This is a genomic window from Haloarcula sp. MBLA0138 (assembly GCF_055632455.1).
This window is the reverse complement of sequence record NZ_JBVMVU010000002.1, coordinates 54,549-165,062: the sequence shown is the minus strand read 5'-3', so window position 1 is coordinate 165,062 and position 110,514 is coordinate 54,549. Positions and strand designations below refer to the sequence as shown.

Sequence of the window (110,514 nt, the reverse complement as noted above, 5' to 3'; positions counted from 1 at the left end):
TCCCACGGCTCGCCGTCGTGTGCCAGCAGCGTCTCGACGGCGTCGGGTTCGACGGCGTGGTACAGTTGTGTTTCGAGCATCGCCGGCTCGACGCCCTCCGCGGCGGCGACGCCTTCGAGTACCCGCTCGACGACTGCGTGGTCCGCGGCGGGGCCCGACTCGTCGACCGCGCCGCCGGTCGGTCGAGGCGAGTCGAGCGGCGTGACGACAGCCTCGTAGTCGGGCAGGCCGTCGTCGCGCCGACACTCCCACGCGCCGGCGACGCCGACCCCGTTCTCGACGGCGCTTTCGATTAACTCCGCCAGCGCAGACTCGAACTTCGCAGCGGTCGTGACCTCGTCGGACGGTGAATCTGTGGGCATGGTACTGAACGGAACCACCACGACGCGTCGTCTGGGTGTGGAGTGTGACAAAGTCACACGGCGGACCACCGGCGCGGTAGGCGTCTCCTCGTGCGAGTTTCGAGGGCCTGATACTTATCGCTGGTGGCTAGCATGGCTCACCAAGCAAAACGGCGACATGGTCGACCAAGCAGACACTCTATCCGTGCGGTGCTCGACGGTCGACTGTGAGCGTCATCGTCGAGGGACAGATACCGGCACGGGACTTCGAACTAGGTCGGATACTGTCTGTGGGAGATGGCCGGCGGGTCGTACTCGAATCGATAGCGCCGGGCGGCGCGGCCGGCATCCCGCTGTTCTGGGCCGACAATCCGGACGCCTCCTTTCTCGACGGCGTCGAGAACCACCCCGCAGTCGACGACCTCCGCGCCGTCGAGGAGCTGTCGGACCGGACGCTGTACGCCCTCGACTGGGACGCCGGCCGGGACCTCCTGTTGCAGGGGCTCGCCGACCACGGCGGGGAGCTGTACCGGGCCAGCGCGGCCGGCGACACGTGGACCTTCGAGTTCGAACTCCCCTCACACGACGGGCTCGACGGGTTCGAGCGGTACTGCGAGAACGCCCGCATTGACCTGACCGTCGAGCGCGTCTACGCCCCGACGGGCCCGGGAGCCGGCCCGTGGTTCGGCGTCACCGCTCCCCAGCGCGAGGCGCTGGCCCACGCCGTCCGCGAGGGCTACTACTCGCTGCCCCGCGGCATCTCGACGCAGGAACTGGCCGACCGGTTCGACATCTCCGACCAAGCCGTCACGGAGCGGTTGCGCCGCGGCATCGAGACGCTCGTCACGAACACGCTTCTCGACGCGATGACCGGCCGCGACGGTCGCTGACCCGCACGCGGCGAGCGCGGGAGGCGGCACAGATACCTTGGTAGACGAGGCTGACGCTGAGTCAGGTACTGCGCGGGGTAGCGACGCACCCAGCGGCGTCTCGCAAACGCGAGCGCGTGAGGCCCAAGCGGCGCTTTCGTGCGCGCAACCACTCTACACAGGCGCGACGGTTCCGCAGTCCGGACAGCGAACCACGGCTCGTTCGTCGACGCCGGCGGCGACGAAGACGTGCCCGCAGTCACACACTACTTGTGCAGGTGACATTACGTGCCAAGCTATACTCCGTCACTGTGATAAATCTGCTCACACGGCGGCGAGTGGTGTCACTGGGTGTAGTTGGCTCCTGAATTGCATCACCAGCATAAGTCCCAGTTCACGACACGATACCTTGGACGTAGATATGCGCGTAGGCGCTTGCCCACACGATTGAGAGTAGGTCACTGACACTCGACGAGATGACGCTCAAAACGGGGTTCAACGAGGCCAGACTCATCCCCGTCTCGGGGAGATATGTTGGGAGAAAGAGGCTAGCTGCACTTCCAATAGCGATCACCCCGATAAGCACGAATTTTCTTCGGTAGTTCGTCGTGATACGCCAACTCACGCGGAATGATTTGAGCGGGCCGTACTGGCCGATGACACACGCCTCAAGTGCGAACCAGAACTTGTACAGGAGAAACAGAAACGGCACGGCAAAGGTGATTCCACCGATCGCTACAGTGACGGGGAAACTGATCATATCTACCGGTATGACCGGGAGCACACCGACGATAAGGAAGAGTGGTAGTGCTAAGAGGAACGGAACCGTCATCACCAAAAACACGGTGAGAATGACGACTCCGACTAGTGATGGCGTCCGAGCCAGGCTTCGACGTAACCCCTCACGTCTCGTGACGGGCTCGCCGGTCAGTTCACCGGCGACGATAGTTCCTACGTAGGCACGGATCAAGATGATGGACGCAAACGCCGTCAGAGTCTCAACCACGGTAATTGTGGGCATCGGGAGCACGTTGATACTGTCCGTTTCGAGAAGGCGTCTTGCCAAAATGATTATACCCGCGAAAACGACAATTGACGGATAGGACCGAAACAGGCGAACGGACCAGACTAACGTATCGAGAACGCTTCGGCGAGTTGCGGGTATCTCGATGTTGCGGCATTCGAGACAGCCACAGCCATCGACATCGTCTCGGGCCTTGATGGTCGGTGCCACGTCACCCGTGGTTGGGTCGCCGGCAGTAGAAGTTCTTTCGACCGGTGTGTCGGTATGTTCGCTCATTCGGCAGTAACGAATCGGGAGATAGATTCACCGGCGGCAAGCAGGATCGACGGTGGACCAAGCAGTGAGGCGAAGGATTTGAACGCGCGTTTGAGGCTCGGCCGATCGTCCTCGGTGCCGAGAAAGAGCAGTGTCGGATCTTCAGCAACGACGTAGACGCTCATCTCCCGGCCTTTCTCCGAATAGCAGGTGTCCGTAACTTCGATTACGCCGGCCGATTCGAGATTCTCCAAGTGGTAATGGACGTTCTGCACGCTCTGATCGAGTTGCTCGGCGATCCGTGCCGGCGTCGCCGGCGTTTCGTTGAGCAGTCGAAAAATCTCGTAGGCGGTCTCGGAAGACAATGCTTCGATCACGTCTCGCGTCCCGTCGTCGTCGAGACTCAAGACGGCCGGAGTATCGCTTCGTTCGACGGTTGCGTCAGTTTGTGTCGGGAGGATCCGTGACATAGGGTTTGGCTAGTTTCTGTGTGCGGCGGTCGTGGGGATCTGATCTGTTCGGTGGCTGTTCGAAGCTAGCGCACGTAATTGTTGGTGGATGGTCATACTGAGTCCAGCGTATCAGTTGAGGCAGCGATTAATCGCATATAGTAGGCCGTGTACACCGTGTAGAAGTACGCGAAGCCGACAGCGGAAAGAGCGATCCCGACCGGGAGCAGGACAGCGATCGGAATCCCGAGATCGAACGGTAATACGTCAGCTGGGCCAGCATTTGTCATCGTCAACTGGACCAAGTATTCAGGAATGAAGAAGACGTTCAGCAGGACGAGCCACGCCACGGAGAATCCAGTGACGCTTTTGAGGTTCGAGCGAACGAGCCCAACACTTCTCCGGAACGCATCAGTGACACTCGCGTTTTCGATGACGATAGCCGTGTCATAAAACTGCACGAACATAATGACAACAAGGATCGACACGAGCCAAATAAGCAGAGAGATGACGCCTGCTGCGAACGCAGCCATCTCGTGAATCGCGGTGAGCGCCATCGATCCGATACCGAGGATGAACCCGAGGAGCCCGAATCCGATCGCGGTTCCAAACACGAGTAGCACGAACACCACCGTTGCAAGGAGAAGCCGAAGGTAATGAGTCCGGGCCACAGTGAAAAAGTGAGTGAGGGATGCGTCTGTGCCGTTGATCGCAGTTCGGGCAGTGCCGATGAACCCGCCGATAACGAACGGGAAGACGATCAGCCAGGCAAGCGACAGGCCTGCCGAGAGATATGGCGACTCGATGAAGTGATCGACGTACTGCAGCTGGCTGCCTGCCCCGACGAACAGGCCAGCGACGAGCAGGATCGGATTCGCGCGGAGGGCGTTTAATCCATCTTTGAATGCGGAGACGGTGACCATCGTATCTACGAGTTACCGCTGTCATATATTAGCTCGAACGTAGTATCAAAATCATATTTAATCATTTGAGCCCTTGTACCGCCTGTTTCGTGGACATGACGCAAAGCACACTTCGGTGGGGAATCGACTGCGCCGTTGTGGCGCTGGGAGTAGCGATTGCGCTCGGGCTTCTCGTCCTCACCGGGTCGGGTTGCGGACGATTCAGTGGGATAACATTCATTAGGTTGTAAAGCTTCCTTTACTGTAAAGGATGCTTGACACAATAACTCCCGAAACGGATGAACCGAGGCAAGCGCGCCGCACCTACTACCGCGTCGTGTACGCCATCCTCGCTATAGCGATAATCGGCTTATTCGCCGGACTGGCTACCGGACGTGAACTCCTCGGAACGATCATCTACTGTGGGGGTGCATGGATCGGTAGTGGAATCACGTTCCTCGCGCCGAAACTGACCGACGTGCCGCTCCAGGACGAGCGCGATACCGAACTGTACAACCGTGCAAGCGGCTTGACCCTCGGCGTCTTGTTCGTGCTCGGACTCTCTGTCATCCCTGCCATCTACGTGCTCGAAGCCGCGGGACGTATCGAGCCGCCACCGGAAGTGACCGGTGCGATACTGCTTGCTTCGGGACTCTTTCTACTGTGGGGTGTCGCCTACGGAATCGTCAAACGACGGTAACCATCATGGAGAACGACCTCCCACGGCGGCGCGAGGCGGCAGGGCTCAGCCAAGGTGAATTGGCCGAGGCAGTCGGCGTCACCCGACAGACCATCAACGCTATCGAGCGCGACCGATACGACCCATCGCTCGACCTCGCCTTCAAGCTCGCAGCGCATTTCGAGTGCCACATCGAGGACATCTTCGAACCCGGAGAGAACGACTAGACCCAAGAACAAGCGCTAGCTACGCAGAACAGCTGTTCAAAATCCGTTTTGAGTCTCCTGTATGGTTTTGAGGCACGTGTGTTAATCCAATCGGTATCGATGTTCGACACGCTCGCTCTCGTGTTCGGGCCTGGATTCGTCGCTGCGATACTGTGGAGTCCGATTCTACTCAGCAGCCGAATCCGTTCGTTATTCGACGGATTACCACCAGCACGGTCCACGATCGCAAGCTATCTTCTAGTCGCTGTCGCACTGTCGATCCCATTCGGAATTGGGACTGGAATTATTTTTACGACAACGGGTCCAGAGGGTGCCACTCTCTCGAACGCACTGCTGGATATGGCGTTCGCACTCACGATTGCATACGTGGGTGTGCTGCCACTGACCTCAGTCGTCGGCTTACCGCGGATTGGCATTGATTGGGATCCAACCAACTACGGACTCGGCACGTGGCTGTTACTCGTCATCGCGGCACTCTGGTACGCTGCAGTCTTCGTCATCCCACTAGCGTTTTTCGCGTTTATCCTCGCGCTCCCAACCGGATAAGAGACAAGAGGATTTCAACAAAAAATAAGATTGTACACCGACTCGAATCATACAGATGCCCTCCATCTTTGCCAGTCCAGCCATCCGCTATGGTATAAGCCTCGTTAATGCCACGGTCATCGCCCTCATTGCATTCGCCATCCTTGAAGGCTCAATCCGTTGGGTCGCACTCGGAATCGCTGCCCTTGAGGTGGTCGTCACCCCGCAAATACTGAAACGCGCGGCGTAGCATCCTCGGTATCAGCTTCGAGACAACCGACCAAACTGCATCCACAACGTGTTACGGTGTTCAGATAAATGGATTTCACCGTTCGAGGCACACCGGTTCGAGTCACAAAGGGTACGATTATCATCGTGCTCGTCTGTCTGGCGGGGATCACCATCGGCGGGTACGACTATGTTCAACAGTCCGAAGCGGTCGACGATGCCGTGACAGTCGAAGCGGCGATCGAGGAGGCATCCGTCTATCAGTCGGAGAGCCGCGGGAGCTCGGAGTACTACGTTCAAATCGAGTTTACCTATCAGTTCCAGGGAACCCAATATACCGGTGACCAACTGTTCCCCGGTAGTATTAGCCCATCGTATGATACGCGAGCAGACGCCCAGTCAGCGATTGAGCCGTATGAAGCAGGTGAGACGGTGACGGCATACGTCGACCCTGCCGACCCGAGTGATGGGTTCCTCGAGCGGCAGACGATAACAAGTCCATTCGAATTCATGGCTATCGGTGGGCTCGGTTTGCTCCTTATCGCACTCAACGCGATCGGTGCGCGAAAACCAGGGGCTGAGACAGCGCTCCGCTCCGAACACGAATACACCTCGACACGGTATCAAACGCTGTTCGGTGCCGACCGAGAAACAGTCCACAGACTCAGTATACGGCTACTCAAGATAGCACTATTCGTTCTACCGGTCTCAGTAGTGAGTGTTGCGGCAGTTCTTCTCTTCGCTGGATCCGGAAGTGGCGATCCAGTCCACCTACAAGTTACACTGACGGACCCAATCGGTGTGCTACTCGGGATCGTATTTCTGGCGGCAATCACGCTGTTCATCTCAGTATTGCTCTACTCCGTCTGGTCGTTCACCGAATACAGGCGACTCCGCGAGCGTATTCCGGAACCGCGACCGCCAAGCCCGTTTACACATCTCACGCGGCTCGTCACTATCTGTCTCGGCAACTACGAACTCGATGCCTATGGAAAGCGAATACAAAAGACCGGAGTCGCGTTCTTGCTAATACTCTTTTTCCTCGGTGCACTCGTACAGATACTGATATTCTGAATAGCAATCAACTGCCGTGTTGAATAGCGATCGAACCGGCTTATATCACGGAGTAGAAGGACGAAGTCGAGGAAATCGACTTCGTTGAGCGGTGTCGGAAGCTAGTCAAACAAGCTTTGGGAAAGCACGCTGGCTCGCCCGCTAGAAGCACGTCGTGTTGCACTATCTACGCTCTCCGAAGATGAACCCAGGTACGAGGATCGTGAGCAAGAGGAGAATCGCCGTGGTACGGAGGACGCCGGCTGCTTGCTGTCGAACACGAGATCAAACGGGGCCGCGTGCCCCGACCAGACGGCCGGCATCCAACAACCCCAGGGTAGATAACCATCCTCTTCGTCGGAACCGCTCTTCTGTTACTGAATAGTGTGGCGGCACACTAGGCTTTCACCATCGGCCACATACCGGGAGGTATGAGCAAGGACAGAATTGACGCTGAGAGCAAGGTGTCTGGAAACCAAGCGAATATCCCTGCCCGGATTCGTCGGGAACTCGATATCGACGATGGTGATCGACTCCGTTGGCATCGCAAAGACGACGGGGGCATTCGGGTCCAAGTGATCCAACAGCAAACGGGGACGTTCGCCGATTTCGACGGCTACGCTGGTGAGGAGTCGGCCGATGTCACGAGCGATCACGACGCCTGGGATGTCGACGTCAAGAGTTCGACGAGTTTCTCGACTATCTCGTCATAGTCGGTTTCGCAGACGAGAGACAGGCCCCTCGCAAGCGCATCAGGTGAATCAGTGTGCCTATTGGTTGATCTGAGTAGGAACAGGTAGTCCGGCCCATCAAGGATTACTCGCTTCAATCGGTGTCCAATCCGTGCCGATCCAAAAGTTGCGGAACACTTTCCGGATCTAACTCGAAGTCATACCGACCGTGGAGTTCAGCGAGTTGTTCGACCGCTTCGTCATCTGGTTCGCCTGTTTCGGGGAGTATCGCGTCGGTTTCCGCGAAGTACCAGGCGAACTCTCCTGGTGTTATGACCTCCAGAAATCGAAGCGGATCTGGACCCGGATTCCAGAAGGTGTGCCACACACCGCGCTCTTTCACAGCGATCTCACCTGTTTCGACCAGCGACACGTCGTCTCCCTCTTGGACACCCATCTGCCCCTCAAGGATATACGAGATTTCGTCTTCGTTGCTGTGTCGGTGGAGTGGCGCCGCGAGTTTCTCTGGGGGCAACGTGTGTTCGACGATAGCTACGTTGTTGGCTCCGTTTCCCGGTGCGACTTTGAGTTCAGCTCCAAGGTTCCGGTCAAGGCCGACTGTGACGGAATACTTCCCGTGACGAGTTGGATCGGACATCCGACTGGGTACACCCACGGACGACATATCGGAGGACAGTAATAATTGTCAGGGCGTACTGGGCGAGCTGCTTCTCCTCTCGCGCCGTTTCGCACATACGAACCGTTCTCTGTACCTTCGAGAGCTTACTCGAGTGCGTGGACCCCCTCGGCGTCACCGTAGTAGATCCGATCGTCAGCGATAGCGATGGGATATCCACCGTACGACGCTCCCGGCTGCCGTGACCACAACCGTTCTCCCGTCTCAGCATCGAAGACGTGGAGTACGCCTGAATCAGCGGGGGCATCTCTAGGCGAACACTCTTCGCCGGCGTCGAGAACATCGGGTGTAGTCTCGACACCGACCGTCTCGTCGACGGGACGACGAAATCACCCCTCAAGTAACGACCGAGCACGGTCGACGTACTGGTTTGTCTCCCAACTTCGAGCCTCGGCAATCGCATCGAGAGATGAACTCGCAACACCAGCATCCATCTGCCCATTCCGAACGAACACCGAGAACAACGTCGGTGTCGTGACCAGTCGTGTGTCGGCCAGCGAGGCATGAATCAAGCCGAGTTGGTTGAACTCATCGCACAACAACATCGCGGCGTCGGTCCCGTTCGAGAGCGTGACGGCAGCGTTCTCTCCATCGTCGAGTGGGAAGGCCGCATCGAGTGAAACTGACCGGACGGAAAACCCATCAGCGTGGTCGAGTACAGCTTGGGCACCACGGCCGTGTGCATCAGCATACGAGGCGACATCCTCGAGTTCGTCGACGACAATCTCCGGGACCAGTGCCTCGTAGGTGTCTAGGCACAAAGCCAGCGGGTCAGTCTCCGCCGTCCCGACGATTCCAAGACTCACCAGCGCCGACGTATCCGCAACGAGAACCGACATCTATAGCTCAGCGAGGTCCTCGATGTGTCCTTCATCCAGTTGCTGTTTGAGGACGCGAAGGTTGGCCGCTTCTTCCGCACCGACGAGAGATTTCACCTGCTCAAAGGTCACCTCGTCATCATAGTAGGCAGTTGCAATCTCTTGGACGAGCGCATCGTCGTGGGTTGCCTCCTGCAGATACTCGCGGAGGGCTGTCACGAGGATATCCGTTCTATCTTCCCCAAGAACGTCCGCAAGGGCGTCTGTCCGGTCTATCAACCGGTGTGGGGCACGAAATTGGACGCGCTTCTTGTCGGAACTCATTATGTGTATGTTGTGAGCCACGACACTTAGCGGTTTTCGTGTGTACAATGTGAGCATATACGGTGAACTATTGTCGGTGCAAACCGTCCGAGTCTGTGTTAACCAACAGCGGCTGTCCACGAGGTTCAGTGTTGGTTAACTCCGGCGGCTTGGCGAGGCCGTGGACAAGTACGGTGTCGATGTCGCCTCAAGGTGACCGGGCTCTGTTACCCTCAGCAGAGGGTCTGTACTGGATTGGTTCGGTCAATACAGGGAACGAAGACGAAGCACTCGCGAAAGCAGCTGCTGCCTTCGCTCATCGCGACGGCCGTCCAGACCCGCTCTTTAGTCACGCAAAGTCAGACACATTCGACCTCGCAGTCAAATTGGAATCACTCTCTTTAGCCGTCAGCAACACTCTTTGGGGGGAACAGAATATGGTCGCTCAGCTGGGTACCAGCGAAGCCGAAGCCTCACTTAAGCAAGCGCGGGAGAACTCCGACTTCGACAACGGAGAATCAATCATCTTCGACGAATGGGGCAATAAACTAACCAACGAAAGCGAGCTCCAGTCTGCCCTTGAAAAACTCGGAGACAGTGGCTGGCTCATCGTTAGTATCGGGCTCAAACCAACAGGAGCTGGGGAAGAAAACGAAGACTACATCGGTAACATCTACGAGATCCATTGTCCGACCTGTGAAGGTCCGCGAAATGCTGAGTGTGTTAATGTCGTCTATGATGACCGGAACGACAGGCACGACGGGGCCTGGTCGTGTCAAGATTGCAGTTCCAATTTCCGCGCCGTTCACCCTCGAGGGCCCGCCAGCCAACAGAACTCTCACCGGTGAGCGGTAACCGGACTCACTCCGATTGTCCTAGGTCTGCCTTGATATAATGGATATTCTCCCGAACCGTTTCTGTCTCGATACCGCGTTTCTCCGCAATAACTTTAGGGGTCAAGTAATCTGGGCCGTGTTCTGCTGCCCAATAGTCTATGACCGGATTCACTTCGTTGCGGCGCTCAATCTCGTCAAGCAGCAGCAACCAATGGTTTTCTCGTTCATATCCCATCCTAGCCCGACATCGTCGAACTTCCCAGGATCAGTATCGTACCGACCATGGATCCGGACATATTCATTTCGCTCTAATTGTGCAAAACCATACGTGGGAGCGACTCAGCAGTCCCCTCCGATACCCGGTACGACCGTCTTTCAGTATCCATCTTTGCGATATCAATAATCGGTAAATGAGTTCGATCAGACCTAATAAATTCCATGAAATACCCCGAGTTTGTTACGGCATATCCCCTCTCAGAAGCCAGCACTTCGACCGTTTCACCATCTTCAACATACGTTTCAATGACTTCTGACTTCCCACGCGCACGAGTTATACACGTCTCAAATTCGTTCCCATTACGTAGTGCTTCCATGTTACCAGACGCCGCAACATAAAGCAGGATGTAGCCCATTTCAACTTCTGGATCAGTCATAGTTGGTAACGCAGCTATTATGACCATTGTGATAGTCAGATGAAAGATTTATTGCGGTAGTATTCTGTATATCTGCCAAAGTGAACCATTGTGAGTTGGATTGAGACGAACTCTGTGCGTCCCTCAATTCATGCTATAAATTAATTATTATTACTCATGCAATCGATAACTCACCCAATCGGTATCGATCTCGGCACCACGAACAGTGTGATTGCCACAGCCGATGGGGGCGAATTTCAGGTCCTGAAGAACGCTCGAGGAGACCGGAAAACGCCCTCTGTCGTCAGCTTCGATGAAGAATCTGAAGAAGTCTACGTCGGACGAGAGGCGAAAAACCGAGCTGTGAGCAATCCGAAGCAAACAATCAGTTCTATCAAACGACACATGGGCGACGACGAATTCATCCTTAGGAGCGATATTCACCGCCCCGAGGAAATCAGTGCACTCATCCTCAAGAAGCTCATCCAAGACGGCGGGGCTTATCTCAACGACAGCATCTCAAGTGCCGTTATCACCGTTCCAGCATACTTCACAGAGAACCAACGAAAAGCGACGAAAAAGGCCGCTGAAATCGCTGGCATTGAGGTTGACCGGATCATCACAGAGCCAACAGCAGCATGTTTCGCCTACGGGCTTCAGACTGAGTCGGAAAAAACTGTCTTCGTCTATGACCTCGGTGGGGGAACCTTCGATTGCTCTCTTGTCGATATCAGCCAAGATATCATAGATGTCAACGGCGTCGATGGGTCAACTGATATCGGTGGTGACGACTTTGATAGCATCATCAGCAGCTGGCTTGGCAACCAAATCGAAGGAAAACACGGTTCCTACCCCGATGTTGGCCAACCACAAATCGAAGCCCGGATAATAGAAGAAGTCCAGAAGGTGAAACACTCCCTCTCAAGCCGGAAAACTGGAGATATTACCCTTCCACACCTCCCGCTTGAGAATGGCGAAGTTATCAATGTTGAACAGACCATAGATAGAGACTTACTCAACACCCTCATCAAAGAGACGGTTGAAGAAACGCTGGAAATCAGTGACAAGCTTTTGGCCCGTCAAGGAGTGATCCCTTCCGAAATCGATGAAGTCCTCCTCGTCGGCGGTTCAACCCGAATGCCAGCTGTTCGAGACGCTGTAACCGACTACTTCAACCAGCAACCGGCAACTGGTATCAACCCCGACCACGTCGTTGCACTTGGTGCGACAGCACTCGCCTGTAGTATCCACGATAAACCGTTTCCCTCCCCATCGACTACGAACGCTGTCCCCGCCGTTGCTGATGACGAAAACCAGCAGTTAATCTCAGACGATAGTCAAACAGTCCTCTTCGATGTCCTGCCAATGGGTATCGGTGTCAAGGCTAAGAAGCATGATACCGGAGAAGAATTCTATCTACCACTTCTGCCAGAAGGGGAATCCATCCCAGCCAAGACACAGACAAAGATGATCCCTCACGAAGATTACCAAACATTCACCAACATTGAAATCTATCAGGGAGGGTATGATACCCTCGAACAGAACGAACAACTCGACTCGTTTGAACTGGGCCCATACCCGCCGAAAAAACGGCTAGAACAAGACCATCTCATCAAAATCGTCGTCGACGTAGACGGGATCATCCACGTTGAAGCGATTGACGAGAACCACGATATCCGGGACGATATTGAAGTAAACGCGAAACACGCGCTTAGTGACGACGATGTTCAAGAGATTCAAGATAGCCTCCCCAAGCTACTGAATTAACCGCTCACAATGAATAAACAGGAAGCTCGTTCCGTTCTCGGTGTCTCACAGGGGGCGTCTGACTCTGATATCAAACATGCCTACCGGGAACTGGTCAAACAATATCATCCCGATCACAGTGATGCCCCAGACGCCCAAGAGAAATTTCTAAAAATCAAAGAGGCTAAAAATACACTCGAGAACACATCGGAACCCTCTACCAGCGCTTCCGAAGAGAGGGGAACTACCTCTACGAGTGCTCAACGCTCTACGACTACTAGTGGGACGAATCAGAGAAAGAAGAATCAGTACCTCACAAAGCATCACCAGTTAGCCTGACCTAAGTCACCTGTTCTGTCGTGATGAGTCGTCGATAGCGGTTGAACAACACTAATCGGAGACGGAGCTGTCGCTGTCGGCGGCGGTCAGCCGCCGACGCGACAGCGTAGCCACTCACAAGGCGGCGATCCTGGTAAGTGACTACCGATGAAACCGGTCGTCAGGTGGCCGGTTTGCGGGGACGGTCCGACGCACCGCGAGGGCCGTCCACGCGGCCCGGCGAACCATATTCACGAACTCCTTGTACGGCCACCACCAGAGGCGACGCCCACCTCGGCGGGGCGTCGCCACGTATTCGTAGTGGAGATACCGCCAGACGTTCTGCAACAGCAGACTCACCACGACGTACATCAGTCTCACCGTTGCGTCTCGTGTCGTTGTCGTCGCTATCGCTTGCTCGGACAAGCGATAGCTCGACTCGATACCGAAGCGTTTCGAGTAGTGGTATCGAGCGTCGCGTGGAGTCTCGATGAACGGCGCGTCAGCGGCGTAGCCGTGACGCGCCACGCCGTTCTCGTCATACCGTCCATTCAGGTACGTACAGTCGATGTAGACGGGAAACTCGACGGTCCAGCTATGACCGTCGAGTTTCCCTGTCAGGTCGTGTTGAATGACGCGGCTCCAGCCTTCCGAGAGTTCCTGCTGAATCGCCTCACCCCACCGGATGATCGGGACCACGTAGGCGTAGTTATGCGCCTGAAGCAGCGTGAGACACTTGCTGTCGTAGAATCCGCGATCGAGGTAGACGGCCTTGACCTCGGTGTCAAGGCCGTCAAGCACACCGAGGAACTCAGCGAGGACGCTGCTGGCGGTGTCGCCGTCTTCGAGACGGCGCACCGCCAGCGTGTAGCGTTTGTTCTTCACACGCGCGTAGAGTGTCGCGTACGCGTGGAACGCGGTGGTTCCCCGCTTCGCTTCCGAGTGGTAGAGGCCGTCTGTGTCGGCTTCGTCACCGTAGTAGGGCCGCAGGTGGAGGTCTGCGCAGACCTCCACCTGCTCGGGGAGCAGTTCGACGACATCCTGCCGAAGGAGTGTGTTAGCGACTCGTTCGAGCCGTTCCGGCTCGAACTTCGTCCGCAGGTGGTAGAGGATCGTGTTCGCCGATGGCGAGTCTTCACTGGAGTTGCACAGCGTGGAGATCGAGGTCCCGTCGGCGGTCGCGCCGACGAGGACCTCGTAGATGTCCTCGGGATCGATTTCAGCGTTATTCGCCAGGGTGAGAGAAACTTCCTCGTCAAGCCGGTTGACGAGGAAGTTAAGAAGTTGGTCTTCGTGGATTTCACTGTCCGCTTGCTTTGCTTGCTTGGACACAACTCAGCAAGCGGACTCCTTCAACTTGCGAGCTTTGTGAGGTACTGATTCTGGAAGTGTTCCCTGAAACCGCCGGTCTACACAGAAATCTCGGTGACTGAGTACACGTAACCAACAGTCTGGCTCCTTCCATGAAACGCGGAAGCCCCACGCCGCGGCTTATCGGGAATGTGGACAACTAATCGAGTATGGGAGAACACTCAACGTCGAACCGATTGGCGGTGGACCAGCCAACACGGGGGGCTGACCGTAATCGGTCCCTTGCTGACCAGGCCGATCCGGCCACGGACGGGATGCTGTTGCCGTCACTCTAGGACGGCATCACGCTGCTCGACGTCGAGGGAGGCCGCGGCGTCCCGATCCTGCAGTCACTCGTGCTCGACCATCTCCTCCTGCACGACGGGCCCGCCTTCTGGGTTGACGCAAACGGGCACGCGACCACGACGACACTCGCCCAAATCGCCCCTAGTCAACGGTTGCTCAACCGAATCCACGTGGCACGCGGATTTACCGCCTACCAGCACTACGGCGCCGTCTGTAGTCTCCCGTCAGCGGTGAATAAGGTAATCCAGTCGTCCACCGCCGGTTCTGGGGCGGCCGGTCGAGGGGAACCAAGTCGTGACGAGGACACGTCGCCCCACACGCCCGCCCTCATCGTCGCGCCGGCCGTCGACGCCCAGTACCGCGCCGACGATACCCTTGGCGAGACTCACGCGAAAACCCTCCAGGCTCGGACTCTCGCTCGGTTGGCAACCTACGCCGAGGGGTACGACATCCCGGTGCTCGTTACGCGAAACGAACGAAACGAATTCACCGAGTCGGTCGCGACGGTCGCCGACCACCACCTGGAGTGTGAGCAAACCCGGATGGGGCCACGGGTCGTCGGCCAGGACTTCGAGACGCTCGTCTATCCCGTCGACGACGGCGCGTACTACCAGACGACGTTCGGGTACTGGCGGCAGCTGCTCGCGGCACGCGCCACGCAGGTCGGCGTGGAACCGACGACGCCGGCGCCGTCGACGCCGACCCCGGAGGGCGTCGGAACGGGCGTCATCGCTGACGGTGAGACGGTGGCGACCACCGCGGATCCCCTGCTCGACGCGTGGACGGCAACCGGCGGAGGGCGATAGCGATGGGACGCACGAACCCGACGTACCGGGATGCGCTCCGGGCCATCGAAGAGCGGTGGGCGGAGTTCCGCCGGGCACTGCGGCGTCGCGACCAGCCGCGCTTCGACCGGCTGTTCGAGTACGCCCGCGACCACGCCGACGCGAGCGGGCTGTTGAACCATCAGAATCCGCTGCTGCCGGCGCTGCTCAGCATCGATCTCGAACAGGAGGCCCGCCTCGACGACCACGAGGAACGCCTATCAGAGCTTGAGCAACGGCTTTCGGAAACCGAGGGCGAACAGCAGCAATCGCCCGCCGAAGGTACCACTGGAGGTGTAGAATGACGGAGTTGACGACGATTGCATTCGATATCGAAACGACGGGATTTCAGGCCGATGATGAACTCACAGTAGTTGGGTTCGACTCCGCGGTCTCGTCGCGAGTATTTCTCCATACCGGGACGACACCACAAACAGGCCTCGCAGATCGGCTCAACGACGCCCTCCAGACACCGGTACAGCTCTCACTCCATGACAGCGAACAGGAACTCCTGAACGAACTGGCGACGTTTGTCACATCGACACTCACCCAACGTGATGCAAAGCTCGTTGCGTACAACGGGGAGCGGTGGAACGGAGGATTCGACCTCCCGTTCCTTCGCACACGGCTCTGTACGCACGGGGTCGAGTGGCCCTTTGGCACGTTGCCATACGTCGACGTGATGGATGTCTTCGAGACACGCTTCAATACCAGTGAGGATACCTTGGATGGCGTCTATGGCGAACTGATTGGTTCACGGTTGAACAACCTCGATCCATTCGACGATAGTGGAACGGCAGTCACAGCCTGGGAAGAAGGCGCGTATGAACGCCTTCTCACGCACAACGTCGCCGATATCCGACGAACAAGAGCGCTGATGGAACTCGCAGAACGATATTGCTCGAAATCGGATTTCTCGATGAAGTCACTCGAGCCAATCGTTTGAGAACGCGAGTGAACGACCCTACTCTTCTCGCTGATTGCGGTGAGGGAGTGGAGTGCAATAGGGACGACCACGCTGGTGAATGCCTACATCATGAGTCTACTAGTAGAGTAGCGCTGCAGACGTGTATCACCAGCTGGATGCGCTCACCATTGCTGCGATCTACATCCACATACTGGGGGATTGCTTAGTCAGGGGTCAATCTGTGGGTCGCTGTTGAGCTCGCGGAGATATGCTATTGCGGCGACACCGACGTGGATTCCGTAGACGTAGTCATCGTCGCCGAATGCCTCTCGACCAGCCATTCGATGGGTTACTCCCTTGGTGAGTGATAGACGGATGACATCCTCCGCGCCGTAAACGGCGCGGTTTCCCGAGCGTTGGGATATTATGGTTCGCGGTTCACCTGTCCTTGTGGGGCTACTCGCCCCGTGGATTTGTCGAACAGGCGCACCGCTGGCTGTGCCATCCAGCCGTTATCCCTATCCCCCCCGTCACAGGTGAGACTCGGGAGTACCTTCTTTCGGATGTTCTCGGCCCCGTTCACGTCGGCATTGGCGACCAGCTCACACGCCTCGCAGACGTACAGTCCGCGTTCGACGCGCTGGCTGTCGTCGGTGGTTCCGCAAGACGCACACGACGTCGAGGTATCGCGTTCGTCCACGTGCTCAACGCTGATGCCACGCTCGACGGCTTTGTATTCCAGCATCTCAATGAAGCGGTCGAACGCCCACCCGTGGAGGTCCAGATTACCGTGGTCGCTCCAGTCGGTTCCCTCGCGAATGCCCGACAGGTCGCCTACGGCAATCGTCCCGACATTGCGGGCAGCACACTCGGCCACCATATCCGCTGACACAGCGTGCAAGAAGTGGTCACGTCTGCGCCGGCGCTTGCTGTCGAGGCGTCGTGCTTGGTGGGAGTCGCTATCGTCACACTTTGCTCGCTCTTTCTGGAAGTAGTAGTCGTCCTCTTTGAGTGCGCCACCGGGGTACAGCAGGCTCTTGTCACCGACTGCGACGGCGGCGAAGTTGCAGATGCCGAGGTCGATGCCCGCTACCCGGTCGCCGGGTGGGTCCGGGTCGCCAGTTTCGATGTGACAGACGATGTGTAACTCCCATTCGTCGCCGGTCCAGACCGCCCGGACCTGCTGGACGTTCTGTACGTCCACGTCCGGGTCAGCGGCGTACTCACAGAGAACGAAGTCCGACCACGAGGCTTTGAGATTCGCGCCCTTCGAGAGTCGAATTCTGTTGTGGTCGGGGTCGTGCTTGAACCCATCTTCTTTGAATGTCACCGTCGAGCGCGGGTGGTCATCGCCGTGCTTGCGGTAGCCGGGTGGGTTCGCTTTCTCGTCCCCGTTCTTGCGGTGGGCGTGCCACGACTCGAACGCTTCAGCCAATTCTTCGAGAATTGCCTGACTGGATTGTGCGTTCAAATCCGCGTAGCGTTCGTGGCTCTTGAGGTACGCTTTGAGTGTGCTGTCGTCTGGAATTGTCCCGGTTTCGTGCCAGATACGGTCACACGTCCACCGGGCGACGTTCCAGAGTTTCGAGGCGGCGAACCCGAGCGAATCGAGGTCGTCGCGCACCTGCTGGTGGTTGCGAATGGATGCAACGTAGGTGCGCGTGACCCGACTCGCCATACATAGCCTATGACTGGATGGCTACATTATGGTGTGCAAACCAGAGCGAAAGTGGAATATCCAGCTCGGCAGACCCACTTAGACTGTCCCACCAAGTTTACGCGATTTACGCCCGGCCTGAAGGCCGGAATTCTCTCGCTGAATCAACATAGGCGGGTGATTGCGGTGCGTCTCAGATAGTCGTCTGTCACGTTTTTTAATAGAAGGATATGGTACTTAATAATTCGTGGTTGGTGCCAGCGGGTGTCGGCTTCCTCCCCGCCTACGGTGGGGCGGGGAATCCCCCTCGCTACGTAGTTTGAACCTACTCCAAGAGAAGAAAGCGTACTCGAGTGTCGGTCTGTTCCGTTCTGTGGGACCCATCGTAGGTCCTTAGCGTACCATTGTAGGTTGCGAAATGCGTTGTAGCCGGGTTGGAAGTGGAGGAGTCTTCCCTGCATTCTCGTCTACGGCGGATTTTCTGCGTCGTTGAGCCCTTCGAAGGTTCCGTTCGTGTAGGCGTAGCGCCACCGTTGGAGAACCGCTCGCGTGACCAGTGGGGCCTCACGCACAGTGATACAAGATGGCTCAACAGGACGACTTGGAGCATCAGGTGGTGGATGAAAGTGTCGTGTCGGTGCATCCGGTTTCGGATGACAGTCGAATCGAAAATCCCGCCCCTGGGTGTCCGTGTAGTGCGCAGCGTAGTTCCCAGCCAAGCTCCACCGAATATCGATACGCGCTGTTGATGCCGCTCCAACGCCGTCAGACAGGTCAACCGAAAGCGTCTGTGGGTTCAGGGGATCATCCAGTGAAGCCTCCTCAACCAGCGGCTCTTGATTGACGACCAGATCTCGGATTTCTCGTAACGCTCCGGCATCGATCGGTCCGAACACCTCTGCCTGTTCGGCTGGCTGACTATCGTGAGAAGGGTCCACATCCTCGTCGCTGGTCATACGACGATCGATGAGTCACTGTTACCATCGTCGTCAGTATTGGTGCCAGTGAGATGACCGGTGCGGGTTGCCTCAGCAATCGCGAGTGTCGCTTGTGCCAAGGCGAGGTTGCGGCGAGTGGTTTGCCATTCTCTGAGCAGCGCACCTTGGTCGCTGTCGGTATCTTCGATGTCCAGTTCCCGAGCGAGTTCCTCGGGTGAATCAACGTCGTATTCGGTACGCCAGTCCTGAATCTGTGCTTTCAGTTCAGCGATGCCAGATGCGATCTCTTCGGGTGTTCGTTCCGCAAGTAGCGACTGTGCATGCTCGGTGACGATACCCGTTTCTGACCGGCGATACAGCGTCGTCTGGCCGTCCTGTGCTGTCGTCACTTCACCGGAATCCATGAGCGTCCGCAGGTGCTTTCGTGCCGTTGTTGCCGAGACGCGGGCGCGGTCGGCGATCTCGCCGGCGGACGCAGGGTTGTAGGTAGTGCGAATGATTTCGTACACTCGTTCAAAGGGCGTCGTCTCCTCAATCCATTCTTCTTCGACGACATCGTTTACGTCGCGGTGTTCGGTCCCTCCATCAGGGATCATTCGACCGGCCGGGGACATCTCCTCGGACATGATATGCCAAACAACGCTAGGAGAGTATAATAATCTGTGGGACAGTATTTTGTTCGCTTGGCTGCCTACTGCCGTTCCCACAGCGTTTCAATTCGCTCTTCGACGTACTCGAGGACGAGCTGACAGACGTCACGATGGTCGTGAGGCCACTGTGCGTCGTCTGCGTTGGTGCGACTGGCGTCCGGTGGCGGATGGAAGTGATCTCGTTCGTTGTGACTGCTGGGGTGGCGGTCCCAGCGACACTTCCACACGCTCTCTTGGCGCTCTTCTTGATAGTGAACGGTGAAGTCGTCGTTGCGATACCATCGAATCTCAAATCGAGCAGACGCATCGCCCGGGTAGTAATCACCGGCGAGTTCGACACCGAGATACAGTTTCCCCTCCTCGATGAGATCCACTGATTCGAACATTCGACGGCCAGTAAACCGCGACCGCATATGCTCTAACACCGCTCGGTCTAGTGGCGCAGGACTCGCGCCGTCGTCTGCCGGCACCATCGTCAGCCGTGGGAGGGAGCTGTCGAGCTAGTCGCCTTTTGCCGGGCGCGCTCGTGGAGCCGGCGCTCCTCGATTGCGGTCGCCCAGTCCCCGAGGTCCGCATAGACGTCGTCAACGCGCTCGGCATCGTATTCGAGAACATCGACGTCACCGGGCGAGTCAGCGTCGTACTCCGCGCGGTAGGCTTCAATTTGGTCGGTGAGCTCCGAGACCCGGGCCTGTAGTTCTTCGACGGTGTGTCCGTTCGCCAGTTCGTTCATTCGCCGCCACTCGAAGTAGTCGTCATTGCGCTCGTATCGAGCTGGACGACCATCGTGATGGATGACGATGCCGAGGTCAGCGTAGAAGGACAGATGCGTTCGTGCGGACTCTTCGGAGCAGTCTGCACGCTCGGCAATCTCAGCGGCGGTCATCGGCTCCCGCGCATGGAGGACCGCGCCGTACACGCGCTGTTTCGTGTCTTCGCCGTCGAATGGCCGGTCGAATGGGGGTGGACCGTCGCGACGAGCGTCGTCTGACATACCTCGACCAACGGACTAAGACTATATATTTCTTTCTCTGGCCAAAATATATTAGACTCGTAATGATTTCGGATTGACTACCCTACTCGGGACGACGGCCGCGTCTATGAGTGGGGACCATCACCAACGGCGCGGTCGCAACTGAAATGAAGGCTATATTAATACTTTTAAGGATAGCTCTATTTGTGAGGTACGTGAAGGTCCGCCGCACCGTCCCGGTCAAACTCGACGTGACCGACGAACAGACGGACCTGCTTCATGAGACGATTGATGAGTTCTTGTGGGCCGCCAACTACGTTGTGGATGCTGCGTGGGACGGCGAGTGGGCTGAAACCCGCTCGTCCGTTCTACACGAGCAGACCTACGATGAAGTCCGCGAACAGACGCAGCTCCACAGCAACCACGTTCAATCAGCTCGTGACCGTGCCGTTGACGCACTCAAGAGTGTTGTCACCAAGTGGTCGAACGGCGAACATGCCTCGTTACCGACGTTTACCGCTAGGTTCTGTGACTACAACCAGCGCAACGCGACTTTCCACGACGACCACGCCTCGCTCTCGACTGTCGATGGACGCGTGACCGTCGAGTACATCTTACCCGACGAGACCCGTGATACGCCCCATTCGGAGTACCTGCGTAGCGACGACTGGGAACAAACCGGCGCGACGCTCCACCATCGCCGTGGCGATTTCTATCTCCACGTCCGAACAAAGGCGGACGTGGACGATCCCAAACCGGCCGAGAACGGAACGGTTCTCGGTGTGGACCTCGGGGTCGAGAACATCGCCGTCACTTCGACCGGCGTGTTCTGGTCTGCCGACGAGTTGAACCACTGGAGACAGGAGTTCGTTGAGCGCCGGAAGTCCCTCCAAGAGTGTGGGACACGGTATGCCCACGAAAACGTTCAGTCTGTCGGACGTAAAGAAGAGGGGCGCTTCAAGCAGTATCTGCACAGTGTAGCAAACGAACTGCTTGAAGAGGCTACAGAGAACGGCTGTACGGTGATCGCGTTCGAGAACCTGACGGATATCCGCGACCGGATGCCGAACGCCCGAAAGTTCCACGAGTGGGCATTCCGGCGACTGTACGAGTACGTCTCATACAAAGCCGAGGAATGTGGCATCCATGTCGAGCAGGTGAATCCGAACAATACGAGTCGGCGGTGTTCATCGTGCGGGTTCACCCACGAGGACAACCGCCCGTCGCAGGACACGTTCTGCTGTCAGTCCTGTGGATACGAGAACCACGCGGACTACAACGCAGCGAAGAACATCGGCTATCGACTCCTTCGCAACCAAACTGGGGGCGAGGGAGGCGCACCCGTAGGCGTGCGCTTGAACACCGGGATGCTGAACGCGAACGGGATCAAACCCGTACCGGATTCGGTTAGAGCGGGAGTCCATGGTGAAGACCCACCACTATAGCGGGGTTAGCCTACCTGTACCCGGAACGTCTCATTGGACGTCATCAGAAGTGACTGCCACAGCGACCGCGACGACGTCCCCGGCCTCGGGTACTCGATCTGCGACGACCGGGGCTACCTCGTCGACGTGCTACAGCCGATCATCGACGCTCGCGACGAGATCAAGGCGGCCATCCGTCGCGAGAAGGAACGGGACGACCCCGACAAGGACCGACTGGCGGAACTCGAGGGGCGGTCGGGAGCGCTGAAGTGGATTCTCGTCGCCTGCTTCGGCTATCAGGGGTTCAGCAACGCAAAGTTCGGACGCATCGAGTGCCACGAAACGATCAACGCGTTCGCGCGCGAGATTCTGCTGACGGCGAAACAGCGGCTGGAAGCCGGCGGCTGGCGGGTCGTCCACGGCATCGTTGACTCCATCTGGGTGACCCCGGACCCCGGACCCCGACGTCGACGACGAGGACCGCGAGAACCTCGAGACGCTCGCGACGGAGATCACGGAACGCGTAGAGATCCGGCTTGAACACGAAGCCCACTACGACTGGGTGGCGTTCGTGCCGCAGCGCGAGAGCGACGCCGGCGCGCTGACGAAGTACTTCGGAAAGGTCGCCGGCGACGACGACTTCAAGGTCAGAGGCATCGAAGCCCGGCAGCGCTCGACCCCGCCGTTCATCGAGGACGTCCAGCGGGACTGTCTCGACCGGCTCGACGCGACTCGATCACCAGACGCCGTCCTCGACTGTCTCCAGGACGCAATCAAGCGCCTCCACGCTGGAACGGTGCCGGTCGAGCAGCTCGTCGAACAGAATCGTGTCTCCAAGCCGCTGGAGGGTTACACGCAGAACACGCAGAATGTGGCGGCGCTGAAGCGGGCTCGGGATCAGGACCTCGCCATCCACCCGGGACAAGACATCGAGTACGTAGTCGTCGACGACAAGAAGAGCTCGCGAGAGCGGGTCGCGTTAGCCCACGAAGAGATAGAGTCGTACGATGCGTCGTACTACGAGACGCAACTCGTCAGAGCTGTCGAGAGTGTGCTGTCACCGCTTGGCTGGGATCAGACGGAGATCCGTCGAGAACTCACGGAGACGCGGGTCCGGGAGTTGACGGCCTACACGAACACAAATTCGAAGTAGATAATCGAAAAAATATATCACGGGTTGGACTCCTCTCTAAACGACTCATACTTTGAGATTTTGGCACCTTGGCTGGAGGGGTCGGGCGCAAGAGCAATAATATTAAAATTCTTCGCTCAGCTTCATTCGAAATGGCTCTAGTAAGCGTAAAGCCGCTCATGGGGGTTGTTTATACACCCCGTCAAATGGGTATATATGGGACTTGGCGACCTCGTAGACTTCGACCCGTGGGACGAACCGGACGAAGAAGACTATCGTGCGGTAGACGAGAACCTCTTGACAACACTACTTGTGAGTCAGGTTGACGGCCTTCGTCCGGTTGAGGCATCAGTTGAGTTCACCGACATCCGGCAAACTACCCGGTGGTACTTAGCGTTCGAAATCGATGGATGGGAATCACGACGTCGGAAGTTCGCGCAGAAAAAAGTCGCTGAGCAGAGCGCTAAGAAGCTCTCGGCGGTTCAGGGTAAAGTCCGGGATGTCTACTCGGCCAAGGCTGGCCGAAAGTCAGCTCAAGAGCTATTCGAAGAGGATCTCGAGGCCATAGAACAGGCTTATCAGAGTCACCTTAACGCCCAATAGCACAACTATGTCCACAGATACCAGCCGAGGATCCAAGGAACGGGCTCATCGCGAGGCACAAGAGCGAGATCTTCGTGAGTACTTCAGTCGTGGAGAGATGATCGAAGTTTACATCCAGACACCAGCAAGTGAAAACGGTGGGGAAGAAGCCGTCGCAGTCTACTCGCGTAATCCAGTCCAAGATGCACGCGTGTTCATCGATCCGGGTCCGCACAAGCTCAGTACCTCACAAAGCTCGCAAGTTGAAGGAGTCCGCTTGCTGAGTTGTGTCCAAGCAAGCAAAGCAAGCGGACAGTGAAATCCACGAAGACCAACTTCTTAACTTCCTCGTCAACCGGCTTGACGAGGAAGTTTCTCTCACCCTGGCGAATAACGCTGAAATCGATCCCGAGGACATCTACGAGGTCCTCGTCGGCGCGACCGCCGACGGGACCTCGATCTCCACGCTGTGCAACTCCAGTGAAGACTCGCCATCGGCGAACACGATCCTCTACCACCTGCGGACGAAGTTCGAGCCGGAACGGCTCGAACGAGTCGCTAACACACTCCTTCGGCAGGATGTCGTCGAACTGCTCCCCGAGCAGGTGGAGGTCTGCGCAGACCTCCACCTGCGGCCCTACTACGGTGACGAAGCCGACACAGACGGCCTCTACCACTCGGAAGCGAAGCGGGGAACCACCGCGTTCCACGCGTACGCGACACTCTACGCGCGTGTGAAGAACAAACGCTACACGCTGGCGGTGCGCCGTCTCGAAGACGGCGACACCGCCAGCAGCGTCCTCGCTGAGTTCCTCGGTGTGCTTGACGGCCTTGACACCGAGGTCAAGGCCGTCTACCTCGATCGCGGATTCTACGACAGCAAGTGTCTCACGCTGCTTCAGGCGCATAACTACGCCTACGTGGTCCCGATCATCCGGTGGGGTGAGGCGATTCAGCAGGAACTCTCGGAAGGCTGGAGCCGCGTCATTCAACACGACCTGACAGGGAAACTCGACGGTCATAGCTGGACCGTCGAGTTTCCCGTCTACATCGACTGTACGTACCTGAATGGACGGTATGACGAGAACGGCGTGGCGCGTCACGGCTACGCCGCTGACGCGCCGTTCATCGAGACTCCACGCGACGCTCGATACCACTACTCGAAACGCTTCGGTATCGAGTCGAGCTATCGCTTGTCCGAGCAAGCGATAGCGACGACAACGACACGAGACGCAACGGTGAGACTGATGTACGTCGTGGTGAGTCTGCTGTTGCAGAACGTCTGGCGGTATCTCCACTACGAATACGTGGCGACGCCCCGCCGAGGTGGGCGTCGCCTCTGGTGGTGGCCGTACAAGGAGTTCGTGAATATGGTTCGCCGGGCCGCGTGGACGGCCCTCGCGGTGCGTCGGGCCGTCCCCGCAAACCGGCCACCTGACGACCGGTTTCATCGGTAGTCACTTACCAGGATCGCCGCCTTGTGAGTGGCTACGCTGTCGCGTCGGCGGCTGACCGCCGCCGACAGCGACAGCTCCGTCTCCGATTAGTGTTGTTCAACCGCTATCGACGACTCATCACGACAGAACAGGTGACTTAGGTCAGGCTAACTGGTGATGCTTTGTGAGGTACTGAACATGGACTACTTCACCCGGTTCGTACGGCATCTCAGCCGGTTGCATTAATTAATGGAACGGATTGCTAGTTTATAACCTCTGCAACTATACTGACCGCTCACTACCCTTCGATGACTGACCCTGGAGCATCCTGACTATGGGTGCTCTATTCAGCACAACCCCGATAAACTATCCGTAGCTGAGGATTTCACCAGAGCCGAATAATTCTATTCCCAAATTGACTCTGAGACGATTTTATGGCCGCTCAGTAATGACTCTAGTCCCTCGTTGAACCGTTGATTTGCTTCCGCGTCGTCGTCAAGAGTACAGGCCGCGATCATCTTGGTTGCAGCAGAGCGGTAGTTCTTGAACACACGCTCGTATTGCGCAACCGGAATAGCATCTGCCGCTAACCTGTATCCTCCAATATCTCCTGTAAGGTTCACTGTGGATTGCTCTTTGGCAGCCGTGAAGGCTGCCTGTGCTTCTGCCGTAGCACCTGTTTCCCATAACTGTGCGCCGGACTCAAATTGAGTGCCTGCTTCGAGGTAGCGCTGCTGAAGCGAGAGGTGTACCCGATATACTTGTATCAGTGTGCTCAGTTCATTACGTAGTCGGCGAAGGTCCGGTACAAGTGGTCGTGTCCGGCGATCAACCGCCCTCTGGCCGGTAGGAATGTTGTCCTCAATTGTCGATACTATCGAATTGAACCCGATTTCAGAGGGTGACGGTGGCGAGGTTTGTTCCAGTAGTGTAGCGGACTCACTGTCATGAATCTGCTTTCGTCTCGTTTCAGCATTCCTGAGTACCCGAGACAACGCATTATATATTTCAACGGCTTGCTCAATGGCCGAGGTCCGACGTTCGATAGGCGGTTCTCCTGGCTCTGAAACTCCTGGCAGTTTGCTTAGTCGCTCATTCCGACCATGCCAGGTCGCAGCGTCAGACCGCGCTGTTGCCAACTTATCGCTCTTGAGGAATGACCGCACTGGATCAAGTGTGGTCCTGATTTTTTGCAGCGAGGGGACAGACTGTGTCGGTGTAGCAAGGTCACGGTTCGTGAGCAGATTCGCGAGCTGGGTCAGATTACGTTCTGTCTCGGAGAGCTCATCGTTAACCTTTGTCGGCGACAGTAATGCTCCAGTTCCTCCAAGCCCAAGAGTTCCGCCAGCAAGCCCCAGTAGCTGGCGCCGAGATATCTCGCGCTCTTCTATACGCTCTTCCACCCAGTCCATTGAATATGTCTACCCGTAGAAACATTTAAATTCGTTGTCGGCTGGTTTTGATTCGTGCCGACTGCCCAACGGGTTACAGGCATACAGGATCGAATTCAGAGTGGGTTAGGGAGCCACGCAACCACAGACGCCCGACGGCGTTCCGTACAACTTGCGGATCGACTGGTTGCGTCACACGACCAGCCGGCTGTTCAGATTCCGTTCGTAGAGGATACTCCACTCACCCAGAGTGTCGGCTACATAGATACCGATACACTCCACGCGTTACGGAAATTCACCGAGATAATCGAAGATGACCTCGGTGTTGATATCGGACACAGCAAGTTTACGAAGATTGCGACGACGGCCGCGCAACTGAATTCGATGACGCGAGTAGCTATTGCAGGATATATGCTCATAATGGCCGCGGAACAGCTTGATGCTGCCGCCGCAAGGGCCGATTCGCTATCCGAGATCAAAGATAAACAGTTTGAGGAGTTCTACTTCGCTATCTGCATTTTCGCCATCGAATGTTTCCTTTTCACCACCCCATTCAATTACAAGATTGCTTGGAAGGGGACTCGATACATCAACAATCGACTGCTCTATCGTCTCCGCAGTGTCACACCACGGCTCCACAAGTACGTGATGAGCGAAGTCCACTTCGCGATTCGTGAAATCGTTGCCGGTGCGCTCCGTTCTGTCGAGGACTTCTCCAAGTATTTGGTCTCTCTTACTGTTCGGACTATCGAATTTCTTAGAGCCAACCCGACCGAACAACTTGAGAGCCTTCCCAGCCGAATTGAAACAGCACTCTCGAACTACCAATCATTCGTCTCTGATGCCTACGAAATAGCGACTCCTGATGTCTCACTTCAGTCGCTTGTCGACGATATTCTCCGTGAACTCAACGGCTTACTTAATATCTCGGATTTCGATAGCTCCAATGTAGCCTCCCAGATTGATCCACAAGGGTTCTGAAGTCCCCAAATCACTGTTGGCGCCCTTATTTCCCTCTTGCAGATCGTGACTATTCTCGCCCTGATGGATGCGGGGCGACACACCCACCCCGCTGATTGACGATGGACATCGCGCGATCGTTGGTTACGAACGACCGGAAAGCACCTACAACATCCACTACACACACTTGGGGGCCTGAGCCTCAGACTGAAACACGAACTCTCTCGACAGCGTCCCTTCGGCGGCGACACTCCAGATTCGGGGGAAACACCAATCCGTCGCTGTCGATACTCGGAGGTCGCTTGCTGGAGAGAAAAAGAAATACAGCCCCCGATCAGGCCAGTCCAACCGGCCGTCGAGGTCGGCGAGGTAGTACGACCTCTGGATCTGGTCGCGGAGGTCTGTTAAGACACTCGACAGCTGTTCGACTGGGCCGCCCGCCGGTGCCGCTGTGGAACGCATTTTCGACTCCCTCACCCCGCCAGGGAGGCAAAAATCCAGGCCAGCAGACTCGAAAGAGGGACCGGTTCAGTCCTGGTCGTCCTCGACGGCGTCGATGAGGTCCGCTGCCGTCGAGGAGATCCGGTCCAGCCGGTCCCGGAGCGTCTCGGCTGCGTCCCCATCCCAGGCCGCCAAATAAAACGCCGAGTTGTCCGGGTCCAGTCCGAAGTGTCGACTGACGATGTAGGCAACGGCCTCGGCTTCGACCTCACGCTTGTCTCGCTCCGTGTCGTCCTCGACATCGAAGTGGAGCTTGGCGTGGGCGAACTCGTGGATCAGCACGCTCGCGACTGCCGCCCTGTTGTCCTGTTGCTCCACCTCCACCACGGGATTGGTCGTCGTCACGCTCCGGCGCGAACAGACGCCCTTTGCTGCTCCGTGGTCCCACTCGTCGGCCTTGACGAGTCGGGCGTCGACGCCGATCTCGTCGGTCGCAGCCAGGAGGTCCTCGACGAGTCCCGCCGGGTCGCCGTGGGTCTCTGTCTCCAGTTCGGGCAGTGGCTCGCCCTCGGTCTGGGAGATGTCGAAGACGCTGGCTGGTCGGAACCCAACGAGGCCCCGCGACCACTCGTCGGGATCAGTCTCGTCGTACTCACAATCGGTGTTCTCGTGGTAGGATGGCGAGTTCCCGCACTCGGGGCATTTGTTGGTGATGATCGGTGCCCAGATCCAGATCGCCGACTCCCCTTCCTGGACGTAGCGGTCGAAGTCGTTTTTCCAGGTGTTGTAGCCGGCGACCTTCGTTGCCTCAGGACACTGCATCTTGATCAGCAGCGTGTTCCGCGCCGAGTAGTCATGGAACTTCGATTGGACGTCCAACCAGCGCTGGAACTGCTCGCTGGCCTGGGCCTGGTCGGTGAGGTCAGCGAGGTCTTCGACCCACGCATCGAGGCGATCACGCATGTCGTCGGCACGGCTGTCCGAATCGTCGAAGGTAGTGGTCTGCTGGCTGTGCTCCTGGTCGGGGAGGTTGCTCTGTATCGTCGACATCGGTCTGTGTCGGATCGCGCTCTCGGGCACGACCCCTCACCTCCCCTGGGGGGCAGAAAATACCGCTGCTGTACTGCTTGGGGGAGCTGGTTCAGGCTGTCAGAGAGCGGTGCTGTTTTCAGAGCTACTGGGAGGAATCAGCCGATCAGTAGATGTGCGAATCGAGTACGAGTGAACCCCAAGACATGGGAGTAACATTGACCGGACGCTTATATGACATAGGACATCATTATTGGTATGCCGAGGGCTCCCCAGCGTTTTCCGAAAAGTTACGGCGACCCAGTATACGCGACCATCAAGTCACTTCCAATCCTTAGCTACGAACGGCGTGATTCACTTGCACTACGCTGGCAATCGGTCGGACCAACAAAAAAGGTCCGGCGAGCTACTGCGTGGTACCAGCGGCACGACCGGTCTATGATCATGTTATTGAGGCTGTTCGTGGCGGTACTCCCGCTTATCTGGACACAAACCGATATGGCGGTTGTTTGGATTATACCTGTAGTGATAATCGGAATATATGCTACCGAGTGGCTTGCGCGGAAGCGAGAAAAATTACAGCAGACGCAGTGGTTCGCGGATGCGTTTGAAGCACATCGAGATATGCGCAATGAAGAGTTGTCTACTGACTCGCTGGTCCGTTAGGTACCGTCGGCGCGTCACGTTGACTTCCCTCCATATGACGACTGGCTCGTGACCGATACATGCCCTGTACTGACCGACGAAGTGATGAAGAAAACAGCAAAGCCAGAGTTTTCTCACTTGTTTTCCGCTGCTTCCCACCCCTTGTGGAAGTACGCCAGCGCCGTGTTGGACTCGAACAGCTTGCCGGACGGATCGTGACAGATCACTCCGACTTCTGGAATGAACGAGACCGTCCCCTCGTCGGCTAGCCGCTCGACGATGTCGCGGGCTCGTTGCTCGTCGACCTCGACGGTATCTGGCCGCTGTCGGTCTCGGGCCTGTGCGATTTGTCGGCACTCGAAGCGTTCGTAGTCTGGCATTGCAGGGTCCATTGTGCTCACGAGGGTCGCCCCTCACTCCCTAGGGGCGCAGAAAATTGGCTTAACCAACAGACGCGACAAACAGATTCCAGTGTTGGTTAAGACACACCACCGCTTCCGGAGAAAAACACCCACTCAGCTACTCTTCGGGCATTTTCGGCGCGATGATGAACTGGCAGGCTCCGTCCGCGTCGGGGAACTGCGACTTGACGACCAGCGGAACGTCGTCGCCGATGTGCAGAACACGGTTGGCCCCGTTCGGTAGCCCCTTGCTCACCGATGTAGCTAGGTCGGCGTCGAACGCCGCCTGGACGTCAGCGGGATCGAATGCCACCAGATCGGTCGCCTCGCGCCGGTAGACCATGCTGTCGGTGTCTCCGACAGCCTCGAACCGGAGTTCGCCGGCGTCGGGGTCGATGATCAGATCGAAACGATCGTTGGCCTTCTTCGCCGCCCTGAGTGCGAATTCGAAATCCCCCTGGTCGAAGTGGGCCGTCGCTGGCAACTCCACGGGCGGAATATTCGGTGGGTTGCGGAGCAACTCGACTGGTTCGAGGTCCACAGTTCGGGAAATTCCGTTGATCGTGATCTCCAGCGCCCCCCTTTTGAGTGAGAACTGCGCGAGGTCCTCTGGCTCCCCGATCGAGAGTGCCTCCCGGACCCGGCCGACAGCCACCCCCAGCGTCCCTGGACCCGCCGTGAACGTCTCGAAAGAGTCCTCGTCGACACTCAGATCAACCATCTGGTGGTTCATGACATCGCCCGCTCTGATCACCAGCGTCGACGTCGACACACCAACTCGAACCTCGTCCGCAACCGCTCCGGCTGCGGCGAAGATCTGGTCGAACACCTGGACCTCGCCGCTGACCCGGAGGTGGCGAGGCGCATCCAGCCCGAACAGGTCCTCGGTATCGAGGCCGTCTGGATCGTCGCTCGTCGAGGACGCTTCGGACCCGCTGACGTCTGGGCTGTCGGTCGTCGTGTCGGTACTACTCGGAGCTGAGGACTGTGACATCTCGAATACCCTCCACTTCCCGGAGGGGAACACAAAACGGGAGGCGGTCTAGGGAACGACCGAAGCGAGCCGATCGGTTCGGTAGTCAACCGTCCACGTCGAATAGCTCGATCTGATGCGGTACTCCCGGACGGTCGCGACGGTTTCGAGACAGTCGTCGGACTGCTCCCAGGCGAACTCGTAGCCAGCGATGATCTCGCCGTCGACGCGGTCGCCGACGGAGTGGTCGGGGCCGTCCCACTCGGCAACGATCGGCTCTCGGCTGGTCGGTGGCTGGATGCCACGCCCGACGGTGCCCTGGATCACGGATGGGTCGGTTGCCAGATTGGCCAGCTGGGCCAGGTCGGGAGCGTCGATCGTCCGTTCCTCGCCGTCCTCGTCGACGAACGTGTGGCGAGTCCGCCCACGGAGCGAGTCATAGGTGCAGTGGTCGGTCACTACGCCGTCGACGTCTGCGAGCAACTCGACGAAGCGTGCGGCGCCGGCGAGGACTTTCGGGTCGTCTTCTTCGATCTCGATGGTCCCCACCGACGTCTCGACTTGGATTGTTGGCCCGCCATCCTCCGGGCGGTCGACTGGCATACAACTGCACAGCAGTGTCCCTTCTGGTCCGGTCAGCACCCACGGCTGGCGACCACAGGGGATAAGCGTGTACTGGCTTGTTTTGTAGCGGCCCCCACCAGTGAGTACGCGGAGCGCTTTCTCGACCGCTTGGCCGTCGATGCCGTATCCGTATCTGTCCTCAAGCAGCCCGTCGACGAAGGCAAGCTGCGTGTCGATCTCGCTGAACTCTCCGTACGTTTCCGGGATTTCGAGCAGGCTACCATCACCATGCGTGGCGACGTAGGCTCCGACGTCACCCTCGATTACCCAGCGGGTCTGCTGGGGGCGAGCGCGGCCCGCCGAGGTGTTGATCGAGGTCAGTGGTCGTCGAGTTGTGAGTCCCCAGTCCTCATCGGGGGTTGCCCAGTCGATGCCGTCTCGATCGGGAGCGCTGACGGTCGTGGCACACCGGGCAACGCTCTCTGGGTCGGGACTGAGGTCTGCGTCGCTGTCGATACTACGGAAGGATTGGAGCGATTCGGTCATGTCAAGATCCTCTCCACCTCCCAGAGAGGGCAAAAATAGCGAGAGAATCACGACCAGTTCTTCTTCAGAGATCCTCGATGGAGATACACTGGTCCGAACACTCTTGATGCCCCAGGTGGTAGAAGATACTAAGATGAGTTCAACGGTCCAGATTGTGAAAACGCCGGATATTCTCCACGGAAAGCCCCGTCTCGAGGGAACACGGGTTGGCGTCCTCCAAGTTGGAGAACTAGTCCGACAGCGTCAGTGGAGCATCTCTGAGGTCGCCGACCAGCTGGGTCTCGATGATGCACAAGTCCGTGCTGCGACTGAGTACTACGATGAGCATCCGGAGTTGATGGATACGCTTCGTGCCCAGAAAGAAGCACGGAAGCGTTCAGTCACACAGCAGAGCCGAGCCGAGTAAATGCGGATTCTTTGCGATCAGAACGTACCCACGAAATATATTGAGGCGTTCGACAACGCTGACAACATTACTGTCACGACAGTCGATAGTGTTCTTCAGCATGATGCCGCGGATAAAGACATCGTCGCCCACGCTGAACGCCACGACTGGGTCGTATTTACGAATGATGACGATTTTTTCGTAGTCGGTGGCGACCACGGTTTGCTTCTGTATGACCAACTGGATGACCCGATACCAGGCGATGTTGTCACCGCCATCCAGCGTATCTCAGAGGCGTATCACACTCAATCTGAAATCACCGAATCAGTCCCCGGAAACTGGGTATAGCTCTCTTAAGATAGGTAAAACTGCTGAGTGCGAGTACGTTCTCTTCTACCGCCGATAGATAATCCAGGTGACGGATGGCTTCGTGATTGGTGCGATAATCACGACCACCTCAGGAACGTCACAGTAGAATTTTAGTTAGTGCCTTCCTTTGTCTGATCTCGCCACAACCGCTATGTATCCAACGTGGCGCTGTTTCAATCCCAGTATGGGTTTCCCCTCGCTCCAACTTCGCATCCATCTTCTCATCATTGAAAGGCACACATAACTTATGAGATACAGAGATTCAATGCAGCGAACGAAGAGAGTTGGTTCGGTCACTCTCACTGCGTGTACGGTGACGACAGCCGCGACCTAAGATCGCCGTTCCGGAGGGCAACGTATCCGACAGTGAGCGCAGCGACACAGAGCACCGCTGCGCCGTTGACTGCCCCGTACACCCCGACGAACTGTGCCGGGCCGGTGAACGTCGGCCGGATCAGCATCGGCAGAACCTCCGCAGCCTCACCGAAGTTTGCCAGCCCGTAGATGTTGTTTATCGTAAAGTTGATCAGGAAGTGGATGCCGATTGGCAGCGCCAGCGAGTCGGTCCACACGTACGCGGCGCCGAGGAGGAGCCCCAACATCACCCGGAAGCCGAACTTTTCCAGCGTCCCCGGGAAGTGCCCGAGACTGAATATCAGCGAGGACGCCACCACTCCTGCCACGACCGCACCACGGTCGGACAGCCATCGACTCCGGAGTCCCTCGACGGCACTCGTCAGAATGAGGCCCCGGTAGACCAGCTCTTCCCAGAAGGCCACAAACGCCCACTGGATGGTATACGCTCCGAACGCGCCGACGAACGGCAACACGTTCGCGCCAACGCCACCCGAAAACAGCTCGGAGACGGTCGCCCACCCGGCGAGCAGACTCGCGGGGAGTGCCACACCCATCCCCGCCAGAGCCACGAAGCTGCCAGCGCCAAAGTCCTTCAGGAATGACGGGCCGAACGCCAGTCCGTAGTCGGTCAGCGGTCGCCGGTCAACGTACTTCGCGAACACAACTGCGAGGAGGAGTCCAACGAGCGCACTGATCAGGTTGGTCGCGGCTCCGTTGACAGACGGTGGGAGTTCGGTGCCCGCGAGCGCCAGCGCCGGGAGCACGAAAATCCCCACGAGCGCGGCGACTTCCACTCCGAGGATTCGCCAGAGTGCACGGGGGCGATTCTCGGTTCGATTCCACAGCACGGAGACGACGCGTCCGGTGATTCCACCGTAATTAGTTCGCCGGTCGTCATCGAGCGACCGGGATTCGGTTCGTTCGAAGTTGGTGTCGGTCTCTGTTTCGGTCATCGACAGCTACACGTATGGACGGATATCAAAAGGGCGGTATTCCTGGCTTCACTCGCTGAAGCTAACTGGGAGGTAATACCACTGGAGGTACTCCTCCCGAGAGTTTCGGCACCCGGGGGGTGTGGAATATTCATACAATGCTGCCGGTACGAACGTGGCGCCAGTGACAGAATCGTAACAGCCACATGGTCTGCTCGCCCTCCAAACAGGCGACACACGAGGAGTTGTCTGGAGTGACAGACTGTCGTTCAAATGGCTGTCACAGACACGGGTACGAGCCGCCGGTGTCAGTCCCGACGCGGCATCCAAAGCCCGTAGAGAATCAGTCCCAGACCGATGAACTCCGGAATCTGCACAATACTGTTGAGAACCGGAGTTGGAAGCTCTAAGAGGTACACCAGTATCAGGGCTAGCGGAGCCTGAACGAACAACACGAGCATAAAACCGGCCGCAATGTATAACATCGGACGGCTCTGGTTTTGTCGGTATGCAGTGTAAGCGAGGTAACTAATCGCCAGCCCGAGGATCATCGGGACCACCTCACTCACCTGTCGAATCGTTCGTAGCGTTTCGAGATCGATCTGGAGTAGTATATCAAGCATGTCAGGTACCCTCTACGAACCGCGTGAACCGGTCGGCCATCCGTTCCCGACGTGAAATCGTAATCTCGAAGCCGTCCTCGTTGAGATCGAGTTCGACGCCGTCGAGTTCCGTCCGGTACAGCCGATAATTCTTTCCGCCGGTGACTGGCTGAATGTCTTCGGTGACCAGATCGTACTCCCGGAGCCGTTCGAGGCGCCGGTAGACCGTCGGCTCCGACACACCGGTACGGTCGCTGAGTTCGGCCGCCGAGCGTGGCTCCTTTTTAGCTTCGACGAGAATCGTCCGCGCACACTCGTCACCGAGCAGGTCCGCGAGCGCTTCGGGGTCTCGCATGTCGGACACGGTATCTGATACATCTCCTGTCATCTCAATATGTGTTGTGCCATACACTGTGCTCTGTCTGACTTCAGTCAGTGAAACCACGAGAAACTGTCATTCACATCCACGCACATCGATCTAGTACGGATGTCGGAGAGAAACACAGACAGTACTCCGAACTGCTACAACGATGCTTCGCGGAGGCTTCGCCACATTTCTGCCCGTTCCGACCGAACGAGTCAGGTTGCTGCCGGCACCATCGCCGATTTATGTTCGAAGTGCACAGACCCGGTACGGAATCCCCTCACAGTGAGTTCCTGACCATTACACGCATGCCAACAAGTGTACTCCTCCCGACGGTGTCGTGGACCACTGCGTGCGACGAAGTCGCCGCACAACTGGGTCCAGACGACGAACTGCTCGTCGTCCACGATGACGAGGACGACCCAATCGCAGACCGGGAACAGTTCCCCGAGAACGTCCGGTTGGTCACTGCCGGTGACCCAACTGGCTGCTCCGGGAAAGCAAACGCCATCGATGCTGGGATGGAGGCGGCCAGACACGACCGCATCGTCTGGACCGACGACGACTTTCATCATCCGCCAGACTGGCTCGACCGCCTCCAGCAGGATTACGCCGAACACGGTCCAACAACGGAGTTACCGGAGTTCGCCGGCCAGGATCCGCTTGCGGTTCTACTGGAGCCGATATACGCGCTCGGTGGCACGCTCGGGACGTACGTGGGTGACCACGCTTGGGGTGGAGCCGTTATCTTCGACAGAAGTGATATCGACGAAGCCGGGTTCCGCTCGGAGCTCCGCCAGACCGTCAGCGATGACGGCCTCCTCGGGGAGTACACCGATGTTACGTCGGTACGACGCGTTAGGACGGTACCGATCGGCGGCAGTCTCCGTCAGACACTTGAACGTCACGTCCGGTTCAATCAGATCTTCACAACTCACGACCCTACGGTGGCGAAACTCTCGTTCGGGATGCTCGTGGCTGCCCTCGTCGGGTGTATCGTCTTCCCACCGCTCGCGCTGGCACTGACTGGACTGACAGTCGGTATCTGTGCTCTGTTCGGGGTTCGTCGGCTTTCGCTTCTCCTGACGGTCCCGGTGCTTGCGATAGCCCTGCCGCTCGGACTGTACGCTATCGCGCGAGACACGTTTGTCTGGGGAGGGCGACGGTACCGCTGGCACTCTAAGTTCGATGTTGAGGTGCTGACCGAATAGGCTTACTCGAGGCAATCTGATATGCGAAGGTATCCACGCCGTCTTATAACGAATCGAGGAGAGTACCCGCGGGTTAACAGTAGATGTCAGTAAACAGCCTCGGGCGCGGTGGCCCGAGGCTTTTGTAATTCCCTCAGCTGTGCGCTAGGACTCCCTGTTCCGCGAGGGAATGGGATGAGGTTGGGCGGCTTACGCGCCCCGACCCGCACAGACGCATCACCCGCACCTGCGGCTGGGTTTTGTGAGTCCGGTAATTCGATTCGTTACCGTCGAGTTTCGCCGTCTCGCGCCACGCGATGTTCACTGACGCATTCCGGTCAGCGTGGTCTTGCACCACGTCACACTCGTCGTTCGGACACCAGAACCGCTGCCCCTGCCGATACCCTCGCTCACCACAGCACGAACACGTCTGTGAATTGTAGTAAGCGTCCACCGTATCCGTGGGAATCTCTCGCCACGTCGTCTTGTACGAGACAAACGTCTCGAACTTGTGGAACGGCAGTTTGTGCAACCGGCGGTTCATATACGTCCCGTACTGCATTTCCTCACGGATACCGCTCATATCCTCGAACACGATAACTGGGTTCGAGAACTGTTCCGCGAACTCCACGACAGCACGGGAGAGACGGTGCAACACCCACTCGGTGAATCGTTCCTCCTTGTCACCGAGTCTGTGATGGATACTTGTCTTACCGTGTTCTTGGCAGCGAGTGGTGATGGTGTGGTAGCGTTGGCGTTCCTGCTTGACCCGTCCGTAGTCGAGGACGAGTGTGCCTTTCGTTCGCATCGTCTCGCGGTCGAGGGCGGTGAGTGCGACGTTGCGCTCGTTGATGTCCACACCAACCAGCGTGTCAATAGTGCCGGGTTCGGGCACGTCGAACTCGCGTGTGACCGTGACGTGTAGGTAGTACACGCCATCGCAGTACAGGAGTTCGGCCTCCCCCACATCTACTTCGTCCGACGTGATGGCGTCTCGGAGTTCGTCCATCGCGTCCGGCTCACCTCGCAGATGTCCTTTCACCTTCTCGTAGGGTTTCGGGCTGATGCGGACGTGGACGCGGTTCGTGTCTTCGTCCACGGTGAGGCGGTAGCCTTCCGTGTGCGCCATCACGAGCGGGTACGCACCTGATTTGTCAGTACTTGGCGACGTTGGTTTGCCGCCATCAGGGTCGTCTTGATTCTCCCACCAGTCTTTGAGTGATTGGTAGGAGTCCCATGTTTGGAGGGCTTTGCCGACGACCGCGCACTTGTTGTTCCGCAAAAAGTCGTCGCGGTCAACCTCTCGTTGTATCTCGGTGCGCGTGTACCCTTGTTGTTTGAGGTGAATGGTGTCGTTGAATATCTCGCGTGAGGCGAGGCGGGCGTCGTGAAGCCACGACCGTTCACCAGACGCTATGTGGAGGCGCGTCTGAATCGTCTTCGTGGCTTTCTCACCCATACTTTGACCGTTGTTTCAATTGGTCATAAATGTAGGGATTAGGGATGGAGGAGTACCGCAGTCATGCACATTCGGTTAGTTCCTGCAAGTATCACTTCGTGTGGTGTCCCAAGTACCGCCACCCGGTTCTCGACATAGTGGAGGGCGATGTGCGAGAGTTGTTTGCGGAGACTGCCGAACATTTCGGACACGAGATTCTGGCGTTGGAGATTGCGGACGACCACGTACACCTGTTCGTCCAGTGCGACCCGAAGCACAGTCCAGCGGACATCGCTCGACAGTTCAAGTCGTACTCTGGCAAGCACCTACTGGAGCGGTATCCCGAGATTCGGGAGGCGTATTTCTGGGGTGGCGGATTCTGGAAGGTCGGGTATTACGTGGGGACGACTGGGGCGGTGTCGGAAGAAGTGGTTGAACGGTATATCGAGGATACGGAACACTAAGTCGAGTGTCGGGCTTCACCCCCGACCTTGGTGGGTCGGGGAACTCGTCCTCGCAAATTGTTTAGAGGCGGTTCCAGAGAGTCCGGACCGTTCCCGCGGGGTCGTCCGCGAGTCTGCGAATCGCAGGCACGAGATCGTACTTGAGACTGCGAGCTAGGAGGATACTCAGCCCGAATGCGAGCGCGGGGCCGCCGAAGACGAGTGCGACGAAGGCGAAGGCACCGTCGACCGGTCGGGGTACCGCTCCGAATGGAACCGGAACGAGCAGGACCCCAGGCAACGTCAAGACGGCCCCGAGCTTCAGGGCCAGTTCAGAACGGCGTTTCCAGGCTGACGGCTCGTATTCTGCCTCTAGTTCGGCCGTGACCCTCGTCTCGACCTCCTCGCGGGTCCACAGCTCGATCGTCTCGAGGGTCCGCTCGTCGGCGTCGGTCTCACGGAGACGCTCCCTGGCCTGTGCGACCACGTCTTCCTGGTCGAGACCGTGTACCAGTCGTATCCGTTCGCTCACGATTCGCATCTCGGCGAGAGCTCGCTCAACGGCCTCGTCGTCGCGATCATCGAACGCTGCCGCCAGTTGGTCGTCGGGGTAGTCGAGCAGGTAGCCGAAATCCTCGACCCCCGCGGCTACCCGCCGCCGGACCCGCTGGCGGTCCCGGCGGCGTTTCGCCCCTTGGACCGACTCGAATCCGTCAGCCACGCGTTCGCGCTGGTTCTTGGTCAACAGCGATGCCGGTTCGTCGGACATGCCAACAGCATAGACCGACACGAAATAAAAGCTAGCAGAACCGGTCCGAATCCCCCCCTGTCGACCGTTTCGATCCTGTCTCCGATCCGGGTGTACGCCCGTACACCAATTCACGGATCGCCGGTATACGTGCGTATCAGGGAGTGAAGCGTCCTAAACGGTTGCTGGGGTTCAATACGGCGTCGTCCGATCGACCGACCAGATGCGATGGACTGATCCGGGCCACACCTCGGGGGCTTCGCCACCGTGTGTCGCGGCCCACGGTCGACAAGAGCCGTACTGGACCGACCGAATCCACAGCGGGCCACGACCACGCTGTATCGGGGGTAACCACCACGAGGTGGACCGATGAGCGTCATCTCCAGGCAGGCGTCCGCAGTTCCCGATCGGACGGCGGTGTGGGCGGTCCTCTCGACGTTCGGACTGGCCGTCACAGGCGGCGTCGCGGCCTTCGGCGGTATCCTCGTAATCTCCCTGCTCGCGTCAACTCTCGGTATCGCAGGGACGGATGCATACGCGGTCGTCGCCAGATCCGGCACACAGGTCGGGTTCGCCGTGGTTGCCGTCATCTTCTTGCTGGTCGCTGGTGATCGGTCGCGGTACGTAAAACTACGGTGGCCGACTCTCGAGGACCTCGGCTGGATAGCGGTGCTGCCGTTCGTACTCTTTGCCGTCAGTGCCGGGCTGACACTCGTGCTTCCGGCTATCGGGTTCTCGACCCCCTCCGCGTCACATGGCGCTGAGGGAACGAAAGCGCTACTCATAGACCGGCCGATCCTCTGGGTGGTAGTGATACCCGGTCTGTACGTGTTCGCGGCGCCAGTCGAGGAACTGCTCTATCGCGGGATCGTCCAAGGACGGCTCCGGCCCCATTTGGGGACCGGCGGTATCGTTCTTGTCAGTGCAGTCGCGTTCGGACTAATGCACACAATCGTATTCGCGCTCTCGCCGCCCGAACACTTCGTGTACTCGATCCTCTCCATCAGTGCCGCTGGCGCCGTCTGGGCGGTCGTCTACGAGCGAACGGAGAACCTCGCTGTGACCGCGGTCAACCACGCGATGTCTTGGACAGTCCCGTTCGGGGCGTTGATCCCGTTCGTGTGACCAGTCACCGGGGATCGAATACAGCATTATATAACTCAGGGATCCCCGGGGGCCGACGGCCCCCTCTTTCGCATGGCGACAGGACGACGACAGACGCCGGGCCTGTCTCTGGAACTCAGAATATGTACGACAAGTGCAGCAGTGGGAACTCACGAATAACGACCGTCTCAGCACTGGAAACACTGCTCTCCGTTTGATTACGCCGCCACTCACTTCTTCGAGTATGACTGACACCGATGACCAAGACAGTTCCAGTTCCTGGGGTGATGACTATCCACGGCAACGTGGTGTGGACACGGCACCGCCACAAGTCGATGCGCTTCTTGACCCTGAGACTGATCAGGTAACCTTCGTCTCGACTCGCTCTGCGGAGAACACGACGACTGCGTGGATCACTGTCGACGCCGAGACGGCTGTCGCTGTCTCAGAACGGCGATAATGCCGTCTCAACCGGGAGCTCGTATGTCACGCGGCTTCACGTCTGCTGTCGACGCTGAACTGTTTCATTCGCCGAGACAGGGGCATGTTTCTCGATCGTCGGATCTCTCTCCGACCGTGAAATAGTGACCCGAATCCTTTATTCGTCGGCAACAAAACCGTATCTGAAACTCATGGCCGAACGCCATTGTCCGGAGTGTGATCTCCAGATGGAGAAGACAGCCGTCACTGCCGAAGGAATCGGAGACCTCTATGTCGACACTGACAGAGATGGCGGCGTACTCGACCGACTCGGTATCGGACATCAAACCCCGCTCCATGCATATCTCTGTCCGGAGTGTGGGATGACCCGGCTGTATGCAGACCTTTCAGCGTAGCTGCTGAAGCCGCCGGTGGTGTTCAGTCCGATACTAGCCCCTCTCGGTATCACTTGGCTGCTTACGTGGACCGCTCACAGTTCCTCGACGTCGGCAACCACTCCAGCCATACCGAGGAGCAACAACCCGAACCCAGCAATGCCTGCAGGAACCGAGGCTTGAAGCAGCAGGGAGCCAGTGAATGCACCCATGCCCCCGATAATGGCACCTCGCTTCCGTGCTGACCAATCGGGAGTATCACGGGAAAGCGAAACCCATTGCTGTCTGTGAGCCAGTATCATCGACGTGACGCTCACGTAGAGTGGGAGGAGCGAAATCAAAAGCAGGTGATCTGTTGTGGCAAACTCCGCGGCAAGCGCTGTGACTATCGCTCCAACACCTAGTGAACTGACGTATCGGAGGGCAGGGCGCATACACTCGATGATGACTCCAGGAAACAAATATGGTGTGAGTTCTCGCGAGACTATTATGTGCGCTTCCCACAAACTATTCGCCCGGTTATGAGGCGCCCAATGGATCCCCTGTTGCACACAGCGGGGTATCTCTCTGACTGAGAGACTCCACTGGTTCTTTTTGTAAATCGGCCAGACATCGTAATTGATGCCCTCCACGTTGCGACGTACGTTCCTCGGGACAGTCGTGTCCGGTGCGGTCGCCGGTATCGCCGGTTGCTCCTCCTCCTGTCCTGACACCGGCACACCGGAGCCGTCACACACCGTCGGGACGGCCGACGGGTCGGCGTTCGAAACACTCCCCGATGGCGCGTGGCCGTCGCCGCGGTTCGACGCGGCGAACACTGGGTACACCACGGTCGAGTCGCCATCACCGATGCCGTCGATTCAATGGCGATCGACCCTCCCAGTCAGTTCGGGAGACGAGGCCACCCCACTGACGACTCCGCCGATCGTCGCCGACGAGACGGTCGTGGTAGCCACCCAGAGAGGGATGTTCGGCCTGTCGCTCCGTGATGGCACAGAGCGATGGCGCCGTGATCTCGTGCCGGCGACCGTCGAGTCAGCCCTCGGCTACGGTGAGAAGTTGGCGTCTCCGATCGCCACGGACGGGACGGCGATCTGTCCAACGGCCGACGGCGTCGTTGCCCTCGACATCGCGGACGGGAGCACGCTGTGGCGTGCGGACGACGTAACAGGTGCGGGGACGCCGGCGCGGACCGGTGAGGGAGTCGTCTGTCCGACAGCCGACGGGCTAATGTTGCTAGACACCCGTGACGGCAGTCCCCGGTGGACTTCTTCAGTCGACGCAAGAGACCCCGCGGTGGCCGATGGCACGGTCGTCGGCGGCAAGGATCGGACAGTCGCCCTCGACGTCGCGACCGGCCAGCGCCGGTGGACCGCGCCGACGGGGACTCACGAGCACCCCGTCGTCGCGGACGGGACGGTGTACCTCGGCACGGGGGACGGTCTCGTCGGTCGGGCGCTGTCGGACGGCTCCGAACAGTGGCGGATCGATCGCGGTCGGTTTCTGACCCCGCCGGTCGTCACGCCCGATACTATCTACGCGGTCGAGTCACCGGGCGAGGCCGGCGACGCGACGTTCGCGTTCGACCGGGTGGCCGACGAGAAGCCGACGCCACGGTGGTGCTCGCAGGTCGGTAGCGGCGCTGTGACCGCTGCCGCCGACGACGGCCTGTTGACGCTCCAGTCGGCCGGGCTGGTCGCGTTCACGGCCGACTACGGCGACGCGACCTGGCGGTATCCGCTGCGGGACGGACTCCAGCCCCCGGCGGTCCTCGATGGCGGTCTGGTAACGGTCTCGACCGACGGTGTCGTCGCAGCGCTCGGAGGTGACTGACCATGTGGCGTCCCTCGACACGGAGTGGGGGACCGCTGGCCGTCGTCGGCGCGCTGTGTCTGCTCGGCGCGATGCTCCCGCTCGGGGTCTGGCCTGCCCCTCGGCCGGGGGATTCGTACGTGTTCGACCCGGCGCCGTTCAGCGCGGTCTGGGCACAGCGCGTCGTCGTCCCGGCGTTAACCGTCAGCGCGAACGTGCTCGTCCTCGCCGGGCTGTACGCACTCTACCGGCGCGACGGCCCAGCGATGCCGGACTGGCAGCGCTTTACCGCCCAGGTGACGCTTCTAGCAGTGCTGGTCTGGCTGTTCGGGACCGCCCTGGTCACGTCAGCCGGCCCGAACGACTTCGTCGGCGGTGTCTACGGTGGGCTGCTGGCCGTGCTCTCCCTGCTGATCATCGTCCCGGGCCTCGTCGCCTGGGGCGGGGGCTATCTCCGGAGCGGACAGGTGCGACTCGGCGCCGCCCTCGCCGGCGGCCCGTCGTTGACGGCCCTCTACGTGGGCGTTTCGCTGTCCGGCGTCGACTTCGACCCCGCCGGCGGACTCCTGCTTGCTGTTCCGACAGCCGCGATGGCGGCTCTCGTCGGATACGACCTGTGGGTCGTGACTACGTCGCCGATCAATGACCCTCAAGCGGAGTCGTAGCGCTATCGTAACCGATTTGCTCTCCTCACAGGAACTACCGTGTGGTCCCCGCAGATGATTGCCAACGCTGTTATCCTCCAAACGGTTGCTCCGCTACAGTATGGCGCGACTGATCCAGTCGGAATGGTACTCACTGTCCTGCTCGTGCTGGCGATCAATGTCGTGATCTATTCTTTCAAGAAAATTCGAGACCGATATTTAAGCAGCGATGAGTGAAGCCAACAACGCCTCGGATCATGCTCTGGCCTGTTGGTTCGAAATTAGATTGCTCGTTCGTCGCGTTACTGCCCCGTGTCATATTCGGCTGGATCGTACTCGTCAGTGACAGAATGTGCAAGCAGCATGGTGAACAGACGAGTATGAACCAGAATCCATCGAACTCGAGGGTAGCAATACCGACCGTGTAGCGCCCCGGACGGCCGAGCACGACGGTCAGACTCACGCCCGTGAGTCCGAAACTACGTAGCTGTAGTGATGGATCTTCGTCAGCATCCGCAGCCACCCACGCAGTCAGTTCCCTCCGATCGTCGAAAGTATATATACACGACCCCTGGAGGTGGTCAAACCGGTAGCCCTGCTGGGGTCGTCCCTCCGAATATAAATTACTAATATCCGTCATCCGTTCGCTAATGCTGTATGCCCTCCATCCTCCAGAGCCCGCTCGTCCAGTACGGACTCCCAGCTATCAACGCCGTCATCATCACAGTCATCGCGTTCGCGTTCCTCGACGGGATCATCCGGTGGGCAGCACTTGGCATGGCTGCGCTCGAGGTTATCGTTGCACCACAGATACTGAAACGCGCTGCGTGAGCACGACTCTCCCTCTACCCGAAAATGCCTCTCATGCCAGTCGAAAGACGGGAACCGGCGCCACACGCTCTGAGCCGAGGCAGATCATGAGTCCAGTCAGCCCGAGTGTGATCGCGTACGGGTTCGGTGCGGTCTTCGGTATCCTCGCGGTCGTCTACTTCGCCCGCGATATTCTGCTCTCGCTCTCGGTTACGTCCAAACTCGCGCTGCTGTACGCGGGTTCGCTGTCTTTGTTGGCCGTCGGCGTGTTCGGGGACGGTGCCACATCACTCGTGGGGTTCGTGATCGGTGGCGCCGGGTATGCCATCGCGTCGTTCTATCTGGTGAAGTGGTACAACTGGCGGCGGAGCGGTCGGTTCGTGATCTCCGCAATCTCGGCGGTGCTGTTCGTGTGTCTGGGCTGGCTGCTGAGTTCGGGTGTTATCAACGGGGAGATCGAACTGGCGGGTGCGACCGGAGTAATCCTCGGTGGTGTGGCCGTTACACTTGCAGCCGTCGACCGGAACGAGGGTGAGGTGGTCCGGTACAAGTTGACGATCGCCGAGACGATCGATCCAGGGACCGATCGGATCGGTACCGTCGAAGTCACGAACGAGAGCGCGTTGTTCAGACACGCGTTCGAACTTCCGAGTTTTCGCTGCGTCCTGGAGAACGGACCGGTAGAACAGAGGATCCCTATCACAGTGGGTTCCGTAGTCGGCTCAGATGCGTCGGCAACTATTGGTGCCGGCGAGACATGCGACGCCCCGATTCAGATCGAGTGGCGAGCGGTCAAGAAGCAACTCGAAGAGGCCGAACTCTCCTTCCCTGACTCATATGAGACATCCGTCGCTGGGGAAGACGCACACCGGTTCACTACCGAAGCGGGAGAGATGATAAACGTGGAGCTATATTGACCTGTGATTTTCCGATGGCTGTCGCCGGTTTGCCTCCTGAAGATGAACCCGACTCGGAACTCCGGCTGCCGGCATCTTCGCGACGACCGCGTTCCCGTCTAACCTCCACTATCAGTGCCGAGATAGCTCGAGACACTGTATTGCCCTGTCGGCCCGACTGATCAGATCCACCGGAGCGCTACCTACACGATACGACGACCGGGAGCAGGAACATCGGACTGATTGCCACCCCAAGCCCGATCAACTCCGCGCCGCTCACCGCCGGACTGAACACGAGCCCGGCTGGGAGGACCAATAGCGAGAGTGCGAGCGACAGCGGGTGCTTAGATCCGTGTTAGAGGGTGATACCGGTAGTTTCAAAATTAGTGTCGCTTCACGACGGCTCCCAGGGCACTATTCAATACAGCATATCGTCCCCCTATCGATATAGCGAAACCAGTGAACCAATCATTGATAACGTCCCGACAACAATCAGTGCTCCACCTGTTTGTGTTGATTCTTCAAGAACTCTCACACCAATTACTGTCATGATGATCCCGATTAGAAGAAATAAGAGCTTCCAGACAACAGCAGGAACGAGTTCAAGCAATACATCGAAAATGAATCCCAGAATTTCATCAATCATGGTTCTGTAGTGCAACTTGAACTCTTCTACTTCCCGTCTTGAACCATTTTATCCCACTGTGAAATCCAAGAAATATTCTCACAAACGACTGCCAGAAAGTACGTAAACATTGGCAGGGTGAAGGCCAAGCCAATAAAATAATTTATGGTAATATTACCGGGTGAGTCAAAAACTCCGAGATATTGAAGAACACCGATAGTCGCAAGTACGGTCGCTACGAATTCCACATACTCTCTGTATGAGGGGGAGGGGAACCTCATACTGTTGGTGCACTGCCGCCCGGTAATAAATCGTAATGATACGTAATTTTGAGTTGGGAGCCGTTTGTACTGCCTGATTCGGTGAAAGCGATACAGTATGAGGACTGTTCTCTGAAACCCTGTGTACAACATATTTCGACTTGACTAACTCCGTAATAAATTGACAGTGATTTTTTCTGTCAGGGTGGTTTGAACGAATCTACTGGTCGGATTCGGACGAGCGTTTTTAATTACTGGTGTGTCAATGGCGGGTGATGTTGATAACCCCGACATCGTGGTCGAAGATATTCACGTTGAGCGGATCTATTGTGGGACAGACCACGCCACGTCACGCGTTTGATCCGACGCTGACGACGGTCGTTGCAGTGATGGCCGCGGTTGGGACTGTCATCTTGTCGGTTATCGGTCAGCGGTTCGTAACGAAACGCCAACTGCTGGTTGGCGGTGGAGCGACGTATGCGACGGTGATGCTCGGTCTGTGGGCCGGAGTTCGGCTAATCTTCTGGCGATTCGCGTTCGATCCAGTTGGAGATGCGCTCATCGTTGCCCCCGTGTTGGTCGGGTTCGCACTCGTAATCGCGGGGCAGTTCGTGGTTCCGGTGTACCTGCTGGTCACGCATGACATTTGGACGTCACTTGTCTGGTTGTTTGGTGTGACATGGGTATTCGGCGAGTTTATTCTCTTGGTGGGTGGTGAGTCTGGTGGGCTGTTCACCCTGCTTGTGTGGGTCGTCGGACTTCTGCCACTGTGTCTCGGTGTTCTGGTCGTTACGACTGGTAGTGAACTCCTTTTCCGGCGTGTCAATCTGTCGAATCTACGCGAGGCGTGACTCACCATTGCTCTCTACTGTCGCGTCCTGAGTGTCTAGGAGTTGGACAGCACTACGGCGGTCCCAGTGTTTCACTTCCGGAAACACGGGGACGGCATATACAATCATAGAATCTAGAGTGATACACATGCAAATGCATAGATCGGACGGCGACACAACGACCCACCATGCAGTCGAGAGCGACCGAGGAGAAGCCGAAACCCTCGTTGTCCGCAACTACGACCACACAGAGCGACGCAAGATAACAGTGCGGTTCACTGATTCCGATGGCGACGGTGTTATCGAACGTACGCTGGCGGTCGGTCCGCTTGAGACGGTGAGTGTTCGAACTTCGCTTGAGCGTGGAGAGTACCAAATTGAGGCCGAGACAGAACGTGGGGCGGGTGACCGTGCAGTGTGTGTCATCGGCGAACACGCGAACGAGTGTGGATTGATTGAAATCGGAAACGGTATCATAAGTATCAGTAACGGGTACTGGTAGCGTTTTGGATGACAACGAGTGACTCAGCGAGCCACCACTCCGCAACAGAACTCTCCTTGAATGTCGATACCCGCTGGGGAATCGCGTTCGTGGCCCTTCTGTTCGTTCACAACGAATTCCATGAAATCGCACACACAGCTGTCGGTCGGCTGATCTGTGGAGCTTGGGGGCCACGGAATTTCAATACCTGGCAGACTGCTTGTTATAAAACACCGGAGATCGTTCTGGCACCAATCGCGGGACTTGTGTGGAGCTACGGCTTGTTATGGAGTGGATACTCAGTACCTCACAAAGCATCACCAGTTAGCCTGACCTAAGTCACCTGTTCTGTCGTGATGAGTCGTCGATAGCGGTTGAACAACACTAATCGGAGACGGAGCTGTCGCTGTCGGCGGCGGTCAGCCGCCGACGCGACAGCGTAGCCACTCACAAGGCGGCGATCCTGGTAAGTGACTACCGATGAAACCGGTCGTCAGGTGGCCGGTTTGCGGGGACGGTCCGACGCACCGCGAGGGCCGTCCACGCGGCCCGGCGAACCATATTCACGAACTCCTTGTACGGCCACCACCAGAGGCGACGCCCACCTCGGCGGGGCGTCGCCACGTATTCGTAGTGGAGATACCGCCAGACGTTCTGCAACAGCAGACTCACCACGACGTACATCAGTCTCACCGTTGCGTCTCGTGTCGTTGTCGTCGCTATCGCTTGCTCGGACAAGCGATAGCTCGACTCGATACCGAAGCGTTTCGAGTAGTGGTATCGAGCGTCGCGTGGAGTCTCGATGAACGGCGCGTCAGCGGCGTAGCCGTGACGCGCCACGCCGTTCTCGTCATACCGTCCATTCAGGTACGTACAGTCGATGTAGACGGGAAACTCGACGGTCCAGCTATGACCGTCGAGTTTCCCTGTCAGGTCGTGTTGAATGACGCGGCTCCAGCCTTCCGAGAGTTCCTGCTGAATCGCCTCACCCCACCGGATGATCGGGACCACGTAGGCGTAGTTATGCGCCTGAAGCAGCGTGAGACACTTGCTGTCGTAGAATCCGCGATCGAGGTAGACGGCCTTGACCTCGGTGTCAAGGCCGTCAAGCACACCGAGGAACTCAGCGAGGACGCTGCTGGCGGTGTCGCCGTCTTCGAGACGGCGCACCGCCAGCGTGTAGCGTTTGTTCTTCACACGCGCGTAGAGTGTCGCGTACGCGTGGAACGCGGTGGTTCCCCGCTTCGCTTCCGAGTGGTAGAGGCCGTCTGTGTCGGCTTCGTCACCGTAGTAGGGCCGCAGGTGGAGGTCTGCGCAGACCTCCACCTGCTCGGGGAGCAGTTCGACGACATCCTGCCGAAGGAGTGTGTTAGCGACTCGTTCGAGCCGTTCCGGCTCGAACTTCGTCCGCAGGTGGTAGAGGATCGTGTTCGCCGATGGCGAGTCTTCACTGGAGTTGCACAGCGTGGAGATCGAGGTCCCGTCGGCGGTCGCGCCGACGAGGACCTCGTAGATGTCCTCGGGATCGATTTCAGCGTTATTCGCCAGGGTGAGAGAAACTTCCTCGTCAAGCCGGTTGACGAGGAAGTTAAGAAGTTGGTCTTCGTGGATTTCACTGTCCGCTTGCTTTGCTTGCTTGGACACAACTCAGCAAGCGGACTCCTTCAACTTGCGAGCTTTGTGAGGTACTGATACTTTCTTCTTAAATCAGACAGCAATCAGGTAAAAAATCGCTTGTGTTCTGCCTCGTCCTCGCCACGATGCCCTGGGGACGACTGTCGACTGTCGCGGGTGGTGGCGGTGATGAGATGGTCATCCTTCGAGGCGTGTTCACTTCGACGGACCCGACAGTTCTCCTCGCAACCAGCGTGACGATCGTGGGACTTCTTATCGCTCCACCGCTATATCGCACCTTCCGAATCCTGACCGGCAAGCAACGATGGCTTGTCTTCGCCAGTATGTTCTTTCTCCCGAAGCAACTCTTTTCAATAGTTGTTCTGGATATGGCGAATTCGCTACTCAAACAGGGGATACTGTCGGGACAGGGTGTTATCAGTCTCCAGTCATGGTGAACGCCTGGACTGGCCTCTGGGTACTCGTCTTGGCGGTGTCATGGAAACGATTACTGCAGACGTTCGTGGTCAAAGATCCTACGGCAACTGTCCCCCAGTAGTCGTGTACCATGGGGTTACTTGAACTACGGGTTTAGTCCGCGTGAGAAAATGCTGTTTGAACGTTATATTATAAATATAATATACTCCCGGGTAACACGCTTCACCCTTGCTCACAGTGTAGCAGGGACGTCGAGCTGCTTCTTTCACAGTCTGGCCGACATCGTGTCGTACCACAGATTTATACCGCTCCTGTTATTACTCCAGCATATGTTGCCCTCCACTGTCCAGCGGCTACAGTCGTCTCCCACATGGCGGTACGCCTTCCTAGCCGGCGTCGCGTCGTTCCCGCTCACGCTTGCACTGAACTGGCAGGACCCCAGTGGGGTCTGGGATGTCTCAGGTGTAGCTCTCGCCGCCCTCGCTGCCGGTTATCTGGCGAAACGCCACGGCCTCGAAAGTACCTCCGTTGGGTTCCGGACTGGGGCCATCGGCAGCCTGCCCGTGTTGTGGTCGGTCCCCAACGTCATCACCTCCGTCTTGGGGCTAGCCCAGCCCACCTGGTTCACAGTGTTGTCAGTCGTGCTGCTGGCGGTGTTCGTCCCGCTCATGGTCGGCTTCGCCGCGGTCATCGGTGCGCTCTCGGGGCGATTGGGCGGGTGGCTGGCAGCAAAGAGCGGTCACCCGCGACAGCCGGTTACTGTCAGCCCGTAACCGCTGACAGAATCGAGCAGCTATTCGTCCTCTGTCCCCTCGTCGCCGACATGCACGATGTCGTATAGACCTTGAGATACCGTAGGTGATTTATACGAGTGTGATAACCGATATCCTCCGAGTTAGGGCTTAAGAACTATTCCGCACCACCACCACTTATTTCAACCAGATATAATTTCCAGTGAACCCTAGCTCGTCATCGGGTCGGGTTAGTCGCTATCTTATTCTTTCCAGTGGTAACGAACGTTACAGATCTCCCGACGTGGGCGAGTATTGCGATAATTGTCTTCGTCGGCATCCTCCTCTCATAACTCATCCGTGTGCGTCACTCGTGATCGGCCTCGGGCAGCACCGGATGTCCCGATTCCGCATTGCGCTGTCGGCACGTCCAATCAGATCCACCGGAGCGCTACCCAGACCAATGCAACGACTGGGAGCAGGAACATCGGACCGATGGCCACTGCCAGCCCAGCTAGTTCCCCGTCGCTCACCGCCGAGCTGAACAGGAGGCCGGCAGGGACGGCCAACAAGGAGAGTGCGAGCAACAACGCCGCGGCAATTACGGCAGGGTCCTGCTCGGGACGGTCCGTTTCGACGACCGGTAGATCGAGCGTCTTGACTGCCGCGTCGAGATCCGTCACCGGTCCGAACTGTACCGACGTATCGTCGGGATCGAGACGCTCTATCTCCAACGTTCCGGTACCCAGCAGCCGGTCGGTGGCGGCGTTTCTGACCGAGAACCTCGCTCCGTCGACCGGCACGACCCACTGTGGGGCATCCAGGAGCGTGTCGTGTGCGACGAGATACTCCTCGTGACGGCGGTACTCGATAGTGCCGTATCGCAGGTAGTAGCTGCCGATTCTAGTCCCGACGACGATGAGGACGACAGCAACACACGGAACGAGCCAGATTGGCCCGGCAACCAGTACTGCAAAGCCCAGTAAAGCGAACACTCCCAAGACGCCCCGATGAAGGAATCCCAGTGCGACGGTCGGGAGCGCCGCCAGCAGGACCGGCGACGGTGCGACGGCGACGCTACTCTGTGGCTCCCCATCGGGCGGGTCGATCTCAGGTGCCGTCTCGGCGAGATCTGTATCGGTGAACCGCCCCGCGAGTCGATCGGGGACCGGCAGAGCTGGGTGCTCGATGAACAACTGACGGACTGTGGCCCCCGTCTTGACGAGCACGAGGACACTGAGTACAAGCGGACCACCCAGTCGCTCGTCGATCATCCCGATAAATCCCAGTACCGCTAACAGGAGCCCGATCTGTGTCGGTTCGAGTAGTATCTCCCTAGCGGACGTGTCGGTATACTCGCGCTTGCGTAGGTAATCGAAGAGGAACTCCCGACCTTGCGCAATCAACAGCCCGGAGATACCAAGCGCCAGCACAGGTGTCAGGCGAACTTGTGGCGCGACCACGACCCAGTAGGCGGCAGAGGCCGGGACGACCGCAGCCGTCCACAGCCCCAGAACCGAAAGTGCGAACGGGAGGTTTCGCGGATACACGGGTGGCCAGCCTGCTCGAAGCGATACCCCACCACGTTTTTCCCGCAGTTCCGAGAGCGGTTCGATCCCGGCGACATCGGGGGAGCCCTGTCGGGCGAGCAGTGCCTTCACTGTCGCAAAGAGCACCGTCGCTCCCCCTTCGACCCAGTAGATGACCAACAGCGAACCGACCGCCAAGTCGCCGACCCAGACACCCCAGAGTGGGAGCAGATTCGCGACGACGGTAACGGCGGTCGCGGTGACCGACGGTTTCGCTGGCGATTGGCTACCCATCGTTTCTCGTCGGGAAATCACAATAAATCAGAATTTCGGTCCGGAGTACCACCTAATCACAGGTTTGGAGGCCAGCTCTGACCACCCTTCGGGCCGTCGACCGTTATCAGATCGGACCCCTGTGGTCGGCCAGTGGACCTCCTCATAGACCAACCACAACAGGAGAGTGAGATACGTGTGGCCAACCGATCAGACCCCCACCGTGTCGTCCTGGGTTGAATCCGCTACCCTCGAGTCGGTCCGCGGAGCTGGGTCGTCCTCCCGAAGTTGCTGGTACGCGCATGTGGCCACAGCGATTCCAAACACTGTCGTGATGCCAGTGGAGATCATCCCCAGCGCAAGTGCCGGGAGCGGGCTCAAAAAGAATAGCACTGTCGCCGGACTACTTGCAAGCACACTGACGACGAAAACGAGCGCCCCGAGTCCGAACAGTTCGAGTCGTTCACCACGTGACAGTTCCCAACTGTCCCGGAGTGCCGCAACGAAGTTCTTGTTTTGCAACGCGATTTCCTGTCTGACGAAGAAAAACGAGAGTGCGACGAACACTCCTGGGAGGATCAGCAGCGCTGTACCGAGATACGTGAGGACGGTCGCGATCGTCCCACCGACTGCACCGTTCAGCATCGCCAGTGGGAGTCTGTTCCGGAGTGTGGGATCCGCCGGTGACCGTGTCTGTTCGGCTGCGAACGCTCTGATCCCGACGATCCGAAGCGCCTCCGCGAGGAGTGCGGCTCCCAGCGCGAGCAGCAAGACGACGGGCAGTGGAAGCGGAACCGCAAGCACTGTTTGTGCCGCACCGAAACCGCCGATCGACGATTGCTGTACCGCTTGTGCCGAAACCCCCTGGAACCACTGTTGAACGCCGAGTGACACCGATTGTGAGATCACCGTGTTCAGCGCACCGAACGCGACAAATACACCGATCAACAGCAGTCCGTTCCACGTTGTTGTCCGGTCGAACCCATCCTGGAGGGCTTTTCCGATACTCAGGGACATTACGTCCGTAGATGCTGCGGGACAAATATAGGTAGCCCTCCCGCGTTTCCTGGGCTGAAACTCCCCACAAATTGTATGTCCCTCCAGTGGGAGGGACATGCTGGCCGGCCGTGCGTACTGCACAGGTTTTCGATGAAATGTGTATGGCTATCGTCGGTCATAAGACCGTTCGTTAGTTGCTCGGCGATGCCAAACCGGACGGTATTCACTCCGAGTTCCACAGATGAGTGACGCGAACTATCCGACGACGTGGGCCTGCAGCGTGTCTGGTTCCGTGACTGGAATATTAGATAGCTTTGCGATACATGTCGATTCCCACTGGGATCCATGGCACGGTTGTCAGTCCTGATGTTGGAGGACTGATTCGATAGCGCCGTCCTGTAACCATACCCTGGCGGCACCGACCGGAACGATGTACATTAACAGGGCGACCGGTTCTGTCAGGAACTCAGGCGTGGCGAACGCAGCGATCACCACCAGAACGGTAGTCGGGGCAACCACGTACAGCGCGATGATGATGAACCTCGCAACCGGGCGAAGACCCAGTTCGAGCGCCTCCGCTGGCGATCGGTCCTGATACGACCGGTCGGCCAGAAACTCACCCCAAACCCCGATCAGTTGCGAGACACAAATCGCGAGTATCGTGAGGCTGGCCGTTCCAGAGAGGAGCGAAAACACGCTTCGATCAACGATTGATACGAACATGCCGGCAAAGAAGAGGAAAAACATCGCGTATGTCGACGTGTTCTCGACGATCAGCCCGATGTTCCGCCTATATATCGGTGGTAGCCCGGGAGCCAGTCGGATCGGAGTCCCCTTCCGGTGCCACTTCTCGGCGTCATGATTCTCAACCGGTTGTGCAGCAAACAATGCGACGACCGCGAACAGCACAGCACCGACCACGATCTCGCTTAGATAGACGACGATCAGTTCGATCACGTCCCACTCGAAAAACAGGATTCCGATAGCAAGCACCACATGTATGAGTATCGATGACAGGTACTTCCAGCGGATTCCGAGCCTTTCGGCTATCTCTGTTCGGGTTCTCTTGAACATCTGTTTGCGACCGTGAAGAGGGACTGTTCAAGCAACTGCGCCAGATCAATTACTTCGTCTTGGTGGTACGCATCCATGTGTGTCAAACGCTTCGCCCCAGCGGTGTTCCATGGTATCATAGTAGCAGATTTCCGAGCCTGAACCGCAACCAATCCGCTACTTCCCGGGAGCGTCTGCATTTTACTACTTTACCAAGACATTCCAGTGTCGGATCGACTGTCCCAGACCCACAGTTCATGGGCAGTCATCAGCCACCGGCGGTACCCGACGATCAACAGGACAGACAAAAGCAGATACAGTACGGCGTAGACCGCCAGCAGTCTCCCGTCGAACGCCGACATATCGAAGAACACGATTCCCATCGTACCAGGCATGTTCCCGGCGGCATGGATCAGGATCGGAACGGATAGGTTCTGCGTGTATTCGTACAGGAGCCCGAAGCTAAGACCTGAAGCTACCAGTAACAGCCCGTACATGACGGCTGTTTGTGCTCCGGGGATACCACTCGTTACCATCCGTGGTACATGAAATAGCGCGAACAGCACACTCGCAGTCATGATTCCTAAGACAAATGTAAAACGCATCTCGTCGGGGAGTACTGCGATTAGTTTGGACTGCAGATACCCACGAAAAGCCAACTCCTCCGGGAGCCCAGCAAAGAGCACCATCGAAATAAACACTCCAGTAGCCTCCACTGGCGGCACTGTCCACTGGTACCCCACAGCACCTGGACCGACGGTCACAACCAGAATTCCAATACTCAGTACCTCACAAAGCTCGCAAGTTGAAGGAGTCCGCTTGCTGAGTTGTGTCCAAGCAAGCAAAGCAAGCGGACAGTGAAATCCACGAAGACCAACTTCTTAACTTCCTCGTCAACCGGCTTGACGAGGAAGTTTCTCTCACCCTGGCGAATAACGCTGAAATCGATCCCGAGGACATCTACGAGGTCCTCGTCGGCGCGACCGCCGACGGGACCTCGATCTCCACGCTGTGCAACTCCAGTGAAGACTCGCCATCGGCGAACACGATCCTCTACCACCTGCGGACGAAGTTCGAGCCGGAACGGCTCGAACGAGTCGCTAACACACTCCTTCGGCAGGATGTCGTCGAACTGCTCCCCGAGCAGGTGGAGGTCTGCGCAGACCTCCACCTGCGGCCCTACTACGGTGACGAAGCCGACACAGACGGCCTCTACCACTCGGAAGCGAAGCGGGGAACCACCGCGTTCCACGCGTACGCGACACTCTACGCGCGTGTGAAGAACAAACGCTACACGCTGGCGGTGCGCCGTCTCGAAGACGGCGACACCGCCAGCAGCGTCCTCGCTGAGTTCCTCGGTGTGCTTGACGGCCTTGACACCGAGGTCAAGGCCGTCTACCTCGATCGCGGATTCTACGACAGCAAGTGTCTCACGCTGCTTCAGGCGCATAACTACGCCTACGTGGTCCCGATCATCCGGTGGGGTGAGGCGATTCAGCAGGAACTCTCGGAAGGCTGGAGCCGCGTCATTCAACACGACCTGACAGGGAAACTCGACGGTCATAGCTGGACCGTCGAGTTTCCCGTCTACATCGACTGTACGTACCTGAATGGACGGTATGACGAGAACGGCGTGGCGCGTCACGGCTACGCCGCTGACGCGCCGTTCATCGAGACTCCACGCGACGCTCGATACCACTACTCGAAACGCTTCGGTATCGAGTCGAGCTATCGCTTGTCCGAGCAAGCGATAGCGACGACAACGACACGAGACGCAACGGTGAGACTGATGTACGTCGTGGTGAGTCTGCTGTTGCAGAACGTCTGGCGGTATCTCCACTACGAATACGTGGCGACGCCCCGCCGAGGTGGGCGTCGCCTCTGGTGGTGGCCGTACAAGGAGTTCGTGAATATGGTTCGCCGGGCCGCGTGGACGGCCCTCGCGGTGCGTCGGGCCGTCCCCGCAAACCGGCCACCTGACGACCGGTTTCATCGGTAGTCACTTACCAGGATCGCCGCCTTGTGAGTGGCTACGCTGTCGCGTCGGCGGCTGACCGCCGCCGACAGCGACAGCTCCGTCTCCGATTAGTGTTGTTCAACCGCTATCGACGACTCATCACGACAGAACAGGTGACTTAGGTCAGGCTAACTGGTGATGCTTTGTGAGGTACTGATACTGTCGTTCAGTGGGCTGATATCAGAGGCGTCACCGAGGACGCTGTCCGCTCGAATATCAATTCGGCTCGCGAGAAGTTGCTGGCCGAGGAAGATCGTGAATCGAATGGAGCATCGTCCTAACGGGGTCTTTGATTGTCAGTCCCAGCGGTATCGACAGGTGTGCCTTATCCCAATAATCCGAGGTCACTCAGCCGATCCTCGATCGCGGAGAAGGCCTGTTCCGCATCTTCAAGCTGTTTCCCACCAGTGATTACCAGTTTTCCACTGCCGAAAAGCAGTGCGACGACAGATGGCTCATCGAGCCGATAAACGAGTCCTGGAAACTGCTCGGGCTCGTACTCGATATTCTCGAGACCCAGCCCGATCGCGATCGCGTTTAAATTAAGTGTGTACCCGAGGTCCGCGCTCGAGACGATATTTTGTATCTCGATATCGGGAGAATCTGTCACCTGGATACCCAGGTCGCGAAGTTCGTCGAAGACCTGCTGAAGGGCTGTCCTTACGTTGTCCACACTACTCGCCCCGGTGCAGACGATTTTGCCGGACCGGAAAATGAGAGCAGCGGCCTTGGGCTCCTGCATTCGGTAGACTAGCCCGGGGAAATTATCGGGGTTGTAATCACTCGCCACCAAATCGTTGGCTAACGTTTCGAGGTCGAGTTCTTGACCGATATCGGTCGACGCGACGACGTTCTCGATTTGAATCGATTCCGATGCGACGCTCATAGCATCATCTAGCGGACACACTCTTCATAAATGAGGGTGGACAAGGAACCGAAATCTGTACGTTTTCGACCGGCCTCAGAGGTCGCGGGGTTGGACCGTCTTCCGGTCGTTTGCGTCGGCCCGACGGGCGGCGTCCTCGAGGAGTTCGGCGACGTCCTCGTCAAGGGCGTCGTAGAAATCTGCGGCCACATTCATCCCGTCGAGCTGTTCCTTCACGGCGGATTTGACGATCAGGTCTGCCATACGCATAGGCTGTTCCCCCGTCCTCTGTATAAATATACAGCTTCCTCATCTGGCGTTCAAGCGCGTCTCACTGCTATTTGCGATGCAACAGACGTATAGAAGAGTACGACCTATCAGGACGTGGGACGATGTACGACTTGACCGGGTTCCAACGCGACCTCCTGTACGTGATTGCCGGCCTTGATGAGCCCCACGGTCTCGCCATCAAGGAGGAACTTGAGAACTACTACGAGAAAGAGATTCATCACGGGCGGCTCTACCCGAATCTCGACACGCTCGTTGAGAAGGGACTCGTCGAGAAAGGCGAGAAGGACCGGCGGACGAACATCTACACGCTGACCCGTCGCGGTCGCCGCGAAATCGAGGCTCGTCGTGACTGGGAGCAACAGTACGTCGACTCCACAGAGTTTGCCCCCGCATAAGTGCTTGCAGGTCTGTTCAGCCATCGGAGGAGGAGTCCCTGCTCGTCTTGAAACCACACTGATCTAGAATTATCAGATTAGGCAGCGACAGTACTTGGTGTACTCAGACGTGACACGACACGATCCGCGACCGAATCAAATTGCGTTCTGGAACTCGGGATCTATGTTCCTCGATTGAACCACTTCGCGAGCCCGGCACTCGTCACCATTTCGACGACGCCGAACGCTACTGCCGGAAGCGACGCGATGGTCGGGAGTCCGGCCGCGATCACGAGTGCGGCTGCGACGGCGAAATCCCGCATCCCGACCGAGAGGATCGAGGCAATCCGTGTCGATCTCGATCCCCGATCGCCGACCAGAAACCCGACCGCGTACCCGAGTCCGTTCAGCGTGACGACGCCGGCACCGACCCCAGCCAGTAGCGAGAGGTTCGTCCGGATGACGTCGGCATTCGCGGCGGTCACTCCGCCGATGATGAGGATTACCATCAGCGCCGAAACTGCCGGATAGTAGGCATCGTAGCGGCCGACTCGATCCGGCTGGTACGCCCGTACAGCGACGGCGACCAGCATCGGAACCACGACAGCGACGACCAGCTGTTCGACGATCGGCATCGTCGGGACGTCGATTCCGCTGCCGAGGAGCGCGACGACGAGCGGAATGAACCCGACGCTGCCGATCCCGATGACGACCAGTGCAGTCGTCGAGAGCGCCGTATCGCCGCCGGCGAGGTCAGTCATCACCGGCGTCACGAGTTCGGGCGTGACTGCGCCGAGGACGACGAACCCGACCGTCAGTTCCGGCGACAACCCGAATCCTCGGGCGATGCCGAAAGCGAAAAACGGCATCGTGGCGTGTCCTGCGAGGACGAAGCCGAGCGTCCGGGCGTCGATGCCACGGAACTGTTCGACCGAGAGCGTCAGCGAGATGCTGCCGATCATCACTGCGAGGATGAGTGTCGAGGCGCGCGTCACGACCGCCAGCTCCGGGAGAGCGATCCCCAGCCCGACCGAGAGCAGGATCCACAGCAGGAGGTAGTCCTCAATTAGATCGGTTAGCGTCGGTCCCAGCATCGGCGTGTGGATATCGAACTCATCGTCTCACGCAATTACGCCGTCGATTCGTGGGTCTGTCCCGTTCTCTCTTCGATAATCTGCTCTTGCATCTCCTCGATTTTGACGAAGTGACAGAGTGGGTTCCCGGGGTACACCACGGGATTTTCGAGTACGCCAACGAGTAGTCCCGTGAACGGCGCCTCGACGACTGTCGCATCGGATTTGAACGGATTCGTGATTCGGCAGATCGTCTCCCCTTCGTGGACGAGATCGCCCCGCTCGTGGCGCATCTCGACGATCCCACCTGCGTCAGCCCGGAGCCACGTCTTCTCGCTCCACCCCTCGATGACTGTTCGCCATCCTGGCCAGCGGACGGTCTCCTGTTGATAGATTCCGTACTCGGCGAAGACACTTCGCACGCCGTCGAGGGCGTGGTCAATAAGCTCCCGTTCGAAGCGGTGGGCCTCGCCCATCTCGAGGGTAATCGTGGGAATTCCGTCCTCGGTTGCCTCGCGCCGGAGCATCCCCGAGGAACCCTCACCGGCCATGATGAGGTTCGTCCCGAACGCTCGAGCGAGCCTAGCAGCACCTTCATCGTCCATGTCGGCACGGACGTGGAACATGTTGGTCCGGCCACGCGTCGAGGTATGAAAGTCGAGGCCGAAGTCGCACGGGGCGATGAAGTTGTGATAGATGCTGTGGGCGATGCGATTTGAGCTCGTGCTGTTCTGTTTTCCCGGAAAGGCCCGGTTGAGGTCGCGCTCGTAGATTGGTAAATAGCGTTCCTGCGCAGTAAAACCCTGAACGTTCAACACGGGAAGACAGACGATAGTCCCGCAAACGTCCGTGTGATTCCACTCCTGAGCGACCTCACGCACGACCTCGATCCCGTTCAGTTCGTCGCCGTGGATGGCTGCCGAGAGAAATGCTGTCGGCCCAGGACGTGGCCCGTTGATAATCGTCACGGGAATCCGAACCGGGTCACCGAGATACGTCTCGCTCACCGCGTAGCGCAGCTGCTGGGTCTCCCCCGGTTCGACCCGCCCACCGTCGTACGTGAATGGTTCCGGCTGATCGCTCATTGCCCCAGAACTCGGACTGCTTACGAATTAAATGAGAAGAACGGGTGTAACTGTCTTGCACGCCCGCCGAACCGGTAATAGATGACACCGATGATCTAGATGGGAGGCAACTCCCATGACAAGCGCTTCTCCCGACTCATCACAGTCGGACGGGATGACGGGGCCGACGCGGTCTGCGAGCGTCGATTGTGCCCAGACTGCAACGGGAGTGTGCCGTGTCGGTGTGTTGAGTCCGCACAACAGCAAGGAGACCAAAGCGATCCTCAACGCTGTTCGCGTTCTGGGTCACGAACCGGTCTGGATTCGCGATGAGAACGTTAGCTCGTGGATCGAGAACGGGAGCGTCCAACTTTCGCCGCAGGTCGACGTGCTCGTCAACCGGTTGTTGCTCACGAAAAGCGACCAACAGCTCGAGGACCTCCAGCTGGCCGCACTCTACGCCGACACCACACCCGTTGTGAACCCACCGCAGGCAGTCGCGAACACACTCCATAAATACCGATCGGGGACGAAACTCGCCGCAGCGGGGCTCCCGGTGCCCGACGCCTACTTCGGCCGATCACCGCGAACATTCGAGGAGTGGCCGGAGCATCTGCCCGACGAGGCCGCACATAAACACACGATCGGAACCAACGGACAGCGGATGTCCGTGGTCTCCCAGAACGAGCCTGTCGGCCCGACGATCGACGACGAGCAATCGTTCGTGCAAGAGTTCCTCGAGGAACGTGGTGACCGTCCCTCCGATGTCCGGGTGTACGTCGTCGGTGACGTCATCGTCGGCGCTATGCGACGCCATGCTCCGGAAGGTGACTGGCGGACGAACGTGGCCCTCGGTGGTGAGGTCGAAGGCATAACGGATGAACTCGAGTCGGAACCCCGTCGGCTCGCGCGTGAAGCGACACAGGTGCTCGGATTAGACGTCGCTGGCGTCGACCTGATGTCGATCGATGGCTCGTGGTATATTCTGGAAGTGAACGCCACGGCTGGGTTCAAGGGCCTCTTTTCCGCGACTGGGATCTCTGCGGCACCGCACATCGCCCGACTGGCGATCGAACGCCTCGGCGGGTCCGTCGAGGACTCTGCGATCAGCGACCTCGAATCGACCCTCGACGATTCCGTTCCGGACTGCAAGCCACCACTTATTGAGGACCAGGGAGACGAGGACATCCTCGGGTACACCACCCGGATCAGGATTCACGGCCGGGACGGAACAGAGAAGGCCGTCGCCAAGTCAGACACCGGTGCGAAGCGAACGAGCATCGACACCGACCTAGCCGGTCAAATCGGGGCCGGCCCGATGATCGGGACGACAGAGGTGCGTTCGGGGACTGGCAGTGGGACCGAAACACGGCCACTCGTCGACGTGAGTCTGTGTCTGAACGGGAGCTGGCGGACTGTCACGGCCAGCATCACCGACCGGTCCGAGATGACTTATCCAGTCCTTCTCGGACGTGACGTCCTCGAAGCGTACACGCTCGATATCAGCCAGACAGTCGAGGAATAACCACATGCAGAGAAGTCGATCCCCTAATGGACATCGAACCGATGAACCACCTCCGGAGCGAATCTTCGGTCCCAACTCGCAACTACCGGTACAGCTGCCCGTGTCGGACCGTGCAGGACACACAGACGCCCCCCCAACCATGGCCGTAACGAGACGGGCCGTCTTGGAACAACTCGCCACAGCAAGCGATGCGGGCCAGCGAGAGACGACGACAACGGCGGCTCTCGCAGCGATGCTCGAGACCGACGAAGGGACGATCGAATCCCATCTGAATGGACTCGCAGCATGCGAACTAGTCCGAACGTACCCGGACGGTCGAGTCAGGATAACGATTACCGGCGAAGAGCTACTGGCTCTCGATACCGATGAACTGGTGATCGTCGATTCGAATTAGGAGCTTCGAAGCGATTGAGAGGCCAGTATTTATCGGCTCCCCACATAACAGTCGATATAAATGGAGGTACCCACTACCGATGTCTGATCGAAGTACAACCCAGTCCGACGACGAGAGTGACGAGGTTCAGTACGATCCGAATTCCGGTCGGTACGATATCTACGAATGCTCCGTCTCCGATTGTGACAACGTCGTTCTCGTGGTCGGGAGCGACGATCCACCGATGTCCTGTCACGATCAACCAATGGAGCGGGTTACAGAGGTGGATATGACTGTGAAACCCCCGGACGTGAGGCAGGTACTGCTTCAGGCGTTCGGTCTTCCCAAGGCCGGCCTGGATATCTGTCTGTGCGTTATCGGTGAGGGGCCCCTCTCGGCGAACGAGGTCGCCGAGCAGCTCGGGTACGACCGAAGTACGGTCACGCGGTATCTCAACAAACTCGTCGAGCTAGGATTGCTCAGGCGGTCCGAGCTCAATCGAGAGGGTGGCGGCGTCGTCAAGGTGTATCACTCGGTCGACCTCGAACGAATGCGCCGCGAGACGCTCATCGGGTTCTACGTCTGGGCTGGGGAGGCAGCCTCCCTCATCGAAGACGCGAACCTGACGAAACAAGATTACCTCGAAGAGAATCCCGATCAAGACCTGCCGGAGGTCTTCTGGGAGTCATTCCCGGATGAGTAACTATCCGAAGGGAACACCACGGAACAGCGATACCGAACCACGGAGAGCGGCGATGAGTTCGTTACGGCCTCCGCAGAGGTGGCATGTTGACCGATATGACCAGCGGCCCGGTAATCACATTGAGTTCCGAAGCCGGGACACGGCCCGATCGCCGACAGGCTTGACGAGCGGTCACTCATCAGATCCCCATCGCTTGAACCTCACCGCGGAGTGGATACGTTTACTCTCGTGTTGAACATTTACGACTAATGACCCGACGTCGAACGGTGCTGACAGCCAGTACTGGGACCCTGCTGTGGCTTGCGGGCTGTGGAAGTCGTGGGTCCGATCCGACTCCAACGGTCGAGTCGAACCCGACGCCAGCTACCGACATCCCCTCTGGCCCATACTGGTACACCCACCCCCAGTCGACTGGCAATCGGTTCCTCTCCGGGGCCACGGATCTCCGGAACACCGAGCCCGTTCGGTTCGCTGTCGACGGTCGGCCAGTGTGGCTGGTCGCCCATCCCGCACCGCGAGGGAGTTACTGGACTGTCGTCACGGCGGAGGGTACCGCTACCCGATTTCAGGTCTACGACGGGGCGATATTCGATGAGACGCGCCTGCAGCAACAGGTTCCCGGACGCCCGCCGGTAGTAGCAGACGGCGACACCGAGCCGGAACTTCTCGACCATCCGTCGATCATGAGTCAGAACGCGGGCCAGATGATGACGTCTGGGGAGGGGATGTCCCGCCGGCTGTTCGTGGCAGCGAACGGTGACCTCGTCGTCGATGGCGACGACCGCTCTCGTCTCCCTATCGACGCACCGCCCGATATCCGACCAGCAGCAATCGGAGACGGCACGTACGTCGTCTACGGTGACGTGACGGACCGTTACGGGCACGGCGCGCTCGGCGACGGACTGGAACCGTCGTCTCTCGTCGTGGTCGACCCGACGGGTCCGGAGGTGGTCGCTCGAACGGTGCTCGATGCTCCCCTTGTCTTCGAGGGGTTGCAACCACTCGTCGCGGATCTCGACGGCGATGGCGAACCGGAGATCGTCACCACGATTGCCGACTCCGAGAACGGGGCACGCATCGCTATTTACTCGCCGGCTGGTGAGCGCATCGCGACCGGCCCCGTATTCGGCCCCGGCTGGCGTCACCAGCTCGCAGTCGCACCGTTCGGTCCCGATGGTGCCACGGAACTCGCCGCCGTTCTGAAACCGCACGTCACCCACACGCTGGAGTATTACCGGCTCGAAGACGGTGATCTGAGCGTTCGAGCCACCGTCGATGGGGTTTCGTCCCACACGTACGGGTCCCGCAACCTCGACGGAGCCATTGCAGCCGATCTCGATACCGACGGTACTGTGGAACTCCTCGTCCCGACGACCGACCGTCGCCGACTCGTTGCCGTTTCCCGCACGAATGGCGAAGCGCGGATTCAGTGGGAGTGGGAGTTAGGTGGCCCACTGACGAGTAATCTCACTGGCCTTGGTCTCGACGACGGTGGTATCGCAGTAGGCGCCGCCACTACCGAGGACGTATTCGTCTGGTCAGTCTAATCAACGCTATCCGGGACAATCACTAGCGTCGAACGATTGCCTCTCGGATCCTTGGTCTCTCAGTAGCGTTTCTCCCGAATCGAGATTGACCACTATCGCCAGTCCGCCGTACTCGTGTGTCTGATCGTGTCCGCGGACAACGACACAGGTTACCTCATCGGGAATCTCGATCGTCTCGGACCGCGTAAATGGCTGCTGAGAGTGCGCGTGCAGAAGTTCGCGCCGACCGAGACGCGTCCCGTCTAGTCGTTCGACCTGCCACCAGTTTGCGTATCCTTCCTCACCGTCGTCGTCGTGATGCAGAGTCACGTCGAACGTGTACGTCCCGTTCTGTTCCTCGAAAGAGACGTCGACGACGTTAGCCTCTCGTAAGTCAAGGTCGTCAGTTCCGGCACCATCGGTGGTCTCTGCATCGGAAGTACCGTTGGTCCCTACGTCGTCGCTTGTGGGCGTATCCGACGTATCGCGCGTCCCCGTCGTTGCCTCGTCGGTCGTGTCCTGACCATCCTCCCCGGGACGTGACTCTTGCCCGTTGTCTGCACAGCCAGCCAGTGCAGCGAGCGTAATCACGCTCCACCGGCTCAGAAGACGACGTCGAGAGAGATACCGCGTTTTGTTCATGAATCAAGCATTCGCAGGGAGGGCAAATAACGCCACTCGTTACCCGCGTACAACATCCGGTTCGAATAGCTCTTCGTCATACACGATTTGCGAGAAGCCGATACGCTCTCGTTCCGAACGTATGGGGCCTGGTCGTCGGCTGTGGCCGTATCCTCGAATGGAGCATCATCCATCATCGGCCGAAGCGACTCCCACAGCCCGCTCCGATCGCAACTCTCGCCAGTAGCCTTGGACGTACGCCCCGACGAACATTCCGGCGATGGCGATCAGGATGGGGTAGTTTCCGATTCCGACGCTCGCGTATGCAGCTCCCGGGCAGATTCCCGACAGGCCCCAGCCGACACCGAACACCGATCCACCGACGACCACGTTACGGTCCAGAGACTTCACCCGGCGACCGTAGACGTCGCCAGTGAGTGGCGCGAGTCGAGACGTGCGACTCATGATCGCGATGGCACCGCCCATTACTAGACTTCCTGCGCCCATCACGAACAGCAAGCCGAGATCCTGAATCTGGAGGAAGTCCAGGACGACCTCGGGATGGGTCATGTGACTCACACCGAGTCCGAGACCGAACACGACCCCACCCACGAAGATCACCGGCATGAACAGTGGGTGGCGAGCCTCGCTCATGGGGACACCCCCGCTGCCTGGACGAGCAGGGCCGTGCCGACGGCGAAGCCCACGAACGTGACGACGTTCACCAGCGAGGTGTTCGAGATGGAGCCGACGCCACAGACGCCGTGTCCGGACGTACAGCCCTTCCCGAGACGGGTTCCGATACCGACCAGAACCCCACCGACGGCGAGACGCCACGGTTGGACCTGGGTGACCCAGATGCCATCCTGGAAGGCGACCGCGTAGACGGCGCCCCCGACGACGATTCCGACCGTGAACACGATCCGCCAGTCTCGCGACCCTAGGTACTTCGCTCGATTGAACCGCGAAAGTCCAGAGGCGTACGAGAGCGTCGTTTCGAGGAATGTACTCGCACCGGCGATGATACCGGTACCGAGATAAATCGTTGCAACGCCGACTCCGATCAACAGGCCGCCGACCAGATATCGGGTGATTCCATTCGGGAAGAAGCCGGCAACGAACGCGAGAGGGTCCACGTTACACCCCCACCGTCTGGTCTGACGCGACCGGGTTCGTGGGCGAGGTTGGTGATAGAGAGGTCGTCCGCTCTCCGGCCGCTGTAACTGCGTTTCGAACAGTTCGTGGCCGAGAGCACACCGTTACCCCGAGCTGTACCTGGGTGCGACCTCTTTCTCCGTCAGGGATGCGAGTTGCTGTCGCAATATGTGGCTGTTCTTCCGATCTCGAAGACGGTGACACAGTGGGTCGAGCGAGCATCTTGCCCTGATCTGGGCTGGATATCGAGTTAAGCACACATCGGACGTGCAGGCGAGCCACACAGCTGACCTGACCACGATTTCGCCGACTCGCCCGATCAGAATCTCACAAGCTACGCGAACGACCAACCGACCAGATGCAGCCACAACTACGAGCAGTCCGACTTCGAAAGTGGGGGTACGTGGAACACTCACCGCCTGCCGTCGACGACCTTCGCCGCCGTCAGTACAGGGTCCCAGGTCGTGTTGAATGGTGGCGCGTATGCGAGGTCGTAATTGGAGAGTTCGTCGACGGTCGTCCCCTCACTCACTGCCCCGACCAGCGCGTGACTCCGGTGGACCGCACCTTCGCCGTACTCGGAGACGAGACTGCCGCCTAAGACGCGACCGGATGGCCCGTCGACGGTGAGCGTCACCTGCACGGTGCCACCTTCGGGGTAGTACCCAGCACGAGACTTGGCTTCGATCGTCTCCGTAATCGGCTCGAAGCCGGCTTCCCGGGCTGTGTCATGGTCGAGAATCCCGGTCCTGGCTGCTTCCACCTCGAACGCCTTGACCGCCGCCGTGCCGGCGACACCGCCTCCTTCGGTCGGCTTGCCTGCAACGGTCTGGCCGATGGCCCGGCCGTGTCTGTTGGCTGTCAGTGCGAGAGGAATGTACACCGGGTCGCCGGAGATGACGTGTTCGGCCTCGGCACAGTCCCCTGCTGCATACACATCGGGGACATTCGTTTCCCGGTAGGCGTCAGTCGCGATTGCACCCGTCTCGCCGAGTTCGATTCCTGCATCCTCGGCAAGGTTCGTCCGAGGTCGGACGCCAGTCCCCACGAGGACCATCTCGACCGGGACGCGGTTATCCTTGGTGACGACTGCCTCGACCGCATCACTCCCCGCGAGCTCACGCACCTCAGTGTTCAGGTAGACCGCGACGTCCTGCTCGTCGAGGTGATCGAGGACGGTCTCGCTGGTCGCCGCGCTGAACTGCTTGAGGATTCGGTCGCCCCGCTGGAAGAGATGAACCTCGAAGTCGTTGGCGGCCAGCGCTTCGGCCATTTCGACGCCGATGTATCCGCCGCCGACGATCCCGACCGGCCCGTTGCACGTCTCCAGAAACTGGCAGGCGGGGCCGCGGTCGGGCTGCTGGAGTTCCCCGGTCGAGCGGGCTCGCCCGACGTACTCGCGGAGTTCCTTGCCGTCAGACATCGATCCGAGCGTGTAGACACCAGTCCGGTCGAGGCCGTCGATAGGTGGTGTAACCGCCTCCGACCCCGTCGCCACGAGCAAGTGGTCGTACTCTTGGACGACCTCTCCCTCATCGCTCCGGGCCGTGACGGTCCGGTTCGAGGGATCGATGTCGACGACCTCGTGACCCGTCCGGAGGTCGATGTCCCGTTCCTGTCGGAACTCCTCCGGTGTGACCGAGACGAGATCCTCCAGTGATTGGATTTCTCCTTTGATGTAGTACGGTAGTCCGCAGGCACCGTAGGACACCCATTCGCCCTGCTCGAAGACGACGACGTCGATATCGGGGTCGTCGCGCTTCGCTTTACTAGCTGCAGACATCCCAGCGGCGTCCCCGCCAACAACGACGAAAGTGGACATAGAGATTGCAACGGACAGTCGATTTATAAACGCGGCTCGCGTGTGTGACTCGGTTCCACCGTCGGAGGCGTCCGTGCAATCGAATCGAACCGCCGGGAGAACTTCTTTGTCGTCAGTGTCGTCGAGAGAGATATGACCGACTTCGACGTCCTCGTGATCGGCGGTGGAACGGGTAACAACGTGGCTGCAGCGGCAGCCGACGCCGGGCTGGAGACGGCACTCGTCGAACCGGGACCACTCGGCGGCACCTGTCTCAACCGTGGCTGTAACCCCTCGAAGATGCTGATCCAGGCGGCCAATGCGGTGAATCACGTTCGTGAGGCCGAGCGGTTCCACGTCGACGCCACACTCGACGGCGTCGACCATGCCGCAGTCGTGGACGAGATGGACGACTTGCTCGGCGGGATCGCGGAGGACATGGAGGCGCGCTACCGCGAGAAGGAGAACCTCACGCTGTTCAAGGAACGCACGGAGTTCGTCGACGAGCGGACGGTCCGTCTCGGCGGCGAGGCGGTCACGGCCGAGAAAGTGGTCGTCGCAGCCGGGAGCCGCCCCATCGTGCCGCCGATCGACGGCCTTGAGGACGTGGACTACCTCACGAGCCAGGACGCCCTGTACCTCCGCGAGACGCCGGAAAGCCTCGTGATCCTCGGAGGCGGGTACATCGCTGTCGAGCTGGGCTACTTCTTCGACGCGATGGGGACGGATGTGACCATCGTCGAGATGATGGATTCGCTGGTCCACCGTGAGGACGGCGATGTCGCCGAGGCGTTCACCGACATCGCGGCCGACCGTCACGACGTGTACACCGGCCACCGGGTGACAGCTGTCGAGGAAGACGGCGAGGGGTACGCCGTCCATGCGGAGACGGACGCCGACGAGGAGACGACTGTCGAGGGCAGCGAGGTGCTGGTCGCACTCGGACGCCGCCCCAACAGCGACACGCTCAACCTCGAGACGGCGGGCATCGATGTCGACGACCGGGGGTTCATCGAGACCGACGAGTACCTGCAGACCACCGCCGAGAACGTCTGGGCGCAGGGCGACATCGCGGGCAACGCCCTGTTCAAACACTCTGGAGACTACGAAACCCGGCACACGGTCGCGAACGTCATCCACGGGGAGTCACGGGCCATCGATCTCTCAGCGATGCCCCATACGATCTTCACCGAACCACAAATCGCCGGCGTCGGGGCGACCGAGGAGGAGCTCACGGACGAGGATACGGAGTACGTCGTCGGACGTGCCGACTACGCCGACTCGGCGATGGGCCGGGCGAAGAAGCTCGATCACGGGTTCGTGAAGGTGCTCGCGGCACCAGACGGCGAAATTCTGGGCGCTCACGCCATCGGATACGAGGCCTCCACGCTACTGCACGAGGCGGTCCTCGCGATGCGGGCGGGCGTGACCGTCGACGATGTCGCTGGTACGATCCACGCCCATCCGACGCTGAGCAAGGTGGTCGAGGCGGCGTTCCGGGACCTGCCAGCGTGATCGAAATCGGCGGTCCGCAGGACAGTCGTTAGCTACCGTCCACAGATGAACGACGAAAATATCCGATCATCTGCTGAGCCATGAAACGGGGATCGGCGCGAGAGCGATTCAGGACGTTTACCGACCTCAAGATGAATCTCCGAAGTGCGCTCGCCGGCCTGTTCTCACAGGAGTTTTCGTACTCGACGGGCTACCTCACGGTGATACTGAACGGCTGCCTGTTCGCACCGTCGCTGCTCACGTTCTGGTTTGTCAACGGCCTCCTTGATTTCTCGACTGCGGTCACGATCGGTGCGATCGGAACGCTGGCCGGCCTCCAGGTGCGCCTGCTGGCCTACCTGCTTCTAGTGCCGACATTTCTGCTCGCGAGGCTGATCGTCCACCTGCTCCACCCAACCCATCGAGCACAGGTGCTCGCGGGTTCGTGTCCGAGTTCGCCGCTGATGAGTCTCGATTGGTTCAGCATGGGGATTCTCGCTACAGGACTGCCGCTGGCGATTCAGAACTTCGGGCCCTGGTTCGGGATGAACGTGATCTTCCTCGTCGGCGTGTTCGTCTTCCCCCGAATTTTCCCCACCCGCCGAACCGGAGTCATCAAGCTGTTCGCCATCGTCCTGGGTGGGACAGTGTTTCTCTACGCCAGTTACGGCGGCGCGGTGCCCGCGGTGCCCCATCCATCGAGGGTGCTCGGTCCCGTCGCGACGGTCACCCTCGGGGACGACACGACGCTGTGGCTCTACCATCTGATCAATAGCATTGCGCTCGGTCCGGTCCTCGTCGGCGTGTTCGGAGTCTTCATGAACCACATCCTGACGCGCCCGGAACTCACGGACATTCCGGTAGTTCGGCATACGCTGCCACGGCGCGATCCAGACATGGTCGTCGTGACGAGTGCAGCGTTCGGCACCGCATTCTATCTCATCGTCGTCGCGGTAGCGACCGGCGAGTTCGTCTTTGTCCCGTAGGAACCACGGATACCGTCCAGCAGATTCCGCTCGTCGCTAACCTTGTCGGCTGGCAGCGGGCCTTCGTGCCGCTGGCGCTCGGCCCCGTCGTCGACAGGCTCTCGATGCTCCACCACGGAGGGCTACCCGGCGCGTCGAAACTCGCGGGTGGCCGAAAGTAGACCGCATTCTCGGAGAGTTCCGACCGGATTACTCGAAATCAACGCCGTTCCGGGATTCATGGAGCGATTCGCAGATCGCTCCCTGGCCCTCGATGTTCGCGGCAGCAAGCCGGGCGTCACGGACAATCGATTCGAACGACCCCGGATCGGAAGCCAGCGGCTCGCCCTCGCGGTCAGCGAACAGACGATCGCTCTCGTCGTCCACGAGGCCCGTCACTCGGGCCTTGTTGAGATACTTGACCAGCGGGTCGCGCGCCACGGTTACCGTCAGGGCACCATCTTGGACGGTCACAGCCGCCAAATCAGAACTGAAATCGAGTTCGATGTCGGCCCGCGTCAGCGGCGCAATCTGGTCAGGATCGAGTCCGGCCTGCCGGAGTGTCTTGATCGCGTCATGTTGGCGGGCGAACCGGGCTTTTCGATCGAGCTTTTGCCGGACAGCCTCGATACCGTTCTCGGCGTCTTCGAACACCGATTCGAAGGACATCTCCCGATTGACGCCGGTCGTTATTTCGTCTCCGTGCATGTGATCCGAGAGACGAACAGTTACGGAGCTGACAGCCGGCAGGGCACTAACTTCGTCGCGGATGCCCGTCGCCATCATCCACGCGAAGGCAGGGGAACACCAGGCTGTGGGCAGGACGAACGTGACGGTCACCGTGCTACCGTCGATGTCGATGGTTTTGATGTACTGGAGTTCGACGATGGAGCGGTCCAGTTCGGGATCGTAGACGCGGTCCAAGCGCTCGCGGACGGCGTCGAGATCGACCGGCGATTCGGTCTCGTCCGACGACGAGGCCGCTCCCGGCGGCCTCGATTTCGACCCGTCCGCCACGTCCGGTGAGTCTGTCGTCTCCATGGCTCAGTCCGCCGACGCCCCCTCGTAGGTATCGCCGAGGCCGAACTCCCGGCTAATCGCGTCGTCACGGAACTCTTCTTTCTTTGCTTCGATGTCGATGTCGTAGAGACGTGCGGCGTTCTCGCCCATGATTTTCCGTTTGACCTCCGGTGAGAGTTCGACCCCGTACTCGGCTCGTTCTTCCTGGGTGAGCTCCGCCTCCATGACGGCAGGAATGAGCCAGTCGGGCTCCCAGATTCCGTAATCGCTCCCGAAGAGGAGGTTGTCCTCGCCGACCCAAAACAGGAGTTCGCCCATCATCTCGGCGAACTTCCGTGGGCGGTTCTGGGCGAACGGTGCCGCGACGGCGAGTCCGCCGTAGACGTTGGTCTCCTGGGTGGCGATGTGACAGAAGTCATCCACGCGGGGGAAGCCGACGTGTTCCACGATGAAGTTGAGATCCGGGAACGAGGTAGCGGCGTCGTCGACGTCGCGGACGTCGAATGCGTCCCGGTTCAACGGCCGGATGGTCGGCCCCTTGTGGGCGTGGATGTTTTCGATGCCGAGTTCGGCACACTTCTCGAGAAATCGAAACGCCTCATCGCTGTCGAGCCGCCAGCCCTTCGAGTCGCCACGCCATTCCGCCGTATAGAGTTTCACGCCCTGAATATCGTAGTCGTCTTTGAGACGCTCAAGATGCTCGATGCCCTCGTCGCCGTCGCGGGGGTCGAAACTCCCGTTGAGAACGAACCGTTCGGGATACTGCTCGGCGAGTTCGGCGTTCTGGTCGGTCGTATTGAACCCCTCGTCATAGAAGTCGGTCAGGTACGTCGGCTGGAAGATTCCCATGTCGACGTAGCCGTCGCGGAAGAGGTCCTGGACCATGCGCTCGGTCCCGTAGTGCCGATACGTCTCAATATCCCACCGCTCTTCCTCGGGCGTGAATGCCGTGTGGTAGTCGTAGAAACACTGGATGAACTGTTCTCCGCCCTCGTGGATGATGTTCTCCTTCGTCGCGTCCCAGAGGTGGATGTGCCCGTCGATGACGAACACGTCCTCACCATTGTGAGTGTACATCGCCCTCGAAAGGTGGTAGCACATAACAATAGTGCTTTTACCGATGATTATAGGCGTACTTCTTACGCGGGACGCCGGTATCATTTGAGGCGTGCCATGCACGCAGCACGACTCCACGAATACACGGATGACATGAGCGAGGGACTGGCGATCGAAGAGATCGATCGGCCGACGATCGAGCGATCGGACGGCGTCCTCGTCGAGGTAATCGGTGCCGGGTGGTGTCAGACTGACAACCACATCATCGAGGGGATGTGGACGGAGTACGTGGATCAGGACCTGCCGATGACGCTTGGCCACGAGAACGCCGGTCAAGTCGTCGAAACCGGCGCGGAGGTCGACGTCGTATCGGAAGGCGACCAGGTCATCTGCCATCCGGTCCAGACGTGCGGGACCTGTCGACCCTGTCGGCTCGGCGAGACGATGTACTGCGAGAACCAGTCGTTCAACGGACTGACGACTGACGGTGGATTCGCCGACTACCTGTTAACCAGCGAACGGTCGGTAATACCGCTGCCCGAGGGCGTCGACCCGGCCGAGATCGCACCTCATGCCGATGCTGGAATCACCGCCTATCACGCCGTCAAAAAGGCGGTCGATGATCTGAATCCTGGTGACCACGCCGTCGTCATCGGCGTCGGTGGCCTGGGACATATCGGCGTACAGTGCCTCGACGCGATGAGTGCGGCGGAGATCACCGCCATCGACCTGAAGGATTCGGCGCTCGAACTGGCCGCCGACCTCGGCGTCGACAACACTGTCAATCCCGAGAACGACGACGTCCGAGCGTTCATCGATAGCGTCACTGACGGAACAGGCGCAGCGCAGGTGCTCGACTTCGTCGGTGCTGACGTGACGGCAGAGTACGCACCGGACATCACAGCCGCCGGCGGCGACCACCACATCATCGGATACGGCGGACACATCCACGAACCCACGCAGTCGCTGGTCAATGGCGAGTTTTCCTACGTGGGCAACATCGTCGGGCGATTCGCGGAACTGCAGGAACTTGTCGCACTGGTCGAGCAGGGCGAAGTCAACCTGCACACGTCTTACTACGATCTCGAAGACATCAATACGGTCGCCGAAAAGCTCGAACACGGCGAAATCGAGGGGCGGGCAGTCATTCGACCGTGAGGTGACCATCACCGCCGCAAGTTGCACGCTGGTGTGGACCACGTCTAAGCGAATTTTCCCCATACCGTCTCTGACCGAACCAAGAACACGAAAAGCGCTGCGCGAGCAGTGTGGTCGGTCGGGCAGTCGTCTACGAGAGGAAGTCGGTCAGGTGCTCGGTGAACGCCGCCGTCCGGTCTTCCGGGACCCAGTGGTTGGCCTCGAGGCCCACTAGCTCGCAGGAGTCGATGTCGCCTTCCAGCCGTTCGGCCCACTCGATCGGCTGGAATTCGTCCTCAGTCCCCCACAGCAGGAGCGTGTCGGCCGTGACGTCGCTCGGGTCGACCTCCGTCGTGTGGCTCGTGTTCGTCGCGCTCGCGTTGCGCACGACTGAGGTAACACCCTCCTCGGAGGCCCACGGCGTTTTCATCCCCTCGAGGAACGCTTCGTCGTGGTCGTCGCCCAAGAGCGTGTCCCGGAACAGCCCGTCCAGCATCCCCTGGAGCTCCTCGACGCTCGTCTCTCTGGCAGTTTCTGGTAACCCGAGGTCGGTAATGATCTGGATCGGCCACGAGTCGTAGGCAACGGAGTTCGACAAGACCAGCCGGTCGATCACGTCGGGACTACGAGCGGCGTAGCGCAATCCGACGCCACCGCCGAGATCGTGGCCGACGAAATCGATCGTATCGAGCTCCAGTTCGTCGACGAGACCCCTGACTGCCATTTCTTGGGCGCGGATCGACCGATCGAAGCCGTCGTACATCGAGGAGTTGCCGTAGCCGATCATGTCCGGTGCGATCGCGCGATGCTCCGACGCGACCGCATCGAACTGGTCACGGAAGAGATACGAGTTCGTCGGGATACCGTGTAAGAATACGACGGGGTCGCCGCTACCTTCGTCGCGATACGCCATCTCGACCTCATGGTCGTCGACCGCGACTGTCGCGCTATCCTGTGCCGCCGTCCATTCGTCATAGGTTGTCATCTGTGTCTCTCAGCCCCGTGAACGCTTGTGTAGAGAGACGCAAACCAGTAGTGCCTATGACGATAGGATGCCCTGGTGTTGTCGGTGTCCGTTGAGCAGTGGGAAAGCCATAGCGTCCGAGTGACGCCGATGTCGGATCCTCGATCACTGCTGTTCGTTGTGAACGTCGTCCTCGAACAGCCGACCGATGAGTTTCTCTTCGGCGATCCGGATGTGCTGGCTGAATGTGGGTTGGGCGATGCCGAGGGCGTCGGCACACTCCTCCGCTGTCGTCCGGCGTGGCCAACTGAAATAGCCACTCATGTACGCCGTTCGGAGCACTTTTTGTTGCTTGTCGGTTAGCCGCTCGGCCATCATCGCGTGGACCCCGCGCTCGGTCCGGACCGGAACCGGTTCGGTAGAATTGCGACACGCGGTGAGCGTCGACTCCTGGTAGTGTTCACGGAACTCCTTGACGACGCGCCGTGTCTCGACGTGCGCTGGCACGTCGGCGACGATAGTCCCGACGCCACTGTCGGCCAATATCGACCGGGCAATGGCCCCCGTGTCGGCGAGAGTCGTCGTCACGCAGGGACCCGAGACGACGAACTCAAACAAGCCCCCGTCAACACCCCGACTGATCAGCCGTGCCTCGTCGATGACCGCCGCCTCCTCGACCATGGAGAGAACGCGATCCGGTGCCGTCCGTTCCACGGTAAAATACTCCAGAAGTCGGTCGTCCGAGCGGTTCACCATGTGTTCGAGGGTGACTCGACAGTCGGCGACAGCGGATGCATCGACGAAGAAACAGTCGCGATCCCGGAGCTCGAATTCGAGTTCGGCTGCCGAATCGGCCGTCTCGGCGCTCGTTATTTCCATGATAGTCATTAACAATCACTCGGGATAATAGATGGGGGGTATCACGAACGCCACGCCCAACCAACAGTACTACCGCGAGGAGCCCGAACACCGAGCCAAGAGAATTAGCAACGACGGTGTGCCTCTCGTTCACAAAGCCACTTCAGTCGTCAGTAATCGGCCGGCTGGCCAGAAACTCTTCGGCTCGTTGCTCACCGAGGTCCATCAGCTCCTGGAGGAACGAGGGGTTCCGGTCGACCTTCGTCGAGCAGTGGTACGCCCGTCCCATCTCGATTCGTCGAATCTTCGTCTTCGAAAAGTCGCTCTCTGGGAGGTGGCCGGAATCGATCCATTCGTTGACTCGTTCGATCACCCGCAGTTCCTGGTTCAGCGAGATGTTGCCCGCGAGTTCGTTGCGCCGGTCGGCGATCTCTTCGAGCGAGGTCGGTTCGCCTTCACGTTCTTGCGGGTTGATCTGGATTATCCACAGCTCGTCGGGCTTCCGGTCTGCGCCGACCGTCATCAGATCGTCGACGGGGGAATTCTGCGAGAAGAGCCCGTCCCAGTGGTAGTGGCCGTCGATCTTGACGGCCTTGAACATGGCTGGAACGGCTGCGGACGCGAGGATGGCCTCGGGTGTCACCTCTTCGTTCGTGAACGTCTCGAAGATTCCGGCGTTGATATTGACTGTTCCGACGACGAGTTCTGGCGTGTTCCGGCCACAGAGGTCCGGAACTGCATCGAAGTCGATGTGTCGTTCGAGCGTCTCCCGGATCTCGTCCTTGCCCACTTCCGAGCCGGGGATATCGTACGGGCTGACCTGGAGCATCGGCACGCCAGTGCTCCCAAGCCGCGACAGGCCGACAACGAAATCGTTCATAAACCGATCGGAGAAGCTGGACGCTGACAGATCTTCCCAGATCGCGTCGAGCAGTTCTATCGCCCTCTCCTCGTCGGCCGTGACCAACCCGTACCAGGCTGCAAGCGCGTTGAAAGCGCCGCCGGAGGTCCCGCTGATGCCGACCAGTTCGTACTCGTCGTCCCACTCTCGGAGGAGTTCTTTCAGTACGCCGGCAGTGAATGCCGTGTGGCTGCCACCGCCTTGACACGCGATGGCGACCTTCGTCGGGTTTTGCTCACTCATAGGTCGTCGTGTAGCCGCCATCCCAGAGCATATCGCCACCGTTGAGATGCTTGCCGTGGCCCGAGAAGCCGAACACGAAGAGGTTCGCCACCTCCACCGGCGTCATCATCTCCTTCGTGCGGGCCTGGCCGAGCATCACGTCCTCGACGACCTCTTGCTCGGAGATGCCGCGCTCTTCGGCGGTGTCCTCGATCTGGTTCACCATTAGCGGCGTGAGAACGTACCCGACGCTCACCGAGAACCCTCGAAGCGTCCCCTCGCCCTCGGCAGCGATCGACCGCGTGAGCCCGTTGAGACCGTGCTTGGCGGTGATGTATGCGGGTTTGTCCTGAGTCGCGTAGTGGCCGTGGACTGACGACATGTTGCCAATCGCGCCGACCCCGTCATCGGTGTCCCGGATGTGGGGCATCGCGAATTTAGCGGTCAGGAACGGGGCGCGTAGCATGATATCCAGGAGCAGGTCGTACTTGTCCATCGGGAACTCCGGAATCGACGCGATGTGCTGCATCCCGGCGATGTTCGCGACGTATCGCAGATCCCCGTGATCGGCTGCGGTATCGATCATCGCCTCGACGTCTCCGTCGTCGGTGAGGTCGGTCGGAACGGGGTGTATCGTGCCAGAGGCGCCGAGGTCGTCGGCGAGATCGACCGTCTCTGCGAGACCGTCTTCGTCGATATCGCCTCCGACGACGGAGAGTCCGTTGGCTGCGAGTGCGACTGCCGTCGTTTGACCGATCCCGGAGGCGGCACCCGTGACAACCGCGACGGTGTCCGGACCGAAGTGGGGATCATCGAGCACGAGAAGGTCCTCAGCAGTCACCTCCGGTTCTGAGAGGTCGAACGTATTGGTAGACATGCGCATACCAGAGTACGTCGGCAGCGCGTAAAGAGGTGTGTCGAGCGTGTAACGCAGGAGCAAGGCCAGAACGCTCTCTCGAGTTAATGGGTCGTCTGCTGCTACGCGAGCAGTTCGCTCGCGAGCACGATCACGCCGACGATGGCGAAGACGACGCCGAGTGCCGGCTCCATAATCTCGCTGGGAACGTACTTCCCGACCCGGGTGCCGATCGTCCCGCCGATGAGAACTCCAGGAATCGACCACGCAACGACGTACCAGACGGGCGTAGCAGCGAGGGCGTGGACAGCTGCGCCGGCAATCGCGGCGACGGCGAGCACGAACACGCTCGTCGCGATTGCCACCCGTGGGGGCAGGCGGCACCGGACAATTAGCTGGGTAGTCGTGATCTCCGGGAGGCCGGCGCTGATTAGTCCTGTTATGAACCCGCCTGCGGTCGCCAGACCGAGGCCGGGTGGGCGCCAGCAGGTGTCGTATGTGTACGTCTCGCCGTCCGTCGTCTCGATGGTCGTCGTTCCGCGTCCGGTGTTTTTCTTTTTCAGGAACTCACCTTCGCACTCGCCCGGGACGCACTCCTCGGGCGGGTCGTAATAGACGAGGAACGCGCCCAGGAGGAGGAGCCCGGCACCGAACGCAATCGTGAGGAGCGCCGTCGGTACAACGTGGGCGGCGAGCGCACCGACCACGACAGCCGGAACCGCCCCGATCAGGAGCCACTTCGCTGTGGCGTAATCGACGACCCCTTGTCGGACGTAGTTCAGCAATCCGTTGCCCATCCCAAATACCTCCGTCATGAGTCCCGCTCCGATCGCCTGTGAAGGGGATAGTCCGACGAGTAACATGAAGAACGGACTGAAGAACAGCGCCCCGGAGACGCCCGAGGCGAGCGCGACCATCGAAAAGAGGATCGAGGCCGGGAACACCCACCAGTGGGCGAGGAACTGGTCGACAGGAAAGCCAGCCGGAACTGGGAGCGATTGTAACGCGACCGTCCCGAGATCGATGCCAGCCCCCACACCGAGCATCGGTACGGTAAGTACTCCCGACAGGCCGACGACACCACCGAATGCGAGAACGGTAGACCGAGTCATGCTCGGAGCCCCCAGCAGGAGCGTCGTTCCTTCGGACACATGGTCGGCCCAGATTTCTGGCGATCCTGAGCCCAGAGAGGCAGTCCACCGTTACATTTACTGGTATCACCCATCCCTGCCATCTATTCGAAGAGTTCCGACACGGTTTCCTCGGTAGGGGTCCAGCCGACGAACTCGCCGCCTTCGAACGGGAGATCGACGGAGGCGATGTAGTTACACAAACCCACGTAGAAATCCACGAGCAGACCGAGGGCAACGATCTCGCCAGACGAGTAGTGACGGGTCAGGGCATCGTGAATCTGGTCGGTGACGGTTCCCGACTCGACGGCGCGGGCGTACTGGAGCAGGACGAACTCGGCGTCGTCGAACACGGAGAGGTCACCCCCGCCGATGGCTTGCATCTCCTCGATCGTGACTCCCTTGTCGCGGGCGATATCGACGTGCTGGTGCCACTCGTAGCGAGCCCCACGGGCGCGGGCTACGGTCAGGATGACCAGCTCCTTGCGTCGCTGGCCGAGCTGGTCGTATAAGACGTTCAGATACTCCAGCGTCGCCTCGAGAACCTCCGGGTTGTGTGCCCACGCCCGGAAGATGTGGCGGTCGCCGAGGTACTCGTCGGTGAACAGGTGGTGATACTCCTCTGGGATGTCGTCTAATTCGAGTAGCGGGAGTCGGGACATGTGTGTCTGTATAGTATGATGGCTGTAATCCTGGGTCTTGGGGGGACGTTCACTTCGTGTCGTGACTCGGTGTCCTCTTAGGCGAGGATGCCAGCTCCGAGGAAGGCGCCGAGAACGACGCCGTAGATGACGTGGACGGTGCCGAACATCATCATCATGCTTCTATCAGGCTCCATCCCGATGATCATCCGCATCCAGAACATCATCCCCCCGATCATGAGGACGATGCCGTAGACGAGCCCGAGACCGATTGCGACGCCGATAGAACCGAGACTAAGCCCGATCAGCGGAACGCCGACCGCGAACACCGCGCCAGCGACGATGCCGTAGACGAAGTGCAACGCCATCCCCGGCATCGCGTAGTCCTCTGGCTCACCGCCGGCGAACTTCGCGACGAGCGCTGCCGTCGGCGGCGGCCCCCCATCGCCCATCATCATCATCGCGATGGTCATAACGATCGTTGCAACCACGCCGCCAGCGAGACCGGCAATAACTGATGCCATGAGTTCAGTTCTATCAGACGCACGATGACTACTAAACCACGATGCGGCCGTTGAAGAGAGACGCACACCCGCGAAAACGTCTGAAAGTGCCGCCACAGAGAGTCTGATAGAGTCACATGGAGAGACGGAATGAGGCTGGGAATATGTGTAACCGAGGGCTGATCTGCCTGCACTCGCGTGGCCGGTCAGTACCGAAGTCTCGGGCAGGGCTGATTATTGTGCGCGGAACGAATAGACAAACATGACTCAAGAGAGCACAGATTCCGTTCTCTATCCAAACAAACGGAACCCACCCACCTCAGCTGAAGGGGTGTCTCGTCGAAACTTACTCGTTGGGAGTGCAACTGCCGGGGTCGTGGCGACGGCGGGATGCGTCGGTGGAGATGGCGGCAACGAACCCGCCGAACAGCCGACGATATTCGTGTTCAACACTGGCGACGGCACGGTGAGTCTGATCGATCCCGAGAGTGACGAACTCGTCGAGACACGGGCTATCGACCTCTCGTCGTCGTTTCCCTCGAATCAGTACACGCCGGGGCTGACTGACGACCTAGACGACTCGCTGTGGCTCAACGTCGGCCGTGGGGTTCGAGGCCTCGCAGTCGGGTCGTTCTCGGAGACGGCGGCCGTCGAGACGGGATCCGGCGCGAACTGGCTCGAACAGACGCCCGACGGACGCCACGTCATCGTCAGCGCCAGAGAACCCAGTCACAGACAGTTCCGGCTCGACGCCGATTCGGAATCGGAAACATTCGGTGAGGTGACCGCAGAGATCGATCGGACCCCGGAGGGCGGGCGTGATGACAGAGACGGTCCTGGCCCGTGTGACGTCACGATACACCCTGACGGTGAATATGCGTACGTCCCGGATCTTTTCGGAGATACACTGACCGTCTTATCGGTCGAACCTTTCGAGATCGTTACTCAGCTAGACGTAGAACCAGTCGAGGACGGTCCTGCCCGACCGTGGATGGGGACCGTCGCACCGGACGGGCAAACCCTGCTCGTCGAACACAACGAGGCCAACGGAGGTAGCGAGAGTATCTGGACCCTCGACGATCCAGCCGCACCGAGCGAGACGGCGAGACTGACGGCCGACGACGGACTCGGACGACGACCCCTGACCAGCGAGATTGGTCCGGACTCCGAGACGGGATACGTATTCACGCCGGGCTCGAACGACGTGAGTGTGGTCGACCTCACGGACGGGACTGTGACCACGCGACTCGACCTTGGTGGATCAGCATTCGTCGGGACGTGGGATCCCGCACGGACGAAGCTCTACGTACCTGTCCAGACCGCCGACGAGGTGGCGGTGATCGATCACGAGCGTAGGGAGGTAGTTACGCGAATCAGCGTCGGGCCAAGTCCATACGGAGCGACGTCGGGCCGAGTCCGGCCGCAGAGCGATCCGGCGGCGTCCATGGCTCTCGCACTGGCTCGACTCGGCATCTCGGCCGAGCAACCTGAGACGACCTACTGTATCGGGAACTGCGCGTGCGGTCATCGATTGTGAGGGCACCTACGATTCCCGAGTGTGCCGGGCGACGCGGGACTTTTGCTATTCGACAGAGACACCTCACATATGGCGTCAGATTCCACAGAGCAGCACGAGTACGAAGTCGTCGTGGTCGGCGGCGGCCCCGCTGGAATGACGGCAGCCCTCTACAGCACGCGACTTGGACACGATACGGCCGTCGTCAACCGTGGTGGTGGACGGGCAGCGATGATGCAAGAGGTCCACAACCTCCTAGGCGTGAAAGAGGAGACAAGTGGGGCGGAATTTCTCGGGATTGGTCAAGAACAGCTTGAGGGGTACGGTTGTGACATGTACCGCGACATGGTCACGACCTGTGCGCGGCCCGACTCGGACGGCATCCGACTATCGGGTAACAGCGCAGAGTACGAAGCCGACCGTGTCGTTCTCGCGACTGGGTTCAACGACGTTCGGCCGGAGCCGCCACTCCCCAGGACTGGCCGCGGCCTCCACTACTGTCTGCACTGTGATGCCCACATGTTCGTCGACGAGTCGGTGTACGTAATGGGGCACGCCGAGAGCGCCGCCCACGTCGCGGGCATCATGCTGAATTTCACCGACGAGGTTGACCTACTCACCCGAGGTAACGACCCCGAGTGGAGCGAGAAAACCGCCGAGATGCTCGAGAACCACCCGATCGACGTCGTACACGACGACGTCTCGGGAGTCCAGAACGGCGAGGACGGCTGGCTGAAAGCCCTTGAGTTTGAGGACGGCACCGTTCGAGACTACAAGGGCGGATTCGCCATGTACGGCGCCGAGTACAACAACGGACTCGCCAGGGAGCTCGGGTGTGACATCAACGACGACGGTACGATCGAGGTGGACGACCACGGGCGGACGTCAGTCGACGACGTCTACGCCGTCGGCGATTGTACGCCGGGCCACAATCAGATTCCAGTCGCACTCGGTCAGGGTGCAAAAGCCGGTATCGACGTGCACTTCCAGCTCCGAGACTTCCCACGGGACCCCGACCTCCTCAAAGAGCAGGGACCGGTGCGTTCCGAAGAAGTCCCAGGGATCCCCGACGAACTGCTTGAACAGGCCGTTGATTTCCACACGTACGGCGAGTGAGTTGCGTCCGTCGACCGCCTCCACCGATTGGTTCCCTGGTCGGCCGCGGTAGACGCAATGAAAGCCGGCATTTCTCCGATAGAACGCCGGGAGAACTCCGTCCGGAGGTCGTCGTCTAGCCGGTCGTTGAACGCAACCATGCGTATGCGCGTGTGCGACCTCGAAGGCCACCTCGACGTGCGCCAGGACACCCGCTTCACCGACTGAACCGAGGCGGGTCAGATGAACGCTGATTCGAGCTGGTCGAAGAACCACTCGGTCGCGTCGAACCGTCGTCTCTCTATACAGTTCGAGCGATTACAGTAAGTAACCAATCGCCGTGTGTGGCCGAGCCACACGATCGCTCAAGCGTTAATCCGTTCTCACCCGTTTTGTTTACTAATGGGATTCACTCGACGACGCCTCTTGACGGTAGTCGGCCTCAGTGCGCTCGCGGGGTGTACCAGCGGCGCAGACCCTGGATCAGAGGGGGTGCCGGCCACGACAGCAGAGTCGAGTTCCGCCGGATCGACGTCGGTCACCGACGGAGCCGTCCCGACTGCCAAGGAGACTCTAACGCTGCCGATGGATCCCAGCGAACTCGAATCACTCGCGGTCTCGGGTGGGCCGCCCAAAGACGGGATTCCATCCATCGACGATCCTTCGTTCGTCGGACCTGACGACGTCGATTTCCTCGACCCTGGTGATCCCGTGTTCGGCGTCGTACTGAACGGTGACGTCAAAGCATATCCACAGAAGATTCTCGTTCAACACGAGATTGTCAACGACCGACTTGGTGACCTCCCCGTCGCAGTGACGTACTGTCCACTCACCGGGACCGTCCAAGGGTTCGAGCGTGGGGAGACGACGTTCGGCGTCTCCGGCCGTCTGATCAACAACAATCTCGTTATGTACGATCGGGCAACAGAGGCGTGGTGGCCTCAGATCCTCGCCACGTCGATACCCGGACCGTGGAATTCGGCTCCCGGAACCAGATCGTTGCGGGAGTTCAGACTCGTCTGGACGACCTGGGAGCAGTGGCGGAAGCTCTATCCCGATACACAGGTCCTTTCGACGGAGACAGGTTTCGCAAAAAACTACGGCAGAGACCCGTATGGCTCGTACAATCCGCCCGGAGGGTACTATGCCAACGAAAACACGCTCTTCGAAACGCTCGAAGAAGACGACCGATTCAGCCGAAAACGCGTGTTCATGGGTGCCCGGACTGCAGACGGGGCCGTTGCGTTCGACAAATCTACGCTCCTCGAGGAACGGATAATGACGGGCGAACTGAGCGGAACGCCGGTAGTCGCAGTCGCCGACCAACGCCTGGATACCGGGTACGTCTACCTGAATCCTGACGAACGGACCGTCACGACCGACGGCAGTGCGGTGCTAGTTGGAGATTCCTCGTATGAACCGAATGCCCTGCCGCTCGCGGGGATCCACACGTTCGATGCGATGTGGTTCGCCTGGCACGGATACTATCCAGACACCAATGTCTACGCGTAGCAACGTCCCTCTCGGGCGGCTCGGAGAAGCAGTCTCTCGAACGAGTGCAGCCGCGACGGAGGTATTCCGCCGCCCTGATGCGACGCTCGTCGTCGTCGGGACGGCAGTCGGATATCTTTTGATCTATCTATACGCACTTGGGCACCTCGCACCGGGTATCGGAGGGTTCGACGTGACCGTCGTCTCTGGAGCTCTCGAGAAGTTCTTCCAGCCGGAACTCGGTCCGTTTTCGTTCACTCCCGTCGCTCGCGTGTCGGTCGGCCCAATGACCTACTTGTTCTCGCTCAACACGGTTTTGGGTCTCGGTATCGCCAGCCTGGTCGGTCTAAACCTCGGTCTTACGTATCTGGCGTGGCGCCAGCCAGCGGCCTGCGGAATCGGGTCCTCGTCGTCCGGATTCCTCGCGAGCATTCCGGCGGTTCTGTCGGGAACTGCCTGCTGTGGACCAGTCGTCCTCATCGTCCTCGGAATCCAAGCATCGGGCATCATCGTGACAGCATTCCAATTCCTGTTGCCGATCGCCGTTGTGCTGTTGGTCGGGAGCCTCATCCTGGTCGGTCGACAGATCGATCCGGCAATGCTGTGAATGGAGTTTTCACTCGGCATCTCATGAGTTATCGGAGCTATCACCGGATGAATAGAGCGCTGCCTAACCAAGGAAAGTCATGCCAGTCGTATATCGCTCGAGATGCTTGTGCACCGCACGAACAACCGCCGTCGAGACTTATGTGAGTCTACGCTCTCATTCTGTACTATGACAAACGAAGTTGCCTCGGCTACGCTTTTCGAATGCGACTCCTGTGGTAACCTCGGTATCGGTCAGGAAGGGATGATCTGTTGTGATAAAGCGATGAAGCGGATTAGCGACGGAAATGTTGGCATCAGCGAACCATCACTCAACCAATTGATGCAGACCGTCTTCGATATGTCCGAAACTGAGTTGGACATTTGCCTTTGTGTCATGGAAGGTGGCGAGCAGACTGTAGCGGACCTTGCTGAGCAGGTTGATTATGATAGAAGTGTCGTCTCCCGGCATCTCAACCATCTTGCCGACCTCGGCGTAGTTGACAAACAGCGACGGATCCTCAAAGAGGGCGGACAGGTTTATGTGTACACACCGAATGACCCGGCTGCGGTTAGACGAAATCTATTGGGAGCATTCATATTCTGGGTCCAGGGAGCCACCTCACTTATCGAATCATTGAGTCGAGAAAAGGTTGAGGCTATCGTTAAGACCGACGCAGAGAACCCTCAGTGGAAAATCTATCAGGAGTGAAAACGGCAGTTTCTCCCTGTGTCAGCTGAGTAGAGTCAGAGTCTGTCTTTAGCAGCAATATAAACGCCACCCAGCACGAGACCATACACCACGTGCCAGATGAGAGACGGTGGCGCGAAGTTGGGGAACGGAGGCGAGGCGGGGGAACCAACGGTGCTGAGCCAGACTGGCATGAGAAGTGCGGCCAAAACAGCCCAAGTCACGATGCCCCAAACGAGACCGAGGCCGATGATATTGCGTGACGAGTCGAGTTCTAGGCTGCTAGCAATCCCAGCGAAAATAATACCCAGGACTGTACCGTGAAATACGTGTACGGCGACCCCTACAGGGATAGTTGGTGGCGGAGCCAGCGTATACAACGACGGGATCGCCACTGCAAGTACCGCGTCGTTCATCGCGAGCATCAACGCCCCCATGACTATTCCGCCTGCTATTCCACCAACGGCACCCGCCTTCCAGTTAACCGACTGTGAATCAGTCTGGACTTCACGCCTAGTTTCAGTGGCCATAGTAGGGGGAGACCGCCACCAGTTCAATAAAAAGAAAGAGAATATGTGAGACTAACCCAGACTCGCAAAACAATTATTAAGGGCTTCGCTTTCCAGTTATCTCAAGACTGTCAGGTCGACTCGTCGGTTTCCTCGATAGCGCATTGATTGTCGCGGCAGTTCGTTGCTTTCTGCAGTGCTTCGAGATCGGGTTGTTCCTCCGGGCTACGAGCTGACCACGCGTACTGGACGATTCTGTCAGGATCGACGACGAACGTCGCTCGCTCGGGAACATCCCGGTGTCCCTCAAATTCCTCGGCCAATACACCATAGGCTCGACTGACCTGACCGTCCGTGTCTGATAAGAGCGGGAACTGGATGTTGTTTTTCGTCGCATATTCGCGGTGGGAGTAGGCCCCGTCCGAGCCCACCCCAAGGACGACGACATCGTCCAAGAGCGTGAGCCAGTCAGCGTCTCGAAGCGAACACCACTGCTCGGTACATGCGGGGTGGAAATCGAAGGGGTAAAACACAAGAACCACCGCCCAGCCTCGATCCGTGTACTCGGAAAGGCCGTGCGTTTCAATCGTCCCGACGGCCGCTCCGGGGAGCGTGAAATCCGGGGCCTCCTGTCCTATCCGAATCATGTGAACTAGTACCGCGACAACAGACATCAAGAAGCCGGGGACGTGCAATGAAAGCACACAGAGGCGAACGTCGGCCTACTGTTCGAGTCGGACCCAGTCGTCGTCTCCGAACGGCGGTTCGTACTCGATACCGAGTCGATCGTACACGATTCGGGGGATACTGATGTCCGCGAGATAGAGCTCTCCTGTGGGGGCATCAAGCCCCGTTTTGGGAAGGGCGAGTGTGGCCGTCCGATCCGGCACAACTGCCTCGCCCATCGGCTCGCCGGTAGTGGCGTCGATACCGGATGGAACGTCGAGAGAAACAGTCGGTCCAGATAGATCATTCATCCGGTCGATGTACGCATCCACCGGTGGCCGGACGTCGCCACTGAGTCCGTAGCCGATCAGTGCGTCGACGATGGTTGTCCGTTCGGCCACGTCGGCGAGTGATTCGACACCGGAAGTGACTGAGACACCCATCTCGTCGAGAATGTGGTACTGGTGAGCCGCCGCGCCACTCAATTCCTCAGACGGTCTGTCCAGAACCACTCGAACGGGGACATCTCGGTTACCGAGGTGTCGTGCACAGGTGAGGCCGCCACCGCCGTTCCCACCGTTTCCAGCGACAACCACCACGTCGCTCTCTCGAACGTCACGTACGTGCCAGGCAAGTATACGACCTGCATTCTCCATCATCTGGAGTAACTGTAACCCGACATCCTCGACGGCGACACGGTCGACGTCTCGCATCTCGTCGGCGGTCACTGCCGTGACGGACCGTCCCGTCGACGTACGGAACGAATTTCGAGACATGTCCCAGTCATGGTGGAGCAGGGACAAATACCTCGCCAGCGGCATTCGAAGTGGTCGAAACGCGTCCTGCCTCCAATGCGGCTGTTCACAGGTGTTATTGATTGGCCTACCGTCCTTCGTGCATGCACATTCAGGACGTCCTCCCCCGGGACGCGATTCCAAGCATTGACGATCCGACCTTCGGCACGGAGTACATAGGAGACGATGACGACGATGTAATCGTCGTCGAAACCACGCCTGCACGGGCGTATCCGGTACGGATTCTCAGCTATCACGAGATCGTCAACGACGTGCTCGGAGATAGCGACCGCATAGAATCAGGGAGGCGCTCACCCGGTGACTCGACCGACGAGTTGCGCCCGGTCGTGGTCACATGGTGTCCAATCTGTGCCAGTGCGGTCGTTTACGACCGACGGGTCGACGGTCGTGTGTTGACGTTTGGAACCTCCGGAAAGCTTGCTGACGACGCGCTGGTGATGTACGATCGCGAAACCGAATCGGAGTGGAAACAGCCGCTCGGGAAGGCGATCAATGGGCCCCTCGACGGGCACGAACTTTCCGTTGTGCCAGCGTCTGTAACATCGTGGAACCAATTTCGGTCGGAGTACCCCGACGGAATCGTCCTCCAGCCGGTTCACGGCGGTGACGGAGATCCGCGAGGAGAGTCACCGCGAACGGTGTACGAGATGACTCCGTACGAGCGATACGACGCAGCTGAAGGGTTCGGTCTCAGAGAAATGCGTGGTGAAGGGAGGGAACGGTCGTGGGACCGCGAGGACATCGACGCCAAGACGGTGGTGTTAGGTATCACACACGGAGGAGAGGCCGTCGGGTACCCAGTCGGACAGGTCCAGAACGCGGGTAGTGTCGTCTCGGATACAGTGGGCGGTCTCGACGTGCTCATCGTCAGCTCCGGGAATGACATTCACGCGTTCGAAGATCCCGGCTACGAGTTCGAATTGCGGGAGGGAGCGCTGTACGGCGACGGGGCCAAATGGGACACTACAACGGGCCGGGGTGACGACGGTCGTACGCTGGCACGAGTACCGAGTCGACGGCTCTACGCCTTCGCCTGGCAGGACGACCACGGCCCGAAGAGCTTCTACGGACTCGCGTGAGAAGCACCGATAGAACAGACTACCGAGTACAAACGTCAGTCATTCCTCAGTGCTGTTGTGGAACGAGATTGCAGACCCGGCCAATGCTTATGCCCTTTTTCACCTGACTACTGAACGGGGCGTCCTGTCACACGCTCCCGCCCCCTTGATAATGAGCGACGATCCACGCCTCGGCGTGTGCCCGAACTGCGGTCACGATATCCAGCCGATAGACGAGCTGATCACGTACGAACGGTCAGACAGTACTATCGGTGTCTTTGCCGAGTGCCCTGCCTGTGGAGAGGTCATCGACCCCGAGTAAGTGGTCTTCCTGGACCAATTGAGTCCGACTGTCAAATGACGACGGTCACGGAACCGTGTTACGCGCTAGCGACGAGAGAGACGTAGCTCACGCGTCCGGCTTCGACCGCGGTTTCGAGTTCCTCAATCGCGTCCAGGGCGCGCTGGCCGCGCTCGCCCAGCAGACCAAGTATCCCTTCGTAGTCGACGCGGTCGACCACTCGGTCACGCATCGCGAGAAGATCGTCGTGGTGATCGTACACTGTCTCCACGTCGAAGCCGGCGTCCGTCACCTGCATCATCAGTCGATCACGATCTCGTGCGCCGTCGAGACAGAGCGCCTCGGCGATCTGGTCCGGAACCACGGGCTCCTCGCCGTCGACGATCACGTCCGAGAGCGCGAGCCGACCACCGCTGTCCAGAACGCGATGGGCTTCCCCGAGTGCGACGGGGAAGTCTGTGAGACAGAGGACACACTCCGCGAGCAGGACGTCTACAGTCCCGCTCCGTACGGGCAGCGCCGTCGCGTCGCCCCGGACCACCCGATCGGTGTTCGATGACGGGTTTGGATCCACACCGAAGGCGTCGGCACCGCGCCGGCGGGCAACCGTCAGCGCGTCACCGGCGCCACAGCCGACGTCCAGCAACCGTGTTCCGGAGCCGACATCAGCTCGGTCGAGCAACTGCGCTGTCGCTTCAGTCCCGCCCGGGTGGAGCGGCCCGTCGAGTACTGTGTCGAGCGTTCCCCACGGGTTCGCGAGGGCAGCGTCGAGCAGTCCACTCATCAGTCGCACCCGTCTCCGCATTCGTCAGGGGCACATCCCCCGTCGGTGACCGTCCCGTCGACCTGATAGCCGACATCGGTATCACTCGAGGTTTGCGGCTCCTCGACCGTGCTCCGACCGCCCCAATCGTTGCGGTTTCGGAGCGCGTACTCGCCATCTTCGGTCGTCATATTGTACCCACAGAATGGGACCAACTTGCCGTCCATCGTCGGAACCGAGATACAACAGTTGCTCAGTCGGTTCACGTCGGCCGCATCGGCGTCCATGAACCCCGTGAACGACACCGGAACGACCTCGTCGAACAGTCCCTCGACGCCACCAGGAACGTCGATTCCACAGCAGCCGGCAGTCTTACAGGCCCACTCCTCCCCAGCGGCGGTGCCAGCCAGCAACTCCATGTAGTCGCCCTCGTCGACCATTCCGGAGAGGGTGTCCCAGAGCCGGTCATCGACGTACTGTGTGAGCGGAACGAACGAGTCGGCGTCCGCGCACTCGTCGCCACAGCCACACGCATCTGATCGATCGATTTCTGAGTCGCCTGTGTCGGTCGGGTCCGTGTCTCGGGGGACGAAGGCGGTCCCGATCTGACAGTACGCCGAACAACACGGAGCCGGCAGCATATCTCGGGGATCGAGCGTCTCGATCTGCTCGGCCAGCAGCCGCGTGGCGTCGTCGAGAGCGAACCGGCCATCGTTCATTTCGTAGCGACCGAAGTGCGCCACCGGCTGGAAGTTGACAGAGCGGACGACATCCCTGTTCTCGAGCGCGAATCGGACGATGTCACCCATCTCGTGGTCGTTGACCCCGGGGACGACTGTCGGAACCAAAACGACCGAGAGGTCCGCGGCCCGGCAGGCCTCGATCGCAGCGTGTTTCTCCTCGACGAGGTCAACCTCGCGGATCTGTTCGTAGGTCTCGCTCGTCAGACCATCGAACTGCAGGTATAGCGCGGTGACGCCGGCGTCGGCGAGCATCTCCGCGTAGCCGTCTTCCGTCGCCAGGCGGATGCCATTCGTATTCACCTCGACGTGATCGATTCCTTTGCTCCGAGCACGCTCGACGAGATCAGGCAGGTCGTCTCTGATCGTAGGTTCACCGCCGGAGAACTGTATCGGCCGACCACCGGCGTCAGCGACAGTATCTAGCAACGTCTCAATTTCGTCGATCGAACGGTGTTCGCCGCCGGGACCGGAACTGGCGAAACAGTAGGAACACGAGAGGTTACAGCCCTCTGTGACTTCGACGACCGCCAGACAGGCGTGGTCGGGGTCGACGGCTAAACCGCCGCCGTCGTACTCCGGATTCGGGCCGAAGTCCGACGCCCACTCCCAGTGGTCCAGTGACCCCCAGACCTGCCGACTGGCCGAGCCATGATCTGGACAGTCTCGGGTGAGGAAGACGCCTCCATCGCGTTCTTCGTACCGACCGGGAACCTCTTCGAGACAGTTCGGACAAAGACTCGTCGTTGTCGCGAGCGTGTCACTACTCTTCACACTTAAAACGCGGAATACTCTCGAATAAACATGCCGCGGGTGTGCAATAGCAGAGCGGGAGCGGGTATCGCCGTTGGACACAGGGGTTGCCACAGCGCACAACCCTTTTTCCACATGGTGCCGGAGAAGTACTATGGCACGTTCGACAGAGCAGGCAACATCGTCGGCGCCGGAGAGAGACGACTCACCGACGACACTCGCACAGGACCTGCTCGTCGCGTGCAAGCGCGGAGACTCGACCGAACGGTACAGGACCGCGCTCGCCGGAGCCACAGACGCCGATCTCCGCCAGGTCCGTGAGGACCGACAAACCGGACTGGCGTTCTGGCTCAACTGCTACAACGCTGGAACCCAGCTCCTCCTCGAGGAGCGCCCCGACCTATACGAGAGCCCGCTCCGATTCGTTCGGTTCTTTCACGCACCGGCAGTGACGGTCGGTGGCACTTCGCTGCCGCTGGACCGCATCGAAAACGGGCTTTTGCGTGGTGGCCGCTCGAAGTACGGACTGGGATATCTACCGAAAATTAATGTCACGAACTTCGAGCGGCGCTACCGGCTCGATGATTGTGACCCACGAATCCACTTCGCACTGAACTGCGGTGCCGAGAGCTGTCCAGCGATCCGCGCGTACGAACCGGATCGCGTCGACGAGCAACTGGATCTGGCAACCCGTAGCTACCTCGACGCGACAGTAGAGTACGATGCAGACGCCGGCACCGTTCTCGTGCCGCGCGTGTTCCTGTGGTTTCGCGGTGATTTCGGTGGGGGCTCAGGAATCCGTGAATTGTTGCGCTCGTACGACGCGATTCCGGATGACGCGACGCCAAAGATACGACACAACTCGTGGGATTGGACGAGAGCGACTGGCAAATTCGTGGAGTAGCCACCCCCACCATTTTGACGACGGAAAAACACCTTACCACATGACCGAGCAAGTCCAAGATTTCTCGCTGCCCAACGTGGCTGTCGGACCGAATCCGTTCTCCCTCTCTGAGCTCCCGGAAGAGGTCTCGTTCGTCGTTCTCTTTTTTCAACGCGACTACTACTGTACGAACTGTCGGAAACAGATCCAGCAACTCGCAGATCGTATCGACGAATTCCGAGAACGCAATGCCGAAGTCGTCTCGATCGTTCCGGAGCCGGTCGAACGCGTCGAACAGTGGCAGGAGACGTACGATCTACCATACCCGTTGTTGGCGGACCCGAACACGGAAGCTGGAGATGCGTACGATCAGCCGGTCCGGTTCGGCCTCCTCGGTCGGTTTTCTGATTTTTTCGGTCGGATGCCCGAAGTGGTTATCATCGATAGACGTAGTACGGAGCCGAAAATCGTGTACGTCCACCGGGGGTCGTCGACGTTCGATAGACCCGAAATCGACGAGATTCTCGACGAGATCGACGAATCCTCACAAACCTAGCTCTCGACACGGATCGGATTCTCGTTCAGTCCCTGAAGTACAGGACACCGAGAACAGCAATCATCGCTAACTCCGTCCCTTTCGCAATTGCCGCCCACGGATCCCCTGTGAGATGAGCGATGACGTTCTCAAGCGGGGACAGTCCGTGTAAAAGCGGTTCACGGCCGGGTAAAAAGCCGCCGTGGCCGGTGAAGTGCCACGCAAAGTACCCAACGACGTAGACGATAGCTAGTAGGATACCTGCCACGTAGTACGGATCGCGGTTCTGTGCCGACCTACTCGCTGCTAGACCAACGAGAAGTCCGAACCCAGAAACGACGAACGCGAGTGGACGCGGATCGAACACGAGCAGAGTCGGATCCGCACTAACAATAATCAGCAGTCTAGGAATGCCGTGACTGGGATGGATGAGATGGATCCCGGCTACGATGCTGGTCAGAAGCGCTCCGAGGTACGCCAAGATTCGAGTCGTCGAATCGGGATCCGCATCGACCGTCAGATTGAGGGGTTCTAAAACGTTCACTGGCGATAGATGCTCGGTATAATTCATATATTAATGCTCGTGGCTGATGCAACGAGAACACACACCTAATAGAACCAACCAGTGGGAGTCGTATCACGATGCACTCCGTTGGTTCTCGAGATATTTTCTCTATGCAACCACTCTATGAATCGTTGACCGAGAGGGGGGGAGAGGGGGGTCGCAGGCGTCTGGAAGGGGACCGGAAGCCTACGGCGCGACAGATGGTACGACTGTCGCGCAATTGTATCGATGAGGGAGACGAATATGACCATTCTGAGCTGTTGTAATCTGGTTGCACGATCGAAGAATCGCTGTTTCTCAGTACCCAGAGAACGAACTGGGAACTACCGATAGTAGTGTGAAGGAAAAACACAATCAGCGAGGTCAGGTACGGGTGGGGAACGACAAGACACGCCCGCGACCGATTATTATATCGTCTGGGATAAAGTGGACCTCATGAACGAAGTCGATTTTCTGGTCATCGGTTCGGGCTCTGGACTGGACGTTGCGAACGCAGCAGCCAACCGAGGTCAGTCAGTCGCAGTCGTAGAGAAAGGACCGCTCGGCGGGACGTGTCTCAACCGCGGATGTATCCCGTCCAAAATGCTGCTCTACCACGCCGACGTGTTCGAGACGATCGAGAGTGCCGACGCGTTCCACATTGACGCAGAAATAACTGATGTGGACTTCGCGGAGATGGTTCGCGAGGTCAACGAGGACGTGAGTGGCGACGCCGACTCTATCCGGAAAGGGCTCCGTTCCTCCTCGCAACACGGTCTCTACGAAGGTGAGGGTCGATTCGTGGGCGAACGAACGGTCGAACTCGTCAGCGGTGAGGACGAAGGAGCCCGAATTCGAGCCGAGACAGTACTAATCGCTGCAGGCACGCGGCCGGCAATCCCCGATATCGATGGTATCGACGACGTGGACTACCTCACCAGCACCGAAGCGTTGCAGTTGGAAACCCCACCGGACCACCTCGTGATCGTCGGAGGCGGCTACATCGCCGCCGAGCTCGGTCACTTCTTCGGCACGTTCGGGAGCGACGTGACGATTATCGGGCGACGGCCGAATCTCCTCCCGGAAGCCGACGAGGAGGTCGCCGAGGCGTTCACCGACCGCTACGCCGATCGATTCACTGTCCACACCGGCTATGCAGCGACAGCTGCCTCGGAGAATGATGGTTCAGTTGCTGTCGAAGCCCACCCTTACGAGTACGGAGACGACGGCGGGATACGCGACGACGAATCGGTGACTGTAACGGGGGACGCGCTACTCGTGGCCGCTGGCCGCACGCCGAACACCGATCTACTCAATCTCGACGCAGCAGGGGTCGAAACCGACGAGCGAGGCTTCGTCGAGACCGACAAGTATCTCCGGACGACCGCTGAGGGAGTCTGGGCACTGGGTGACATCGTCGGCGAGTATCTTCTGAAGCACAGCGCGAACCACGAGGCCCAGGCCGTCGCTCGAAATCTCTTCGGCGACGACCTCCAGCCAGTCGACTACACTGCGATGCCCTTCGCCGTGTTCGCGTCACCTGAAGTCGCCGGGGTAGGCGCACACGAATCTGAACTTCAGGAAGCCGGCACGGAGTATGCGACGCGGACCTATCGGTACGACCAGACAGCACGGGGAAGTGCAATGAAAGCCGACGGCTTCGTCAAGGTCATCATCGACCTGGAGGGCGAAATTCTCGGCTGCCATATCATCGGACCCGAAGCCTCCGATCTCATACAGGAGGTCATCGTCGCGATGAAAGCCGGGACGAGGACAGTCACGGATATTCGCGAATCCATCCATATCCACCCTGCACTCTCGGAGGTAGTTCAGCGAGCGTTCTCGGGGCAGTTCTCCCGGGGAGGTCACTCACACTGATCTCGGCAGGGATCCCGCTTGTCTGTCGGTATGTCACCAAGGCGGCCTCACGAGTGTGGTATACCGGGACTCTGTATCGATCAGTGGATAATAAACTCGCTCACACCCGTGTGCGTCAGTTGCACAGTTGCTGAAGACATAACCAGAAGTCGCTCCACGGTACGGTTGGAATGTTAGTAGTCCATGCGACGTTTCCGATCGCTACGGAACATCACGAGAGAGCGACTGAATTAATCCGGGAACTGGCCGAGAATTCACGGGAAGAGGAAGGAATCATCGACTACCGAGTCGCGACCGATGTAGACGACGAGAATCTCTTCCGGTTCTTCGAACAGTACGAGGACGAAGCAGCGTTCGGAGCACACGCTGAGTCCGACCACTTCGAACGCTTCGAGGCCGAGCTACCGGAATTACTCGCGGGAGAGCCAGAGGTGACCCGCTTCGAAGTCGAGTCGGCGACAGACGTCGAACTCTGACCCGTGACATGCGCTAAAGATCTCTCAGAGTCCCTGGTACAGGGAATATCTGCCACGTGGAGACGGTGATATCACGGTTCTGCCTGCTCCCCCTGTGTTTGTTTTTTGCACTACCAAGATAGCGCTATATCGGGAAGATTGCTCTACTGAGACATGCACACTGTCAGTGTTGAAAAAGTGATTTCTGTTCCCGCGGAAGACGCGTGGGCTGCACTCGATGAGTTCGGCCGTGTCTCGGAGTACAACCCACACGTTGCGACATCGAAGATCATCAACGGTCCGGAGACTGGTGTCGGCGCGACCCGCGAGTGTGTATTCGAAGATGGTGGTCGTATCGAGGAGGAGATCGTCGAATACAGTCCTGGATCGAACTATACGGTGGAGTTCATCGATGTCGGCAGCATGCCACTGAAGCAGAACCGGGTCCAGATCAGTGTCGAAGAACGTGGTGATTCGGCGGCTGTCACAATGGCCGCCACGTTCGAACCAAAGTACGGTTTCCTCGGAACGATAATGGCGAAACTGATGATGGAGTCCCGCTTCCAGAAAACGTTCGAGGAAGTCATCGGTGGCCTCGAAGCGTACGTCCTCGCTAACCGAAAGGACAGTACAGAGACGGAGCAAACGGGTGTACTATCTGAGTGAGTGCATCTCCACCATCAAAACCTGTCCGAAACGGTCACTATGTGAGAATTTCGATGTCGTGGTGCTTGTCAAGCGACATGGGAGTATATAAATAACGTCCGCAGGCGTATCGTCGTTGCACGGCCGCAGGCGGACTATAATCTCCGGGGCTATACTGACTAACGCAATGGCAAAAGCAGCAGTTGTGATCCTGGCTGGAACAGAAGGGCATGCGAACCTGGGTCGTATCGTTAATGGGCTCGAGACGGCGAAGGAGTTCGCCGAGACCGATGGGGACGAGGTCGAACTCATCTTCGATGGTGCCGGTACCCAGTGGATTCCCGAACTCGAAGATCCGGACAGTGACCCCCACGAACTCTATCAGGCTGTCAAGGATAACGCGTCCGCGTGTGATTACTGCTCCGGGGCGTTCGGTGTCGATGATGCAGTGAACGATTCCGGCGTGGTTCGACTCGACGACCACGACGGCCACCCCAGTATCCGTTCGCTGGTCGACGACGGCTACGAAGTCATCACGTTCTGACGATCGAGACTGCAGATTCCGTCTCGGGATCCGTACCCGAATAATCAGCCAATGAACCGACTTCTTCACCCAACCTAATCTCGTGCTTCTCGGAGTACTGTTTGAATACGCTACCCATGTTCCCATCCGCAGGTGACGAACTTCGAATAAAACCAGGGGGCCTGTTTATCGCCTTGGTTGCCTTCGTCCTGACGCGAACACTCTTGGTTGGTGTAGTCTACACTAGTCCAGCCAGTTCGATCCTGGCCATATCACTCCGATTAGTTCCACTTGTAGTTGGTCTGGCGCTCGTAATTTACGGTGTCAATCTGGCTGTCAGTACTCACGGCAGAGCGTACGCCCGTACCATTGCAACGTGGTTTCTCGTCGGCAGCGTCGGCATCTTCGTAATGGTTGCTCTGGGTGCCGTCGAGAGCTCAAATCCAGTCGCGACGCTGTCCTCAGACACCGTCGTTGCCAACGCCGTTCTCGGGGGTGGAGCAGGTGGAATACTCGTCGGTATCCGATCCGCGAAAGACGAACGACGCCAACGATCGCTCTCGAGACAGTCCGATCAGATCGTCTTGTTGAACCGGATTCTCCGTCACGAGATTTTGAACGCGATCACGGCGATTCGAGGACATGCAGGGTTGTTACATAACGGACAGAACACCGACGGTAGTTACGATGCGATCAGTAATGGCGTCGATCGCATCGAACGAACGATAGCACAGGTGGGGTTTCTCATTCGAAGCCTCGACGAGACTGCAGTGAGTCTAACGTCGGTCGACTTGGCCGCTACCGTTCGGGAGTGCTCCGACCAGTTTCCCGACGATGCCACAGTTACGATCGACGCGCCCGACTCCGTACAAGTCCGCGCTGACGAGCACCTCGAAACGGTGATTTCGGAACTCGTCAAAGGCGCACTCAAGCGGGCCTCGAAACGCGAAGCGACCGTTGCAGTCTCCCCAGAGGAAACCACCGTGGACGTGTCGGTTACCGCTCCCGGTCGGTGGCTCAACGAATCCGCTCGAAGAACACTCCTCGAAGGTATACAAGACTATGAGGACCAGAGCATCGATTACGGGATACCGATCATCCGATTGTTGGTGGCTCAGTACGGAGGCACCATCGACATCGTCGATAGGGAGACGAGTACCACGGTTGTCGTAACCCTGCCCCGAACATCCGAGCAGGCCCCCGAGAGTAATCGACTAGGAGTCAGGTCAGAGAGCCTTCGGAACGCTGCAGTCGCTGGTGTCGTGGCAGGGGTAGCGATGGGCCTAATCCTCCAGACATTCACCGGTGAAATGGGAATTATCGGGGCGCTCTATGGAATTCAGACGAACGTCGTGGGATGGATAACCCACCTGTTCCACAGCGTGGTATTCGGGACAGTATTCGTCGCCGCGGCGACTGTCGATAGCCTCAACCACTACGCTGAGTCCCTCTCTGGGACTGTCACGCTTGGTATCCTGTACGGGGTGCTACTATGGCTCGTCGCCGCCGGCGTCGTCATGGGAGTGTGGCTCAATCTCGTCGGCATACCGGCGTCAATTCCAAATCTCGGCATCGTATCCCTCATCGGTCACACAGTCTGGGGCGCTTTGATCGGCATCCTCGTCTCCGTGCTGCCGACAGAAGTCGGTTAAGAGAATCATCGACTCAGCTCAAGAGCGGGGTCACCCACGACCGCCAGCCAGTGCAGTTGCCTCTGGAAGCCGTCTGAGCCATAGCATTGCGACTGTCCCGACGAACGGTCCGATAACCAGTGGCGCAAAAGCCCACTGCCAGCCGACGGCATCGGCAATAATCGGTGTGACCTGGATCGACCCCACCGTGAGGAGAAAGCCGACGGCAGTCTGCAGCGTCAGGGCTGACCCGACGTAACTGTCCTCGGCGAGTTCGGAGACGGCCGCCGAGAACTGCGCGGAATCGGCGACGATGACGAACCCCCAGATCAACAGGAAGGGGATGAGGATGAGTAGAGGCCCACCAAACACGAACCCGGCACCAATACAAGCCGTGCCGCTGACGATCATGCTCCCGCTCGTGACGGTTGTCCGTCCGATACGATCTGCGAACACACCGGCGACGACGGCACCGATACCCCCCACTGCAATGGTTCCGAAGGCGAGCAGCGCAGCGAGTGTCGGTGCCGGGTCGCCGCTGGTAGCGAAACTCGCAGCCAGATACACGGGAATCCACGCCCAGACAGCGTATAATTCCCACATGTGACCGAAATATCCGAGATTGGCGAGCATCGTTCCGCGGTCACCGAGCATCCGCCGAACGGCCCCCGGATCAAACGGTGCTGCCGGAGCTTGATAGGGGCCTGGACGCACAAAGAGCACGAGCACACCACTGACTGCTGCGAGCCCAGCCGCACCAAGTAATACGAGCCGCGGACGACCGACGCCACCGATCGCCCGAAGCAGATGCGGCATCGCCGACCCGATCGTGAGTGCCCCGACAAGCGTGCCGATAGCGAAACCGCGTCCTTCCCGAAACCAGCCAGCCATGATTTTCATGCCTGTCGGGTACACACCGGCCAGTACGACACCGGTGAGAAACCGTAACAGAACAGCCGGGAGGAAGGACGACACGGCAAGGGCAATAAGTGCAGTCGCTCCCACGCCGATGGCGGCTGAGACAGCAAACAGGTACCGCGGCGGAATCGTATCCGAGAGGGTGAGCGTCGCAGAAAGCACGGCACCGACGACGAAGCCGAGTTGCACCGCGTTCGTCAACCATGCCGTCTCAGCGCTCGAAAGATCCCAGAGAGCCGCGAGTTCCGGCCCGACCGCTGATGCACTGAACCAGAGCGTCATCGCAAGCAGTTCGGCAACAGCAAGAACGAGGAGGACACGGTAGCGACTCGTTTTCGTCGGGTCCTGCTTCTGTGACTCCGTATCCATCACGCTGGTGTACTAATCAAAGTGGATAAAAACTCACGAGGGGGTTCGGGTGTATTGCACACCGCAGCGCGTATTATATATGCAGAAGACATCCGTACCCACGCTAGGAAAATGACTGAGGACCGGGATCGTGATGACCCTCCAAGTGACCTTTCGTCGGGTGCGTCCACTGCTCCGAGTTCGCCTCGTGAAGAGCGGTATCGCAAGATTTTCGAATACAACAACGACGCAGTGATGATCGTCGATCTGGAGACCGAATCCTTTCTCGATGTCAATCCTGCAGCCTGCGACCTGCTCGGATACTCGCGCGAAGAGCTCCTCTCGATGCATCCGGAGGATATTCATCCGAACGACGTCGAGCGCGTTCGGGAGGAGTTCATCTCTCAAGTCTACCAGGAAGGATCGGGCTTCACCGACGATCTGACCTGTCTCACCAAAGACGGGGAAGAGGTTCCGACCGAGATTTCCGGGGCCGCACTCGACGCCGGCGAAGATGGAACCGACCCGACACAGATGATCGCGATGCTCCGTGATATCTCTGACCGCGTCGAGCACCGTCGGGACCTCGAGGAGAAGATCGAACGGCTAGATCGATTCGCCAGTATCGTTTCACACGACCTGAAGAACCCGCTCTCAATCATCAAAGGCCATGTGACCCTTGCCCGGGAGAATGGCGATCCCGAACACTTCGACGCCATCGAGGACGCGGCCGACCGGATGGACGAGATGTTGTCTGAACTCCTGCAGCTCACCCGGGAAGGACACCTCGTCGGCGAGAGAACGGACATCGAGTTGGAGTCCCTGGTACGAGAGGTCTGGATCGACTGTGAACTCGATTCAGCGACTCTCGAAATCGAGTCATCGAAGACACTTCACGCGGATCGAGACCGCCTCCACGAACTCTTTGCAAACCTCTTCGAGAACGCACACACTCACGGTGGGGAGTCCGTCACCGTCCGTGTCGGAACGCTGGATAGAGACGATCGTGACGGGATCTACGTCGAAGATGACGGCGAAGGGATCCCAGCGGACGAGCAAGATACCGTATTCGAGTGGGGACATACAACGACCAGTGACGGAACTGGCTTCGGCCTCGCTATCGTCGCCGAGATCGCCGAGGCGCACGGCTGGGAAATTACTGTCTGTGATGCCGAAGCAGGGGGAACTCGCTTCGAGATCGAAGTCTCCTAACCTCAAGCGAGGGAGAACGGGCCATCGGTCAGTAATCAGTATATAAATACTGTGGAGGGTTGGAACAGAACGTAACGCCCGCGGCGTGATTAAGCCCGTTCTCCACGGGTCGCAATTACATGGGCGCAAACTCGTCCCCGAACACGCCACACGGGGATATGACGTGGTACAAGGCACTTTCTCCTGGTGAACTACCTGAGGGCCGAGTCAAGGCTGTCAGCTGTGGCGATACGACCGTCGCTGTCACCCATCACGACGGTGAATATGCTGCGCTCAATAACAGCTGTCCCCACCAAGGCGGCCCGCTCGGCGAGGGGTCGATCGAAACCGGGTGGCTCCGCTGTCCGTGGCACGGGTGGGATTTCGACCCGCTGACCGGCGAAACGCCCGGCCCACACGACGACTGCGTGGAGACGTTTCCGGTCGAGGAGCGCGACGACGGCATCTACGTCGGCTTCCCCGAAGAGGAGCCCCACGAACGGACAGTATCGGACGTCATCGCCGAGACACTTGTCAACTGGGGCGTGCGGCAGGTGTGGGGCATCGTCGGCCACTCGAATCTCGGCCTCGCTGACGCGCTCCGCCGGGAGGCTGACCAGGGGAACCTGACCTACTACGGTGTCCGTCACGAGGGCGCTGGCGCATTCGCCGCGTCGGCCTACGGAAAACTCACCGGTCGGCCGGCGGCCTGTTTCTCCATCGCCGGCCCCGGCGCGACGAACATGCTCACGGGCCTGTGGGACGCCAACGTCGACCGCTCGCCGACCATCGCGATCACGGGGCAGGTCGAGTCACAGGTCCTCGGCACGGGGAATTTCCAGGAGGTCGACCTCGAAGCCGCCTACGGCGACGTCGCCGAATTCGAGGCGACCGTCCTGCCGGACAGCCAGCACGCCGAACTCGCGACCCGAGCAGCCAAAACCGCCATCCTCGAACGCGGTGTCTCGCACCTGATCTTCCCGGACGAGATACAAACGCAGTCCGCCGAGGGTGTCGAGCCCGGCGACCCCGAGGGGCGCATCACGGAACGCGACATCAGTCCACCCAACGACGCACTCCAAGATGCGGTGGACCTGCTCGAAACCGCCGAGCGTCCGGTCATCATCGCCGGCCACGGCGCTCGCTTCGAGATGGACGGCATCGTCAACCTCGCCGAAAGGTTCGACTGTCCGGTGCTGACGACGTTCAAGGGGAAAGGCCAGATTCCCGACTCGCACCCGCTCGCGGGGGGCGTCCTCGGCCGGAGCGGAACGCCGATAGCGAGTCACTTCATGAACGAGGCGGACCTGCTGGCCGTCTTCGGCGCGAGCTTCTCGAATCACACGGGCATTGCCGAGTACAAGCCGATAATCCACGTCGACTACGACGCGATGACGCTGGGCAAGTTCCACAGCATCGACGTTCCCGTGTGGGGCGAGATCGGCGTCACTGTAGACGAGCTCATTGACCGCATTGAGAGCGTCGAGGCGGAGAGCCAGCGCGAGGAACTCGCCGCTCGGTGGGAGATCTGGCGCGAGGAGAAGGAAACTCGACGCGCCGGGACGCCCGAGCGTGGCGTCAACTACGCCACCGCCTTCGACGCGATGACGCGGCTCGTCCCCGACGATGCCATCATCCCCGTCGACGTGGGGAACAACACCTATGCGTTCGGGCGGTACTTCGAGCCGGAACACCAGCCCGTACTCATGTCGGGCTATCTCGGGTCGATCGGCTTCGCGTTCCCGGCGGCAATGGGCGCGTGGGCGGCCACGCAGGAACCCGAGTCGCCGTTCGCCGGTCGCAAGGTGGTCTCGGTCTCTAGCGACGGCGGCTTCGGGCAGTACATGAGCGAGTTCACGACCGCCGTCAAGTACGACATGGATGTCACCCACGTCCTGCTCAACGACGACGAGCTCGGGAAGATCAGCAAGGAACAGCGAACCGGTGGGTGGGACGTCTGGCAGACCGACCTCATGAACCCGAACTTCGCTGAGTTCGCCGAGAACTGTGGCGGTCACGGCGTCTTTGTCGACGACCCCGACGTACTCGATGATGCCCTCGAAAACGCAATCGCGTACGACGGCCCCGCCCTCGTCGAAGTCCTCACCGACTCGGACCCGGTGTGAACACCTCCGACACGATACTCCAGTTATGACACTCACTACACCCACTACATCGATTTCCGGTCAGCAATCATCGAGTCGTATCGAGCGTCGAACTAACCAGGCGTGGGGGTGCTCGACGTGAGTCGCTCCGACGAACAGACGACCGAACAGGTCGCCGTCTGGAGCGAGCTCCCCGATCGTGAACCCACACACGCTCGCGTCGAGGACGTCGACCTCGTGGTCGTTCGGTACGGCGACGAGGTGTCGGTTCTGTATGGCCGCTGCCTGCATCGTGGGGTGCTCCTCGGTGACGGGCACGTTGAGGGACACAATCTCATCTGCGGCGTACATGGCTGGGATTATCGGTACGACACAGGGATCAGCGAGTACGACAATTCGGAAGTCCTCGAGACGTTCACCGCGTGGGTCGACGAGGACGACGACGCCGTCTTCGTCGACGCGTCAGAAGTCGCGGCGTGGGCGGAAGAGAATCCACAACCGTACGATCCACCTGAAGCTGGCGACGGCGACGACGGGGCGATGCAAGGGGCAACCGACGACGTAGACGGCGGCTCGGTTGATCCCGAGTTCTACGGCGAGCCCGACTACGAGAACGAGCCGTACACACACTACATCCAGAGCCTCGCCCAGAAGGGGCCCGAGGGAATCGGTGAACACGGTGACGTCTCGGCGATGGGCGTTCCGCGCTCGGAGCTCCCGTCCTGGGATGACTTACAGATCCTGACTGCCCAGCTCGCGAATACCCCGCTCGACGACGAGGCCCCAGTCGACACGGAGCTCGTGATCGGACCGAACGCGGAGAACCCGCTCCAGCTGGACATCCCGATATTCGTGAGTGACATGAGTTTCGGTGCGCTCAGCGAGGAGGCGAAGGTCGCGATCTCGAAAGGAGCAGACCAGGCCGGCACGGGCATCTGTTCCGGTGAAGGCGGGATGCTCCCCGAAGAACAAGAGGTCAACTCCAGGTACTTTTACGAGTACGCGACAGGGGAATTCGGCTGGGACATCGACCTTGTCGAACGGGTCCAGGCGTTCCATTTCAAAGCCGGCCAGGGCGCGAAGACCGGAACCGGTGGCCACCTCCCGGGCGAAAAGGTACAGGGTCGGATCGCGGAGGTTCGTGATCTCGAACCGGGAACGGACGCTGTGAGTCCGGCGCGGTTCGACGACCTGCGGACGCCCGAGGACTTCGCCGAGATGGCTGACCGGGTACGCGACGTCGGCGGCGGCATCCCGATCGGGTTCAAGCTCTCCGCCCAGCACGTCGAGGAGGATATCGACTTCGCACTGGAGGCTGGTGCCGATTACCTGATTCTGGACGGCCGGGGCGGTGGGACCGGCGCCGCGCCGGACGTGTTCAAGAACAACATCTCCGTCCCGACGATGGCAGCGCTCGCGCGTGCCCGCCGCCACTTAGACGAGCGCGACCGGCCGGATGTGACGCTCATCGCAACGGGCGGCCTACGGACGGAATCTGACTTCATCAAGGCGATGGCGCTCGGCGCCGACGGGGTCGCGGTCGCGAACTCCGCGATGCAAGCTATCGGCTGTCTCGGGATGCGGGCCTGTGACTCGAACAACTGTCCGGTCGGGATCGCCACCCAACGAGAAGACCTCAGAAACCGGCTCGTCATCGACTCGGCCGCCGACGGGCTGCAGAACTTCTTCGAAGCGACCGTCGAATTGATGAAGGTGATGGCCCGTGCCTGTGGACACGATAGCCTCTCCGGGTTCGAACGCCGTGATCTGACGACCTGGAAGAAAGACATCGCCGACCTCACTGGTGTCGAGTACGCCGGTATCGGCCGAGGGACTGAACGGCGAATATAAAACTATCGCAGACGTGCCTGCTCGTCGGCGACGCCCGATACCGATTATTTTGTTCTCCTACTAGTTCGAGTATGGCCAGCAGTACTACTCCGCCGGGGTCAACCCCAGATCGAAACGATGTCATCGCGGATTCGTATGCGATTCATGTGGATGAGCGACGAATCAGTGTGTGGCAGTATCGTGTCGATATCTCCGCTCCTGACGGGGAGTGGCGTTTCATGGAAATGTTCGACCACGACGAAGATCCGAAACTGACCGTCGAACACGCGACACTGACGTCGCCCACAAAAGAGGGGTATTGGATATACAGCAGGTCCTACGACTGCGAACTAGACTGTGAGTAGCAGCAAATGACGATCTTAGTCACAGTTGCTGCGGTGGCAGAGAACGGCGTTATCGGCCGGAACGGCGAACTACCGTGGCCGAGCATCCCGGCCGACAAACGACAGTACCGAAAGCGGATCGCAGACTGGCCCGTCATCGTCGGTCGTCGAACGTTCGACTCGATGCGTGATGACCTGCCCGGAACGGCACAGATCGTATTGAGCCGATCAGCGTCCGAATACGCCGTCGAATCAGCACACCACGCAGGAGGCATCAACGACGCGGTCGCAACCGTCGAGTCGCTTGGGTCCGACCGCGCCTACGTCATCGGTGGGGCAGGCATCTACGACCTGTTCCAGCCCGTCGTCGATCGAATGGTACTCAGCCGGATACCCGGTGAATACGACGGTGACGCCTACTTCCCGGAATGGGATGCGAATGAGTGGACCGTCGTCGATCGCACCCCCTACGACGACTTCACCCTCGAAGAGTGGGTGCGAGAACCGAGCTAACGAGAGTCTCTGACCAACTATGGATACGTCTGATCTGCCCATACCTGTCGCCGAGTACCTCTCCACCAATCGTACAGAGCTGTTCGGGTTCACGGAGACGCTCGTCGGCTACGAGACACAGAATCCACCCGGACGAACGATCGATGTCGTCGAGTGGCTCGAAGATACGCTCGAGGAACCTTCGTTGTCGGTCGAACGCTTCGAAGTCGACCCCGAAAAGCCGAACCTCGTCGCTACGCTCCCCGGCCGGACCGACCGCACGCTGTGTTTCAACGGCCATCTCGACACCGTCCCGTTCGACGGAAGCGATTGGGCGTACGATCCGCTAGGTGAACGAGACGACGAGCGCATCTACGGGCGTGGAACGACCGATATGAAAGGCGCCGTCGCTGCAATGGTGCAGGTCGCGCTCGCTTACGCTCGCACCGGGACTGAACCACCAGTGACACTCCAGTTCGCCCTCGTGAGCGACGAGGAGACGGGCGGAGACGCCGGCCTCACGACGCTGCTAGAGACGTCCGAGTTCGATCCCGACGCCTGTGTCGTTGGCGAAACCACCGCTCGGAACGGGCGACATTCCGTCTCGGTTGCCGATCGTGGGAACATCTGGCTGACGCTCGAAGCGTCGGGCACTGCTGCCCACGGCTCACGGCCGATGATCGGGGAGAACGCGGTTGACCGACTAACAGATGCAATCGAGCAGCTGCGCCACGACTTCGGACAAGAGAAACTGTCGGTCGATTCATCGATGGACGAGATTATCGAGGAGTCCGTCGACTTCTACGAGCCGGAGGCCGGGGGCGAGGCTGCCCGCAGCCTGTACCGGTACCCGACGATCAATCTCGGCATCATCGAGGGCGGAACGGCGATCAACACAGTGCCGGCCTCGGCGTGTGCAAGAGTCGATATTCGATTGACCGCCGGTGTCGATACCAGAGAGGCACTCGGTGGGATACGGAACTGCTTGACCGGGATGGATGGTATCGAGATTGCGGACATCTCCTGGACCCGTGGGTCGTACGAACCGCTCGGGAGTCCAATCGTCGAAGCAAGCGCCCGGGCAGCCGAACATGTCGTCGACGACCAGGTCTACCGACGGAGTGCGACTGGTGGTGGCGACGCCAAGGTCCTCCGACACAACGGAATTCCCACGGTCGAGTTCGGCTTCGGCACCCAGACAGCGCACGGAACTGATGAATACACAACGACCGAGGCCCTGATTCGAAACGCCATCAGTTACGGAACGCTCCCAGTCCTCTACGAGCAATTCACGAGTACTGACGGATGATTGCAGCTATTGGGGGGACGACAGTTGCGCTGATGACGCTCGTTATTCTGGTCGCCGGAACGACGAATGGACTGGCTGGCTTCGGGTTCGCCCTCGTCGGGACGATGGCACTCGCAACGGTGATCGATCCGGCGACGGCAGTCGTGTTCATGATCATCCCTATTCTCGCGGTGAATCTTTCGCTGGTACGTGATCTCTCCCGGGAAGAGCTCCGAACCTGTAGTCGACGGTTTGGACCACTCATCGGTGCAGCACTGGTCGGCACGGTTGTCGGGATGGTTATCCTTAGTAGTCTTCCGACCGCCCCCCTGCGTGTCGGCCTCGGACTGGTGACTCTCGGCTTCGTCGGGACCGCTCAGCGACGGATCCCCCTCCCGGAGTGGTCGGCAGGTGGAATTGGTACGTTCAGTCACACGCGAGTCGGGATGCTCGGCGTCGGCGGCATCTCTGGACTGTTGTTCGGCGGGACGAACGTCGGTGTACAGCTCATCGCGTATCTTCGGAGCTTCGACCTCTCACACGGATTATTCGTCGGCGTCGTCGCGCTCGTATTCCTGGGACTCAACGGAATCCGCGTTGGTGTGGCGGGTCTGTTCGGGCTATATCCGAGCGGAATTGTCCTGTTCGCGTCCGTCGTCGCTGCCATCCCGGCCGTCATCGGAGTCGCAGTCGGGAAGCGCCTCCGAATCACCGCCAGCGAGCGGTCTCGCAGACTCGTCGTGCTGGGGCTGCTTACCGTGGTGGGAATCCGTCTGGTAGGCGGCGGGGCCGGAATACTGTGAATAGCGATGTCAGTATTTCAGTCGAGATCAGCTTCAAGCGAATAGATACGCTGCCTGGCATCCATAAACGAGATACGCGACTTGACGAGCCCGTTCTCTTCGAGTTGGGTGAGTGCATAGCGAACGGTTCGCGCTGGAAGAAGTGTCGACTCGGCGAGGGACGACTGGGTGCTATCGCCCTCATATTCGAGTGTTTTCGCGACGAGTTTTGCACTCGGCGGGAGGTCGTGGAGGGCAGTCGAAGGTGCTTGAGTGGACAAAGACGACTGGTCTGGCATCAATATCAGAGAATGGGATGGAATCATCTTAACCGACTACCGGAGATGCAACGCGGTTACACAACCGTTCGCTGGTCATCAATTACTCGTCCGTCGAGGCCCACTCCAAGAGGGGTTCGAGCCGAGTTCTCACCTCGCCCCCGTCGTCGGTCAGCGAGTACTCGACACGGGGTGGAATCTCGTTATACTGAGTCCGAGAGACCAGTCCGGCCTCCTCGAATTCGTCCAACCGTTTCGAGATGGTCGAGGTACTGGCGCTCGAGAGGTGCTCCTCGATCGCCCCAAACCGGAGTGACTCGTGAGCGCCAATGATGCTAATTAGCTGCATCGCATATTTCTGGCTGAGCGTGTCGATGACACCGGTCAGCGGACAGTAGCACGTTCCGTCGACATCGCACGTAGGGGCGGGTGATGATGTTGAATCTGCCATAGCTTCGTGGCCTCCGACCTACTCCATAGCTTTGGACTCCACAGTACAATTACTTCGCGTTCTAAACTTGTGACGAGATGGAGGAGCACAATTCGTATGATCTCGTGATTCTCGGCGGCGGAGCCGCTGCCTTTGCTGCCATCACGGAAGCGAGTGGACGAGGGCTTTCGACAGCAATGGTGAATACAGGACTCCCAATCGGCGGGATGTGCGTGAACGTCGGCTGTGTCCCGAGCAAACACCTCCTCGCTGTCGGCGAGAGTGCTGCCGCACCGCAGGAGAATCCGTTCGAGGCGGTCAGATACAGCGACGACGAGCCGACAGTCGACTGGGCGAAGGCACTCGACGGTACCGACGCTCTGGTCGAGCGGTTCCGGCAGGAGAACTACGTCAACGTCGCCGAGCACTTCGAGACGGATATCTACGAGGGCTACGGCCAACTGATTGACGACACGACCATCGAGATCGTCGACGGCGCCGACGAAGGGATACAGATCACCGGCAAGAAAACGCTAGTCGCGACCGGGAGTTCACCCTGGGCACCACCCGTCGACGGGCTGGACGATGTCGACTACTACACGAGCGAAACCATTCTCAGTACCTCACAAAGCTCGCAAGTTGAAGGAGTCCGCTTGCTGAGTTGTGTCCAAGCAAGCAAAGCAAGCGGACAGTGAAATCCACGAAGACCAACTTCTTAACTTCCTCGTCAACCGGCTTGACGAGGAAGTTTCTCTCACCCTGGCGAATAACGCTGAAATCGATCCCGAGGACATCTACGAGGTCCTCGTCGGCGCGACCGCCGACGGGACCTCGATCTCCACGCTGTGCAACTCCAGTGAAGACTCGCCATCGGCGAACACGATCCTCTACCACCTGCGGACGAAGTTCGAGCCGGAACGGCTCGAACGAGTCGCTAACACACTCCTTCGGCAGGATGTCGTCGAACTGCTCCCCGAGCAGGTGGAGGTCTGCGCAGACCTCCACCTGCGGCCCTACTACGGTGACGAAGCCGACACAGACGGCCTCTACCACTCGGAAGCGAAGCGGGGAACCACCGCGTTCCACGCGTACGCGACACTCTACGCGCGTGTGAAGAACAAACGCTACACGCTGGCGGTGCGCCGTCTCGAAGACGGCGACACCGCCAGCAGCGTCCTCGCTGAGTTCCTCGGTGTGCTTGACGGCCTTGACACCGAGGTCAAGGCCGTCTACCTCGATCGCGGATTCTACGACAGCAAGTGTCTCACGCTGCTTCAGGCGCATAACTACGCCTACGTGGTCCCGATCATCCGGTGGGGTGAGGCGATTCAGCAGGAACTCTCGGAAGGCTGGAGCCGCGTCATTCAACACGACCTGACAGGGAAACTCGACGGTCATAGCTGGACCGTCGAGTTTCCCGTCTACATCGACTGTACGTACCTGAATGGACGGTATGACGAGAACGGCGTGGCGCGTCACGGCTACGCCGCTGACGCGCCGTTCATCGAGACTCCACGCGACGCTCGATACCACTACTCGAAACGCTTCGGTATCGAGTCGAGCTATCGCTTGTCCGAGCAAGCGATAGCGACGACAACGACACGAGACGCAACGGTGAGACTGATGTACGTCGTGGTGAGTCTGCTGTTGCAGAACGTCTGGCGGTATCTCCACTACGAATACGTGGCGACGCCCCGCCGAGGTGGGCGTCGCCTCTGGTGGTGGCCGTACAAGGAGTTCGTGAATATGGTTCGCCGGGCCGCGTGGACGGCCCTCGCGGTGCGTCGGGCCGTCCCCGCAAACCGGCCACCTGACGACCGGTTTCATCGGTAGTCACTTACCAGGATCGCCGCCTTGTGAGTGGCTACGCTGTCGCGTCGGCGGCTGACCGCCGCCGACAGCGACAGCTCCGTCTCCGATTAGTGTTGTTCAACCGCTATCGACGACTCATCACGACAGAACAGGTGACTTAGGTCAGGCTAACTGGTGATGCTTTGTGAGGTACTGAATTTCGATAACTTACCTACCGATTCAGCTGCTGAAGAAATACTCACAGATTGGTGCCGGAGTTGACGACGTTCGTGAACACGGAGGACGATTAACCAACACAAGAGTCGTTCGGAAGGGGCTGTTGGTTAACCACGACCAACACAAAGTCGAACCCCCACACCCCGTGTGCGAGATGAAATCAGGAAAACGATGAGAGGGGGTGGTCGGGAAGAGAGAACGCGAGACACCCGAAATCCACGATATCACGGAGGAGAGAACGCAGAGGTAACAATATCAGAGTGAACTATGTTTCAGGGAAACTTTTACATAGTCACTCTGTCAACCATAGCCGCAATAGAACTAGAGTCGGTCGAAACGAAACGGTACGTTTCGTGATACGACCGAGCTCATTCGTGGTTTGCTTCCCTCGTGGGGTGGGTGTTATCGTCCATTCTTCGACCTCTCGTGGGCTCTCTGGTCAAATTTCGTGTTTCGTGAGTGGTGCGTCCCTGCCCACCCTCTCGTCAAATTCATATCGCACACGGGGTGTGGGGGTGACCTACCGACGAGATCTCGTCCCACGCGAGATTATCGAGAGATATGCCCGGTACTATCCGGATCGAGACCACGTCTGATGTTTCATCTTGCACACGGGGAGGTGTCTCTGCTGAGTTCTTCTGACCCGCCTCGTCGTTGACGGCTGTTCGACGAGCCTTCCGAGATTTCATATCGCACACGGGGGGCTATCACGACCAATTGATTTTGCCCGCGGTCACAGAGCCCAACCGACTACCCGACTCCTAAGCACTTCTATCGGGTGAATTCGACCGATTTAACCTCGCACACGGTACCCATATTTATTTATAGTTTCGACCTAACTGCGCAAACATGGCTGACGGCGATGATCAACAATCCCTCTCACAATCTATCAAAGGCCGTCTTCAGGAGGGAGTCCAAAATTCTGTCTTTCGAGACAAGGGGCTTCTCGACCCGGATGCCGTCATCGACGAGGATCGAATTGTCGGTCGTGATGAACAGCTGGACGACATCATCACCTACCTACGACCGGCACTGCAGGGGAATCGTCCGCCCAATATGCTCCTCTACGGGCCGTCGGGGACTGGGAAGTCACTCATCATCAATGCGGTCTGCCAGCAGGTTCTCGAACTCGCGAATTCGCAAGGAGATCGATTCGGCGTTATCAAAATCAACTGCCAGACGATCAAATCGCACGACCGGGCTGTCTATCGCCTCGTGAAGAACGCGGCCGAAGAAGCCGGCGTCGACGTCGGTGTCCCCGAGAGCGGGATCTCGACTGACCAGAAGCTCGATCGGTTCTACGAGATTCTGAGCAACAACTTCGACTCGGTCATCATCATCCTCGACGAGGTCGACCTTCTGGTGGGCCGGCAACGCGACCCGAACGACGAGCCGGCGTATTCGAAACTGCTCTACCAGCTGTCGCGAGCGTCCCAGCTTGGGCGCATCGAGGGCCATGTGTCCGTCGCCGCGCTTACGAACGATCCCCGATTCATGGAGGACCTCGACGGGCGGGCGGAGAGTTCGTTTAATCCGCAGGACGTTGTCTTCCCTGACTACGACGCGAATCAACTGCAGTCGATTCTCGAACGTCGTCGCGACGCGTACCAGGACGACGTCCTCGAAGATGGAATCATTCCGCTCAGTGCTGCATTCGCTGCTCAGGATCACGGCGATGCGCGGAAAGCAATCGATCTGTTCCGGAAGGCGGGCGAAATCGCTGACCGAGGTGGAGAAGATACGGTTCGTGAAGAGCACGTTCGCGACGCCCAAAAGGAAGCCGAACGGGACCGGACGCTGACCCAGATGCAGGGCCTCTCGACG

The 110,514-nt window shown here is 59.1% G+C and carries 122 protein-coding genes and 2 pseudogenes (2 of these 124 running past the window's edge); 64 read left to right on the top strand and 60 right to left on the bottom strand.

Annotated features, from left to right (window positions below):
- A protein-coding gene (locus tag ACV7JO_RS16330; protein ID WP_470356159.1) for a HalOD1 output domain-containing protein crosses the window boundary here: on the bottom strand, positions 1–362 show its 5' portion. 79 nt of this gene lie to the left of the window's left edge; the window shows 362 of its 441 coding nt (coding positions 1–362); its start codon is at positions 360–362; the stop codon falls past the left edge of the window.
- Positions 363–568: 206 nt separating this feature from the next.
- Between ACV7JO_RS16330 and ACV7JO_RS16325 the strand changes: the two genes are divergently transcribed.
- The gene (locus tag ACV7JO_RS16325; RefSeq protein ID WP_470356158.1) at positions 569–1,231 is read left to right on the top strand and encodes a helix-turn-helix domain-containing protein; all 663 of its coding nucleotides are present in this window, start codon (positions 569–571) and stop codon (positions 1,229–1,231) included.
- A gap of 373 nt (positions 1,232–1,604) precedes the next feature.
- Here ACV7JO_RS16325 and ACV7JO_RS16320 read toward each other — a convergent pair whose 3' ends face one another.
- From ACV7JO_RS16320 to ACV7JO_RS16310, 3 genes are all read right to left on the bottom strand, one after another.
- Complete coding sequence (locus tag ACV7JO_RS16320) at positions 1,605–2,444, bottom strand: DUF7847 domain-containing protein (protein WP_470356157.1); 840 nt, start codon at positions 2,442–2,444, stop codon at positions 1,605–1,607.
- Positions 2,445–2,506: 62 nt separating this feature from the next.
- The gene (locus ACV7JO_RS16315; RefSeq protein WP_470356156.1) at positions 2,507–2,959 is read right to left on the bottom strand and encodes an ArsR/SmtB family transcription factor; all 453 of its coding nucleotides are present in this window, start codon (positions 2,957–2,959) and stop codon (positions 2,507–2,509) included.
- Between the two features lie 92 nt (positions 2,960–3,051).
- Complete coding sequence (locus ACV7JO_RS16310; protein WP_470356155.1) at positions 3,052–3,861, bottom strand: DUF7847 domain-containing protein; 810 nt, start codon at positions 3,859–3,861, stop codon at positions 3,052–3,054.
- A 250-nt stretch (positions 3,862–4,111) separates the two neighbouring features.
- On the opposite strand from ACV7JO_RS16310, the gene ACV7JO_RS16305 reads away from it, so the two are divergent.
- The 5 genes from ACV7JO_RS16305 to ACV7JO_RS16285 all read left to right on the top strand — a co-directional run bounded on the left by ACV7JO_RS16305 (position 4,112) and on the right by ACV7JO_RS16285 (position 7,265).
- Positions 4,112–4,540 (top strand): DUF2178 domain-containing protein, encoded by a 429-nt coding sequence (locus ACV7JO_RS16305; RefSeq protein ID WP_470356154.1) that lies wholly within the window; start codon positions 4,112–4,114, stop codon positions 4,538–4,540.
- Between the two features lie 5 nt (positions 4,541–4,545).
- Entirely contained in the window at positions 4,546–4,746 is a 201-nt protein-coding gene (locus tag ACV7JO_RS16300) for a helix-turn-helix transcriptional regulator (protein WP_470356153.1), read from the top strand.
- A 99-nt stretch (positions 4,747–4,845) separates the two neighbouring features.
- Complete coding sequence (locus ACV7JO_RS16295; RefSeq protein ID WP_470356152.1) at positions 4,846–5,292, top strand: DUF8162 family protein; 447 nt, start codon at positions 4,846–4,848, stop codon at positions 5,290–5,292.
- Between the two features lie 297 nt (positions 5,293–5,589).
- The gene (locus ACV7JO_RS16290; protein WP_470356151.1) at positions 5,590–6,573 is read left to right on the top strand and encodes a DUF3592 domain-containing protein; all 984 of its coding nucleotides are present in this window, start codon (positions 5,590–5,592) and stop codon (positions 6,571–6,573) included.
- Between the two features lie 410 nt (positions 6,574–6,983).
- On the top strand, positions 6,984–7,265 hold the full coding sequence (locus tag ACV7JO_RS16285; protein ID WP_470356150.1) for an AbrB/MazE/SpoVT family DNA-binding domain-containing protein: 282 nt from the start codon (positions 6,984–6,986) through the stop codon (positions 7,263–7,265).
- A 112-nt stretch (positions 7,266–7,377) separates the two neighbouring features.
- Here ACV7JO_RS16285 and ACV7JO_RS16280 read toward each other — a convergent pair whose 3' ends face one another.
- The 3 genes from ACV7JO_RS16280 to ACV7JO_RS16270 form a co-directional block, all read right to left on the bottom strand.
- Complete coding sequence (locus ACV7JO_RS16280) at positions 7,378–7,881, bottom strand: cupin domain-containing protein (protein WP_470356149.1); 504 nt, start codon at positions 7,879–7,881, stop codon at positions 7,378–7,380.
- Positions 7,882–8,249: 368 nt separating this feature from the next.
- A complete protein-coding gene (locus ACV7JO_RS16275) occupies positions 8,250–8,759 on the bottom strand; it encodes a hypothetical protein (protein WP_470356148.1) in 510 nt (169 codons plus the stop codon).
- The gene (locus tag ACV7JO_RS16270) at positions 8,760–9,062 is read right to left on the bottom strand and encodes a hypothetical protein (RefSeq protein ID WP_470356147.1); all 303 of its coding nucleotides are present in this window, start codon (positions 9,060–9,062) and stop codon (positions 8,760–8,762) included.
- A 173-nt stretch (positions 9,063–9,235) separates the two neighbouring features.
- Here ACV7JO_RS16270 and ACV7JO_RS16265 point away from each other — a divergent pair, with 173 nt between their 5' ends.
- Positions 9,236–9,889, top strand: a complete 654-nt coding sequence (locus ACV7JO_RS16265) for a hypothetical protein (protein ID WP_470356146.1) — start codon at positions 9,236–9,238, stop codon at positions 9,887–9,889.
- Between the two features lie 296 nt (positions 9,890–10,185).
- On the opposite strand, the gene ACV7JO_RS16260 is transcribed toward ACV7JO_RS16265, so the two are convergent.
- Positions 10,186–10,530 carry a hypothetical protein gene (locus ACV7JO_RS16260; protein ID WP_470356145.1) on the bottom strand — a complete coding sequence of 115 codons (345 nt, stop codon included), beginning with the start codon at positions 10,528–10,530 and terminating at the stop codon, positions 10,186–10,188.
- Between the two features lie 156 nt (positions 10,531–10,686).
- On the opposite strand from ACV7JO_RS16260, the gene ACV7JO_RS16255 reads away from it, so the two are divergent.
- The gene (locus tag ACV7JO_RS16255) at positions 10,687–12,276 is read left to right on the top strand and encodes an Hsp70 family protein (RefSeq protein ID WP_470356144.1); all 1,590 of its coding nucleotides are present in this window, start codon (positions 10,687–10,689) and stop codon (positions 12,274–12,276) included.
- A gap of 9 nt (positions 12,277–12,285) precedes the next feature.
- Positions 12,286–12,594: a DnaJ domain-containing protein gene (locus tag ACV7JO_RS16250; protein ID WP_470356143.1), complete on the top strand. Its 309-nt coding sequence runs from the start codon at positions 12,286–12,288 to the stop codon at positions 12,592–12,594.
- A 141-nt stretch (positions 12,595–12,735) separates the two neighbouring features.
- On the opposite strand, the gene ACV7JO_RS16245 is transcribed toward ACV7JO_RS16250, so the two are convergent.
- Positions 12,736–13,905 carry an ISH3 family transposase gene (locus tag ACV7JO_RS16245; RefSeq protein ID WP_470353625.1) on the bottom strand — a complete coding sequence of 390 codons (1,170 nt, stop codon included), beginning with the start codon at positions 13,903–13,905 and terminating at the stop codon, positions 12,736–12,738.
- A 320-nt stretch (positions 13,906–14,225) separates the two neighbouring features.
- Between ACV7JO_RS16245 and ACV7JO_RS16240 the strand changes: the two genes are divergently transcribed.
- Genes ACV7JO_RS16240 through ACV7JO_RS16230 form a run of 3 tightly spaced genes read left to right on the top strand, consistent with a single transcriptional unit; the run spans position 14,226 to position 15,999 of the window.
- Entirely contained in the window at positions 14,226–15,035 is an 810-nt protein-coding gene (locus ACV7JO_RS16240) for a hypothetical protein (protein ID WP_470356238.1), read from the top strand.
- 2 nt (positions 15,036–15,037) lie between these two features.
- Positions 15,038–15,358: a DUF8156 family protein gene (locus tag ACV7JO_RS16235; protein WP_470356142.1), complete on the top strand. Its 321-nt coding sequence runs from the start codon at positions 15,038–15,040 to the stop codon at positions 15,356–15,358.
- A complete protein-coding gene (locus ACV7JO_RS16230; RefSeq protein WP_470356141.1) occupies positions 15,355–15,999 on the top strand; it encodes a ribonuclease H-like domain-containing protein in 645 nt (214 codons plus the stop codon). Before ACV7JO_RS16235 ends, ACV7JO_RS16230 begins: the two co-directional genes overlap by 4 nt.
- Positions 16,000–16,187: 188 nt before the next feature.
- Here the strand turns inward: ACV7JO_RS16230 and ACV7JO_RS16225 are convergent, their stop codons facing one another.
- The 6 genes from ACV7JO_RS16225 to ACV7JO_RS16200 all read right to left on the bottom strand — a co-directional run bounded on the left by ACV7JO_RS16225 (position 16,188) and on the right by ACV7JO_RS16200 (position 20,199).
- Positions 16,188–16,337 (bottom strand): DUF8158 family protein, encoded by a 150-nt coding sequence (locus tag ACV7JO_RS16225; RefSeq protein WP_470356237.1) that lies wholly within the window; start codon positions 16,335–16,337, stop codon positions 16,188–16,190.
- Positions 16,338–16,384: 47 nt separating this feature from the next.
- The gene (locus tag ACV7JO_RS16220) at positions 16,385–17,638 is read right to left on the bottom strand and encodes an RNA-guided endonuclease InsQ/TnpB family protein (protein ID WP_470356140.1); all 1,254 of its coding nucleotides are present in this window, start codon (positions 17,636–17,638) and stop codon (positions 16,385–16,387) included.
- 446 nt (positions 17,639–18,084) lie between these two features.
- Complete coding sequence (locus ACV7JO_RS16215; protein ID WP_084158363.1) at positions 18,085–18,573, bottom strand: toxin-antitoxin system TumE family protein; 489 nt, start codon at positions 18,571–18,573, stop codon at positions 18,085–18,087.
- On the bottom strand, positions 18,570–19,181 hold the full coding sequence (locus ACV7JO_RS16210; RefSeq protein ID WP_470356139.1) for a winged helix-turn-helix domain-containing protein: 612 nt from the start codon (positions 19,179–19,181) through the stop codon (positions 18,570–18,572). The genes ACV7JO_RS16215 and ACV7JO_RS16210 overlap by 4 nt, the downstream gene beginning before the upstream one ends.
- Before the next feature lie 65 nt (positions 19,182–19,246).
- The gene (locus tag ACV7JO_RS16205; protein WP_470356138.1) at positions 19,247–19,591 is read right to left on the bottom strand and encodes a toxin-antitoxin system TumE family protein; all 345 of its coding nucleotides are present in this window, start codon (positions 19,589–19,591) and stop codon (positions 19,247–19,249) included.
- An 89-nt stretch (positions 19,592–19,680) separates the two neighbouring features.
- Positions 19,681–20,199, bottom strand: a complete 519-nt coding sequence (locus ACV7JO_RS16200) for a DUF7342 family protein (RefSeq protein WP_470356137.1) — start codon at positions 20,197–20,199, stop codon at positions 19,681–19,683.
- Between the two features lie 194 nt (positions 20,200–20,393).
- On the opposite strand from ACV7JO_RS16200, the gene ACV7JO_RS16195 reads away from it, so the two are divergent.
- The 4 genes and pseudogenes from ACV7JO_RS16195 (at position 20,394) to ACV7JO_RS16180 (ending at position 24,773) form a co-directional block, all read left to right on the top strand.
- Complete coding sequence (locus ACV7JO_RS16195; RefSeq protein ID WP_470356236.1) at positions 20,394–21,623, top strand: RNA-guided endonuclease InsQ/TnpB family protein; 1,230 nt, start codon at positions 20,394–20,396, stop codon at positions 21,621–21,623.
- Between the two features lie 15 nt (positions 21,624–21,638).
- A pseudogene (locus tag ACV7JO_RS16190) lies at positions 21,639–22,755 on the top strand (type B DNA-directed DNA polymerase); the annotation flags it as partial.
- Between the two features lie 195 nt (positions 22,756–22,950).
- Positions 22,951–23,337 (top strand): hypothetical protein, encoded by a 387-nt coding sequence (locus ACV7JO_RS16185; protein ID WP_092663129.1) that lies wholly within the window; start codon positions 22,951–22,953, stop codon positions 23,335–23,337.
- A gap of 266 nt (positions 23,338–23,603) precedes the next feature.
- Positions 23,604–24,773: an ISH3 family transposase gene (locus tag ACV7JO_RS16180; protein ID WP_470353182.1), complete on the top strand. Its 1,170-nt coding sequence runs from the start codon at positions 23,604–23,606 to the stop codon at positions 24,771–24,773.
- A gap of 383 nt (positions 24,774–25,156) precedes the next feature.
- Here ACV7JO_RS16180 and ACV7JO_RS16175 read toward each other — a convergent pair whose 3' ends face one another.
- On the bottom strand, positions 25,157–26,164 hold the full coding sequence (locus tag ACV7JO_RS16175) for a hypothetical protein (RefSeq protein ID WP_470356136.1): 1,008 nt from the start codon (positions 26,162–26,164) through the stop codon (positions 25,157–25,159).
- Between the two features lie 54 nt (positions 26,165–26,218).
- Here ACV7JO_RS16175 and ACV7JO_RS16170 point away from each other — a divergent pair, with 54 nt between their 5' ends.
- Together ACV7JO_RS16170 and ACV7JO_RS16165 are read left to right on the top strand one after the other, a co-directional pair.
- Positions 26,219–27,124, top strand: a complete 906-nt coding sequence (locus tag ACV7JO_RS16170) for a hypothetical protein (protein ID WP_470356135.1) — start codon at positions 26,219–26,221, stop codon at positions 27,122–27,124.
- Between the two features lie 67 nt (positions 27,125–27,191).
- Entirely contained in the window at positions 27,192–27,302 is a 111-nt protein-coding gene (locus ACV7JO_RS16165; protein WP_470356134.1) for a DUF6735 family protein, read from the top strand.
- On the opposite strand, the gene ACV7JO_RS16160 is transcribed toward ACV7JO_RS16165, so the two are convergent.
- The 5 genes from ACV7JO_RS16160 to ACV7JO_RS16140 all read right to left on the bottom strand — a co-directional run bounded on the left by ACV7JO_RS16160 (position 27,281) and on the right by ACV7JO_RS16140 (position 31,702).
- Positions 27,281–27,565, bottom strand: coding sequence for a GIY-YIG domain-containing protein (locus tag ACV7JO_RS16160; RefSeq protein ID WP_470356133.1), 285 nt, complete (start codon positions 27,563–27,565; stop codon positions 27,281–27,283). The two genes, ACV7JO_RS16165 and ACV7JO_RS16160, sit on opposite strands and share 22 nt — an antisense overlap.
- A gap of 66 nt (positions 27,566–27,631) precedes the next feature.
- Positions 27,632–28,594 carry a M78 family metallopeptidase domain-containing protein gene (locus ACV7JO_RS16155; protein WP_470356235.1) on the bottom strand — a complete coding sequence of 321 codons (963 nt, stop codon included), beginning with the start codon at positions 28,592–28,594 and terminating at the stop codon, positions 27,632–27,634.
- A gap of 758 nt (positions 28,595–29,352) precedes the next feature.
- Positions 29,353–29,610 (bottom strand): DUF8069 family protein, encoded by a 258-nt coding sequence (locus ACV7JO_RS16150; protein WP_470356132.1) that lies wholly within the window; start codon positions 29,608–29,610, stop codon positions 29,353–29,355.
- 127 nt (positions 29,611–29,737) lie between these two features.
- Entirely contained in the window at positions 29,738–30,613 is an 876-nt protein-coding gene (locus ACV7JO_RS16145) for a beta clamp domain-containing protein (RefSeq protein ID WP_470356131.1), read from the bottom strand.
- 48 nt (positions 30,614–30,661) lie between these two features.
- Positions 30,662–31,702 carry a hypothetical protein gene (locus ACV7JO_RS16140; RefSeq protein WP_470356130.1) on the bottom strand — a complete coding sequence of 347 codons (1,041 nt, stop codon included), beginning with the start codon at positions 31,700–31,702 and terminating at the stop codon, positions 30,662–30,664.
- Here ACV7JO_RS16140 and ACV7JO_RS16135 point away from each other — a divergent pair.
- Both ACV7JO_RS16135 and ACV7JO_RS16130 read left to right on the top strand, forming a co-directional pair.
- A complete protein-coding gene (locus tag ACV7JO_RS16135; protein WP_470356129.1) occupies positions 31,587–32,108 on the top strand; it encodes a DUF433 domain-containing protein in 522 nt (173 codons plus the stop codon). The genes ACV7JO_RS16140 and ACV7JO_RS16135 overlap by 116 nt on opposite strands.
- On the top strand, positions 32,109–32,435 hold the full coding sequence (locus ACV7JO_RS16130; RefSeq protein ID WP_470356128.1) for a DUF5615 family PIN-like protein: 327 nt from the start codon (positions 32,109–32,111) through the stop codon (positions 32,433–32,435).
- A 320-nt stretch (positions 32,436–32,755) separates the two neighbouring features.
- On the opposite strand, the gene ACV7JO_RS16125 is transcribed toward ACV7JO_RS16130, so the two are convergent.
- From ACV7JO_RS16125 to ACV7JO_RS16115, 3 genes are all read right to left on the bottom strand, one after another.
- On the bottom strand, positions 32,756–33,766 hold the full coding sequence (locus ACV7JO_RS16125; RefSeq protein WP_470356127.1) for a lysostaphin resistance A-like protein: 1,011 nt from the start codon (positions 33,764–33,766) through the stop codon (positions 32,756–32,758).
- Positions 33,767–34,053: 287 nt separating this feature from the next.
- Positions 34,054–34,368 (bottom strand): DUF7521 family protein, encoded by a 315-nt coding sequence (locus ACV7JO_RS16120; protein WP_470356126.1) that lies wholly within the window; start codon positions 34,366–34,368, stop codon positions 34,054–34,056.
- A 1-nt stretch (position 34,369) separates the two neighbouring features.
- Positions 34,370–34,702 (bottom strand): ArsR/SmtB family transcription factor, encoded by a 333-nt coding sequence (locus ACV7JO_RS16115; RefSeq protein WP_470356234.1) that lies wholly within the window; start codon positions 34,700–34,702, stop codon positions 34,370–34,372.
- A 317-nt stretch (positions 34,703–35,019) separates the two neighbouring features.
- On the opposite strand from ACV7JO_RS16115, the gene ACV7JO_RS16110 reads away from it, so the two are divergent.
- Entirely contained in the window at positions 35,020–35,922 is a 903-nt protein-coding gene (locus ACV7JO_RS16110; RefSeq protein ID WP_470356125.1) for a glycosyltransferase family 2 protein, read from the top strand.
- A 133-nt stretch (positions 35,923–36,055) separates the two neighbouring features.
- Here the strand turns inward: ACV7JO_RS16110 and ACV7JO_RS16105 are convergent, their stop codons facing one another.
- On the bottom strand, positions 36,056–37,360 hold the full coding sequence (locus ACV7JO_RS16105) for an RNA-guided endonuclease TnpB family protein (protein ID WP_470356124.1): 1,305 nt from the start codon (positions 37,358–37,360) through the stop codon (positions 36,056–36,058).
- A gap of 44 nt (positions 37,361–37,404) precedes the next feature.
- On the opposite strand from ACV7JO_RS16105, the gene tnpA reads away from it, so the two are divergent.
- Positions 37,405–37,803 carry an IS200/IS605 family transposase gene (tnpA, locus tag ACV7JO_RS16100; RefSeq protein ID WP_470356123.1) on the top strand — a complete coding sequence of 133 codons (399 nt, stop codon included), beginning with the start codon at positions 37,405–37,407 and terminating at the stop codon, positions 37,801–37,803.
- A gap of 61 nt (positions 37,804–37,864) precedes the next feature.
- Here the strand turns inward: tnpA and ACV7JO_RS16095 are convergent, their stop codons facing one another.
- Positions 37,865–38,551, bottom strand: coding sequence for an ABC transporter permease (locus tag ACV7JO_RS16095; RefSeq protein ID WP_470356122.1), 687 nt, complete (start codon positions 38,549–38,551; stop codon positions 37,865–37,867).
- A gap of 348 nt (positions 38,552–38,899) precedes the next feature.
- Between ACV7JO_RS16095 and ACV7JO_RS16090 the strand changes: the two genes are divergently transcribed.
- Together ACV7JO_RS16090 and ACV7JO_RS16085 are read left to right on the top strand one after the other, a co-directional pair.
- Positions 38,900–39,655: a lysostaphin resistance A-like protein gene (locus ACV7JO_RS16090; protein WP_470356121.1), complete on the top strand. Its 756-nt coding sequence runs from the start codon at positions 38,900–38,902 to the stop codon at positions 39,653–39,655.
- A 611-nt stretch (positions 39,656–40,266) separates the two neighbouring features.
- Positions 40,267–40,470, top strand: coding sequence for a hypothetical protein (locus ACV7JO_RS16085; protein WP_276224459.1), 204 nt, complete (start codon positions 40,267–40,269; stop codon positions 40,468–40,470).
- Between the two features lie 74 nt (positions 40,471–40,544).
- Here ACV7JO_RS16085 and ACV7JO_RS16080 read toward each other — a convergent pair whose 3' ends face one another.
- Entirely contained in the window at positions 40,545–41,276 is a 732-nt protein-coding gene (locus ACV7JO_RS16080) for a DUF8153 family protein (protein ID WP_470356120.1), read from the bottom strand.
- 22 nt (positions 41,277–41,298) lie between these two features.
- Here ACV7JO_RS16080 and ACV7JO_RS16075 point away from each other — a divergent pair, with 22 nt between their 5' ends.
- The 4 genes from ACV7JO_RS16075 to ACV7JO_RS16060 all read left to right on the top strand — a co-directional run bounded on the left by ACV7JO_RS16075 (position 41,299) and on the right by ACV7JO_RS16060 (position 44,632).
- A complete protein-coding gene (locus ACV7JO_RS16075) occupies positions 41,299–42,282 on the top strand; it encodes an outer membrane protein assembly factor BamB family protein (RefSeq protein WP_470356119.1) in 984 nt (327 codons plus the stop codon).
- A 119-nt stretch (positions 42,283–42,401) separates the two neighbouring features.
- Positions 42,402–42,926, top strand: coding sequence for a hypothetical protein (locus ACV7JO_RS16070; RefSeq protein WP_470356118.1), 525 nt, complete (start codon positions 42,402–42,404; stop codon positions 42,924–42,926).
- A gap of 636 nt (positions 42,927–43,562) precedes the next feature.
- Complete coding sequence (locus ACV7JO_RS16065) at positions 43,563–43,736, top strand: hypothetical protein (protein ID WP_324760939.1); 174 nt, start codon at positions 43,563–43,565, stop codon at positions 43,734–43,736.
- Positions 43,737–43,822: 86 nt separating this feature from the next.
- Positions 43,823–44,632, top strand: coding sequence for a hypothetical protein (locus tag ACV7JO_RS16060; RefSeq protein ID WP_470356117.1), 810 nt, complete (start codon positions 43,823–43,825; stop codon positions 44,630–44,632).
- A gap of 418 nt (positions 44,633–45,050) precedes the next feature.
- On the opposite strand, the gene ACV7JO_RS16055 is transcribed toward ACV7JO_RS16060, so the two are convergent.
- Positions 45,051–45,257, bottom strand: coding sequence for a hypothetical protein (locus tag ACV7JO_RS16055; RefSeq protein WP_470356116.1), 207 nt, complete (start codon positions 45,255–45,257; stop codon positions 45,051–45,053).
- Between the two features lie 26 nt (positions 45,258–45,283).
- Complete coding sequence (locus tag ACV7JO_RS16050; RefSeq protein ID WP_470356115.1) at positions 45,284–45,517, bottom strand: hypothetical protein; 234 nt, start codon at positions 45,515–45,517, stop codon at positions 45,284–45,286.
- A gap of 308 nt (positions 45,518–45,825) precedes the next feature.
- Between ACV7JO_RS16050 and ACV7JO_RS16045 the strand changes: the two genes are divergently transcribed.
- Together ACV7JO_RS16045 and ACV7JO_RS16040 are read left to right on the top strand one after the other, a co-directional pair.
- Positions 45,826–46,347: a hypothetical protein gene (locus ACV7JO_RS16045; protein WP_470356114.1), complete on the top strand. Its 522-nt coding sequence runs from the start codon at positions 45,826–45,828 to the stop codon at positions 46,345–46,347.
- Positions 46,348–46,480: 133 nt separating this feature from the next.
- Complete coding sequence (locus ACV7JO_RS16040) at positions 46,481–46,828, top strand: hypothetical protein (protein ID WP_470356113.1); 348 nt, start codon at positions 46,481–46,483, stop codon at positions 46,826–46,828.
- Between the two features lie 453 nt (positions 46,829–47,281).
- Here the strand turns inward: ACV7JO_RS16040 and ACV7JO_RS16035 are convergent, their stop codons facing one another.
- Complete coding sequence (locus ACV7JO_RS16035; RefSeq protein WP_470353625.1) at positions 47,282–48,451, bottom strand: ISH3 family transposase; 1,170 nt, start codon at positions 48,449–48,451, stop codon at positions 47,282–47,284.
- Positions 48,452–49,188: 737 nt separating this feature from the next.
- Between ACV7JO_RS16035 and ACV7JO_RS16030 the strand changes: the two genes are divergently transcribed.
- Positions 49,189–49,632 (top strand): DUF5518 domain-containing protein, encoded by a 444-nt coding sequence (locus tag ACV7JO_RS16030; RefSeq protein WP_470356112.1) that lies wholly within the window; start codon positions 49,189–49,191, stop codon positions 49,630–49,632.
- A gap of 392 nt (positions 49,633–50,024) precedes the next feature.
- On the opposite strand, the gene ACV7JO_RS16025 is transcribed toward ACV7JO_RS16030, so the two are convergent.
- From ACV7JO_RS16025 to ACV7JO_RS16010, 4 genes are all read right to left on the bottom strand, one after another.
- Complete coding sequence (locus tag ACV7JO_RS16025) at positions 50,025–51,413, bottom strand: DUF6498-containing protein (protein WP_470356111.1); 1,389 nt, start codon at positions 51,411–51,413, stop codon at positions 50,025–50,027.
- Positions 51,414–51,602: 189 nt separating this feature from the next.
- Complete coding sequence (locus tag ACV7JO_RS16020; RefSeq protein WP_470356110.1) at positions 51,603–52,409, bottom strand: DUF7847 domain-containing protein; 807 nt, start codon at positions 52,407–52,409, stop codon at positions 51,603–51,605.
- 339 nt (positions 52,410–52,748) lie between these two features.
- Positions 52,749–53,465 carry a DUF6498-containing protein gene (locus tag ACV7JO_RS16015; RefSeq protein ID WP_470356109.1) on the bottom strand — a complete coding sequence of 239 codons (717 nt, stop codon included), beginning with the start codon at positions 53,463–53,465 and terminating at the stop codon, positions 52,749–52,751.
- A 188-nt stretch (positions 53,466–53,653) separates the two neighbouring features.
- Positions 53,654–54,208 carry a lysostaphin resistance A-like protein gene (locus ACV7JO_RS16010; RefSeq protein WP_470356108.1) on the bottom strand — a complete coding sequence of 185 codons (555 nt, stop codon included), beginning with the start codon at positions 54,206–54,208 and terminating at the stop codon, positions 53,654–53,656.
- A gap of 65 nt (positions 54,209–54,273) precedes the next feature.
- Between ACV7JO_RS16010 and ACV7JO_RS16005 the strand changes: the two genes are divergently transcribed.
- Positions 54,274–55,443 carry an ISH3 family transposase gene (locus ACV7JO_RS16005; RefSeq protein ID WP_470353182.1) on the top strand — a complete coding sequence of 390 codons (1,170 nt, stop codon included), beginning with the start codon at positions 54,274–54,276 and terminating at the stop codon, positions 55,441–55,443.
- A 343-nt stretch (positions 55,444–55,786) separates the two neighbouring features.
- On the opposite strand, the gene ACV7JO_RS16000 is transcribed toward ACV7JO_RS16005, so the two are convergent.
- Together ACV7JO_RS16000 and ACV7JO_RS15995 are read right to left on the bottom strand one after the other, a co-directional pair.
- Positions 55,787–56,347, bottom strand: a complete 561-nt coding sequence (locus ACV7JO_RS16000; RefSeq protein WP_470356107.1) for a TATA-box-binding protein — start codon at positions 56,345–56,347, stop codon at positions 55,787–55,789.
- Between the two features lie 75 nt (positions 56,348–56,422).
- Positions 56,423–56,590 carry a DUF1931 domain-containing protein gene (locus ACV7JO_RS15995; protein WP_470356106.1) on the bottom strand — a complete coding sequence of 56 codons (168 nt, stop codon included), beginning with the start codon at positions 56,588–56,590 and terminating at the stop codon, positions 56,423–56,425.
- 128 nt (positions 56,591–56,718) lie between these two features.
- Here ACV7JO_RS15995 and ACV7JO_RS15990 point away from each other — a divergent pair, with 128 nt between their 5' ends.
- Entirely contained in the window at positions 56,719–57,012 is a 294-nt protein-coding gene (locus ACV7JO_RS15990; protein ID WP_470356105.1) for a PadR family transcriptional regulator, read from the top strand.
- Positions 57,013–57,173: 161 nt separating this feature from the next.
- Here ACV7JO_RS15990 and ACV7JO_RS15985 read toward each other — a convergent pair whose 3' ends face one another.
- A complete protein-coding gene (locus ACV7JO_RS15985; RefSeq protein ID WP_470356104.1) occupies positions 57,174–58,085 on the bottom strand; it encodes a bile acid:sodium symporter family protein in 912 nt (303 codons plus the stop codon).
- A 35-nt stretch (positions 58,086–58,120) separates the two neighbouring features.
- Positions 58,121–59,149 carry a succinylglutamate desuccinylase/aspartoacylase family protein gene (locus tag ACV7JO_RS15980; protein WP_470356103.1) on the bottom strand — a complete coding sequence of 343 codons (1,029 nt, stop codon included), beginning with the start codon at positions 59,147–59,149 and terminating at the stop codon, positions 58,121–58,123.
- Positions 59,150–59,372: 223 nt separating this feature from the next.
- On the opposite strand from ACV7JO_RS15980, the gene ACV7JO_RS15975 reads away from it, so the two are divergent.
- The 4 genes from ACV7JO_RS15975 to ACV7JO_RS15960 all read left to right on the top strand — a co-directional run bounded on the left by ACV7JO_RS15975 (position 59,373) and on the right by ACV7JO_RS15960 (position 63,276).
- Positions 59,373–60,653: a RimK family alpha-L-glutamate ligase gene (locus ACV7JO_RS15975; protein WP_470356102.1), complete on the top strand. Its 1,281-nt coding sequence runs from the start codon at positions 59,373–59,375 to the stop codon at positions 60,651–60,653.
- A 163-nt stretch (positions 60,654–60,816) separates the two neighbouring features.
- A complete protein-coding gene (locus ACV7JO_RS15970) occupies positions 60,817–61,047 on the top strand; it encodes a hypothetical protein (protein ID WP_470356101.1) in 231 nt (76 codons plus the stop codon).
- 79 nt (positions 61,048–61,126) lie between these two features.
- Complete coding sequence (locus ACV7JO_RS15965) at positions 61,127–61,729, top strand: helix-turn-helix domain-containing protein (protein WP_470356100.1); 603 nt, start codon at positions 61,127–61,129, stop codon at positions 61,727–61,729.
- A 248-nt stretch (positions 61,730–61,977) separates the two neighbouring features.
- Positions 61,978–63,276, top strand: coding sequence for a hypothetical protein (locus ACV7JO_RS15960; protein ID WP_470356099.1), 1,299 nt, complete (start codon positions 61,978–61,980; stop codon positions 63,274–63,276).
- A 6-nt stretch (positions 63,277–63,282) separates the two neighbouring features.
- On the opposite strand, the gene ACV7JO_RS15955 is transcribed toward ACV7JO_RS15960, so the two are convergent.
- From ACV7JO_RS15955 to ACV7JO_RS15940, 4 genes are all read right to left on the bottom strand, one after another.
- Entirely contained in the window at positions 63,283–63,897 is a 615-nt protein-coding gene (locus ACV7JO_RS15955) for a hypothetical protein (RefSeq protein WP_470356098.1), read from the bottom strand.
- 165 nt (positions 63,898–64,062) lie between these two features.
- The gene (locus ACV7JO_RS15950; protein ID WP_470356097.1) at positions 64,063–64,530 is read right to left on the bottom strand and encodes a DUF6691 family protein; all 468 of its coding nucleotides are present in this window, start codon (positions 64,528–64,530) and stop codon (positions 64,063–64,065) included.
- Entirely contained in the window at positions 64,527–65,012 is a 486-nt protein-coding gene (locus ACV7JO_RS15945) for a YeeE/YedE family protein (RefSeq protein WP_470356096.1), read from the bottom strand. The genes ACV7JO_RS15950 and ACV7JO_RS15945 overlap by 4 nt, the downstream gene beginning before the upstream one ends.
- Before the next feature lie 431 nt (positions 65,013–65,443).
- Positions 65,444–66,853, bottom strand: coding sequence for an FAD-dependent oxidoreductase (locus tag ACV7JO_RS15940; protein WP_470356095.1), 1,410 nt, complete (start codon positions 66,851–66,853; stop codon positions 65,444–65,446).
- 132 nt (positions 66,854–66,985) lie between these two features.
- Here ACV7JO_RS15940 and ACV7JO_RS15935 point away from each other — a divergent pair, with 132 nt between their 5' ends.
- Both ACV7JO_RS15935 and ACV7JO_RS15930 read left to right on the top strand, forming a co-directional pair.
- The gene (locus ACV7JO_RS15935) at positions 66,986–68,347 is read left to right on the top strand and encodes a dihydrolipoyl dehydrogenase family protein (protein WP_470356094.1); all 1,362 of its coding nucleotides are present in this window, start codon (positions 66,986–66,988) and stop codon (positions 68,345–68,347) included.
- 80 nt (positions 68,348–68,427) lie between these two features.
- Entirely contained in the window at positions 68,428–69,312 is an 885-nt protein-coding gene (locus ACV7JO_RS15930; protein ID WP_470356093.1) for a hypothetical protein, read from the top strand.
- Positions 69,313–69,501: 189 nt separating this feature from the next.
- Here ACV7JO_RS15930 and ACV7JO_RS15925 read toward each other — a convergent pair whose 3' ends face one another.
- Together ACV7JO_RS15925 and ACV7JO_RS15920 are read right to left on the bottom strand one after the other, a co-directional pair.
- Positions 69,502–70,332, bottom strand: coding sequence for a metal-sulfur cluster assembly factor (locus ACV7JO_RS15925; protein WP_470356092.1), 831 nt, complete (start codon positions 70,330–70,332; stop codon positions 69,502–69,504).
- Positions 70,333–70,335: 3 nt separating this feature from the next.
- On the bottom strand, positions 70,336–71,388 hold the full coding sequence (locus tag ACV7JO_RS15920; RefSeq protein ID WP_470356233.1) for an amidohydrolase family protein: 1,053 nt from the start codon (positions 71,386–71,388) through the stop codon (positions 70,336–70,338).
- A gap of 96 nt (positions 71,389–71,484) precedes the next feature.
- On the opposite strand from ACV7JO_RS15920, the gene ACV7JO_RS15915 reads away from it, so the two are divergent.
- On the top strand, positions 71,485–72,525 hold the full coding sequence (locus ACV7JO_RS15915) for an NAD(P)-dependent alcohol dehydrogenase (RefSeq protein WP_470356091.1): 1,041 nt from the start codon (positions 71,485–71,487) through the stop codon (positions 72,523–72,525).
- 130 nt (positions 72,526–72,655) lie between these two features.
- Here the strand turns inward: ACV7JO_RS15915 and ACV7JO_RS15910 are convergent, their stop codons facing one another.
- From ACV7JO_RS15910 to ACV7JO_RS15880, 7 genes are all read right to left on the bottom strand, one after another.
- The gene (locus ACV7JO_RS15910; RefSeq protein WP_470356090.1) at positions 72,656–73,489 is read right to left on the bottom strand and encodes an alpha/beta fold hydrolase; all 834 of its coding nucleotides are present in this window, start codon (positions 73,487–73,489) and stop codon (positions 72,656–72,658) included.
- Positions 73,490–73,633: 144 nt separating this feature from the next.
- The gene (locus ACV7JO_RS15905) at positions 73,634–74,347 is read right to left on the bottom strand and encodes a bacterio-opsin activator domain-containing protein (protein WP_470356089.1); all 714 of its coding nucleotides are present in this window, start codon (positions 74,345–74,347) and stop codon (positions 73,634–73,636) included.
- Between the two features lie 142 nt (positions 74,348–74,489).
- Positions 74,490–75,470, bottom strand: coding sequence for a patatin-like phospholipase family protein (locus tag ACV7JO_RS15900; protein WP_470356088.1), 981 nt, complete (start codon positions 75,468–75,470; stop codon positions 74,490–74,492).
- Positions 75,463–76,326: an SDR family oxidoreductase gene (locus ACV7JO_RS15895; RefSeq protein ID WP_470356232.1), complete on the bottom strand. Its 864-nt coding sequence runs from the start codon at positions 76,324–76,326 to the stop codon at positions 75,463–75,465. The genes ACV7JO_RS15900 and ACV7JO_RS15895 overlap by 8 nt, the downstream gene beginning before the upstream one ends.
- Positions 76,327–76,427: 101 nt before the next feature.
- The gene (locus tag ACV7JO_RS15890; protein WP_470356087.1) at positions 76,428–77,417 is read right to left on the bottom strand and encodes a sulfite exporter TauE/SafE family protein; all 990 of its coding nucleotides are present in this window, start codon (positions 77,415–77,417) and stop codon (positions 76,428–76,430) included.
- Positions 77,418–77,539: 122 nt separating this feature from the next.
- Positions 77,540–78,097: a carboxymuconolactone decarboxylase family protein gene (locus ACV7JO_RS15885; protein WP_470356086.1), complete on the bottom strand. Its 558-nt coding sequence runs from the start codon at positions 78,095–78,097 to the stop codon at positions 77,540–77,542.
- 77 nt (positions 78,098–78,174) lie between these two features.
- Positions 78,175–78,600 carry a hypothetical protein gene (locus ACV7JO_RS15880; RefSeq protein ID WP_338918277.1) on the bottom strand — a complete coding sequence of 142 codons (426 nt, stop codon included), beginning with the start codon at positions 78,598–78,600 and terminating at the stop codon, positions 78,175–78,177.
- A gap of 355 nt (positions 78,601–78,955) precedes the next feature.
- Here ACV7JO_RS15880 and ACV7JO_RS15875 point away from each other — a divergent pair, with 355 nt between their 5' ends.
- The 5 genes from ACV7JO_RS15875 (at position 78,956) to ACV7JO_RS15855 (ending at position 83,978) form a co-directional block, all read left to right on the top strand.
- Positions 78,956–80,116, top strand: a complete 1,161-nt coding sequence (locus ACV7JO_RS15875) for a YncE family protein (protein WP_470356085.1) — start codon at positions 78,956–78,958, stop codon at positions 80,114–80,116.
- A 69-nt stretch (positions 80,117–80,185) separates the two neighbouring features.
- Positions 80,186–81,211, top strand: a complete 1,026-nt coding sequence (locus tag ACV7JO_RS15870) for an NAD(P)/FAD-dependent oxidoreductase (RefSeq protein ID WP_470356084.1) — start codon at positions 80,186–80,188, stop codon at positions 81,209–81,211.
- Positions 81,212–81,592: 381 nt separating this feature from the next.
- On the top strand, positions 81,593–82,702 hold the full coding sequence (locus tag ACV7JO_RS15865; protein WP_470356083.1) for a DUF3179 domain-containing protein: 1,110 nt from the start codon (positions 81,593–81,595) through the stop codon (positions 82,700–82,702).
- The gene (locus ACV7JO_RS15860; protein ID WP_470356082.1) at positions 82,689–83,288 is read left to right on the top strand and encodes a hypothetical protein; all 600 of its coding nucleotides are present in this window, start codon (positions 82,689–82,691) and stop codon (positions 83,286–83,288) included. Before ACV7JO_RS15865 ends, ACV7JO_RS15860 begins: the two co-directional genes overlap by 14 nt.
- Positions 83,289–83,456: 168 nt before the next feature.
- Positions 83,457–83,978: an ArsR family transcriptional regulator gene (locus tag ACV7JO_RS15855; protein ID WP_470356081.1), complete on the top strand. Its 522-nt coding sequence runs from the start codon at positions 83,457–83,459 to the stop codon at positions 83,976–83,978.
- A 35-nt stretch (positions 83,979–84,013) separates the two neighbouring features.
- Here the strand turns inward: ACV7JO_RS15855 and ACV7JO_RS15850 are convergent, their stop codons facing one another.
- The 3 genes from ACV7JO_RS15850 to ACV7JO_RS15840 all read right to left on the bottom strand — a co-directional run bounded on the left by ACV7JO_RS15850 (position 84,014) and on the right by ACV7JO_RS15840 (position 85,860).
- Positions 84,014–84,487 (bottom strand): DUF6789 family protein, encoded by a 474-nt coding sequence (locus tag ACV7JO_RS15850; protein ID WP_470356080.1) that lies wholly within the window; start codon positions 84,485–84,487, stop codon positions 84,014–84,016.
- Between the two features lie 110 nt (positions 84,488–84,597).
- On the bottom strand, positions 84,598–85,113 hold the full coding sequence (locus ACV7JO_RS15845) for a redoxin domain-containing protein (protein WP_470356079.1): 516 nt from the start codon (positions 85,111–85,113) through the stop codon (positions 84,598–84,600).
- A gap of 75 nt (positions 85,114–85,188) precedes the next feature.
- Entirely contained in the window at positions 85,189–85,860 is a 672-nt protein-coding gene (locus ACV7JO_RS15840; protein WP_470356078.1) for an NAD(P)H-hydrate epimerase, read from the bottom strand.
- Positions 85,861–86,030: 170 nt separating this feature from the next.
- Between ACV7JO_RS15840 and ACV7JO_RS15835 the strand changes: the two genes are divergently transcribed.
- Positions 86,031–87,026 carry a DUF3179 domain-containing (seleno)protein gene (locus ACV7JO_RS15835; protein ID WP_470356077.1) on the top strand — a complete coding sequence of 332 codons (996 nt, stop codon included), beginning with the start codon at positions 86,031–86,033 and terminating at the stop codon, positions 87,024–87,026.
- 151 nt (positions 87,027–87,177) lie between these two features.
- On the top strand, positions 87,178–87,327 hold the full coding sequence (locus tag ACV7JO_RS15830) for a DUF7837 family putative zinc-binding protein (RefSeq protein WP_470356076.1): 150 nt from the start codon (positions 87,178–87,180) through the stop codon (positions 87,325–87,327).
- Positions 87,328–87,385: 58 nt separating this feature from the next.
- Here the strand turns inward: ACV7JO_RS15830 and ACV7JO_RS15825 are convergent, their stop codons facing one another.
- Both ACV7JO_RS15825 and ACV7JO_RS15820 read right to left on the bottom strand, forming a co-directional pair.
- A complete protein-coding gene (locus ACV7JO_RS15825; protein ID WP_470356075.1) occupies positions 87,386–88,090 on the bottom strand; it encodes a class I SAM-dependent methyltransferase in 705 nt (234 codons plus the stop codon).
- Entirely contained in the window at positions 88,090–89,664 is a 1,575-nt protein-coding gene (locus ACV7JO_RS15820) for a radical SAM protein (protein WP_470356074.1), read from the bottom strand. The genes ACV7JO_RS15825 and ACV7JO_RS15820 overlap by 1 nt, the downstream gene beginning before the upstream one ends.
- 52 nt (positions 89,665–89,716) lie before the next feature.
- On the opposite strand from ACV7JO_RS15820, the gene ACV7JO_RS15815 reads away from it, so the two are divergent.
- A complete protein-coding gene (locus tag ACV7JO_RS15815; RefSeq protein WP_470356073.1) occupies positions 89,717–90,466 on the top strand; it encodes a DUF547 domain-containing protein in 750 nt (249 codons plus the stop codon).
- Between the two features lie 40 nt (positions 90,467–90,506).
- The gene (locus ACV7JO_RS15810; RefSeq protein ID WP_470356072.1) at positions 90,507–91,001 is read left to right on the top strand and encodes a peroxiredoxin family protein; all 495 of its coding nucleotides are present in this window, start codon (positions 90,507–90,509) and stop codon (positions 90,999–91,001) included.
- A gap of 25 nt (positions 91,002–91,026) precedes the next feature.
- Here ACV7JO_RS15810 and ACV7JO_RS15805 read toward each other — a convergent pair whose 3' ends face one another.
- Entirely contained in the window at positions 91,027–91,551 is a 525-nt protein-coding gene (locus ACV7JO_RS15805; protein ID WP_470356071.1) for a hypothetical protein, read from the bottom strand.
- A gap of 429 nt (positions 91,552–91,980) precedes the next feature.
- Between ACV7JO_RS15805 and ACV7JO_RS15800 the strand changes: the two genes are divergently transcribed.
- The 5 genes from ACV7JO_RS15800 to ACV7JO_RS15780 all read left to right on the top strand — a co-directional run bounded on the left by ACV7JO_RS15800 (position 91,981) and on the right by ACV7JO_RS15780 (position 96,677).
- Complete coding sequence (locus ACV7JO_RS15800; protein ID WP_470356070.1) at positions 91,981–93,402, top strand: dihydrolipoyl dehydrogenase; 1,422 nt, start codon at positions 91,981–91,983, stop codon at positions 93,400–93,402.
- Between the two features lie 170 nt (positions 93,403–93,572).
- Positions 93,573–93,878 carry a putative quinol monooxygenase gene (locus ACV7JO_RS15795; RefSeq protein ID WP_470356069.1) on the top strand — a complete coding sequence of 102 codons (306 nt, stop codon included), beginning with the start codon at positions 93,573–93,575 and terminating at the stop codon, positions 93,876–93,878.
- Between the two features lie 153 nt (positions 93,879–94,031).
- Complete coding sequence (locus ACV7JO_RS15790; RefSeq protein WP_470356068.1) at positions 94,032–94,523, top strand: SRPBCC family protein; 492 nt, start codon at positions 94,032–94,034, stop codon at positions 94,521–94,523.
- A gap of 166 nt (positions 94,524–94,689) precedes the next feature.
- Positions 94,690–95,046 (top strand): DsrE family protein, encoded by a 357-nt coding sequence (locus ACV7JO_RS15785; RefSeq protein ID WP_470313292.1) that lies wholly within the window; start codon positions 94,690–94,692, stop codon positions 95,044–95,046.
- Positions 95,047–95,162: 116 nt separating this feature from the next.
- Positions 95,163–96,677, top strand: a complete 1,515-nt coding sequence (locus tag ACV7JO_RS15780; protein WP_470356067.1) for an ATP-binding protein — start codon at positions 95,163–95,165, stop codon at positions 96,675–96,677.
- 30 nt (positions 96,678–96,707) lie between these two features.
- Here the strand turns inward: ACV7JO_RS15780 and ACV7JO_RS15775 are convergent, their stop codons facing one another.
- Positions 96,708–97,943 (bottom strand): MFS transporter, encoded by a 1,236-nt coding sequence (locus tag ACV7JO_RS15775; protein WP_470356066.1) that lies wholly within the window; start codon positions 97,941–97,943, stop codon positions 96,708–96,710.
- Positions 97,944–98,054: 111 nt separating this feature from the next.
- On the opposite strand from ACV7JO_RS15775, the gene ACV7JO_RS15770 reads away from it, so the two are divergent.
- The 7 genes from ACV7JO_RS15770 to ACV7JO_RS15740 all read left to right on the top strand — a co-directional run bounded on the left by ACV7JO_RS15770 (position 98,055) and on the right by ACV7JO_RS15740 (position 105,975).
- Positions 98,055–99,134: a two-component system sensor histidine kinase NtrB gene (locus ACV7JO_RS15770; RefSeq protein WP_470356065.1), complete on the top strand. Its 1,080-nt coding sequence runs from the start codon at positions 98,055–98,057 to the stop codon at positions 99,132–99,134.
- 158 nt (positions 99,135–99,292) lie between these two features.
- Positions 99,293–101,239 carry a thiamine pyrophosphate-binding protein gene (locus ACV7JO_RS15765; protein WP_470356231.1) on the top strand — a complete coding sequence of 649 codons (1,947 nt, stop codon included), beginning with the start codon at positions 99,293–99,295 and terminating at the stop codon, positions 101,237–101,239.
- Positions 101,240–101,356: 117 nt separating this feature from the next.
- Positions 101,357–103,069 (top strand): glutamate synthase-related protein, encoded by a 1,713-nt coding sequence (locus tag ACV7JO_RS15760; RefSeq protein ID WP_470356064.1) that lies wholly within the window; start codon positions 101,357–101,359, stop codon positions 103,067–103,069.
- A 71-nt stretch (positions 103,070–103,140) separates the two neighbouring features.
- The gene (locus ACV7JO_RS15755; RefSeq protein WP_470356063.1) at positions 103,141–103,413 is read left to right on the top strand and encodes a hypothetical protein; all 273 of its coding nucleotides are present in this window, start codon (positions 103,141–103,143) and stop codon (positions 103,411–103,413) included.
- Positions 103,414–103,419: 6 nt separating this feature from the next.
- A complete protein-coding gene (locus tag ACV7JO_RS15750) occupies positions 103,420–103,905 on the top strand; it encodes a dihydrofolate reductase (protein WP_470356062.1) in 486 nt (161 codons plus the stop codon).
- 19 nt (positions 103,906–103,924) lie between these two features.
- A complete protein-coding gene (locus ACV7JO_RS15745) occupies positions 103,925–105,193 on the top strand; it encodes a M20 family metallopeptidase (RefSeq protein WP_470356061.1) in 1,269 nt (422 codons plus the stop codon).
- Positions 105,190–105,975, top strand: coding sequence for a sulfite exporter TauE/SafE family protein (locus tag ACV7JO_RS15740; RefSeq protein ID WP_470356060.1), 786 nt, complete (start codon positions 105,190–105,192; stop codon positions 105,973–105,975). The genes ACV7JO_RS15745 and ACV7JO_RS15740 overlap by 4 nt, the downstream gene beginning before the upstream one ends.
- Positions 105,976–105,992: 17 nt before the next feature.
- Here ACV7JO_RS15740 and ACV7JO_RS15735 read toward each other — a convergent pair whose 3' ends face one another.
- The gene (locus ACV7JO_RS15735; RefSeq protein ID WP_470356059.1) at positions 105,993–106,253 is read right to left on the bottom strand and encodes a MarR family transcriptional regulator; all 261 of its coding nucleotides are present in this window, start codon (positions 106,251–106,253) and stop codon (positions 105,993–105,995) included.
- A gap of 82 nt (positions 106,254–106,335) precedes the next feature.
- Positions 106,336–106,683 carry a winged helix-turn-helix transcriptional regulator gene (locus tag ACV7JO_RS15730; RefSeq protein WP_338918253.1) on the bottom strand — a complete coding sequence of 116 codons (348 nt, stop codon included), beginning with the start codon at positions 106,681–106,683 and terminating at the stop codon, positions 106,336–106,338.
- 77 nt (positions 106,684–106,760) lie between these two features.
- Between ACV7JO_RS15730 and ACV7JO_RS15725 the strand changes: the two are divergent.
- The 3 genes and pseudogenes from ACV7JO_RS15725 to ACV7JO_RS15715 form a co-directional block, all read left to right on the top strand.
- A pseudogene (locus tag ACV7JO_RS15725) lies at positions 106,761–107,279 on the top strand (FAD-dependent oxidoreductase); the annotation flags it as partial.
- Between the two features lie 46 nt (positions 107,280–107,325).
- Positions 107,326–108,495, top strand: a complete 1,170-nt coding sequence (locus ACV7JO_RS15720) for an ISH3 family transposase (RefSeq protein WP_470353182.1) — start codon at positions 107,326–107,328, stop codon at positions 108,493–108,495.
- A gap of 1,044 nt (positions 108,496–109,539) precedes the next feature.
- On the top strand, positions 109,540–110,514 hold the 5' portion of the coding sequence (locus tag ACV7JO_RS15715) for an orc1/cdc6 family replication initiation protein (RefSeq protein WP_470356058.1). It continues 372 nt past the right edge of the window; only the first 975 of its 1,347 coding nucleotides appear in the window; its start codon is at positions 109,540–109,542; the stop codon falls past the right edge of the window.

Excerpts from the sequence above, each read along its gene's own strand:
- ACV7JO_RS16315 (WP_470356156.1), bottom strand. The coding sequence starts at position 2,959 with ATGTCACGGATCCTCCCGACACAAACTGACGCAACCGTCGAACGAAGC.
- ACV7JO_RS16310 (WP_470356155.1), bottom strand. The coding sequence starts at position 3,861 with ATGGTCACCGTCTCCGCATTCAAAGATGGATTAAACGCCCTCCGCGCG.
- ACV7JO_RS16305 (WP_470356154.1), top strand. The coding sequence starts at position 4,112 with ATGCTTGACACAATAACTCCCGAAACGGATGAACCGAGGCAAGCGCGC.
- ACV7JO_RS16300 (WP_470356153.1), top strand. The coding sequence starts at position 4,546 with ATGGAGAACGACCTCCCACGGCGGCGCGAGGCGGCAGGGCTCAGCCAA.
- ACV7JO_RS16295 (WP_470356152.1), top strand. The coding sequence starts at position 4,846 with ATGTTCGACACGCTCGCTCTCGTGTTCGGGCCTGGATTCGTCGCTGCG.
- ACV7JO_RS16290 (WP_470356151.1), top strand. The coding sequence starts at position 5,590 with ATGGATTTCACCGTTCGAGGCACACCGGTTCGAGTCACAAAGGGTACG.
- ACV7JO_RS16285 (WP_470356150.1), top strand. The coding sequence starts at position 6,984 with ATGAGCAAGGACAGAATTGACGCTGAGAGCAAGGTGTCTGGAAACCAA.
- ACV7JO_RS16280 (WP_470356149.1), bottom strand. The coding sequence starts at position 7,881 with ATGTCCGATCCAACTCGTCACGGGAAGTATTCCGTCACAGTCGGCCTT.
- ACV7JO_RS16275 (WP_470356148.1), bottom strand. The coding sequence starts at position 8,759 with ATGTCGGTTCTCGTTGCGGATACGTCGGCGCTGGTGAGTCTTGGAATC.
- ACV7JO_RS16270 (WP_470356147.1), bottom strand. The coding sequence starts at position 9,062 with ATGAGTTCCGACAAGAAGCGCGTCCAATTTCGTGCCCCACACCGGTTG.
- ACV7JO_RS16260 (WP_470356145.1), bottom strand. The coding sequence starts at position 10,530 with ATGACTGATCCAGAAGTTGAAATGGGCTACATCCTGCTTTATGTTGCG.
- ACV7JO_RS16255 (WP_470356144.1), top strand. The coding sequence starts at position 10,687 with ATGCAATCGATAACTCACCCAATCGGTATCGATCTCGGCACCACGAAC.
- ACV7JO_RS16250 (WP_470356143.1), top strand. The coding sequence starts at position 12,286 with ATGAATAAACAGGAAGCTCGTTCCGTTCTCGGTGTCTCACAGGGGGCG.
- ACV7JO_RS16235 (WP_470356142.1), top strand. The coding sequence starts at position 15,038 with ATGGGACGCACGAACCCGACGTACCGGGATGCGCTCCGGGCCATCGAA.
- ACV7JO_RS16230 (WP_470356141.1), top strand. The coding sequence starts at position 15,355 with ATGACGGAGTTGACGACGATTGCATTCGATATCGAAACGACGGGATTT.
- ACV7JO_RS16220 (WP_470356140.1), bottom strand. The coding sequence starts at position 17,638 with ATGGCGAGTCGGGTCACGCGCACCTACGTTGCATCCATTCGCAACCAC.
- ACV7JO_RS16215 (WP_084158363.1), bottom strand. The coding sequence starts at position 18,573 with ATGACCAGCGACGAGGATGTGGACCCTTCTCACGATAGTCAGCCAGCC.
- ACV7JO_RS16210 (WP_470356139.1), bottom strand. The coding sequence starts at position 19,181 with ATGTCCGAGGAGATGTCCCCGGCCGGTCGAATGATCCCTGATGGAGGG.
- ACV7JO_RS16205 (WP_470356138.1), bottom strand. The coding sequence starts at position 19,591 with ATGTTCGAATCAGTGGATCTCATCGAGGAGGGGAAACTGTATCTCGGT.
- ACV7JO_RS16200 (WP_470356137.1), bottom strand. The coding sequence starts at position 20,199 with ATGTCAGACGACGCTCGTCGCGACGGTCCACCCCCATTCGACCGGCCA.
- ACV7JO_RS16185 (WP_092663129.1), top strand. The coding sequence starts at position 22,951 with ATGGGACTTGGCGACCTCGTAGACTTCGACCCGTGGGACGAACCGGAC.
- ACV7JO_RS16175 (WP_470356136.1), bottom strand. The coding sequence starts at position 26,164 with ATGGACTGGGTGGAAGAGCGTATAGAAGAGCGCGAGATATCTCGGCGC.
- ACV7JO_RS16165 (WP_470356134.1), top strand. The coding sequence starts at position 27,192 with ATGCGGGGCGACACACCCACCCCGCTGATTGACGATGGACATCGCGCG.
- ACV7JO_RS16160 (WP_470356133.1), bottom strand. The coding sequence starts at position 27,565 with ATGCGTTCCACAGCGGCACCGGCGGGCGGCCCAGTCGAACAGCTGTCG.
- ACV7JO_RS16155 (WP_470356235.1), bottom strand. The coding sequence starts at position 28,594 with ATGTCGACGATACAGAGCAACCTCCCCGACCAGGAGCACAGCCAGCAG.
- ACV7JO_RS16150 (WP_470356132.1), bottom strand. The coding sequence starts at position 29,610 with ATGGACCCTGCAATGCCAGACTACGAACGCTTCGAGTGCCGACAAATC.
- ACV7JO_RS16145 (WP_470356131.1), bottom strand. The coding sequence starts at position 30,613 with ATGTCACAGTCCTCAGCTCCGAGTAGTACCGACACGACGACCGACAGC.
- ACV7JO_RS16135 (WP_470356129.1), top strand. The coding sequence starts at position 31,587 with ATGCCGTCTCGATCGGGAGCGCTGACGGTCGTGGCACACCGGGCAACG.
- ACV7JO_RS16140 (WP_470356130.1), bottom strand. The coding sequence starts at position 31,702 with ATGACCGAATCGCTCCAATCCTTCCGTAGTATCGACAGCGACGCAGAC.
- ACV7JO_RS16130 (WP_470356128.1), top strand. The coding sequence starts at position 32,109 with ATGCGGATTCTTTGCGATCAGAACGTACCCACGAAATATATTGAGGCG.
- ACV7JO_RS16125 (WP_470356127.1), bottom strand. The coding sequence starts at position 33,766 with ATGACCGAAACAGAGACCGACACCAACTTCGAACGAACCGAATCCCGG.
- ACV7JO_RS16120 (WP_470356126.1), bottom strand. The coding sequence starts at position 34,368 with ATGCTTGATATACTACTCCAGATCGATCTCGAAACGCTACGAACGATT.
- ACV7JO_RS16115 (WP_470356234.1), bottom strand. The coding sequence starts at position 34,702 with ATGCGAGACCCCGAAGCGCTCGCGGACCTGCTCGGTGACGAGTGTGCG.
- ACV7JO_RS16110 (WP_470356125.1), top strand. The coding sequence starts at position 35,020 with ATGCCAACAAGTGTACTCCTCCCGACGGTGTCGTGGACCACTGCGTGC.
- ACV7JO_RS16105 (WP_470356124.1), bottom strand. The coding sequence starts at position 37,360 with ATGGGTGAGAAAGCCACGAAGACGATTCAGACGCGCCTCCACATAGCG.
- tnpA (WP_470356123.1), top strand. The coding sequence starts at position 37,405 with ATGGAGGAGTACCGCAGTCATGCACATTCGGTTAGTTCCTGCAAGTAT.
- ACV7JO_RS16095 (WP_470356122.1), bottom strand. The coding sequence starts at position 38,551 with ATGTCCGACGAACCGGCATCGCTGTTGACCAAGAACCAGCGCGAACGC.
- ACV7JO_RS16090 (WP_470356121.1), top strand. The coding sequence starts at position 38,900 with ATGAGCGTCATCTCCAGGCAGGCGTCCGCAGTTCCCGATCGGACGGCG.
- ACV7JO_RS16085 (WP_276224459.1), top strand. The coding sequence starts at position 40,267 with ATGGCCGAACGCCATTGTCCGGAGTGTGATCTCCAGATGGAGAAGACA.
- ACV7JO_RS16075 (WP_470356119.1), top strand. The coding sequence starts at position 41,299 with ATGCCGTCGATTCAATGGCGATCGACCCTCCCAGTCAGTTCGGGAGAC.
- ACV7JO_RS16065 (WP_324760939.1), top strand. The coding sequence starts at position 43,563 with ATGCCCTCCATCCTCCAGAGCCCGCTCGTCCAGTACGGACTCCCAGCT.
- ACV7JO_RS16060 (WP_470356117.1), top strand. The coding sequence starts at position 43,823 with ATGAGTCCAGTCAGCCCGAGTGTGATCGCGTACGGGTTCGGTGCGGTC.
- ACV7JO_RS16055 (WP_470356116.1), bottom strand. The coding sequence starts at position 45,257 with ATGATTGATGAAATTCTGGGATTCATTTTCGATGTATTGCTTGAACTC.
- ACV7JO_RS16050 (WP_470356115.1), bottom strand. The coding sequence starts at position 45,517 with ATGAGGTTCCCCTCCCCCTCATACAGAGAGTATGTGGAATTCGTAGCG.
- ACV7JO_RS16040 (WP_470356113.1), top strand. The coding sequence starts at position 46,481 with ATGCATAGATCGGACGGCGACACAACGACCCACCATGCAGTCGAGAGC.
- ACV7JO_RS16030 (WP_470356112.1), top strand. The coding sequence starts at position 49,189 with ATGTTGCCCTCCACTGTCCAGCGGCTACAGTCGTCTCCCACATGGCGG.
- ACV7JO_RS16025 (WP_470356111.1), bottom strand. The coding sequence starts at position 51,413 with ATGGGTAGCCAATCGCCAGCGAAACCGTCGGTCACCGCGACCGCCGTT.
- ACV7JO_RS16020 (WP_470356110.1), bottom strand. The coding sequence starts at position 52,409 with ATGTCCCTGAGTATCGGAAAAGCCCTCCAGGATGGGTTCGACCGGACA.
- ACV7JO_RS16015 (WP_470356109.1), bottom strand. The coding sequence starts at position 53,465 with ATGTTCAAGAGAACCCGAACAGAGATAGCCGAAAGGCTCGGAATCCGC.
- ACV7JO_RS16000 (WP_470356107.1), bottom strand. The coding sequence starts at position 56,347 with ATGAGCGTCGCATCGGAATCGATTCAAATCGAGAACGTCGTCGCGTCG.
- ACV7JO_RS15995 (WP_470356106.1), bottom strand. The coding sequence starts at position 56,590 with ATGGCAGACCTGATCGTCAAATCCGCCGTGAAGGAACAGCTCGACGGG.
- ACV7JO_RS15990 (WP_470356105.1), top strand. The coding sequence starts at position 56,719 with ATGTACGACTTGACCGGGTTCCAACGCGACCTCCTGTACGTGATTGCC.
- ACV7JO_RS15985 (WP_470356104.1), bottom strand. The coding sequence starts at position 58,085 with ATGCTGGGACCGACGCTAACCGATCTAATTGAGGACTACCTCCTGCTG.
- ACV7JO_RS15980 (WP_470356103.1), bottom strand. The coding sequence starts at position 59,149 with ATGAGCGATCAGCCGGAACCATTCACGTACGACGGTGGGCGGGTCGAA.
- ACV7JO_RS15965 (WP_470356100.1), top strand. The coding sequence starts at position 61,127 with ATGTCTGATCGAAGTACAACCCAGTCCGACGACGAGAGTGACGAGGTT.
- ACV7JO_RS15960 (WP_470356099.1), top strand. The coding sequence starts at position 61,978 with ATGACCCGACGTCGAACGGTGCTGACAGCCAGTACTGGGACCCTGCTG.
- ACV7JO_RS15955 (WP_470356098.1), bottom strand. The coding sequence starts at position 63,897 with ATGAACAAAACGCGGTATCTCTCTCGACGTCGTCTTCTGAGCCGGTGG.
- ACV7JO_RS15950 (WP_470356097.1), bottom strand. The coding sequence starts at position 64,530 with ATGAGCGAGGCTCGCCACCCACTGTTCATGCCGGTGATCTTCGTGGGT.
- ACV7JO_RS15940 (WP_470356095.1), bottom strand. The coding sequence starts at position 66,853 with ATGTCCACTTTCGTCGTTGTTGGCGGGGACGCCGCTGGGATGTCTGCA.
- ACV7JO_RS15935 (WP_470356094.1), top strand. The coding sequence starts at position 66,986 with ATGACCGACTTCGACGTCCTCGTGATCGGCGGTGGAACGGGTAACAAC.
- ACV7JO_RS15930 (WP_470356093.1), top strand. The coding sequence starts at position 68,428 with ATGAAACGGGGATCGGCGCGAGAGCGATTCAGGACGTTTACCGACCTC.
- ACV7JO_RS15925 (WP_470356092.1), bottom strand. The coding sequence starts at position 70,332 with ATGGAGACGACAGACTCACCGGACGTGGCGGACGGGTCGAAATCGAGG.
- ACV7JO_RS15920 (WP_470356233.1), bottom strand. The coding sequence starts at position 71,388 with ATGTACACTCACAATGGTGAGGACGTGTTCGTCATCGACGGGCACATC.
- ACV7JO_RS15915 (WP_470356091.1), top strand. The coding sequence starts at position 71,485 with ATGCACGCAGCACGACTCCACGAATACACGGATGACATGAGCGAGGGA.
- ACV7JO_RS15910 (WP_470356090.1), bottom strand. The coding sequence starts at position 73,489 with ATGACAACCTATGACGAATGGACGGCGGCACAGGATAGCGCGACAGTC.
- ACV7JO_RS15905 (WP_470356089.1), bottom strand. The coding sequence starts at position 74,347 with ATGGAAATAACGAGCGCCGAGACGGCCGATTCGGCAGCCGAACTCGAA.
- ACV7JO_RS15900 (WP_470356088.1), bottom strand. The coding sequence starts at position 75,470 with ATGAGTGAGCAAAACCCGACGAAGGTCGCCATCGCGTGTCAAGGCGGT.
- ACV7JO_RS15895 (WP_470356232.1), bottom strand. The coding sequence starts at position 76,326 with ATGTCTACCAATACGTTCGACCTCTCAGAACCGGAGGTGACTGCTGAG.
- ACV7JO_RS15890 (WP_470356087.1), bottom strand. The coding sequence starts at position 77,417 with ATGACTCGGTCTACCGTTCTCGCATTCGGTGGTGTCGTCGGCCTGTCG.
- ACV7JO_RS15885 (WP_470356086.1), bottom strand. The coding sequence starts at position 78,097 with ATGTCCCGACTCCCGCTACTCGAATTAGACGACATCCCAGAGGAGTAT.
- ACV7JO_RS15880 (WP_338918277.1), bottom strand. The coding sequence starts at position 78,600 with ATGGCATCAGTTATTGCCGGTCTCGCTGGCGGCGTGGTTGCAACGATC.
- ACV7JO_RS15870 (WP_470356084.1), top strand. The coding sequence starts at position 80,186 with ATGGCGTCAGATTCCACAGAGCAGCACGAGTACGAAGTCGTCGTGGTC.
- ACV7JO_RS15865 (WP_470356083.1), top strand. The coding sequence starts at position 81,593 with ATGGGATTCACTCGACGACGCCTCTTGACGGTAGTCGGCCTCAGTGCG.
- ACV7JO_RS15860 (WP_470356082.1), top strand. The coding sequence starts at position 82,689 with ATGTCTACGCGTAGCAACGTCCCTCTCGGGCGGCTCGGAGAAGCAGTC.
- ACV7JO_RS15855 (WP_470356081.1), top strand. The coding sequence starts at position 83,457 with ATGACAAACGAAGTTGCCTCGGCTACGCTTTTCGAATGCGACTCCTGT.
- ACV7JO_RS15850 (WP_470356080.1), bottom strand. The coding sequence starts at position 84,487 with ATGGCCACTGAAACTAGGCGTGAAGTCCAGACTGATTCACAGTCGGTT.
- ACV7JO_RS15845 (WP_470356079.1), bottom strand. The coding sequence starts at position 85,113 with ATGATTCGGATAGGACAGGAGGCCCCGGATTTCACGCTCCCCGGAGCG.
- ACV7JO_RS15835 (WP_470356077.1), top strand. The coding sequence starts at position 86,031 with ATGCACATTCAGGACGTCCTCCCCCGGGACGCGATTCCAAGCATTGAC.
- ACV7JO_RS15830 (WP_470356076.1), top strand. The coding sequence starts at position 87,178 with ATGAGCGACGATCCACGCCTCGGCGTGTGCCCGAACTGCGGTCACGAT.
- ACV7JO_RS15825 (WP_470356075.1), bottom strand. The coding sequence starts at position 88,090 with ATGAGTGGACTGCTCGACGCTGCCCTCGCGAACCCGTGGGGAACGCTC.
- ACV7JO_RS15815 (WP_470356073.1), top strand. The coding sequence starts at position 89,717 with ATGGCACGTTCGACAGAGCAGGCAACATCGTCGGCGCCGGAGAGAGAC.
- ACV7JO_RS15810 (WP_470356072.1), top strand. The coding sequence starts at position 90,507 with ATGACCGAGCAAGTCCAAGATTTCTCGCTGCCCAACGTGGCTGTCGGA.
- ACV7JO_RS15805 (WP_470356071.1), bottom strand. The coding sequence starts at position 91,551 with ATGAATTATACCGAGCATCTATCGCCAGTGAACGTTTTAGAACCCCTC.
- ACV7JO_RS15800 (WP_470356070.1), top strand. The coding sequence starts at position 91,981 with ATGAACGAAGTCGATTTTCTGGTCATCGGTTCGGGCTCTGGACTGGAC.
- ACV7JO_RS15795 (WP_470356069.1), top strand. The coding sequence starts at position 93,573 with ATGTTAGTAGTCCATGCGACGTTTCCGATCGCTACGGAACATCACGAG.
- ACV7JO_RS15790 (WP_470356068.1), top strand. The coding sequence starts at position 94,032 with ATGCACACTGTCAGTGTTGAAAAAGTGATTTCTGTTCCCGCGGAAGAC.
- ACV7JO_RS15785 (WP_470313292.1), top strand. The coding sequence starts at position 94,690 with ATGGCAAAAGCAGCAGTTGTGATCCTGGCTGGAACAGAAGGGCATGCG.
- ACV7JO_RS15780 (WP_470356067.1), top strand. The coding sequence starts at position 95,163 with ATGTTCCCATCCGCAGGTGACGAACTTCGAATAAAACCAGGGGGCCTG.
- ACV7JO_RS15775 (WP_470356066.1), bottom strand. The coding sequence starts at position 97,943 with ATGGATACGGAGTCACAGAAGCAGGACCCGACGAAAACGAGTCGCTAC.
- ACV7JO_RS15770 (WP_470356065.1), top strand. The coding sequence starts at position 98,055 with ATGACTGAGGACCGGGATCGTGATGACCCTCCAAGTGACCTTTCGTCG.
- ACV7JO_RS15765 (WP_470356231.1), top strand. The coding sequence starts at position 99,293 with ATGACGTGGTACAAGGCACTTTCTCCTGGTGAACTACCTGAGGGCCGA.
- ACV7JO_RS15755 (WP_470356063.1), top strand. The coding sequence starts at position 103,141 with ATGGCCAGCAGTACTACTCCGCCGGGGTCAACCCCAGATCGAAACGAT.
- ACV7JO_RS15750 (WP_470356062.1), top strand. The coding sequence starts at position 103,420 with ATGACGATCTTAGTCACAGTTGCTGCGGTGGCAGAGAACGGCGTTATC.
- ACV7JO_RS15745 (WP_470356061.1), top strand. The coding sequence starts at position 103,925 with ATGGATACGTCTGATCTGCCCATACCTGTCGCCGAGTACCTCTCCACC.
- ACV7JO_RS15740 (WP_470356060.1), top strand. The coding sequence starts at position 105,190 with ATGATTGCAGCTATTGGGGGGACGACAGTTGCGCTGATGACGCTCGTT.
- ACV7JO_RS15735 (WP_470356059.1), bottom strand. The coding sequence starts at position 106,253 with ATGCCAGACCAGTCGTCTTTGTCCACTCAAGCACCTTCGACTGCCCTC.
- ACV7JO_RS15730 (WP_338918253.1), bottom strand. The coding sequence starts at position 106,683 with ATGGCAGATTCAACATCATCACCCGCCCCTACGTGCGATGTCGACGGA.